A 114,100-nucleotide genomic window follows, 5' to 3' on the forward strand; every position below is an offset into this window, starting at 1 on the left:
CCCCCAGGAGGCGGCCGCTGTGGGGATCGATTATCCCTCATTGTGTGAGATCATTATCCAGAGATCTCTGGAAGCCAGAAAGGAAGGAATGTGATGGAAACCATCACTTTGGGCCAGCTGCTGGAGGCAGTGGGTGGAACGTTGCTGGGTGAATTTCAGGACCGGGAGGCCCTGATCCAACGTGTAGATACAGACAGCCGGAATATCCATGAGGGAGCCCTGTTTATCCCGCTGATCGGCGAGCGATTTGACGGGCACGCCTACATTAATGCCGCGCTGGAGGGAGGGGCAGTGGGCTGTATTACAGCCCGGGAACGAGAGAATTATCTGCCTGGAAAGTTCTATGTCAAGGTTTCCAATACCCAGAAGGCCCTGCGTGATCTGGCGGCATGGTACAAGGGAAGATTTGATATCCCATTTGTAGCCATTACCGGCAGTGTTGGCAAGACAACCGCGAAGGATATGGTGGCCGCTGTATTGGGTACAAAGTATAAGGTGCTGAAGACTGAAGGGAACTTCAACAACAATGTGGGACTGCCCCTTACCCTGTTGCGGCTCACCGGGGAGCATCAGATTTGTGTCCTGGAAATGGGCATGGACAAGGCCGGGGAGATTGACTATTTGGCAGAGATTGTCAAGCCGGACGTGGGAATCATCACCAATATCGGAGATGCCCACATTGAGCGCCTGGGCAGCCGGGAAAATATTTTTAAGGCAAAGTGTGAGCTTCTGCCTCATGTAAAGGGAAATGGTCTGCTGGTATTGAACGGAGATGATGAGCTGTTGTCCACTCTCCGGGGGCACACTACTGTGCCGGCGGTCTTTTACGGCAAAGAGGAGGGACTGGAATATCAGGCCCATATCACAGGAGGCGACAGCGTCAGCCATATTCTCTGTCGGCTGACCACGCCGGCTATGGACCGGGAAGTCCGCATCCCAGCACTGGGAGAACATATGATTTATCCCACGCTGGCCGCCACCGCTGTGGCAGAGCGATTTGGGCTGACTGCCGACGAGATCGAGCAGGGGCTGACCCAGTTTGTACCGACCCGCATGCGGATGAATGTCCTGCGCCGGGGGGAAGGAATTACCATTTTGGACGACACCTATAATGCCAATCCCCAGTCCATGCGGGCGGCTGTCAGCGTGCTGGCGGACAGTCTGGGGGAGTGGAAGGTGGCTGTGCTGGGTGATATGCTGGAGCTGGGCCCCTTTTCCCCCGCCCTCCACAGCGGCGTAGGCGAGTGTCTGGGCCGGGCTGGGATCCAATGCCTTGTGGCGGTGGGAGAGGAATCGGAGCATATTGCCCAGGGCGCCAGGGACTCTGGAGTTCCTCTGGTGTATCACTGCGCGGACAAAGAGGCGGCGAAAGTGGTGCTAGAGGAGCTGATCCGTCCCAACAGCACCTTCCTGGTCAAAGCGTCCAGGGGGATGAAGCTGGAGGACCTGACAGCCTTCCTGTTGGAGCATACCAAAGAAGCGTAGCATAGAGTTCTACCAAACCGAATCGGTCTGGTGGAGCGGAAATAGATAAACTAAGAGGATGTTATGATCGACATTTCGGTATCTAACCTGGTCAAGGAGTTTGAGGTTGGAAAGAAAATTTTAGATGGGCTCACCTTTCAGGTGGACTCAGGAGAGCGGGTAGGCCTGCTGGGCCCGAATGGGTGCGGCAAGACTACCCTGCTCCGCATCCTGACAGGCGTGGTGGACTGCGACGAGGGAGAGGTGGTCACTGCCCCTGGGAAGCGGATAGGACTCATCTCCCAAATTCCGGTCTATCCAGTGGGATACCGGGTGGAGGATGTGCTAGACACCGCGTTTCAATCTCTGCGCGACATGGAGGAGGAGATGGCTTCCATCGCCCAAAGAATGGCGGCCGGAGACCATGATCCTGCCCTGCTGGCCCGCTATGACAGGTTGAGCGCCTCGTTTCAGACAGGCGGCGGCTATGAGATGGATACCGCGAAAAATAAGGTGTGTAACGGCCTGTCCATTCCACGGGCGATGCGGGAGCAGCCCTTTGACAAGCTGTCCGGAGGGGAAAAGACCAGGGTAAACCTGGCCAGACTGATTCTGGAGGATACAGACATCCTCCTGTTGGATGAGCCCACCAACCACCTTGACCTACGGGCCACCGAGTGGTTGGAGGAGTACCTGGAAAAATTCAAGGGTACGGTCCTGGCTGTATCTCATGACCGCTATTTTCTGGATTCCGTGGTGGACCGGGTCATCGAGATCAAAGAGGGAAAGGCGGAGTTTTATTCTGGAAACTATTCCTTCTACGCGGTGGAAAAGGAGCGGCGCTATGAGGAGCAGCTCAGGCAGTATGAGAAGGAGCAGGCCAAGATCGAGCAGTTGGAGAAGGCTGCCCAGCAGCTGCGTATCTGGGCCTATTCGGGCAACGACAAGATATTCAAACGGGCCCAGTCCATGGAGAAGCGCATCGAGCGGATGCGTACCACCGACCGCCCCAAGAAGGAGCGGAAAATGGAGGTCCGCTTTGGGGAACGGGAGTTTCGAGGGGATGAGGTGCTGTCCATCAAAGGGCTGGAAAAGTCCTTTGGGGAGCGAAGGCTGTTTTCTGATGTAAATCTGGAAGTGGAGGGCGGCGAGCGCGTCGCTCTGCTGGGGGACAATGGAACCGGAAAATCTACCCTCATTAAAATTTTAATGGGGGAGGAGACGCCCGACGGCGGAAAGTTCCGCCTGGGCCCCACGGTACGGATTGGCTACCTTCCCCAGATCATCCATTTCAGCCACCCGGAGCGCAACCTGGTGGATACCATGATCTACGATTTGGACTGTACTGCTCAGACCGCCCGGAATCGATTGGCCGCCTTCAAATTCCGAGGGGAGGACGTGTTCAAGCCCGTGTCCGCCCTGTCCGGCGGGGAACAGTCACGGCTGCGGCTGTGCATGCTGATGGACTCCAAGATTAATCTGCTGATCCTGGACGAGCCCACCAACCATCTGGATATCCAGAGCCGGGAGTGGATCGAGGAGGCGGTGGAGGAATACGAGGGAAATCTTCTTTTTGTGTCCCACGACCGCTATTTTATCGACCGATTTGCCACCCGTATCTGGATGCTGGAGGGCGGCCGCATTACCGATTTTAAGGGCAGCTATCAGGAATTCCAGGCCGTCAGGCAGCGGCAGAAGCAGTCTGGTCAGGCAGCCCCGCACCATGCTCCAGTTCCAGAGGAGGGGGCAAAAGAGGAGAAACCCAAGCGGACAGGGGGCACCAAGGAACTGGAAAAGCAGGTCAACGCCGCGGAGCGTGCCGTAGCCAAGGCTGAGGAGAGGATGTACGACCTGTCCATTCAGATCGAGGAGGCCGCCGCCGACTATTTGAAGCTCCAGGAGCTGTATGAACAGCGGGAGGCCTTGGAAGAGGAGATCTTGAAGCTATACGGGACCTGGGAAGGTCTGTCCGCACAGCTGGAGGAGGCCAGGGGATGAGGGCGAGAAGGTCCAAAATAGAGGTAGCCAGTTACAAGGGCAAGCGTTTTGGTCCTGCCCTCAAAGTGATATTGGCTCTGATGCTGGCCGGAGCGCTCACCTTTGCCGCTCTGTTGGGGGCGGTTCTCTCCGGGGCCTATGACCACATCAGCGGCGAACCACAGGTGATGATCGTCCTGGGCTGCCAGGTGAAGGAGGACGGGCCCTCCATTCTTCTCCGAGATCGGTTGGATGAGGCCCTGAACTATTTGGAGGACCACCCCGATCTGACGGTGGTAGTTTCCGGCGGCCAGGGTCCAGACGAGCCTACAAGCGAGGCCCAGGCGATGGCGGACTATCTGATCGCCAATGGAGTGGACGGGGAAAAGGTTCTGTTGGAAACGGCTTCTCATAATACGGCCCAAAACTTTGCTTATTCCAAAAAGCAAATGGATGAGGCCCAGATAGATTACTCTGACGGGATTTTGGTCGTATCCAATGGGTTCCACCTGACACGGGCCAGAATGCTGGCCCAGCGAGCGGGTTTTGGGGAGGTATATACTTTGGCCGCGCCTACCAGCCATCTGCCTTCTAGGCTGCATATGTATATCCGGGAGCCTCTGGCCCTGGTAAAGTCTTTTGTGTTTGACCGATAAGGAGTGACCTCATGCTGGACAAGCTTACCGCCATTGAGGCGAAATACAGCCAGATCGAGGCGCGGCTGGCCGCGCCGGAAACCTATGACGATCCGGCCCAGGTGGCGAAACTGAATAAGGAGCAGTCGGAGCTCCAGCCTCTGGTGGAGACCTTCCGTACCTATCGGCGGACCCTAGAGGCCCGGGACCAGGCTCGAGAACTGATGTCGGATTCTGAGATGAAGGAACTGGCCCAGGAGGAATATTCTCAGGCGATGGAGGACATCCCAAAGCTGGAAAGGGAGCTGCAGATATTGCTCCTCCCAAAGGATCCCAACGATGACAAAAACGTTATTGTGGAAATACGGGCCGGGGTAGGCGGAGAGGAGGCCGCCCTCTTTGCCCACTCCCTCTATCGGATGTACTCCATGTATGCCGAGAGCCAGCGATGGCACTGTGAGGTGGACTCGGCCAGTGAGACAGAGCTTGGAGGCATAAAGGAAATAACCTTTACGATTGAGGGGACAGGCGCTTTTTCCCGCCTGAAGTTCGAGAGTGGCGTTCACCGGGTCCAGCGGGTGCCCGAGACCGAGTCTGGAGGACGGGTCCATACCTCCACGGTGACAGTAGCGGTCCTGCCGGAGATGGAAAGTGCGGATGTGCGACTGAATCCGGCGGACATCGAAATGCAGGTTTTCCGCTCCTCCGGGGCCGGGGGCCAGCATGTGAACAAGACCTCCTCCGCTGTCCGCCTGATTCACAAGCCGACGGGGACCGTGGTGGAGTGTCAGCAGGAGCGCAGCCAGTTCCAAAATCGGGACAAGGCCATGCGTATCCTGGCTTCCCGACTGTATGAGGCCGAGCAAGAGAAGATATCCTCCGAATATACGGCACAGCGGCGCAGCCAGGTGGGCTCCGGCATGCGGAACGAGCGCATCCGTACCTACAATTTTCCCCAGGGCCGTGTTACGGACCACCGCATTGGGCTGACCCTCTATAAGATAGACAGCGTGATGGACGGCGGCCTGGACGAGCTGATCGATGCGCTGGCCGCCGCGGACCAGGCAGAAAAATTGAAACAACAAGAGTAGAAAGCAGGAGATAGGACTATGGAACTGTATATTCACTATACCAGCCTTCCCCAGGATAAGGAGCTACCCGATGTGGTGGAGGAACTAAACGAGGTGCTGGAGGAGGGCGGCGTCGTGTGCGGAGGGGAAGACGGCCGCATCGATCTGGAACTGGAGGATGAGAGGCACAACCCTAAATATGCCCAGATGGCGGTGAAGGCCTATCTCCAGCGGGCCGCGTTTGATAAAAATACCACCGTGGAGATCGGCGGCATGGAGATCGGCATTTACGAATGAGGAGCGAGCCATGTTTCACAATGTGATCTTTGATCTGGATGGTACGTTGCTGGATACTATTGACGACCTGGCTGACGCGGGCAACTACGTCTGCCGCCTCCATGGCTGGCCCACCTATACAGTGGAGGAGTACAAGCGGTTCGTGGGAAACGGGATGGCCAAACTGGTGGCCCGTTTTGTTCCGGAGGAGTGGCGTACCCCGGAGGGGGTGGCGGCTATCCTGGAGGAGTTTATGCCCTACTACGATGCCCATAAGGAGGACAAGACCGCGCCCTATACCGGACTTCCAGAGGTGGTCCGGATGCTGAAGGAGGCGGGCGTTTCTATGTCCGTGCTGACCAACAAGGCGGACGAACTGGCAGGACCTGTGGTGGAAAGCTACTATCCGGGTGTCTTTTCTATCGTCCAGGGAGCCATTCCCGGTTATGAGCCCAAGCCGGACCCTGCCCTGCTCCAAAGGCTTATGGAGCGGATGGGAGCAGAGAGGGGAAATACCCTGTTCGTTGGGGACAGCAACGTGGATATCCGTACCGCGAAAAACGGTGGCCTGACCAGTTGTGGTGTCCTGTGGGGATTCCGTGGACGGGAGGAGCTGGAGAAAGAAGGAGCAGATCAGTTGGTTGAGGAACCTCAGGAGTTACTGGAAGTGATTCTCGGCCATGGATAAAACGATTTTGGAGACAGAGCGGCTCCTCCTCCGGGAGATGGGGGACAAAGACTTCCCGGCGCTGTGCCGGATGCTCCAGGACCCAGCGGTGATGTATGCCTACGAGCACGCCTTTTCAGATGAGGAGGCCTGGGAGTGGTTGCGCCGCCAGCAAGAGCGTTATGCTAGAGATGGGATTGGCCTGTGGGCGGCGGTGGAAAAGTCCAGTGGTAAAATGGTGGGCCAGTGTGGCCTGACTTGGCAGGACCGAGGCCAGGGAGACTTGGTAATGGAGGTTGGCTATCTATTGGAAAAAGCCGTCTGGCACAGGGGATATGCCACGGAGGCGGCCCAGGCGTGCCGGAACTATGCCTTCCAGAAGTTGGGCCAGAGAGAGGTTTTTTCCATCATCCGGGACAATAACTTGCCTTCTCAGGAGGTAGCCAGACGAAATGGTATGGAAATCCGGGGACAGTTTATCAAGCATTACTATGGAATAGACATGCCGCATCTGATCTTTTCGGTCAGACGGAAGGCTGAGGATGAGGAGTTTTTGCATTGAACACCCAACTGTTAAACGAGAAGAATATCCAACAGGCCGCCGCTATCCTTCGGGATGGGGGATTGGTTGGGATTCCCACAGAGACCGTATATGGCCTGGGTGCCAATGGACTGAATCCCCAGGCAGTGGCCCGTATTTTTCAGGCCAAGGGGCGGCCCCAGGATAATCCTCTGATTTTACATATTCCATCGATAGACCATCTGGACCGGTATTGCAAGGGGATTCCCCTTACAGCCTATCGGTTAGCAGAACGTTTCTGGCCAGGCCCGCTGACCATGATTCTCGCCCGGCGGGATGTAGTGCCGGATGTGGTCACCGCCGGCCTGGACACGGTGGGAATGCGTTGCCCCGCTCACGCTCTATGCCGGGCTATCCTCAGAGATGCGGATGTCCCCGTGGCCGCACCCTCAGGGAATACCTCTGGGCGGCCCAGTCCCACCTCCGCCGCCCATATGTGGGAGGATATGGATGGAAAGATTGATGCCATTGTAGACGGCGGTCCCTGTGCTGTGGGGGTGGAGTCCACCATTGTGGACTTGTCCTGTGACTCGCCCCGGCTGCTGCGGCCGGGGGGCGTCACCCTGGAGCAACTTGAGGCTGTCCTGGGGGATGTGGAAGTAGACCCTGCGGTGACCCGCTTGATGGGGGCGGGGGAGAAACCCCGCGCCCCCGGCATGAAGTACCGCCACTACGCCCCTAAGGCGCCAGTGACGGTAGTGGCGGGGGAGCCGTCCAAAAGTGCTGGGTACATACTGGACCATGCCGCCCCGGAAGACGGGATCATCTGTTTTGACGAGTTTGTGCCCCTGTTCACGAAACGGCACGAGATGAGGCCTGTCATGAACCTGGGCCCCTCTGCGGATAAGGCGGAGCAGGCCCGGCACATCTTCGACGCCCTGCGTTCCTTTGACCATACAGCGGTGAAGGCCATCTGGGCCCAATGCCCTGACGCTGCGGGCATCGGACTGGCTATCGCCAACCGTCTGAACAAGGCGGCCGGCTTCCATATCATTGAAGTGTAAGAGAAAGGTAACTTTATTTTATGCAATCTCAAATCATCAACAAAATTCCCATACTACGGAGCCTTGAGAGTCACATTACCAGCGGCCCCGCAGCCATGGATGTGATTGCGTCCCTGCGCTATGAAACGGGGGCCAGCGCTGTTGTGTTATACAAGGACTGTCTGGACGAGTCCTTCTTCCGCCTGTCCTCCAAGCTGGCTGGGGAGGTCTTACAGAAATTTGTCAATTACAAAATGCGTCTGGCCATTGTAGGCGATTTCTCCCATTACACCAGCAAGCCGTTGCGGGATTTCATTTGTGAAAGCAACAAGGGCAGTCAGGTAGGCTTCTGGCCTACTGAGGAGGAGGCCCTGGCATGGTTAAACAGATGACCGTTCTAGGCATCACCGGCCCCACTGGAGCGGGTAAGACAACCCTTCTGAAAGAGGTGGAGAAGCTAGGCGGTGCGGTCATTGACTGCGATGCCGTGTACCACGATCTGCTGGAAAGGGATGGTGCCTTACAGCATAGCTTGGAGAAAACCTTTGGGCCGCTCCGGGATGAGCGTGGAGCAATCGACCGAAAGAAGCTGGGTACCATCGTCTTTGGCGACCCGGAGAAGCTGCGACAGCTCAATATCATTGCTCAAACCGCCACAGTGAGGCGCACCCAGGAATTGCTGGAGGGATACCGCCGCAAGGGGATAGCTCTGGCCGCCATCGATGCCATCGCCCTGCTGGAGAGTCCGCTGGCCAAGCTCTGTGACGTTACCCTGGCGGTGGTCGCACCCGCGGAGATACGGGTAAAACGGATCATGGATCGGGAGGGCATCACGGAGGAGTACGCCTGGTTACGGGTAAAGGCCCAGAAGAGTGACGAATATTTTGTGAAAGGGTGCGACCGCACCTTGGTGAACGACTGTGACCAGGTGGAGGAATTTGCCCTCCAGGCCAAGGCGTTGGTAGAATCGATTTTGCAGGAACACATACAATAGAGGTACAAAGGAGGTTTTCCCAATGGATGAAAAAAAAGAACTGACACGGGGCGAGCAGCTTCGCCGGGCCCTGACCTATCAGAAGAAAAACGGCTATGACCGGTTACAGCCCGGTGAGCTGGAGGCCATAGAGGCTTACTGTTCCGGATACAAGCAGTTTCTGGACGGAGGCAAGACCGAGCGGGAGTGTGTGGACCGTACCATTGCACTGGCGGAGACCGCCGGCTTCCGTCCCTATGTCCGTGGCATGGAGCTCAAGCCTGGGGACAAGGTGTACCGGTCCAACCGGGGCAAGGCTGTTATGCTGGCCGTTATCGGCCGAAAAGATCTGGACCAGGGCGTCAACATCGGTGCGGCTCATATCGACTCCCCCCGGCTGGATCTTAAGCAGAACCCTGTGTATGAGGCGGAGGAGCTGGCCTTTTTCAAGACCCACTACTACGGCGGCATCCGCAAGTACCAGTGGGTGACCATTCCTCTGGAGCTCCATGGGGTGGTGGCCTTGAAGGGCGGTAATGTGGTCCGGATATCCGTAGGAAACGGAGAGGGTGACCCCCTGTTTACCATTGACGACCTGCTTCCCCACTTGGGGGCAGAGCAATCTAAAAAGCCCCTGGGAGAGGCCATTCCCGGTGAGAGCCTGAATATTCTGATAGGCAGCCGCCCCCTGGCTGATGACGAGGGCAGTGACCGGGTGAAGGTGGCTGTGCTGGAGCTGCTCAACCGGAAGTACGGCATCGTTGAGGAGGATTTTATTTCCGCCGAACTGTGCGCTGTCCCTGCCTTCCGGGCCTCTGATATCGGCTTTGACCGCTCCATGATCGGAGCCTACGGCCACGACGACCGGGTGTGCGCCTATGCGGCCCTGGCCGCCCTGCTCCAGTTGGATACCCCGGAGCGTACAGCGGTCTGTATGCTGGCTGACAAGGAAGAAATAGGCTCTGAAGGAGTTACGGGCATGAAGTCTGCCTCCTTTGACACCTTTATGGCGGACCTGTGCGCCGCCCAGGGGGTGCTGCCCAGAGCCTGCTATGAAAAATCCTTCTGCCTGTCCGCCGATGTGACGGCGGCCTATGACCCCAACTTTGCCGATGTATATGAAAAGCGCAACAGCGCCTTTGTGAACTACGGTATGGGGCTCTGCAAGTATACCGGAGCCCGAGGTAAGTCCGGCGCCTCTGACGCCTCCGCCGAGCTGGTGGCTTATGTCCGAAAGGTGTTGGACGGTGCCGGTGTGGCTTGGCAGATGGCCGAGCTGGGCAAGGTGGATGCCGGCGGCGGTGGGACCGTGGCCGCCTATATGGCCGAGCGGAACATCGACACCCTAGATGCCGGGGTTCCTGTCTTGTCCATGCACTCTCCCTTTGAAACGGTTGGAAAACTGGATTGTTATATGACCTATAAAGGCATGAAGGCCGTCTTCGAGGCCTGTTAGTCCCAAAAAGCAGATGAAAAAGACAGGGACCGCCCTCTGGCGGTCCCTGTCCTGTCCTAAGGAGGTATCTATGAAATTGGATGAAAAAGCCTGGATGGCCCAATTTTGCCAAGCGGTGAAAGACGAGTTTGGAGGCCGGATCGTCTGTATCGGACTGCAAGGCAGCCGTGGGCGAGGTGAGGAGAGGGAAGACAGCGATATCGACATGGTAGTCGTACTGGACCGGGTGGAGCTGGAGGACTTGGACAGGTATCGCCGGGTAGTGGCTAACCTGCCCTGCCGGGAGCTGCTTTGTGGCTTCGTATCTGGAAAGGAAGAGCTGCTGGCCTGGGAACCGGGCGACCTGTTCCAGTTTTATCACGACACAGCCCCTGTTGTGGGAGATTTGGAATTTTTACGGGGGACATTCGCCAGAGAGGACGCCAGTCGGGCAGTCCATACTGGCCTGTGCAATTTATACCACGGCTGTGTACATAATTATCTTCACGAGCGAGATGAGGCGCTGCTGGCCGCGCTTTATAAATCCGCCGCTTTCACCCTTCAGGCGATATATTGGCTGAAAACCGGGGTGTACGTCAAAAAACATCGAGAGCTGTGGCTGGAGCTAACTGGAGAGGAGCGGTCAGTGCTGGAGCGGGTTCTGGCGTTCCGGGCCGGAGAGGGGCCTGATCTGGAAAAAGACAGCGCTCTCCTGCTTCAATGGGCGGGAGCAACATTGCGAGAGGGCGTGAAGCAGTACTAGACAGCCCTAAAAATGGATCTGCTCATTACGAGTGAACTGTGTTGCCTTCGTGCCTGGGTTGTTTTGCCCGGTCTGGCAGTTATCAAAAAGGACAAGGCGCCTATTCCGGAAGGGAGACAGCAAGGCTAAGTGAGCTGCCTGAAGCGGCAACGCTGAGGGAAACCTCCCCATTATAAAAGAGCTCTCCAAGCGCAACCGCATTTTCCGTGGCAATACCAAGGGTATCATGTACGCTCTGAAACCCGGCTTCCTGGACCGCTTGGAGGTAGGCGTCAACCTCGGCCTCACCAATATCATCCAGATAGACCGCAAAGATTTGACAGCCGGCTGAGTTGCCCTCGGAGACGGCGGTCACGGTGCCAGAGGAAGGTTTGGGTATGGATTGGGTAAAGCGGTTGTCCGGCCATTGATTGGCGGGAGTCAAGGTGGGAGGGGAAGTGGCGCTGCCAACAGTCTGTTGACCACAGGCGGCCAGCAACAGGATGGCCAGCGTCGATAAGGGGACAAGTATGGCTCGTATCCAATTTCTCATTTCAATTTCCTTTCTAATTTCCAGACTTGGAAGGCCAGAATAATACAGAGGACCAGAAGCAAAGTGGGCAGCCCGACGGACAGCCAGGTGGGAAGGGGTGCGGAGGACACAAAAATAGAGGTGGGGCCATCCACCCCGCCGATGTGTCCCATGTGGGAAGTCCCTGTGGCAAAAAGCTTAGATCCCGTGAAGAATAACTCCAAGGCAAGCGCCAGTTGAGTCAGAGGGCCAACAGCGCATATTGCCGCGATGGAGGTCAGCAGCCAACGCAGCAGCTTCAGATACCGGCGGGCGGTGATCCTCTGGGACTGGTCCATAGCCTGAGAAACAACAGCCTCCGCTTCGGCAGCTGTCAAGCTGTCCCTGGGGTCTTTTTCTCCTCGTATCAGTTCCACAAGTGAGATGCCGAGGGCCTGGGCCAGAGGTTCCAGAAGCTTTACATCAGGAAACCCCTTTCCAGTCTCCCATTTGGACACGGCCTTGTCTGTGACATTGAGCTGGTCTGCCAACTCTTTCTGGGTCAGGCCCTGTTCTTTCCTCAACTGGGCCACAAAGGCCCCAAAGCGTATGTTATCCATGGGATGACCTCCTTGATTTTTCTCTATTATGAGCATTGCCGCCGCAAAAAGCAACCTACGAAAAGTAGAGAAGCGGTTTTTGACTAAGAAAGGCTCTTACAGTACAACCTAGAAAGGAGTTTTCATAGGAGGGGTGCTTATTATGGATGAATCTCAGGAGAAAGAGGAACAGCAGACGAGCGAACCCATCATACAGCCGATCATAGATCTGGGGTCCTCCCTGATTCAGACGGACAAAGGGACCATCTACGTGCTGACTATCGTGGGACAGATCGAGGGCCACCAGATGCTGCCCCCCAGCAGCAAGAGTACGAAGTACGAGCATGTTCTTCCTCTGCTGGCCACAGTGGAGGAGAGCCCCCAGATAGATGGACTGCTCATCTTACTGAATAACGGCGGGGGAGATGTGGAGGCTGGGCTGGCCATTTCGGAACTTATCGCCTCTATGTCTAAGCCGACCGTTTCCCTTGTGCTGGGCGGGAGCCACTCGATCGGGGTTCCGCTGGCGGTTTCGGCCAAACGGTCTTTCATTGCGCCCTCGGCTGCTATGACGATCCACCCAGTTCGGCTCAACGGCTTGGTCATCGGTGTACCCCAGACGTTCTATTATTTTGAGCGCATTCAGGATCGTATCACACAATTTATAACCGCCAACAGCGGGATCAAGCGGGAGGCGCTGACCAAACTGATGCTTCAGACAGGGGAACTGGCCGCCGACGTAGGCAGTGTGATCTACGGCGAGGAGGCGGTGGAACTTGGGCTGATTGACCAGATTGGCGGGCTGTCTGACGCGCTGTCCTGCCTGCATGGGATGATAGAGGATAGAAAGCAAGCAATAGAAACAGGCGGGCGGGAGTGATCCCGCCCATTTACATAATGCAAATGAAAAAGACTGGAATTTCCTGTCCTGTTGTGTTAATATAGTATCAGTGATTTTATTGGCTTCTTGCCATTTAGGGGGTAAATACAGTGACCTATCCTATGTCCGCTATTCTCGGCTTTGTCCAGGGCGTAGCCGAGTTCCTTCCTATTTCCAGCTCCGGGCACCTGACCTTGTTTCAGCATTTTTTTGGCCTGGCGGAGCCAGATAATTTGTTCAACGTGCTGCTCCACTTTGCCACTCTGCTGGCTGTGTGCATCTACTACTTCCAGGATGTAGTGGAAATGATCGTTGAGTTTTTTCGAGGGATCGCGGCTCTTTTTTCCCGCCATCCTTCCCATGGGAATCCACCGGAGGCGCGCCGGCTGGTCCTCCTGGTCATCGTCGGTACGCTGCCGCTCTTTGCGGTGCTGCTGATCAAAAATAAGGTGGAGGCTCTTGGATCCAATCCTTATTTTGTCAGCTGTGCTCTGCTGGTGACAGGCTGTATCCTCTTCTGTTCTGACCGAATGGCGGGCGGAAGGAAGAACGCCCGAAACGCCACCCTGAAGGACGTATTGCTAGTGGGCGTGGCCCAGGGCTTTGCCACCATCCCAGGGCTGTCCCGCTCCGGTTGTACCATCTCCGCCGGTATGGCCAGAGGATTCGACCGCAAATTTGCCGTGCGCTACTCTTTCCTCATGTCTCTGCCCGCGGTGCTGGGCGCGACGATCCTGGAGGTCAAGGACGTTCTGGAGATGGAAGGCGGTCTGCCGGAAGGGAGGCTACCCATATACCTGATGGGTATGGTCATCGCCGGCGTGGTGGGCTATTTCTCCATCGGACTGGTCAACCTGTTGGCATCCAAGGGCAAGTTTGGCGCGTTTGCCTACTATTGCTGGGGCGCCGGCCTGCTCTCTCTGGTCCTATGCGCCATGGGGTGGACGCTAACGTCGGGTACGATCTGATTTTCCTGGAAAGGTAGGAACCTTTAAGAATGGCAACGACACAAAAGAGATCCGGAGGGGGACGGTCGGCCTCCTCCGGCGGAAAACGGACTACTTCAGCGGCAAGATCCAAGCCAGCGGCCAAGAGTAGCCGTGCCGACATTTCCTCCCACCGCCCGTTCCGGCGTGAGGTAGGGGCGGTGGTCTGCCTGCTCCTGGCGATCTTCTCCTCCTTTGGATACTTCAAAATGGAGGCGATCTTCATCACCTTCTTTGTGGGGCTGGTCAAGGGACTGGTAGGCTATGGCTTTTGGCTGGTCCCTCCCGCCTTGCTTTTGGGAGCCTATATCCTGGCGTTCCACCGTGGACGGCCGGTCCGTCTAAGGCTGACCTGCGCCCTCCTCCTGCCCCTGATGGTGGCGGGCGTATTCCATGGTATGCTGTCAGATCCGCTTCCTTGGAACGGTGCGCTGGTCAAGGAGTTGTGGAACAGCGGCGAGGCGATGAGATCCGGTGGTGTGCTGGCCGGTGTGCTGGCCCAGGCCTGTGTATCCCTGTTTACCAGCTTGGGCTCCACGATCATCTTTGCCATGGGAGCGATTCTGATGGGACTGGCCGCCTTTGACCGTTCTCTGGTGGATGTGGCGGACTGGGTCTTTAACCGGCCGAAATATGAATATGAGCCAGAGCCGGAGCAGCCACGCCGGAGCCGGACTGAGGAGCGCCAGGGAGAGAGGGCGGCGGAATCGCTGTCCCAGACCCGGACGCGCCGCTCTGAAATCGATATCCCTGTGGATGAGGGACCGTTGGTGGGGAAAGAACCGCCGGCCCCCCAGGAGAAGAAACGGCTGGGATTTTTTGACCGCAAGGCCCGTGTGCCTGCCCCCGACCAACTGCTGAAGGGGTCTACAGAGCAGGAGAGTGTTCCCCCGGCAGCAGAGCCCGAGGCTGTAGAGGAACAGCCGCCTGCCCCCGCGGCAGAGCGGCCCCGGCCGATCCCGGTGGTCCCGCCGGTCACTGTGGCGCCGCCGTCCGTACCAGAGGAGCGGCCTGCGGTGCCGCCCACTCCACAGAAGGACGAGCAGCCACAAAAGGTGACCCGCCAGGAGGCGGAAGAAGCGGCAGTTCAGGTGGCACAGGATATCCAGGAAACCATGGACCAGGGCAGCCCGCCTTACCAGTATCCGCCTCTATCCCTGCTCACTGAGGGGACAGGGGATATTGGTGGCGAGGCGCTGGTGGAGCTCAACGCCAACAGGCAGCGCCTCGCTGATACGATCCACTCCTTTGGAATCGACGCCAACATCGTCAACGTGACAAGGGGCCCCTCTGTGACCCGGTATGAGCTGGAACTGGACCAGGGAGTCCGGCTGAACAAGCTGACCAATCTGGCGGACGATATCGCCTTGGCGTTGGGCGCAACAGGGGTCCGCATCGCCCCAATCCCAGACCAGATATCCATGGTCGGGATTGAGGTGCCTAATAAGCTGGTTTCCCCGGTCAATATCCACTCGGTCATCGGCTCTACCGCCTTCACAAACAGCGCCTCTAAGGTATCCTTTGCCGTGGGCAAGGACATTGGAGGAAACTGTATCGTCGGAAACATCGCCAAGATGCCCCACCTGCTCATTGCGGGTACGACAGGCTCCGGTAAGTCGGTGTGTACCAATTCTCTGATCATCTCCCTGTTGTATAAGGCCACTCCAGAGGAAGTCCGTCTGATCATGGTGGATCCCAAGATGGTAGAGCTGGGCATCTACAACGGGATCCCCCATCTGTTGATTCCCGTGGTCACAGATCCCAAGAAAGCGGCGGGCGCCCTTCAATGGGCAGTCACGGAAATGATGAAGCGATACCGCTCCTTTGCCGAAGTTGGCGTGCGGGACCTGGCTTCGTACAATGCTAAGGCCGCAAAGACCGAGGGAATGGAAAAAATGCCCCAGATTGTGGTCATCATCGACGAGCTGGCCGACCTGATGCTAGTGGCGGCGAAGGAAGTGGAGGAGTCTATCTGCCGGGTGGCTCAGATGGGCCGTGCCAGCGGTATGCACCTGATTATTGCCACCCAGCGCCCCTCTGCTGACGTCATCACTGGTCTGATGAAGGCCAATATACCAAGTCGGATCGCCTTTGCCGTGGCCTCCAGCCTGGAGTCACGCATTATTTTGGACATTACTGGCGCAGAAAAGCTGGTCGGCCGGGGGGATATGCTCTATTTCCCGCTGGGCGCCGGGAAGCCAACCCGTGTACAGGGTTGCCTGATTAGCGACCAGGAGGTCGCTTCCGTAGTAGAGTTTGTCAAACGCAGCGGCTCCGCCCAGTATGATGACAACGTCATGCAGGAGATCGAGCAGCACGCCGCCGAGAAGGAGAAGGGAACAAAAGGTGTAGGCGGCTCCGCTCCGGATGAGGTCAGTGATGAGTATGACGAGCTCATCGATGCGGCGGCGGAGGTTGTGGTGGAAACAGGGATGGCCTCTGTTTCCATGCTCCAGCGCCGACTGAAGCTGGGCTATGCCCGTGCTGCCCGCCTGGTGGACCAGCTGGAGGAAAAGGGGATTGTAGGTCCTTTTGAGGGCAGCAAACCCCGCCAGGTTTTGATTACTAAGGAGCAGTGGCAGGAGCTGAAGTATCGGCAGGGGGTCGGGGCGCCTCCTCCTCAGACAGAAGCGGAAATACCAGATCGAACCGATTTAGACAGCACCCAGGTCGATCCGCCCTTTGACGTGGAGGAGTCTCTGGACCGAGCGGAAGAGGATACCCTATAACCCAGGATACGGACAGCAGACCGGATGACAGGCGGTGGACTGAATAGAGGGAGTGGGAGAGATGGAACCATCGAAAAAGCGGGCGGTCCGGCTGTTTACCCTGGTGATCGCCCTTACCGCTTTGGCCAATGGCCTGGGAAGCAGTATTTTTTCCAATTATTTTAATGAGGTCTATCATATCGATTCGATCCAGCGCGGATTCATTGAGATCCCCAGGGAGAGCCCCGGGGTACTGTGCATGGCACTGGTGGCGGCGCTGGGATCTCTGGGCAGCCTGTGGATGTCGGTAGTGGCGCAGCTGCTGCTGTTGACCGGTTTGGTTGTCATGGGTCTGTTTAGCCCCAGCTATGGGGTGATGCTGGTTTTCCTGTTTATCCATTCCTTGGGAATGCACCTGTTCATGCCTTTGAATGACGCCATCTCCATGGATCTGGCGGAAAAGGGGAAAGTGGGGACAGCCTTTGGAAAGTTCAAAGGAGTCAACACATTCTTTTCCATGGCGGCGGCGCTGATGGTCTTTTTAGGATTCCGGTTCGGCGTGTTCCACTTTGGGGAGGGCTTTATCCTGCCCTTTGCCATTGGGGCGGCGGCCACAGCGGCAGCGGTAGTATTGCTGGCCCGGATGGCAGTTAGTATACCTCGGCAGAGCGGCCATGTGAAAAGTCATAAACTTTTATTCCGGCGTGCCTATATGCCCTATTACATGGTTACTTTGGCCTACGGCTGCCAGAAGCGAATCAAAATTGTCTTTGCGCCATGGGTCATCATCAACCTGCTGGGTCAGGGGGCGGATACGGTCGCCCTGCTAACCATTGTGGTCCACTTTGTGGGGACCTGGTTTGCTCCCCTGATTGGCCGCCTGCTGGACCGGATGGGGGTGCGCAGGATGCTCTGGCTGGAGGCCGGGTATATTGTCCTGTCATTCACTGCTATGGGCCTGCTGGCGGGGCAACTGGCTGGTGGAGCTTTCTCTTCCGGCGGCTGGCAGACCTGGCTGGTGTTCGCGGCCTATATCCTCTGTGTCCTGTTTGAGCAGTTCAATATGGTCCATTCTTTTATGATGCGTTCCATGGCATTGGACCCGGGGGAGGTGACCCAGACCCTGTCTGTGGGACTCAGTGTAGACCATGTGATGGCCATTGTCGCCTCGCCCATCATGGGGCTGATCTGGGAGGGCTGGGGAGTCCAGTACGTCTTTTATCTGGCGGCGCTGTCCGCCATCCTGCAGCTGGCTGCAGCCGGTATGGTGGGAAAAACGGAGCTGTCTAGGGTATAAATATTTCATTTTTATTAAATTTGCCTTGTGCCCCTTTACAGGAGCGACTTTTTAGAGTAGACTATTATTAGGTTTTTAGACAGGAGGTGCCCAGAATGGAAGAAATGGATTTTACCAGAAAATTTAGTCTGGGGGACCAGCGGGACCTGGAGATCAAGGCCATCTTGGCCTCTGTCTATCAGGCGTTGCAGGAGAAGGGGTATAACCCCATTAACCAGATTGTGGGCTATATTTTGTCTGAGGACCCCACCTATATTACCAACCACAACAATGCCAGAGCTTTAATCCGCAAAGTGGACCGGGATGAGCTGCTCCAGACCTTGGTCAAATATTATCTGACACACTGATGACCGCACAGCGGCCCGCCGACTGGCGGGCCGCTTTTTTGATAGAAAAGGAGGGGGCATGATGAAGGACTTTTATAGAACCTATCCTCAAGTAGCGTTATGTGGCCTGAACTGCCTGCTCTGCCCTATGAACATCGGAGGCTGGTGTCCCGGATGTGGCGGGGGAGAGGGAAATCAGAGCTGTCCCCGTGCCCGGTGTGCCCGGGAGCGAAATATCGGTGATTTCTGTTACCGCTGTGAACAATACCCCTGTGAACTCTATGAGGGGATGGGGGACTATGATTCTTTTGTGCCCACACGGCGCAGGGGCGCGGACCTGGACAGAGTCCGTGAACTGGGGCCGGAAACCTATGTGCGGGAGCTGGAGGAGAAGCGGGCTATTTTGGAACTGCTAGTAGGGGAATGGAACGACGGACGGAAGAAAAGCTTTTACACCACAGCGGTCTACCTGTTGGAGCTGGATGACCTGCGCCATGCTGTCCAGCAAGTGACTTCCCTTTCCACAAAAGAGATGTCTGAAAAGGAGCGTGCGGCCTGTATGACACAGGCCCTTCAGAAAATCGCAGAGCAGCAGGGGTTAGTACTGAAGCTGAATAAAAAACAAAAGAGAAGAAGTAGAGGGAAGCATTTATGAATATTTTGGTGAGCTACTGTTTTTTAGGGGAACCCTGTCGGTATGACGGCTGCAGCCGTCTGGACCGCCAAGTCATCGAACTGCACAAAGCGGGACATACGCTGGTCCCGGTGTGTCCTGAGGTGCTAGGAGGTCTGGACACTCCCAGGGCACCGGCCGAGGTGCAGGCGGATGGTAGGGTCATCACCGAAGATGGAGAGGATGTCACCGACGCATATCGGGCGGGGGCAGAGGCGGCCCTTAAAATCGCAAGAGAGCATAGCTGCACGGTGGCGGTGCTCAAAGCCAGATCTCCGTCCTGTGGCTGCGGCGAAATCTATGACGGCAGCTTTACCCACACCATCAAGGCCGGATGGGGCGTCACGGCCCGTCTGTTGGCAGAGGCGGGCCTTCGGGTCATGGACGAGGAAAATTTGGAGAGTTGGCTATATGATCCGACGGCGTGGCCATCTGAGATGTAACTGTATCGTACATCAGAGCAAAATCCATCGAAAAGGGTCAGACGATAAAAAATTTAAGGGCCATTGACCCCGTATGAAACCCTCCGCCCCGGAGATACTGGAAACACAGTATCACTGGGGCGGGAGGTTTTTATATGCAGCACAAGGTGGAAATTTGCGGTGTTAATACATCAAAGTTAAAGGTGCTGAAAAACGAGGAGACCCGTGCGCTGCTGTTGAGAGCGAAGGAGGGAGACCAGCAGGCCAGAGAGGAACTGATATCGGGGAATTTACGCTTGGTCCTGTCTGTGATACAGCGATTTTCCAACCGGGGCGAGAATGCTGATGACCTATTTCAGGTGGGCTGCATTGGGCTGATGAAGGCTATCGATAACTTCAACACGGACCTGGATGTTAAGTTTTCCACCTATGGAGTGCCCATGATCATCGGAGAGATTCGCCGCTACTTGCGGGACAACAGCACTATGCGGGTATCCAGAGCGATGCGGGATACGGCCTACAAGGTGTTGCAGGCCAAGGAGGCCTATATCGCTCAACACCAGAAAGAGCCCACAGTGGAGGAAATCGCCAACATCCTGGACATCAAACGGGAGGAGGTGGTCTTTGCGCTGGACGCGATTTTAGAGCCTGTGTCTCTCTATGAGCCAGTGTACTCCGACAGTGGGGATACCATATGTGTGATGGACCAGGTCAGGGACAGCAAAAATACAGATGAGATGTGGTTGGAGCGTATCGCACTGAAGGAAGCGGTGTCGCACCTGTCTGAACGGGAGAAAAAGATTTTGTCTATGCGTTTTTTTCAGGGCAAGACTCAGATGGAGGTGTCCGCTGAAATCGGAATCTCGCAGGCGCAGGTATCTAGGCTGGAAAAGAATGCATTAAGGCAGATACGGAAAGAGATGTAAAGAGGCCGCCTGACAGATCCTGTCAGGCGGCCTCTTAAAAACAGTTGTGGAGAAAATACGTTTAGACAGTGGCGGGGTTGAGTACGTCGTTTTTACGCATGACCCATTCACGCCAAATAAAGATACCCAGGAACAGGGCGGCTACCAGGATGCCCAGCGGGTAGGCCAGGGTGGTGGACATATTCAGACATTCAGGAGCCTGGACAAAGTAGGTCACAGAGACAGCGGACATAAAGGTAGCGGGTAAAGCAGCCATAAAACAGGCTACAGGGGGGAAGCCGTTGCGATGCAGATAGACGGCGCCAGCCCACAGGACCATCATAGCCAGGGTCTGATTGGACCAAGAGAAGTACTTCCAGAGAGTGGCGAAGTCACCCCACTGGGTGATCAGGGCTCCTATGCCCAGCACAGGGACAGACAGGAGCAGACGGTTCTTCCAATTGCCCTGATCGATTTTGAACCAGTCGGCGATGGTCAACCGGGCGGAGCGGAAAGCGGTGTCGCCGGAAGTGATGGGACAGGCGATGACACCCAGCAGGGCCAAGACACCACCGACAGGGCCCATCATAGAGGAACAGATGTTCTCAACGACAACGGACTGACCACCAGCCAGCGCCTCGTTCAGAGCAGCCACATTGCCATAGAAGGTGACACCGGCAGCGGCCCAGACCAGAGCGATAGCGCCCTCAGCGACCATGGCGCCGTAAAATACCTTCCGCCCCTCTTTCTCAGAGGTCATGCAGCGGGCGACCATGGGGGACTGGGTAGCGTGGAAGCCGGAGATAGCGCCGCAGGCCACAGTGACAAACATCTGGGCCCAGATAGGAGTGTTGGTGGGGTGCCCCATCCCTTCCACGCCGATATACTGCCACATTTCAGGCATCGCGGCGCGGTAAGAGGGGTCGATCAGCATTACACCCATGAGGCCAAGGGCCATGATGATGAGGCAGGCCCCGAAGATGGGGTACAACTTGCCAATGACCTTGTCAATGGGCAGGAAGGTGGCGATAAAGTAGTAAATCAGCACGACAGCCAGCCAGAAGTTGGCATCCAGTGTTTCAGGAGTCAGAATAGCCAAAAGCTGGGCGGGGTTCTTGGAGAAGTTGACGCCGACCAGGATCAGCAGGACTACCGAGAAGACACGCATGACCTGCAGCATGAATTTGCCTAAGTAGATGCCCACGATTTCAGAGATGGAGGCGCCGTCGTGGCGCTCGCTCATCATGCCGGACAGGAAGTCGTGGACACCGCCGCCCAGGATAGTACCAAAGACGATCCACAAATAGACACGGGGCCCCCAGCAAGCGCCGGCCAGGGCACCAAAAATAGGGCCAAGACCTGCGATGTTCAAAAGCTGGATCAGGAACAGACGCCAAGTTTTCATTGGGGTGTAGTCCACGCCGTCCGGATGGGCGACCGCCGGGGTCTGCCGGTCATCCACACGGAACACCCGCTCAATGAGACGGCTGTACAGTGCGAATCCCACCACAAGGACTACGAGGGAGATCAGGAACGTGATCATAAATTTCTCCTCCTCATTAATTTGCTTTTCCATGACGAAAGACATGAAAAAGGCCTTTATTTTCCACTAAAGGTCTGGGAAGCAAAGGAAACTTTGAGCTATCCCTTAAAAGGCGGCTTCATTATATCACGCTTCTTGAGAAAATCAACCCCCAAATCGAAATTTTTACTAAAATTTTGTAAACGAGGATTTTGTGAAAAAAGTGGGTCAACAGCGGACTTAGCCAAGAGCCACATCCAGGATCATCATAATGAGAAACCCTGCCATGACGCCTAGAGTGCCGGTATGCCCCCCTTCGGTGAGATTAGCCTCTGGGATGAGCTCCTCCACCACGACATAGAGCATGGCGCCGGCGGCAAAGGAGAGCAGCCACGGGAGCAGCGGCTGGATCGCCCCGGCAGCCAGTACAGTGAGCAGGGCGAAGATAGGCTCCACCACGCCGGAGGCTGCCCCGATGAGAAAGGCCTTTCCACGGCCCATTCCCTCCTGATGCAGGGGCAGGGAGATAGCGGCCCCTTCCGGAAAATTTTGGATGCCAATTCCCATGGCGAGGGCGGTAGCAGCGGGTAGGAGGGAGGGATCTCCACTGTGGGCAGCCAAGGCAAAGGAGATGCCGACCGCCATCCCCTCCGGGATGTTGTGCAGTGTTACGGCCAGTACCAGGAGGGCGGTGCGGCGGCGGGAGGTTTCGCCCTCTTTGCAGTGGAAGGATTCCGGTGTGAAGCGGGGGAGCAGATAGTCCATGGACAAAAGGAAAACGATGCCGAGGACAGATCCACCAGCGGCGGGCAGCCAACCGGGCATTCCCATGGCCTCCGCCTCCTCAATGGCTGGGATGAGCAGGGACCACATGCTGGCGGCGATCATCACGCCAGCGGCAAATCCAAGTAGGACGCGCTGAAGAGAGCGAGAGGACTGCTTGCGGAACAGAAAGACCATAGCGGCGCCGGAAGCGGTCATCAGGGCAGTGAACCCAGTTCCGCCGGCAGCCCATAAAAGTGCTTGTGTCACGATGTAATTTCCCTTTCTGAAAACGGCGGCGCGATGTCCGGAGCCGGTCCGCGCCTGTGCGGGTGCTTCCAGAATAGGCTATGCGCCGGATCAGAGAGGGGTGAGCCGGGTGACTGATATTCACCCGGCGCTCTATTCAAAAGACCGCCAGAAACACCTTGGCCATCCAGTAGCCGATGGCCATACAGCCGGGAAAGGTAAGGGCCCAGGCGAGAGCGATTTTGCCGGCAACGGACCAGTCCACAACACCGCCCCCCGCTGCTCCCACACCGAGCAGAGCGGCTGTGCGGGTATGGGTAGTTGAGACGGGAAGGCCCAGCAGAGTGGCGGTCATGAGGCAGAAAATATTGCCCAAATCGGCAGACAGCCCTTCTCGCGGGCCAATCGACACCATTTCACGCCCGACTGTTTCGATGATGCGCCTGCCCCCCATAAGGGTACCGGCGGCCATAAAGCCAGCACACAAAATCATAAGCCAGATAGGGATGAGAAAGGTCTGTTCATCTCCGCGACCCTGGGCCAATGCCGTCCCCAAGAGAAATACACCGAGAAACTTTTGACCATCTTGGGCACCGTGAAGAAAGGCAGTTCCTGCGGCTCCGGGAAGCTGGGCCAAAAGAAATGTATGGTTGGAAGCCTTTACATGTTTTAAGGCACTCTGAAACAACTGTCCAGCCCAGAATCCGGCGGCAGTGGACAGAATCAGACCGAGGAGAACCTTGGCCCAACTGTCCCAGCGGATACAGGAGAAGCCACCCTCCAGAGCCACCGCGGCGCCAGAGATACCAGCAATCAAGGCGTGGCTCTCACTGGTAGGAATGCCAAGTAGCCAGGCAGCCGCGGCCCAGAGCACGATGGCGGCCATGGCGGCACACAAAGCGGTAAGAGCCGCGCGGGAGCCGCCGCCAAAGCTGGCGATAGAATAGACGGTCTCCGCCACAGAAGTAGAGACAGCGGTGACACAAAGCACTCCCAGAAAGTTGCATACAGCCGCCAGCAGGACAGCCAAAGGGAAGGGGAGTGCTCCAGTCACCACTACCCCGGCGATGGCATTGGGTGCGTCGGTCCACCCGTTGACCAGCAGTACCGCGAGGGTGAGGAGAACAATCAGTGCCAGAGCTGGATCGCCCGTCAACTGGTCGAGGAAAGCAAAAAAAGACAGGGGCATGGGTTCACCTCCATGCCCCTGTTGTATGCTACTCCTCCTCCAGATATGACCGGGAGCCTCCAGGCGGGGGCGCATGGCCGCTGCCGCCGGCGGCCTGGGTGGAGGAGGCATGGGAGATGGAAGATTTTCCGTACTTGGCCCGAATGCTATCCATCGTTTCCTCCAGCTTTTCCAGCCGCTCTCTCTTTTTGTCCTGGCCGAAGGCCAACAGATCCAGCTGGGCCGAGACCTCCTCCTCCGGGACCAGAGAGAGTGCTGTTACAGTGAGGGCTCGGACGGGATGATCCATATTCCAGCAGCTTTTGGCCAATCCCATGGCGGCTTGACTGATTTCTCGGGCCAGATTGCTGGGGGAGTCCAGACGCTGCTGCCGGATGATATCCCGAAAGGCGGGGTCCCGTATGGCAAGTGAAATACCATTACATTTCATGTGATACCGACGAAGGCGGGCAGCCACTTGGTCCGAAAGGCGGGTGATCCCAGCCTGTATATCTTCCTGCCCCCGCAGATCGTGAGAAAAGGTGAGACCATTGCCCACTGACTTCGGCGGGACGTACTGGGCGGCGGGTGTGACGGGGGAGCGGTCCTCCCCACTGGCAAAGTCATGGAGCTGGGCGCCATTTTTACCCAGCAGAAGAAAAAGTTGCTCCCGATCAAAGCGAGCCAGGTCGCCGATGGTGTGGATATCAAAGCGATCAAAAGTCCGGGAGGCGGCCCGCCCGACATAGAGCAGGTCGGTGACCGGCAGAGGCCATACAATCTGTTTAAAATTTTCCCGGGTGATGAGCGTGGTAGCATCTGGCTTTTTGTAATCGCTGCCTAATTTGGCAAAGACCTTGTTGAAGGACACTCCCACAGAGATGGTCAGCCCAAAGTTGCCCCGCACATGCTCTCTAAGCTGGTCCGCCAGCGCCTCCGGATCCCCGCCGAAGAGATGGAGGGTACCAGTGACATCCAGCCAGCTCTCATCGATCCCAAAGGACTCTACCAGGTCGGTGTAGTCCTGATATACCCGGTTGATCTGCCTGGATAGCTCACGGTATCGGTCATGGTGGGCGGGAAGAAGGACCAGTTCGGGGCATTTTTTTCTGGCCTGCCAGATGGTTTCAGCGGTCTTGACGCCAAAAAGCTTGGCGGGCTCATTTTTTGCCAGGATGATGCCGTGGCGGCTGTTCGGGTCTCCGCATACCGCCACCGGCAGGTGACGCAACTCCGGATGGTCCAGCAGCTCTACCGAGGCGTAAAAGCTATTTAAATCACAGTGAAAGATGACCCGTTCCACCGGACAGCGCCTCCTTTTCATTCAATAAAAAAATTATATTCCAGGCCAAGAAAAAAGTCAAACTAATGTTCGAATTTTCTTGACAGGAAAGGGGAGAGACTGGTAGGATAAGAAAAAAGGAGGGGAGAGGACATGGAATATATACCGGCTAAACATCTGCTCCATAGAAATAGAGGTACGGAGTGGTTTGGTACCGACCATACCATGAATATTTACCGTGGATGTTGTCATGGCTGCCTCTACTGTGACAGCCGAAGCAGCTGTTATCAAAATCCAGATTTTGATACCGTGAAAGCAAAGGCTGGGGCCCTCACTATTTTGCGGGATGACCTGGCCCGAAAGACGCGTCCGGCATTTATCAGTATGGGTTCCATGAGCGACCCCTATAACCCCTTCGAGGAGGAGCTGGAACTGACCCGTCATGCCCTAGAGTTGATAGACGCCTACGGATGTGGGGTGGCGGCTGCCACAAAAAGTGATCTGATCGTCCGGGATATCGACCTGTATCAGTTCATTCAGCGCCATTCCCCAGTGATCTGTAAACTGACGGTGACTACGACAGACGACGCGCTGGCAGCCAAGATCGAGCCGGGGGCTCCCTCACCCAGCCGCCGTTTGGCGGCGCTGAAGGAGCTGGCGGGAGCGGGGATCTTTTCCGGTGTCCTGCTTATGCCGGTCCTGCCCTGGCTGGAGGACAGCGTAGAAAATGTGCTGTCGGTGGCGGAGGCGGCTGCCGAGGCGGGAGCACGATTCGTCTATCCGGCCTTCGGTGTGACCATGCGGGATGGGCAGAGGGAGCATTTTCTAAACGGACTGGACCGGGCTTTTCCAGAACAGGGGCTGGGGGAGAAATACCGCCAGCGGTATGGAAACCGGTATACCTGCTCCAGTCCCAGAGCGGGGAAGTTGTGGGAACGATTTTCCAAACGCTGCGGGGAGCTGGGGCTGTTGTGTGAGATGCGCTCTATCATTTCCGCTGCCACCCGTGGATATCAGGATCGGCAGCTCACCTTTTTTGACTGATTTTTCCCCCGGTTGCCGGTTGGTTGCTGGACTTTCTCCTTCTGGTCTGCTACTATTTGACCAAGGAGGTGGGAAGAATGCCATTGGGAGAACGCCTGAAAGCACTGCGGAACCAAGTCGGTTTTTCTCAGGAGATGGTGGCGGAGCGAGTGGGCGTGAGCCGCCAAGCGGTGACCAAATGGGAGTCAGGGCAGACGATACCCACCGGTGAGAATCTGGCCGCGTTGGCGGAGCTGTACGCCATCTCACTGGACGAGCTGATGGAGGACCGCTCCGGCTGGGTAAAAGATGGGGAGGACAACCCTATCCTGCGGGAAAACAGAACTGTGATAGCTATTTCTGCCCAACTGGGCGCACTCTATGCCTGTGTCTGGACATTACAGGATATGCCGCATGGAGAGCAGCTTGGGGGCGGCTACCTTTTGCCCCTGTTCGGAAATATCGTGATGTTGGCACTGTGCTCTATGTGGATGGTGTGGAACCTGTCCTTTGAGCTGGATTTGGACCGGCGGCGGAACAATTTGAAAATTGAGTTGCGCTATATGCTGGCACAGCTCCTTTTGACCGTCTTAAGCTTCTATTTTCATCTGGGCTTGGCCGGATTCCTGCTGTCTATAGCCATTCTGCTTTTTTATCTGCGTGTGATAAATCCCCGATATATGGGGAGAAAGCTGTGGTGGAAGAAACCAAAAAGAGCGGTCTGTAAGATGAAAAAGGGCTCAAGGGATGGCTCTTAATTGAGGTCCATCCCTTGAGCTTTTTTTGTTTTACCAACCAGGAACAAGCCGGCGCACAGGGCGGTAAAGGGAGCGACTGTTACCAGACCGAAGGAGCCGATGACGGTATGGATCATCTCGGCGGCTACATACTTATAGTTCAAAATATTGGAGATTGGAGTGCCCTGGGCCATAAATACCATCAGCAGTGCCACATAGCCACCGGAGTAGGCGAACAGCAAAGTGGTGGTCATGGTCCCCATGGCCGCTCTGCCTACGTTCATCCCGGATTTGGCCGCCTCCCACCAACTAAGGTCAGGTCGTTTCTCCACGACTTCGTGGACTGCGGAGGTGATATCTACGCTCAAATCCATGATTGCTCCGGAGGCCCCGATAAAAATAGAGGCCATAAAGATTCGGGTCAGATCCAGATGCTGATAGCCGGCATAGAGCAAACTTTCCGAGTAGGACATGACCGCCCCGTGGACCTGAAATAGGTCAGTGAACAGGATGCCCATGATACAGGTGACCAGAACACCAAGAGCGGAACCGGATGAGGCGGCCCAGCATCTCCGGTCGAAACCATAGACCAGGGCGATGATAAGCAGAGTGAGGGCCAGTGTTATGGCAAGGCCGACCCAGATAGGATCCCAGCCTTTGAGATAGAGCGGGACCATCACCTTCCATATCATCAAGACAGTAAGGAGAAAGGAAAGCACAGCCCTTAGACCAGTCTTTCCCGCAAAGAGGACCAGCAGGAGGACAAATAGTCCGCCCATCAATAATTCCCAGGGCATCCGGTAGTGATCGATCATAGATACACTGAGGATCTGCTCCCCTTGGAAATTGATACGGACCAGAGCCTTATCACCGACAGAAAAGATCTTATCCTGTTCCAGAGAGCCGTTCAGGGTGTTTTTTCCCTCTACCGTCTGCCCTTTGAACTGTCCTCCTAGTACCTCAAGCTGACAGCGCTGCTCGCCGGACCGGACGAGCCCGGTATCAATAACGGTTGACTCATCGGTAGACAGTACCAGAGCCGGCTGAATATCAGATTCCTGAAAAACGATGTTATCCTCATATCCCGTGGGCAGGGCGAGCAGGACAACGGTGAGAAGAAGGCATACCCATACAGGGGCATGGTAACGAAGAAAATCAGCTTTCATCTGCTTTAACATATAGTGTTGCTCCTTGAAGAGAGAATATCACTGGGAAGTACCCGTATCTGGAGGGGGAGTGGAGGAGGAGAAGAAAAATGAAAACAAATTCGCCCGGTGAAAGGCGGATATCCGAAAGCTGCGGGGGTACCACCAAATGAAAATGCAGGGGTAAGCCCGCTCCAGTTGGATCGACTGGAGCGGGCCGTTGATATCGTGTTCTCAAGAGAGGGTTACCGAACCGCCAGCATCTGGGCCAGCTTATCGTAGATTGCAGTGTTGTCGTAGTAGCCCTTGAAGAGTTCGGCGTTGACGCCATCCGCAAATACCGCCACGGGGAGTCCGGTGTGGCTGTACGAGGTAAAGGAAATACCGGATTTGTTGTTGAGGATGTGGGTGATGGTGACGGACAATGGTTCATAGGTGCCGTAGGCCACGTATTCCTCCTGGTCGGCCATGCCGGTATCCTTCTCGTTGACAGATTTCTCATAGGCGGTCTTCAGCAGGCCCAGCTCATAGTCGGTGAGCACCAGACGATCGCCCGCCTCACCGTTGACTTTCAGGCCAAAAAGCGTTTCAATGTCCTTCAGAACAGTTTCAAAGGGAGTCTTATTCGCTTTGTAAGCGGCCACATAATCGCTATCATACTTGGCATAGGAAATAGTTTGGCTGTTGAGCTGGCTGAGATAGGTGTCGTAATCAGTCCCGGCGAATCCAATGGACAAGCCGCCGGTCTCATGGTCTCCTGTGACCAGAATCAAAGTTTCTTCGGCGTGGTCCTTGGCGAAGTCGATGGCTACCTGTACCGCGTCGGCCAGGGCCAGGGTGTCATGAATCGAGGCGGCGGCATCGTTGGCATGGCAGGCCCAGTCGATTTTGCCCCCTTCGCACATCATGAAAAAGCCTTTGTCGTTGTCCAGTACCTGGATACCCTTTTTTACATAGTCTGCCAGGGACCACATATCGTCAGTCCTGTCCAGCTCATAGGCCATGGCGTCAGAGTCGGCCAGATGCTCATCCACGATGATAACGGGGCCGGAAGTGACCTGCTCCGCTTCCGCCTGAGTTTTTACCACAGTATAACCTGCCTCTTTGGCCAAATCATACAGGTTGTCCTTATCACCGTCTGCTCCGTCTGGCTTCAACAGGGCGCCGCCGGCAAAGTAATCAAATCCTGAGTCTATCAGCTCCAGACCGATTTCATAATAGCTGTTGCGGCTGGCCTGATGGGCATAGAAGGCGGCTGGGGTGGCGTGATTCAGATTGACAGAAGAAATGACGCCCACCTTCATACCAAGCTGCTCATGGACCTTTTCCGAAATAGTCTCATAAGAGATGGTAGCAGTTTCATCCACATTGATAGACCCAGAATAGGTCTTATGGCCGGTAGCAATGGATGTGGCTGTGGAGGCAGAATCAGGGGCGAAGGAGTTAGAGTCATAGGTCACAGCAGAGCCAGCTACGTCAAAGCCCATAAAATTCAGAGCGACAGGACCGTCCAGAATCGCGCCCTGGTTGTCATCCAGACTGGGCTCGGCCAGCAGGTAATCAGGATCGGCCATGGAGCCTAGATAGTCGGATGCGGCCTGGAACTGTGGATAGCTCATTCCATCACCAATAAACAGAAAGACATATTTCGGAGATTTTAAGGCTTCAGCAGTGGTCGACATGGGAGCGACCTGCGTGACCCCACTGGTTTGTACTGGGCTGCCTGCGGCATCCCTTGAAGATGTGCCGGAGCAGCCAGCCAAAGACAAAGCTGCCATGGCCAGCGCCAACGCGGCGGAAAAAAATCGTTTCATACTGTTTTCCTCCTGACTGTTTACACTTATTCTTGACATTGGGGACAGGTCTATTCTAAGGTCCGCCTGTTAAAACGGCTACAGCCTTTGGGTGAAAGATAGGTAAAAGATAGCTATGAAAAAACAGCGCGCTGCCAAGAAGCAGCGCGCTGTTGCTGTATCTTACATCATAACGCTCCCTTTGAGGAATGGGAAACGGAAAGGAGGGATCATCTTTTCTTTTTGGCCTTTCCGGAGAGATCATCCATATCTACCCGCCACACGGACGTGACAGAGAGGCTGTGCTGGATAGCGGCATTGAAAAGGCCCTCTGTCATATACTGTGGGGTGAGCTTCTGGCAGAGAGCCCGCAAGCCGTCGACCTTTTCCTGATCGTCCTCCACCAAAACTACAGTCCCGGTAACGATGGCGGACTGAAAATAGGTGGTATAGTTGTTGGGCGCCTCAAAATTGGGGTCGTCCTGGGCTACAAAGGTAATACATATGCGGGGACATCGTTTCAACAGCTCCACCTTGCGCCCCTCACGGGCACAATGAAAATAGAGGCTGTTACCCACACGGACAAAGGAGAGGGGAAGACAGTAGGGAGTATCCTCCCCGGTTGTCAGAGCGGCTACCCCGTGGGTGCAGCGGTCAATAACGGACAGACAAAAGTCCCGGTCCTGTGCGCGGTCTGCTCTTCTCATGATGACATTTTCTCCTTTACGAGTTTTGTGATCCATTCCGCTGGGTCAACAGTTGAATGATCTGCCGATAAAAGTCTGTGGGCTCATCCTGAAAGCACTGGGCCATGGTGTCCGCCTGTTTCCGTTCTGGGACCAGCAGCTCCAGATGGAGAAGCGGTGTGGTTTCATCATTGAAGTCAAGCTTGAGCGTACAGGTCCCGTCTTGATTCTCCGACACCTGGGAGCGGACCTGGGCTTCTCGGCGGAGAGCTTCGTTGACCTTGACCAGATTCTCGTCACAATGCATTCGGACCGAGTAGGGGAGGCTGCTCTCACAGATCTGACTGTTTCGCACCCCCTTTTCGGTGATAGAATAGCGGTCGCCTTCTTTGGACAACTGGCCGGTCTCCACCATATGTTCCACAGCCTTGGTCAGAGAAAAGTAGTCCACGCCCGCGTCGCACAGGGCCAGCTCCAGAAGCTGAAGAAAGGTAATGGGCCCGGCAGTCCGGGCCATGATATACAGAACTAAGAACTTCAGATCCAGCTCATTTTGAATAAAGCCGATGGGGGCCATGGTGTCCACTCCTTTTGCAAGAGGCATTAAGGTACACTCCATTATACCCGATTCAGAGGAAAGCCGCAAGAGTGGGATAGAAAAGAGATGGAGCCGCACAAAATACGGAGCGCCTCATAAGATGGAATGTAAGCGAAACCCAAAGGGGCGGCTTTGACCGTCCTTACCATCCAAATCTAGGAGGGAACCATATGCCAGAAAAGGTCGTGCCCGGCCCCGTCTGCGAAGACCGCAGTATCCGGGAGGCCGTGTGCATACACACGAAAAAAATCTTTGACTCCTGCAAAGACAAAGATTGTATTGAAGACATCCGCGTCTATCCTACCAGAAGTTCTCAGGCGGTCATCGACCGGGCCCAGTCGGTAAAAGCGGGGACTGCTGAACTACTGTATGCGTACATCGATGTGGAGCCCATCAATTTCAACCGGGGCTTCTATACGGTAGATGTGCGGTACTTCTACCGCATCACTGCTGACGCCTTCGTGGGAGCCGCCCGCCCGGTGGAAGTGACCGGGCTGGCCATCTTTGACAAGCGGGTTGTCCTCTTCGGAAGTGAGGGAAGCTCCAAGATATTCTCGACTGGAGTAGTAGGAGAAGGGCCAGAAATCCAAAACCTGCCTCAAACTAATCTGCCCAGCGCGGTAGTAGAGGCGGTAGACCCCATTATCCTAAACCTGAAGTTGATGGACGCCTGTAACTGCCACTGCTGCGACAATAGTTATCTGGATATCCCACCCGCTATTACCGCTGTCTTCCAAGAGGATCTGATCGTAGACGGCGATATACACAGAATGTTCGTAACACTGGGCCAGTTCTCCATCATCCGCTTGGAGCGGGATACCCAGCTTCTGATCCCAGTCTATGACTACTGCCTGCCGGAGAAGGAGTGCACCTGTGGCTGCGGCTGCGAGTGCCAGGAGGACCCCTGCGAGATGTTCCGTAAGGTTCAGTTCCCCTTCAACGAATTTTTCCCACCCAACAGCATCCAGAGCAAGGGGAATACCACCTATCAAGAGGTACGCTCCGGCTGTTGTAGCTAAAGCGGCAGGGTGCCGATAAAAAGGGCCGCCGCCACTCCAAACAGGAGGGCGGCGGCTCTTCCGCCTTTTTATTCTCACATCAGAGGAGCAAAGATACGCAGGATGCTGCGGTAGAGCTGGAGCAGGATGTTCAAATGTTTGAACCTTCGTGGAGTAATTGGCTCTGAACAGGTCAACGTCCGTTCAAAGTCCGCGCGGATATCTCGGATACAGGGCGCTTCGCACAACCAGACACCGTCCTCAAAGTGAAGAAACAGGCTGCGATAGTCCAGATTGACGGTGCCAACGGTAGCAAAACGGTCGTCTACCACAAAGTTTTTGGCGTGGATAAAGCCGGGGGTATACTCATAAATCTCTACTCCCGCATCCAGCAGAGGGGGATAGTGGGCTCGGGTCACCTCAAAAACGTAGCGTTTGTCCGGGATATGGGGCGTGATGATTTTTACGTTTACCCCTGACTTGGCGGCGTTGCACAGGGCGGTGTTGGTCGCCACATCTACCACCAGATAGGGGGTGGTGATATAGATGTAGTTTTTGGCCTTGGAGATCATATTGAGATAGACGGCCTGTCCCACCGCCTCACGGTCCAGAGGGGTATCCGTGTAGGGCTGTACATAGCCGGTCCAGGGCCGGACAGGAGAGGCCGGGGGACGAAACCGGTCAAAATTTTCATCCCAGCCACAGCAGTAATCCCATAGGGTCAAAAACATGACGGCCATAGACCAGACCGCGTCTCCCTCCAATAGGATCGCGCTGTCCTTCCAGTGCCCGAATCGCTTACGAATGTTGATATACTCATCAGCCAGATTGAGTCCACCGGTGAAGCCAACCTTCCCATCAATTACCATCAGCTTCCGATGGTCCCGGTTGTTCAGACGGAGGGACATCACCGGCAGGAAGCGATTAAATACCCGGCACTGGATTCCCTTCTTCATTAACACCTGGTCATAGTCCCGGGGAAGGGTAAACATACAGCCCATATCATCATACATCACACGCACTTCAACGCCCTGGGCCGCTTTTCGTTCCAGGATGGCCAGGATGCTGTCCCAAAAAATACCGGGCTGTATAATGAAGTATTCCAGAAAAATATAGTGCTCCGCCTTTTCCAGCTCCTCCAGCATACGCGGAAAGGCCTGGTCCCCCAGAGGGAAGTATTCTGTTTCTGTATTCGTGTAGGAGGGACAGGCGGCGTATTGCTCCATATAGTGGGCCTGGCTGGCGGCGTCGCCGCCAAGGGAGATAAGGTCGTCGGACTTAAAGTCATCTTGTAGGGCAAGGGCGGATTTTTTCAAGATTCCCTGCATCCGCTTTTGCGTCCGGCGGGGGATGGTGCCTCCCCCCACCAGCAGGTAAAAGATACCGCCAAACACAGGAAAGGGCAGAATCAGGATCAGCCAGGCAATTTTGTAGCCAGGCTCCATCCTGCTGCAGATGATAGCTAAGGCGGCTAGGATGCTGATCACGATACAGCACCAATAGAAGGACTCTGTATATTCGGAGAAAACGACTACCATAATGACTAGCGTGGCAAACTGGGCCAGCAGGGCCAGACAGACAAAAACAGAGCGGTGAAACAGAATATAGAGCAGCTTTTTCACTTGACAGCCTTACCTCCTTTACGGCTAAAAATCAGTTTACAGGAAATATCTCACAGTGGAGAGTTCCATCCTTGATCTCAATAAACCCATAGCTGGAACGACTGGAACCCGGATTCATGACCCAAAGCCCGTCCTCCAGCTGATGGCACAGGGAGCGGTGGGTATGCCCAAAAAGAAGCACATCGACTTGAGCTGCTTTGGCGTCGGAAATTGCGTGGCTATATCCACTTTTTACACCCCACAGGTGGCCGTGGGAGAGAAGAAACTGTTTGCCGGCCAGAGTGATCTGGCGTTTCATAGGCTCGGTAGTCCAGCCATCACAGTTACCGGGCACACGACAGATCGGGAGGCGCGGATAGATATCCGCCAGCATTTCAGCGTCCTGGAGCAGATCTCCCAGGTGAATGACCTGGTCTGGGAGATGTCTGTCAATGGCTGAATACATCCCGGACATGGACCGGTGGGAGTCGGAAAACACGAGAATTTTCAAATTTGTCACCTTACCATTCTAGCCGCATATACTGGAATGAAATCAAATCGGGAGTGAGAGATTGTGAATTTAAAACAGGGTCAAGACAATCTGAAAAAAGGGACTACTGCCGCTGATCTGGTGAAAAACCGTGAAGTGATCTCCAAACTGGCTAAATCCAGCGATGCCCAAAAGCTGATGTCGATTTTGAACCAGCAGGGAGGGGTGAAGGAGGCGGCCAAAGCGGCCGCTGACGGGGACCCCAGCGCCTTGATGTCTATGATGGACCGGCTGATGAGGAGCCAGGAGGGGGCGGAACTGGTAGATAGAATCGGACGCAAGGCAAAAGAGGCAGGGCTGGAATAGGAGAAACCACAGCCGGGTAGAAAGGTGGCGAGACCGTGGCCGAATTTGAGGAAAAATTGAACTCGATCCTGGGGAATGAAAAGGCCATGGGGCAGATCATGGCTCTAGCCCGGTCGTTATCAGGGGAGAACGGGCCCCAGGGGAATGGGACACAGAGCGCGGAAGAGGTCCCCGCCCAGTCTCCGGAACAGAGCGGCCCGTCCGATGGATCCTGGGACCTGTCCTCGCTGCTGGGGCAGATAGACCCGCGGATGCTCCAGATAGGGGTGCAGGTGCTGCGGGAGTATCAGAGTACCGATGATAGAAACGCGGCTCTGCTATCCGCGTTGCGCCCATTTTTACGAGAAGAACGGCGGGCCCGGCTGGACCGAGCCCAGCAGATAGCACGCATGACCCGCCTGATCCGGGTGGCCCTGACCGCTATGGGCAGGAAGGAGGAGGAGGGGAGTGTATAACCGCTACATATCAGAGGACACCCCTTATGTCCCTATCCAGGAGGCCGAGCACCCCCAAGGAGGGGGCAGATCCAACAGCGGAACAAAGGGCCATGGTCCGGCCTCCACAGGGGGCTTCAGGTTTTCCTCTCTATTTTCCGGAAAGGAGGGGCTGGGAGCTCTATTGGGCGGAAAAGAGGGGGCGGGAAGCCTCTTTTCATCTGGAGACGGCAGCGGGGGGCTATCCGGGCTATTGAAAGCCCTGAAGTTAGAAGACATCGACCCGGGGGATATCCTTCTGCTGCTTATCATCCTGTTTCTTTTGGTGGAAGGAGACGATCTGGAACTGGTGATAGCCCTGGGGCTGGTCCTGCTCATGGGACTTGGAGATCGGGAAGGTGAAGATTGAGGTATCAGGATGGGACGGCCGGAGGCCGTCCCATATTTTACCTGGTATATAATATGTCACCATTGGGCAGAGCGAAGGAGGCCTCCGCTGGACAGGGAGATATAACAGTGCCGTAGGAGGTCATCTGATAGACGAGCGCCCCCTCCTTTTCCAGCTCCGCGCAAATCAAAAGGCCGCTCTCCACGCTGACCCAGTATCTCTCCTGATAGGCAGGGTCTTCACGGGCCACTTCTACATAGACACAAGGAACTCCCTCACGAAGCTCATAGCCGGCGTGGGTGATCTCATCAGGATCTAATTCGGTCACGACCTCATAGGTCGGGATCCGCTGTGTCAAATCATGGGACAGGCTGTCCGCGGGAGTGGACTCCCAGCGGGAGGAGCCCTCATACCAGTAATAAAGAGTGCCATCCCCCACCAGATCGTGCCTGACCGCACCGGAGGGAAGCACCTGTCTGCTGTGGGACCAGCCGCCGTCTACCCAAGTCTGTACCGGAATAGAGGAGGAACCACCGTCCCAGAAGGTCGTGATGGTGAGTTCTCGGTAATAGCTGTCTTTGCGGGACAGAGTCCGAATCACGCTGCCAACAGTCTGAGGTGTGACCTCCACCGCCTGGTATTGTTCTAGACCAGTTTGAGGACCGCTGACATCGCCAGTCTGTCCGTCGCCGTTCACATTGGGCAGGACGACCGACGGAGTATTGAGGGCAAAAAGATTGCGCCCAAAACTGGTGAACATAGCAGCTACGATGAGGACGATCACAGTGATTGCGATTAAAAGACGATTTTTAGGTTCCACGTCCTCACCTCCAAGATTTTTTGGGATTAATAGAGCAGATGAGTCAAAACAGACTCAAATCAAAAATTCGTCCGGAGGCTCCTTGCGCTGGCCGAAGTGCCACTGGATAGCGTCCACAATCCGGCGGCAGGCCTGGCCATCTCCATAGGGATTGACGGCATGGGCCATCGCGGCGTAGGCGTCTGGGTTTTCCAGAAGTTCCTCGGCCATCGCTGTGATGCGGCTGTAATCCACGCCGGCCAGTCTAGCCGTGCCCGCCTTAACGGCTTCAGGCCGCTCGGTCTCCCGGCGGAGGACAAGAACGGGCTTACCAAGAGCGGGAGCCTCCTCCTGAAGACCGCCGGAGTCAGTCATGACCATATAACACCGGGCCATCAGATTGTGCATCTCCTCCACATTTAAGGGGGGGATTAGGTGGGCGTTTTCAACACCGTCTAGATGCCGATGGGCGCACTCCTGGACCACAGGGGAGAGGTGGACAGGGTAGACCAGAGATACCTCGGGATGAGTCCGGGCAATATAGGCCAGAGCAGCCATGATATCCTCCATGGGCTGACCATAGTTTTCCCTCCGATGGCAGGTAACTAATACAACTTTTCGTTTTTCATACTCCAACTGGTCAAGGAGCCTTTCTGTAAAGGAAAAATCCTTTCTCACTGTAGTTTGAAGGGCATCAATGACCGTGTTACCTGTGAGAAAAATCCCGTTCGTAATATTTTCACGGGTTAGGTTGTCCCGGTTTGACACAGTGGGGCAAAAGTGCAGATCGGCGATAGATCCCACCATTTTTCGGTTCATTTCTTCTGGAAAGGGAGACCACTTGTCATAGGTTCGAAGGCCGGCCTCCACGTGGCCTACTGGTATCTTGTGATAGAACGCGGCCAGAGCCCCCGCAAAGGTAGTGGAAGTATCCCCGTGGACCAGTACAAGGTCAGGCTTCGCCTCCTCCAGCACCTGCTCCATGCCCAGCAGGCATTTAGAGGTGATAGTGGATAAGGTCTGTCGGGGCTCCATGATATTCAGGTCGTAGTCAGGTTTTAACCGAAAAATATCCAGTACAGAGTCCAACATCTCCCGGTGTTGAGCTGTGACACAGCACAGAGCGTCTATGCCGGGGCGCTTCGATAGCTCCAGGGCCAGAGGGGCCATTTTGATGGCCTCCGGCCGGGTGCCGAAGATCGTCATAACTTTCAGGTCGCTCATTTTTCAGACTGGTCCTCCTCACCAAAGAAGTTGTCGTTGCCAGAAATCTGTGTCTTGTGATGCCTTCCTGGGTCCTGAGGCGTATGCCTCCCGTCATTGTGTGTCAGAAACAGGCCGGCAGCCAGACCGCCGGCCGCGCAAAGCGCGACCAGAAACAGCATGGCTTTGAATACCCCACTGGTGGTCAGCACTACGGCGGACAGGCCTAGGATCGCACTGATGATATAGAGCACAGCGACTGCCTGCTTTTGGGAAAAGCCCATGTCGATCAGCCGATGGTGGATGTGCCCACGGTCTGGAGTCATAGGGGACTGCCCCTTGGATACCCGACGGAGGATTGCGAAACAGGTGTCAAAAATGGGCAGACCAAGCATGAGGAATGGGACCGCAAAGGAGATGATCATGTGGAACTTGAACAGCCCCTGAATGGACACAGAGGCCAGGATAAAGCCCAAAAAGGTTGACCCGGTGTCCCCCATAAAGATTTTGGCGGGATTCAGGTTATAGGGCAGGAAGCCGATGCAGGCGCCGGCCAGGGCGGCCATCAGAAGGGCCACATCCGGCTCAGATACAGTCAAAGCGATGACCAGCAGAGTCATGGAGCTGATGGTGGAAACTCCGCAAGCCAGTCCGTCCAGACCGTCAATCAGATTGACGGCGTTTGTGATGCCCACGATCCACAATACAGAGATGGGGATAGACAGCCATCCCAGCTCCCAGTAAGGCTCGCTGCTGAAAATATTAGGGTTCGAGAGAAACTCGATCTTATTCCCCGCCCACACGGCGACAAGGGCAGCGGCGATCTGTACCAAGAATTTAGGTTTGGCGGGGAGGGCATAGATGTCGTCAAAAATTCCTAGTATGACGATGATGACACCGCCTAAAAGCATTCCCCGCAGCTGCTCCGTCAGCGGGACAAATAGGAGGACGCTGAGCATGAAGCCAAAAAAGATGGCCAGTCCACCCATACGGGGGATCGGGTGGTCATGCATCCTCCGCCCGTCCTTTGGGATATCCACCGCGCCGACACGAAAGGCCAGCGATTTCACAACAGGAGTGGCAATCAGAGATACCACCGCGGCGGTTAGCAGGGCGGCCAAAGCCATCCCCACCACAGAAAGTTGAATCGGCATATCAAATCCTCTTTTGCGTTTTTCTGACCAGCTTTGCCCTTCGGGCCAAGCCGCAGAGGTAGATGAAGTGGCAAAATAGAGTCAGCGGGCCACAAAGCCTACCTTTTTATAGACCTTACGAAGCGTCTTGTTCGCTACATAGGATGCCTTCTGGGCCCCTTCGGTGTAGACCTTCTCCAGATAAGCCTTATCCGCCAAAATGTGGGTAGCCTCCTCCCGGATGGGGCGCAGGCACTCCACGACTGCCTCGCCCACAGCGGGCTTGAATTTGCCATAGCCTAGGCCGTCAAACTCGGCCTCAATCTCCTCAAAGGTCTTACCAGTGACGGCGGAATAAATGTTCATCAGGTTGGCCACTCCTGGCTTGTGCTCCGGGTCGAAATGGACGCATCGCTCCGTGTCGCTGTCGGTGATAGCCCGCTTGAACTTTCTGGCGATGTCCTCCGGCTTCTCCATCAGGAAGACACAGCCCTCTGGGATGGACTTAGACATCTTGGAATCAGGAGTAGTCAGTCCCATAATACGGGCACCGGCCTTCGGGATATAGGGCTCCGGCATTTTGAATACATCACCGTAAATCCCGTTGAAACGCTGGACAATGTTCCGGGTCAGCTCCACGTGCTGCTTCTGATCCTCTCCAACGGGGACAAAGTCGGGCTGGTAGAGGAGAATATCGGCCGCCATGAGAGCGGGATAGGTGAACAAACCGCCGTTGATGTTGTCCTTATGCTTGGCGGATTTGTCCTTGAACTGAGTCATCCGGGACAGCTCGCCAAACATGGTGTAGCAGTTGAGTACCCAGCCCAGCTCCGCGTGGGCAGGGACATGAGACTGGATGAAGAGAGTGTTTTTTTCAGGATCCAGGCCGCAGGCGATGTACTGGGCCAGCTGCTCCAGCGTGCGGCGCCGCAGGGCGGCGGGATCCTGCCGGACGGTGATGGTGTGCATATCTGCCATAAAATAGTAGCAGTCGAACTCCTCGGCCCGGGCGGCCCAATTTTTGATGGCACCCAGGTAGTTACCCAGGTGCAGATCTCCGCTGGGCTGGATGCCGGAGAGCATTACTTTTTTTTCGTCCATCTGGTGTTGCTCCTTTATTTTAGGGCACAGAGGATAAGCGCCCATATAATATCATTTTATTTTAGCACTTTATAAAAAGAATGGCAATAAAAGATTGAACGAAGAGGGATGATTTCCTTGTAGATGTTTTATTTCTGTGATAGACTTTTTCTGGAAAGAAAAATATTGGAATCGTTTTCTTCTGATACTGGCACATCCCATTTTTTCACTATGATTCAGCAAGGGGGGAGAGGAGTGTCGTGGTTTGTTTATATCCTCCGCTGTGGAGATGGGACACTGTATACTGGGATCACCGACGACGTAGACCGCCGCCTAGCCGCTCACCGGGCGGGCAGAGGGGCCAAATATACCAGGGGGAGAGGCCCGCTAGAGCTATGCTACACAGAGGCGCAGCCAGACAAGCCTGCCGCCCTGCGCCGGGAGCTGGCGCTCAAAAAACTTCGCCGGGAACAGAAAGAGAAATTAATCCAAACATGGCACAGGAGCGCCAGATAACTGGCGCTCCTGTGTGACTTATGCCTTGGGCTGTGTGATAATAGCGGTGAGGCCATCGGCTCCGCCGATGACGCCGATCTGCTCACTGTCCAAAGGGCTGAAAGATGAGTCCGCGGGCTGGGGGGTAGTGTCGGTGGGGCTATCAGCTTCGCCGATGACGTCCAAAATGGCCAGGGAATAGCCGTCCAGAATACTGCTTTGGCTCCCTTCGGCGGCCACCGCGTGGTCAATGGTGACTAGGTCCCCAACATTCAAGGTGACTACCTCACGGTTCTGAGCGGCGGAGATGGAGTAAAACACGTCCTCTCCCTCCAGACGGACGAAATAGTAGGTGTTGCCCTCCAGCACAGCACTCCGAATTTCTGCCACAATGCCGCTGACCTGCGTCTGGGGAAGCTCTTCCGCCTGTGTTACTCCCTTTTCGGTGAGCTGACGGATATAGGCCTGCTCACAGGCGGTGACTGAGTTTCCAGTAGCCACGATATCATATCGGGCCACATTGACCATAGCGTAACTCTTTACCAAACTGGCTGCATCCTTAAGGGGGATGAAATAGGTGGGCTCTCCAGCGATGTTCAGCAGCAGGGGGAAGGTAGCCTCATATCCCAAGTCCTGGACCACGCCCTGTGCAGAAGCCATGGCGGCATACTCTGTAGCGCCGGGAGCATCATAAAATTTGGTCTCCTTGGTCCTCTGGTTACTGAGCAGGAAGCCTAGGTTGGACTGGTCAGCGTTTGCGGAAGTAATACCAGTATACACATACACGTCATCGTTGAGAGCGATATAGTTATACCCCTCGGTGGTGACAGTCACACCCCGCTGGCCCAGAATGGAATTGATGAAGCCGTTGACCAGGGTTCCATGGTAATCGTACTGCTCCATGATCAGGGCGGGGGTATACACATTGTCTACCCAGGTTGGGACTTCGCTGATGTCGTAATAGACGCTCTCCCCGGTAATGGCGTCGCACAGTACGGCCCCCTGGATATCCCGGCCACCGAACAGACCGATGGTCTTGACCACTCGGGGAGCGATCCACCAGGGGTGTCCATCCTCGTCAATCTCAAATTGGGGGGTGTCAAAGAGAAAAGTGGGGTACTGGAAACGGAGATGGCGCATGATGTTCCGGTTCAGGGGCTCGGAGAAGGAGTACTTCATGCCCTCAGTCAAGCGAGTAACTGTGGCCTCCTGGGTGACCATGTCTACCAATACATAGGCGGGCAGGCCCTCGCTCCGGTTGGTGAACCACTTGATGAGATCAGCGTAGGCGATAGGAGCCACCCGGACAGGCCGCCCCTGGTAGTTGATCTGGGTGGAGTCATTGGAGTATTCAAACTGACTGACCATATCGCTGAGTGTACCCATCTGACGGTCGCCCAGATACTCGGCGGACTCCCGATCTAGAGTGGGGATCTTATCAAAAGAGATTTGGCTGATGTCTTCCGTGAACTTACCATCCTCTACTGTGAGCAGATCCCGGTAAGAGGACGCGCGGAAGATGGGCAGGGAAATGATCTGCCCCACCAGCGCGACCGCCAATACCACCACGAACAGGATGCCGACCGGAAGACAGCGGCTTTTGACAAACCGGACCCACTCCTTCAGCTTTTCAGCCGGGGTGCGTACCACGTTGTCTCTGGGGGCACCGGACAGCAAAAACACACAGATCACATAGACGACACATAGAAGGGCGAGGAAGGTGTAAAAATCACTGGACTGGGGATTGATGGCAGGCAGACTGACATAAAAGTAGAGGAAGCCAACCACCGCTGTGATGACCAGACTGAGAAGGGTGCGCCCAAAGCCTGTTTTGAGGAAAGGGGACCCAGACCGTTCTTTTTTCAAATTAATTCTCCTTTTATCATAGTTCTGAGGGTGCTGAAAAAATATCATAATATATCATAGACGATTTTTTAAAAAAAAGCAATCAAGAGCGCATTAAAATTGGATAAAAACGGAACCGCTGGAAGAAATGAGAAAATAAAAAAACAGGGTTGACTTTTACGCAACGTCAACTGATACAATGCAGAGCAAGGAGGGAAAGCGATGGAATATTCGATTCAGGAAATGTCGAAGCTGGCTGGCGTGACCACCCGCGCGCTGCGCTGGTACGACAAGATCGGCCTGCTGAAGCCGAGCCGTACCGCTGAGAGCGGATACCGTTATTATGGCCCGGCTGAGGTGGACCGACTCCAGGATATCCTGTATTACCGTGCCCTCGGGGTGGAGCTGGCGCGGATACGGGAAAGTCTGGACGACCCCTCCTTCGACCGATTGTCTGCCCTGCGGAGTCATCTGTCCACGTTGATGGCAGAAAGGGCCAGAATCGAAAAGCTGATAGGTTCTGTAAAGGAAACTATCCTGTCATTGGAAAGGAATGATGTTATGATGGATGAACAGAAATTTCAGGCTTTTAAGCGGCGTGCCGTAGAGGAAAATGAGAAAAGATATGGGGCGGAGATCCGCCAAACATACGGTGACCAGGAGATGGACCAGGCCAATGCGTCTGTGATGGGGCTGACACAAGAGCAGTATCGTCAGTGGGAGTCTCTCGGTCAGGAGATACGCTCCAAACTTCGGCAGGCTGTAGAAATGGGTGACGCCCCATCGGGAGAGAAAGGGGAGGAGCTGGCGGCTCTCCATCGCCGCTGGCTTACGATCTCCGGAAATCAGTATGATGTGGACAGGCATAAGGGACTGGCCGAATTATATGTGGCAGATGAGCGGTTTACCGCTTACTATGACAGAGAGACAGATGGATGTGCACAGTTCCTGCGAGATGCCATCCTGCATTGGGCAGGTAAGCTGTAAGGAGAAGGAGGCGGGCGCCCGATCTGTTCGGGGCCCGCCTCCTTAAAAAATCCTTGACAAAAGCAGGTTACAGTTGTAGACTTATAAAGGGTTACAAGTGTAGACTGCTTTAGGAGGTAGGTACCATGCAGGACATAGCGGCCAAAATATCAGATTCAGAGCTGGAAGTGTTAGAGGTGCTCTGGGAGGCAGAGGAGGCCCTGCCCATCGCGCCCATACGAAAGCGGCTGGAGGAGCGCCGTGGCTGGGACAGCTCTACAATCAAGACTCTTTTGCGCCGCCTGTGCGAGAAAGGGGCGGTAGAGGCCAGAAGGAGAGAGTCCTTTTATTATCGCCCTGTCTTGAACAGGGAGGATTATCAGCGGTGGTCTACCCGCTCGCTGATTCAGAGGGTTTACCGGGGAAGTGCCAAAGATTTGGTGGCCAGCCTGGTGCGGGGAGATCAGCTGACCGATCAGGACTTAGATGAGCTGAGGGCTCTGCTGGACCGGGAGGGGAGCCATGGCTGATCACTTGCTGCTGCTGATGTCGCTGGCCCTTTCAGGAAGCCTGATGGCTGTGACAGTGGCATTTTTCCGCACCCTGTTAAAGAAACGAACCCCGAGAGCCTTTTGGTATTATCTTTGGCTATTGGCACTGCTCCGGTTCCTGTGCCCTCTGGGTACCCAGCAGAGCCTGAGTGACCGGCTGATGGAGCGGCCGGCGGAGCTTTGGGTGACGGTTTCTGAAGCAGGGGAGGGGCGGCCTGTTCCAGAAAAGGAAGGGGCCATCACGATTGCTGGAGAGGGAGATAAATCGGAAACGAAATTTTGGCCTTATGTACTGGCTGCCCTTTGGGGCTTAGGCGCTGTCACCGCGCTGGCGGCCCGCTATTTTGGCTGCCGCCGCCTCCGGCAAGAGCTGGACAGAACGGCTTACCCAGCAGACGAATGGGAACAGGCGGTCTATCGGCAGTTGGCTGGCAGGCGAAAGGATGTCCCACTCCTCTTGCGGACAGGGGGAGTCGAAAGCCCTGTACTGATTGGCCTATTCCGTCCCATCATTTACCTTCCAGAGGAGAAGCTGGAACGAGGTGCCCTGCTCTATGCCCTCTCCCATGAGCTGGTCCACTGGCGGCGCCGGGACCTGGCTTATAAACATCTGGTGGTATTGGTGACCTCGCTGTACTGGTTTGATCCAGTTGTCTGGCTGATGGCAAGGGCCATAGACAGGGATAGCGAGCTGTCTTGTGACCAGGAGGTGGTCAAAAATATGTCCCTGCACCAGCGGACGGACTATGGAAGGACGCTATTGTGGGCGGCGGAGCGCCAGGGCAGGGGAGTGCGTCCTCTCTCTGCACCCTTTGGAAGTCAAAAAAATTGTTTGAGAGAAAGGATTGAGGCGATTATGAAGGTAAGAAAAACATCAAAGCTGACAAAAGCGGCCCTTTGGGTGGTGACAGCCGCCGCAGCGATCTCTTTTGTAGTGGTAGGGGCCTACGCGGGCGGAGAGCGTACCTCCTCCGCGGCGGAACCGACTGTAGTACAGGGGCCTGTGCCGTCGGAGGAGGTGTCCGTCCCTGCCGAGTTGTCCTGGCCCTTTGAAGGGGGGCAAGAGGTCAAGATCAGTGCCCTGTTTGAAGGCAGAGTCCACCCAATTACCGGGAAGCGATCGGAGCATATGGGGATCGACTTCGTTTTGGAGAAGGAGACCCCCGTGCTGGCTGCCGCTCAGGGTACAGTGACCGAAGTGGGCTATAACTCGGAGTACGGCAATTATGTGGAGCTCTCCCACGGCGGAGGTCTAAGCACCAAATACGCCCATCTTGTGTCTGGCGATTTCTGCCAGGAGGGCGATCAGGTCACAGCTGGTCAACAAATCGGGGCGGTGGGAAAAACAGGAAAAAGCACCGGATACCACCTCCATTTTGAAACGATGCTGGATGGAGTTTGGGTAGACCCTATGGACTATTTCCCAGAGGCGAGGGTGACCAACGGGGCGGCATAGGAAAGAAAATTGAAAGCTGAACCATCTGCGGGGCCGTTTTTCGGCCCCGTATTTTTAAAAATGAAACAAAATAGAGAAAACCCTTGAAAAGGGCTGGAATAGCGGCTATGATAAAAAAGTTGTGTGTTTTATTATTGAGGAGGAGAAAAGATGACTGATTTAAAACCCCAGCTTTTTCGATGTCTAAAGGGCTATTCCAAAGATCGGTTTTTGAAAGACCTGACCGCAGGAGTGATCGTCGCCATTATTGCCCTGCCGCTCTCCATTGCTTTGGCTCTGGCCTCTGGTGTATCTCCGGAACAAGGCCTCTATACAGCTATTGTGGCTGGATTCTTGATCTCTGCCTTAGGCGGGAGTAAAGTGCAGATCGCAGGTCCCACCGCGGCCTTTGCCACCATTGTAGCAGGTATCGTGGCCCGCAGCGGAATGGCTGGACTGGCTACGGCTACTTTGCTGGCCGGCGTCATGCTGGTACTGATGGGGATTCTTCATATGGGCAGTATGATTAAGTTTATTCCTTACACTATTACAATCGGATTTACTGCCGGTATCGCAGTCACAATCGTCATTGGCCAGCTAAAGGATTTCTTTGGGTTGACCTTTCAGCAGGCCCCTGTGGAAACGATGGAAAAGCTGGAAGAAGTGGTTCGAACCTTCCATACCGTCAACCCGGCTGCCATGGCGGTTGGGATACTGTCCCTGTCGATCCTGCTCCTCTGGCCTAGGGTTTCGAAAAGGATACCTGCCTCACTGATCGCGGTACTGTTGACGGCGGCGGTGGTTGGACTGCTGGATCTGCCGGTCAATACGATTGGCGATCTCTATGTCATTTCCAGTGCGCTGCCTGCGTTCCAAATGCCCGATTTGTCCTATGAGACAGTGTCCGCGGTCCTGCCGGACGCCTTCACCATCGCTGTGCTGGCGGCCATCGAATCTCTGCTGTCCGCAGTTGTGGCAGATGAGATGATCGGCTCACGGCACAATTCCAATATGGAACTGGTGGCCCAGGGGGTAGGAAATAGCGCCTCGGCCCTGTTCGGAGGAATTCCGGCGACCGGTGCCATCGCGCGTACCGCCGCCAACATCAAAAACGGCGGCACATCCCCTGTGGCCGGCATGGTACACGCTCTGGTGCTGCTTCTGGTTCTGGTCCTTCTGATGCCTTATGCGGCACTGATCCCGATGCCCTGCATAGCGGCCATCCTATTCCAGGTGGCCTACAATATGAGTGGCTGGCGTACTGTACTGAAGGTAGCAAAGACTTCACCCAAAAGTGACATCGCGGTTTTGGTCCTCACTTTCATCCTCACAGTAGCCTTTGATCTGGTGGTGGCCATTGGGGTGGGGTTGTCCCTGGCCTGCCTGCTGTTTATGAAGCGTATGGCCGACGTAGCGGTCGTCAAGGAGTGGGAGTATGTGGAGGACACGGGAGATGAACAGGGTCGCCTGAAGCCTGTACCGGCCTATGTCATGGTATATGAGATCAGCGGTCCTATGTTTTTCGGCGCCGCCGATAAGATCCCACATATGGAGCGGGACAATGGATGTCGGGTTCTGATTTTGCGGATGCGGTCAGTCCCCGCTATGGATATCACAGCCTTAAATGGTCTGCGCCGCCTTTATGACGAGTGTGTAAGAAAAAATATTAATGTAGTATTTTCCCATGTGAACGAACAGCCCATGTCAGTCTTTCGAAAATCTGGTATGTATGATTTGGTAGGAGCGGAAAATTTCCAGCCGAATATCGATGTAGCGCTGGAACGAGCTATCTCAATAGGTGGTATGCCTGTATGAGAAAGGTTATTCTCTATATTGCCGTGAGCTTAGACGGTTTCATCGCAGACCGCCAGGGAGGGGTGGACTGGCTGGAACGGGCATCCAATGGTGAGGAGGACAGCGGCTATGACGAGTTTATCCAAAAGGTCGATACTGTTCTCATGGGATATAAGACCTACCATCAGGTGACCACACAGCTCTCTCCAGATCAGTGGCCCTATCAGGGGTTGACGACCTATGTATTGACCCACCGCCATCTGGACGATCAAAAAGGCATCCATTTTTTTAACGGGCCGTTGGATCAGCTGTTAGACTGTTTGAAGGAAGAAAAGGGGAAGAATATCTGGTTGTGCGGAGGGGCAGAGCTGGTCCGCCAGGCGGCAGAGGCCGACCAAATCGACCAGATTCGTTTGACCATCCTGCCTGTCCTGCTGGGGGGCGGAATCCGCTTGTTCGGAGAGCGGGAGGAGAGTACCTTCCTGCATCTGACTGACTGTTGCAGGCGGGGAGAAATGGTAGAATGTATCTATGACAGAAGGTAAACAGAACAGGAAAGGGAGGGAAAACCATCGGTTTTCCCTCCCTTTCAAATTTGACAGGTTTTTTTCAGGGCTTCTATATCCCATACGAAGATGGTGCTGTAGCCCAGTTCAATGATGCCCTGCCGAGCCAACTGGTTCAGAACGCGGCTCACGGTCACTCGGCTGGCAGATACAGAGGAAGCGATATCCTCCTGTGTACAGCGGACCGGGCCGCCGGTGGGGGAGAGTGACAGCAGATATCGGGCGATCCGCCATTGGGCCGGGCGGAAGGCCATCTGGTCCAGTTGAGTAGAGAGCAGACGCACAGTTCTGGCAAGATATTTCATCATAGCCAGGGCCAGTTCTGGGTCCTTTTCAATCTCCTCGGTGACCAGCTCCCGGTCAATCGCCACGATCTCACAGCTTGTGAGGGCCACAGCAGAGGATACTCGCGGCAGCTCGTCAAAAAAGGAGGCCTCTCCAAATAGGCTGCCAGGGCCGTAGACATTGAGCGCCCGCTCCGCGCCGTCCTCTGACTGGATGAAGCTGCGCACTTGCCCCTCCTTCAGATAGTAGAAGCAGGTGGCCTCGGTCCCCTGAAGATAGATCAGATAGCCCGGTGAGCACCGGATTGGGGGACGCCCCTGGGCAAAAGGCGCCCAGATGTGAGCGGGAAAGTCCAAATCAAAGGCATTCATATAGCGTATCGCTCCTGATTATCAACTGATATCGAGACAGATTAGAGTTCGTCCTGATAGGGAGGGGAGAAGAGGTCACATTCCAACCAGTTTCCTGACAGTGTTTGCCGTTCGGATGGTCAGTTTTCTACTAATAGCGGCGCTGGCGGTCTTGGGCCACCAATTTGTTTTCTGATAGTCCTTCCGGCTAAATGACCAGAAGATAGCTTCTTTATAGTTCTGAATCTGTTCCAGTCCTTCTCTGGGCGTCCCAATCTCGTCCAATACCTGGGAAAAGACAGCCGGCGGCATAATAAAGATCAGGTTATCGTATATCCCTTCTCGTCCGGCGCCCCACCAAGCGGGGGCGTTTTGCAGGATATCCTCCAGATCCTGCCTTAAGATGACAAAGACCGGTATGTCAAAACCAAATTTGACTTTTATCATGCTCTCAATCTGACTGGCTAATTCCTCTCTGCCGTTCTGGTCGCTAGAAAAGAGGACATTTCCACTATTTAGGTATGTTTTGACCGCTCCAAAGCCCAGATTTTCAAAATCTGTTTTTAGTTCCGCCATGGGAATTTTATTTTTGCCGCTGAGATTGACGCCCCTTAAAAAAGCGATGTACAGATTCATTGAATCAAGCTCCTATCTGATTGCCTATATTTTTATCTGAGTGTTTCTGACCGGATCATTTCACATTGACAGTGAAAGAAATGGAGGATCTCATTTTTAGAGAACGGCCAGCAAGGTTCTTCACCATACTCATCTTGGAAAAAATCGATCATTTCTTCGCTGGTCATTGGAGATAGGCTCGCCTTATAGCCGCGCCAAAACTCAAGTTGGATTTCCTGCCAATCCTTATAATTCTTCTTGCTTATAAGGATACAATCTTCCAAGTAGATCAGTGTTGCCCTATTTTTGCCCATCCTGCTCACTCCTGAAAATGGCATTTGTCATTTTGGGCTGCCAACGGCTCCCGTCTAAAAGAGGAAAATCAATTTTTGATTTAATTGTAACATAGTTTACATTCTTTTTCAAATCTGTTTGCTACCATATCGTTAACAACGGCAAGGAGGTAAATTTTATGGGAATGACCATGACACAGAAGATACTGGCCAAACACGCTGGACTGGAACAGGTGGAAGTAGGGCAGCTCATTGAGGCCAAGCTGGATATGGTGCTGGGGAATGACATCACCACTCCTGTGGCTATTACCGAGTTTGAAAAGGCCGGATTTACCCAGGTCTTTAACAAAGATAAGATCACCATTGTCCTGGACCACTACACCCCCTGCAAGGACATCAAGTCGGCCCAGCTGTGCAAGCAGGCCAGAGAATTTGCGCATAAGCACCAGATCACAAACTTTTTCGATGTGGGCCAGATGGGCGTGGAGCATGCTCTGCTCCCAGAAAAAGGCCTGTGTGCCCCCGGTGAGATCATCGTAGGGGCCGACTCCCACACCTGTACATACGGAGCTCTGGGAGCCTTCTCCACCGGCATCGGCTCCACCGACATGGCTGCCGCCATGGCCACGGGACTGCTGTGGTTCAAGGTGCCCTCCGCCATCAAGGTCACATTGAAAGGCAAGCTGCAGCCCCATGTGTCCGGCAAGGATGTCATCCTCCATCTTATCGGGACCATCGGAGTGGATGGAGCTCTGTATCAGTCCCTAGAGTTCACGGGCGAGGGAGTATCTTCCCTGACCATGGACGACCGTTTCACCATTTCCAACATGGCCATTGAGGCAGGGGGCAAGAACGGTATTTTCCCAGTAGACGAGAGGACCATGGAGTATATTAATGGCCGTGTGAACCGCCCCTGTGAGGCATTTTGCGCCGACTCCGACGCCGTATACGAGCGCGAGGTGGTCATTGACCTCGACCAGTTGGAGCCTACTGTGGCTATGCCGCATCTGCCGGAAAATACCAAGGTGGTCAGCGAGGTGGCTGGGCTGCCCATTGACCAGGTGGTCATTGGCTCCTGCACCAACGGACGTATCCAGGACCTGCGCATCGCCGCCGCTATCATGAAGGGGAAAAAGGTGGCCGCAAATGTCCGGTGTGTTGTTATCCCCGCCACACAGGAGATCATCCTTCAGGCCATGAAGGAGGGACTCATTGAAACCTTTATCCAGGCCGGGGCAGCTGTATCCACCCCAACCTGCGGCCCCTGTCTTGGTGGTCATATGGGCGTCATGGCGGAGGGAGAGCGTACCGTTTCCACCACCAACCGCAACTTCGTGGGCCGCATGGGCCATGTGACCAGCGAGGTCATCCTGGCCTCTCCCGCTGTGGCCGCCGCCTCCGCCATCGCCGGGTGTGTAGCCGATCCACGCAAGTAAAAAGCAAAGCCTTTTATTGAGGTTTGCATTAAAATTTAGAAGTTAGGGATTACCAGGGAGCACACAGCTTGGTAAAACCTGCCTTGAGCTTCTGGAGCGAAAGGACACCATGTGTTTCTCATTCTTAACTCCTAACGACAACGGACTCCTTTGACTTTGAACAGAAAGGAACAACTCCTATGAAAGTATATAAATACGGCGCCAACGTGGACACCGACGTGATCATCCCCGCCCGGCATTTGAACGACCCCAGCCCCGCCGCTTTGGCCTCCCATTGTATGGAGGACATCGACGCTGGATTCGCGTCCTCTGTCCAGCCCGGCGACATTATCGTAGCCGGTCCCAACTTTGGCTGCGGCTCCAGCCGGGAGCACGCCCCTCTGGCCATCAAATCCTGCAAAGTAAAATGTGTCATCGCCCCCTCCTTTGCCCGTATCTTCTACCGCAACGCCATCAACATCGGGCTGCCTATCGTGGAGTGCGCCCAGGCGGCGGAGGAGATCCAGGCCGGGGACCAGGTGGACGTGGACTTTGCCACCGGAGTCATCACCGATCAGACCACCGGCAAGACTTATCAGGCCGCCCCCTTCCCGGAGTTTATTGAAGGGATCATCCGGAGCGGCGGACTGCTCAACTCACTGAAGAAGCGGGGGGTAGCGAAATGAACTTTAAGATCGCCCTGATTCGGGGCGACGGCATCGGCCCAGAGGTGGTTGGCGAGGCCGTCAAAGTCATGGAGGCCGTAGGCAAGAAATTTGGCCACAGCTTCTCCTTTGAGGATGTGCTGATGGGTGGCTGCGCCATCGACGCGGTGGGCAAGAGCTACCCCGAAGGCACCGCCGAGAAGTGCAAGGCCTGTGACGCTGTGCTGTTAGGCGCGGTGGGCGGCCCCAAGTGGGGCCACGCCTCCGACCCGGAGAAGCGGCCGGAGACCGCCCTGCTGTCTATTCGCAAAGACCTGGGGCTGTATGCCAACCTACGCCCCGCCGCCCTGCGCCCCGCCCTGGCGGACGCCTGCCCCCTGAAGAAAGAGACGGCGGAAAAGGGCATCGATCTGATGATGGTGCGGGAATTGACAGGCGGCATCTATTTTGGCAAGCGGGAGCGGTATCAGACTGAGGACAGGGGTGAGGAGGCATCTGACCGGATGGCCTACTCCCAGATGGAGATCGAGCGTATCGGACGCCGGGCTTTTGAGCTGGCCCGCCTGCGCCGCCACAAGGTATCCAGTGTAGATAAGGCCAATGTGTTGGAGACCTCCCGCCTGTGGCGGTCTATCATGCACCGTCTTTCAGAGGAGTACTCTGATGTAGAATATGAGGATGTACTGGTAGACAATGCCGCCATGCAGTTGGTGAAGGACCCCAGCCAGTTTGACGTGGTGGTCACAGAAAATATGTTTGGTGACATCCTTTCCGACGAGGCATCTATGGTCACCGGCTCCATCGGACTGCTGCCTTCTGCATCCATCGGTGATACTGCCCCCGGCCTATATGAGCCGATTCATGGCTCTGCCCCGGATATCGCCGGTCAAGATAAGGCTAATCCAATCGCAACGATCCTTTCTGTGGGGATGATGTTCCGCTATTCCTTCCATCTTCCGCATGAGGCTGATGCTATCGAACAGGCGGTAGATGCCGTGCTGGCTGAGGGCTGGCGGACCCAGGATATTGCGAAGTCGGGAGAGCAGACCATTGGCACGGTTCAGATGGGAGAGCTAATCCGAAGGAAACTATAAAAATAGAAGAAAGAGATCTGGTTCGCCAGGTCTCTTTTTGTTTCTCTTTCCCGGAGGCAATTAGTAGAAATTGCAAAATTAATTTTTTTCTCTTGCATTTTGGATCGTAATCGAATATAATATGCGTTGCAAAAATTGGGCCTCAGAATGAGAGGTTGAAGGAGGACACATGATATGAAGGAACTGTCTAAGATCGCCCTGGCAGTGGAGCCCTCTACTACTATGGCCATCGACGCTATGTTTAAGCAGATGAAGGCGGAGGGGCAGAATGTCATCGGCTTTGGTGCTGGAGAGCCTGACTTCCCCACCCCTGATTATATTAAGGAGGCTGGTATCCAGGCCATTCGGAACAACGAAACGAAATATACCCCTGCAGCCGGCACCATTGAGCTGCGCAAGGCTGTCTGCCAGCGGCTGAAGGAGGACTGCGGTGTAGACTATGAATATACCCAGATCGCTGTCTCTAACGGCGCGAAGCCCTGTGTCTATGTGGCCCTCCGCGCGCTTGTCAATCCAGGGGATGAGGTCATCTTGCCCGCTCCCTACTGGGTCAGTTATATCGAGCTGATCCGTATGGTGGGCGGTGTTCCGGTTGTGGTAGAGGCTACCGAGGCAGAGAATTTCAAGATTACGCCAGAGAAGCTGGCCGCCGCCATCACCCCAAAGACCAAATGTATGATCCTTAACAACCCATCAAACCCCACTGGCATGATGTATAGCCGCCAGGAGCTGGAGGCCATCTCTAAGGTCTGTGTGGAGCAGGATATTTATGTCATCTCTGACGAAATCTACTACGGGCTGGTCTATGACGGCGGACAGTTTGTCAGCCTGGCTGCCTTAGGCGAGGATATTAAAGAGCGCACCCTGCTGATTAACGGCGTGTCCAAGTCCTATGCCATGACCGGCTGGCGAATTGGCTATGTGGCTGCCCCCGCCAAGATTGCAAAGGTCATCGCCAATTTCCTCAGCCATTCCACTGGCTCCCCCTGCTCTATCTCTCAGAAAGCCTCGGCTCTCGCACTCTCCGCTTCTCAAGACTCCATTGAGGAGATGCGCAAGGCCTTTGAGGAGCGGCGCAACTATATGGTGGAACGGATGAATCAGATTGAGGGGGTCAGCTGCATCAAGCCTGAGGGCGCTTTCTATGTGATGATGAACATTGAGAAGCTCATTGGAAAAGAGCTCCATGGTACGGTGATTAAAGACTCTGATGACTTCGGAAACCTCTTCCTGAAGTACGGGAAGGTGGCGGTTGTCCCCGGGACCGGCTTTGCGGCGCCGAATTTTGTCCGCTGGTCCTATGCCACCTCTATGGAGAACATCAAAGAGGGACTGGACCGTCTGGAGCGATTCCTGGCGGGAGAGACAATCTGAATACGATGAAAAATGGCCGTCCCTATGGGCGGCCATTTTCAATCATTAAAGTTTTGTGAAACTTTTAAGAAAGAGTAGCGGGGGAGAAGAAAATACGATATAATGAAAACAACAGCAATCAAGAAGAAAGCGGGTGGGCTTGTTTGAAGAGAGAGAAGTACGGGCCATTTATCGCGGCGGGAGTCACGGCCTTTTGTGTGGTGACCGCGGCAATTTTACTGTTTTTCCTGATCTTCAACGCCGCCTCGGTCCGTGCTTTTTTCACGACCTTATCACATATCCTGCGCCCTATTTTTATGGGGATGATACTGGCCTTTCTGTTGCTGCCAATCCAAAGGCATATCCTCCAGTTTATGTTGGCCATGACACCAAATCAGAAGCTGAAAAACAAGAACGATGTCCGGTTTTTATCTATAATATCCATCGTCTTGAGTCTGCTGGTTGCCTTTATCCTGCTGTATCTGCTGCTGGCCATGGTAATTCCCCAGGTATATGACAGCATCGTCGGATTGGTCATGGCTTTCCCAGAGTACATTGAGAGCGCCCAGGTATGGTTGTTAACCTTCCTGGAGGACAATCCAGAGATACAGTCCGCTATCATGCCTATCTATAACTCGGCGGCCACCTCTCTGGAGCAGTGGCTCTCCTCAGATATCCTGCCCAATTTAGAGTCGGTGTCCTCCACGCTGGACTGGCTGCGAGCTACGGTCCTACCGAACATTACCGGAGTTGTGTCCGGTGTATCCGCTATTTTGTTGGCTGCCTTACTGCTGATCAAGGACCTGTTGATTGCCATCATTGTTTCTGTCTATCTCCTTGTTCGGAAGGACACGTTTGCTGCTCAGAGTAAGAAGATTGTTTACAGTATCTTCCGTACAGACCACGCTGATTTGATTGTGTCTGAAACGAGAGAAGCCTACCGCATCATGAGTGGGTTTATTAATGGAAAGCTGTTGGATTCTCTCATTATCGGAATTATTTGTCTGGCCTGTTGTAATCTCTTTCACTTTCCCTATCCGGCTTTGGTTGCGACCATCATTGGTGTGACCAATGTGATTCCCTTTTTTGGTCCATTCATTGGAGCGATTCCCTGTATCCTGCTGATCTTTATCATCGATCCCATCCAGAGCATATATTTTGCCATTTTTGTTTTAGTGCTTCAGCAGTTTGACGGAAATATCCTGGGTCCTAAGATCTTGGGTGAGTCTACCGGGTTGGCCTCTTTCTGGGTCTTGTTTTCTATTATTCTGTTTGGCGGACTGTTTGGTTTTGCTGGGATGGTGCTGGGAGTGCCAGTATTTGCTATGATCTACAGTATAATCAGGCGGCTGGTCTGCTATGGCCTGCGCCGTCATAAGCTGCCAACTGAAACAGAGGTGTATATGGGGCGTACAGGCCCCATGTCCCTGCCAAATGGTCATAAGGAATAAAAAATCAGCCCCGGAGAGCAGCTCCGGGGCTGATTATATTTTAGATTACATATCAGTGGTCAGCACTTTCTTCAGATGGGCGAAGCGGGGGAGGGAATGTTCCTTGGGAGCGTCAGTTTCGCCTTGGATTAGGGGGAGTACATAATCGATGAAGGGCTGCTCCACGCCGTTTCCGGCCTCGTTGATCCACTCACGGGGGACCTTCTTCTCGAAGTTAGCCACGATGTCCAATGGCTCCAGAGAGGTCTGGCACTGATAGCCGCCTTCACGGGTGCATTTGAAGGCCACCATCTTATCGGTTGTGCCGGCCACAGCGGCTTCAACAGCAGCGGAGCCAGCCTGCCAGGCTTCTTCGACATCGGTCTTGGAGGCGGCGTGGGAGGCACAACGCTGCAGCAGAGAGAGCTCGATTCCCCGGACCTTGGCGCCAGTGTGCTTCTTGATGACATCAGCCAGCATTACGGCCAGGCCGCCTAACTGAGCGTGGCCGAAGCCGTCGGTGGCAGAGGTTTCCGCCTCAGACACGAACCGGCCATCGGCGTAGTGGATACCCTCGGATACAGCGACCATGCACTTGCCGGTCTTATCATAGATGCTCTTGACATCGGCGATGAACCGGTCCATATCGAAGTCCACTTCGGGCAGGTAGACAAGGTCGGGACCACAGCCGGCGAGGGAAGCCAGAGCGGCCGAACCGGCCAGCCAGCCGGCGTGACGGCCCATGATCTCAATGACAGTGACCATGCCAGTGTCATAGACGTGGGCGTCCTGCCAGACCTCGGCGCAGGAGGTGGCGATATACTTGGCGGCAGAGGCGAAGCCGGGGCAGTGGTCTGTGCCGTTCAGGTCGTTATCAATTGTCTTGGGCACGCCCATGATGCGGCACTCATAGCCTACCTTCTGCATATACTTAGAAATCTTATTGCAGGTATCCATAGAGTCATTGCCGCCATTGTAGAAGAAGTAGCGGACGTTGTACTTCTGGAAAATCTCAAGGATCCGCTTGTAATCAGTGTCATCCTTGTCGGGGTCAGCCAGCTTGTAGCGGCAGGAGCCCAAAGCGGAAGAGGGGGTATACTTTAGAAGATCCAGTTCAGCGGGATCCTCCTGGGACATATCATACAGCTTGTCCTCCAGTACACCTTTGATGCCATGGGCAGCACCGAGAACACGGGTAATGCAATCGGACTTCAAAGCGGTCTGGATGACGCCCTGAGCGCTGGCGTTGATGACAGCGGTGGGGCCGCCAGACTGGCCAATGATACAAGCTCCGGTCAGTTTCTCCATGTTTGCTTCCTCCTTAAATATAAAAATACGTGGAAAAATGATTTAACTCAGAAATTCTCTTCTAAATTCTAGCACAGATACTTGTAATTATCAACTGTTAATGGTACAATAAGGATTACCAAATTCAAAGGAGATGGTAATTATGCCATTGGTTACTACTACAGAAATGTTCAAGAAAGCCTATGATGGCGGTTACGCAATCGGTGCTTTCAACGTCAATAACATGGAGATCGTTCAGGGCATTACCGAAGCTGCCAAGGAAGTCAATGCTCCCCTGATCCTCCAGGTCTCCAAAGGGGCCCGGGCTTATGCGAACCACACCTATCTGATGAAGCTGGTGGAGGCTGCTGTGATTGAGACCGGCCTGCCCATCTGCCTGCATCTGGATCATGGCGACAGCTTTGAGACCTGTAAGTCCTGTATTGACGGCGGCTTTACCTCCGTTATGATCGACGCCAGCTCCAAGCCCTTTGCCGAGAATATTGAGATCACCAAGAAAGTGGTGGAGTACGCCCATGACCACGGCGTGGTGGTTGAGGCGGAGCTGGGCGCTCTGGCTGGCGTTGAGGACGAAGTGAATGTGTCTGCTGAGGCCTCCCATTATACCCGCCCCGAAGAGGTGGAAGAGTTTGTGTCCAAGACTGGCTGTGACTCTTTGGCCATTGCTATCGGCACCAGTCACGGCGCTTATAAGTTCACCGCCGCTCAGTGCACCCGTAACGAGAAGGGCGAACTGGTGCCTCCACCCCTGCGATTTGACATCTTGGATGAAGTTGTGAAGCGCCTGCCCGGCTTCCCCATTGTGCTTCATGGCTCCTCTTCCGTGCCGCAGGAGTTTGTCAAGATGATTAATGAGAACGGCGGAAAGATGCCCGATGCCGTCGGTATTCCTGAGGAGCAGCTCCGTCAGGCCGCCCGTGGCGCTGTGTGTAAGATCAATATTGACTCCGACCTGCGTCTGGCCATGACTGGAACCATCCGCAAGTTCATGGCTGAACACCCTGATAAGTTTGATCCCCGTGAGTATCTAAAGCCTGCCCGTGCCGCTATCCAGGCTATGGTTAAGCATAAGCTGATTGATGTTTTGGGCTGCGACGGTAAGGCCTGATAATTTTCAAAAAGCAACGACTCCGGCCCCAGATCCGCTACGGCGGGTCTGGGGCCCTTTTCTGATCTCTCTGCATAAGATGAGAGAAGGGGGGGAGGAAGAATGCTAAAAATCATACCTTATGACCGTTTTGCTGGAGTTTCCTATGCGCACCGCTGGGCCTATGAAAGAAACCCTAAATATATGAATTTCGATGAATTAGGAGGGGATTGTACTAACTTTGCTTCCCAGTGCCTCTATGCCGGGGCTGGGGTCATGAACTTCACACCCACCTTTGGCTGGTACTACAACAGCGGGAAAGACAGGGCTCCGGCGTGGACAGGGGTACCTTATTTTTTTAACTTTTTAACGAGGAAGCAAAAGACACCCGGTCCATTTGGGAGAGAGGTCCTGCTGGAGCAGGTGGAACCGGGCGATTTTATCCAGCTTCGTTTCTCCGGACATCAGGAATTTAGCCATAATCCAATCGTGGTAGAGATAAAAAGAGAGAATGGGCCGGGCTCTATTCTTGTGGCCGCGCATAGTCAGGACACGGATTTTCGTCCCTTGAGCACCTATCCTTATGTACAGCTAAGATGTATCCATATCTTAGGTACATATCAATGGGGATGAAAGATACCATTAAAAAGCACCCAAAGTAGATACTTTGGGTGCTTTTTTAATGCTTCTTTGAATTGCGATGGCTTAGTTTCCTCAACCAAATCACCACTCCGGCCAGCAGAAGAACGATAACAAGAGTCAAAGCCGAACTAATAGTAGACATCATATCATAGGTGAGAAAAGGAAGAACTTCAATGGAGAAATTCTGTATGATAATGACACCATTCTCGGTAATGGTCTGAGTAAACATTTGATTCTGCAGCATACAAACAGCAGATTCCACCAGAGCGATAATGCCAGCAATAGCATAGATGAGGCGCAGAGGGAGGCGGACTCGCATCTGATCTTCCTCTGAAATATCAAAAAAACGGTACATCTGTCCAGAACCTTTAATTGAAACATAAAACAAATAAAAAGCAACGATTAATTGAAAGGAATCAAGGAATGCGGTAGGCATGGGTTCCTCCTAAAATACTGTTTAGCGAAATAAAAGTTAACAACAATAATAATATATTGCGGACCAATGATTGTCAACTGATTTAGATGCCACTTCACTTTGAATAAAAATTGAACTGCCTACAGACTCATAGGGTAATGCAAGAATGCAGCCATTAAATTTCATTATAATATGACTGAGTTTCAATTACAATAATTTTATCTTTACGACTTAAACAAATTTTGGCTACAAATTTGACATATCATACAAAAAGAATAAATATAGAAATGTTAGCGTTGACATTTTGCATGTACTGATATTAAAATAAACAACAAGAATTTGATTCCATAATAAGAGATAATATTTCATAATATGAAAAAATGATATTAAAGAGAAGTCTCTCTTTAGTATAATATTTGATCAAACAGGAGGAAAACAATGAAAAAGGTTCTTGCATTTGCGATGGCTTTGGCGATGGTGTTTTCCATGGCCGGCTGTGGAAACAGTAGTAATAGCGGCTCTACCAACAGCGGCGGAGATGAGGTAGAAACATTAAAAATTGGCGTTGTTTGCCCCATTTCTGGTGTCTCTGCTATTGCTGGAAAGTACATTACGAATGGTGTCGAGGTTGTAGAGAACGAGCTAGGCGGTAAGATCGACATTAAGGGCAAAGAGTATAACATCGAGTTCATTTACATGGACAATGAGGCATCCGAGGAAAAAACAACAAATGTGTTTCAGAAGTTAATTGAGGAAGAAAAGGTTATTGCTATAGTCGGCCCTGATATGTCCAAATGCGCATTGGCTGCTGGTCCGATTGCTCAGAATGCCAAATGCCCCATCGTTACTACCTTTGCGACTAACACTGCGGTTACTGAGGTAGGCGACTATATTTTCCGGGCCTGCTTTATTGATCCTTTCCAAGGGCAGATGGCTGCCCAGTATATCTGGGAGTCCGGATATGAGACTGCCAGCATTATGTTCAACAACGCTGATGCCTATGCGACTGGACTGAAGGACGCATTTATTGAAAGCTATGAAGCGCTGGGCGGTCAGATCTTGGCTATCGAAGAGTATTCCGGCTCTGATGTTAAGGACTATAACGTCCAGTTGACGAAGCTGGCCGCTGCCAATGCAGAGAGTGTATTTTTCCCCAACCTGCTGAGTGAGCTCGGCCTCCAGATCCAGCAGGCCCGCTCCGCTGGCATCACTTGCCCCATTATCTGTGGTGACTCTGCTGATACTCCTGAAGTCGGACAGGTGGCTGGTGCTGCTGTGGATGGCGTAGCCTATGTTTCCGCTTTTTCTGCTGAGTCTACCGATCCCGCTGCTGTTGAGTTTGTTGAGAAGTACACTGCCCTGCATCCCGATGAGCAACCCAATTCCAATGCTGAACTGGCTTATGAAGCTACTATGATGGTTCTCTATGCGTTGCAGAATGCAGAAGAGCTGACCCGCGATGGTGTCCGTGACGCTCTGGCTTCTATTGAGAATCTTCAACTGCCCTCTGGTCCTATGACGATGGGTGAGGATCGTAACCCCATTAAGGGTGGCGTGGTTATGCAGTATGATGCTGATGGTGTTTCCCATTATGTTTCTTCCATCAATCCTAGCTGATTTCTTTTGGATTTTTCATCGGTGACATAGGGCAGCAATTCTTTCTTAGGCATAACTGAATGTGCCGGCTGCGTTTGATACCAGCCGGCACATTTCTTTCTTAGTAAATCCATTTTTTAGACATGATAGGAGGCGTTCCTGTGGCTACGATCCTACAATACTTAGTTTACGGCTTGCAATTGGGCAGCGTATATGCGTTGCTTGCATTGGGCTATACCATGGTCTATGGGATTGTTGGCATGATCAATTTTGCTCATGGTGACTTTTTGATGATTGGTGCATTGGGCACCTATTTTATTGCTCAACTTTTCTCCAGCTATCAGATTGATGGAACATTCCCAATGCTTATTGTAGGGATTATCATATTGATTGCTATGCTGGGCACTGGCGGAATCGCTGTAGCGACTGAGGCGATCGCTTACAGACCTCTGCGCAATAAACCTAGAATGATCGCGTTGATCACAGCTGTAGGTGTCTCCATGTTTTTGGAGAACTTTCCAAGGGCCTTACCTTTTATTGGCCCGAATCCTCGCTCGTTCCCCACACTATTTACGCCCAAAACCTTTAATGTTTTAGGGGCGTCTATCACTTCGACCCAGATTATCATGATCATATTGGCTGCTGTTACTATGATGGCACTATATTTCATGGTGAATGGCACAAAGATCGGTGGACAGATGAGGGCCGTCAGTATGGACAAGGACGCAGCTTCTTTGATGGGTATCAATGTCAACCGCGTCATTTCCATCACATTCTTCGTAGGCGGCGCTCTGGCCGCAGTATCTGGTATTTGCTATGCCAGTGCCTATCCTCAGGTTGATGTGTATATGGGTTCCTGGCTGGGCAATATGTCATTTGTCGCAGCCGTTCTGGGTGGTATCGGTGATATTAGGGGGGCCATGTTGGGGGGCTTTATCCTTGGGATCGCCCAAATATTTGCTACCGCTTTGAACTCTACCTTCGGCTATGCTGTCGGATTCATTATTTTGATTGTTATCCTTTTGGTCAAGCCTGCCGGTATCATGGGCAAGCTGGTCATAGAGAAAGTTTAAGGAGGGGTGATCTTTATGAATATAAAGAAATTGATTAAGTCGATTTACCCCGCCTTAATTGTTGTCCTTTTATATGTAGTTGTAACGGTCCTGCGCTCTGTGGGTATCCTAAATGGCTATTATATTCAAGTCATGATGTTTGCCGGCATCAACATTATGATGACAGCCAGTCTGAACTTGGTCAATGGCTTTACTGGACAGTTCTGTATTGGCCACGCTGGCTTTATGTCCCTAGGTGCTTATGGGGCCGCGGTCATTACCACCATGGTATTTGATGGTAAGAATATTCCGGTAGTTGCCCAGGTCCCTGTCTTTTTGTTAGGCCTACTGGTAGGAGGGTGTGTGGCTGCCTTGGTAGGAGTGCTGATTGGGATGCCCTCCCTAAAGCTAAAGGGGGACTATTTGGCCATTGTTACTCTGGCCTTTGGTGAAATTGTCCGCGCTATCCTTCGTCTGATCCAGCCGATTGGCGGAGCCAGAGGCATGATTGGCATTCCAAATTACTCCAATTTTGCCTGGATCTTATTCTTTATGGCGTTGACGTTATATCTATTGCGTAACCTTATCTATTCTCCCTACGGCCGCGCCTTTATCGCAATTCGGGACAATGAGATTGCTGCAGATGCCATGGGCATCAATACTACCCGCTACAAGATCACATCGTTCTGTATCGCTGCCTTTATTGCCGGCGTAGCAGGCGGCCTGTATGCTCATGTGCTAGCCTTCATTCAGCCGGACTCCTTTAGCTTTACAAAGAGCTCCGATTTCTTGGTCTACTTGTATGCCGGGGGTTCCGGATCTCTGACTGGTTCTATTTTGGGCGCCACACTGTTGACCATCCTGCCTGAGGTTCTCCGCTTTTTGGCCGACTGGCGCCTGGCGGTGTATGCGGCTATTCTGGTCATTGTGATGCTCTATCGCTCAGAGGGGCTTTGTGGTGGCAAGGAAGTTCCCTTTATGCGTATTTCTCGTGCGTCCCTGTACGAGACTCCGCTGTTTGGCTCAAAGAAGGATAAAGAGCCTGCGGGTGTCTCTAAGTCCTGAGAAGGGAGAAGTGGTGATATGAGTCTTCTTGAGGTCAAAAACCTCTCTATCATGTTCGGTGGGCTTTGCGCCGTGGATAATTTTAATTTGGAAGTTGAAAAGGGCGAATTAATTGCCATTATTGGGCCAAACGGCGCAGGAAAGACAACCGTATTTAATATGCTGACCGGTATTTACAAACCCACCACCGGTACCATTAAGCTAGATGGGGTGGATATGGTAGGGCTTAAACCCTATCAGTTTGCGCGACAGGGGATTACCCGAACTTTCCAGAACATCCGCCTGTTCTCTAATGCCAGTGTGGCGGACAATGTAAAGATGGCCCATACTATGCATAACGACCAGAATCTAGCCAAATGTTTTTTGCGTACACCGGGCATGGTGAAGAGCGAAAGGGAGCTGGATGAGAAGGTCATGGGTCTGTTAGACCGTCTGGGACTGGCCGACAAAGCAAATTTACTAGCAAAAAATCTGCCCTATGGCGATCAGCGCCGTCTGGAAATTGCACGTGCCCTGATGACGGATCCCAAGATCCTGTTGTTGGATGAGCCAGTAGCTGGTATGATTACCACTGAACTGGAGGATATGGCGAACCTAGTAGCACAGATTCGCAAGGACTTTGGTGTGACTATCATTTTGATCGAGCACCACATGAACTTTGTAATGCCTATTGCGGACCGCATCAAAGTCTTAGACTTTGGTAAGACCATAGCTGAAGGGGTGCCCGCCGAAGTGCAGGCCAATCCGAAGGTTATCGAGGCATACTTAGGAGGAGGCTATCAGAATGTCGCTACTTGAGATTCGGGATCTTCATGTGTCCTATGGAGCCATTAATGCGGTACAAGGCGTTTCCTTCTCGATGGAAAAAGGGGAGATTGTGGCGTTGATTGGGTCCAATGGCGCTGGAAAGTCCACCATTCTGCGCACCATCTCTGGTCTGGAGCACGCAAAAAGCGGGTCAATTCTGTTTCAGGGAACAGAATTGACCAAGATGAAGCCCCATAAGATTGTAGAACAGGGCATTGCCCATGTGCCAGAAGGCCGCCGGGTATTTTCGAAGATGTCCGTCACTGAAAACCTGACTATGGGAGCCAATCTGATAAAAGATAGAGCTTTCATAAAAGATGGTCTGGAACGGGTATTTACTATCTTTCCACGACTGAAGGAGCGTGAAAAGCAGCAGGCTGGGACACTTTCTGGAGGTGAGCAGCAGATGCTGGCGTTAGGCCGGGCCTTGATGACCAACGGAAGCCTGTTAATGCTAGACGAGCCTTCCATGGGGCTGGCTCCTATTGTTGTAGAAGATATTTTTCGCGTCATCAGGCAAATTAATGAAACTGGCACTAGCATCTTGCTCATCGAACAGAACGCCTTTTTAGCTCTGAATACGGCCTCCCACGCTTATGTGCTGGAGACGGGGAAAATTACCATGCAAGGTGCCTCTCAGGATTTGCTAGCTGATGAGCGTGTGAAGGCAGCCTATCTGGGTGCCTAAGCATATACAACAAACTGATTTGTAGGAGTGAATGAACGATGCAGTTGTCAAATTTGGCCCAAAATCTGGGTGGATCAGTCATTCGGGAGATGTTCAATGAGGCCTTGAAAATGGAGGATACTATCAGCTTTACAGTTGGCGAGCCGGACTTTATCACTCCGCGCCCCATCATTGAAGAGGCATGCCGATGCTGGGAGTCCGGTATGACTCACTATACCCCGAACAGTGGCGTGTTGGAACTGCGCCAAGCGATTGCGGAGTACCATGCCAATGATCTGAAGCCTGATCCCACAAACCAGATTATGGTGTCCTGCGGTGCCACTGAGGCGATCCAGATGGCTTTGTTCACCTTGGTAAATCCCGGTGATGAAGTCATCGTAATCACACCGGCCTGGCCTAATTATTTTGGACAGATTGGTATGGTGGGCGCCAGAATGATCTGTGTCCCAGCACGTGAGGAAAACGGATTTATCCCAGATCCTGATGACATCAAGGCCGCGATCACACCTAAAACAAAAGCTATCATTCTCAACTCACCCTCTAATCCTACCGGTGCGGTGATTGACAAGGATACTTGCAAAGCCCTGGCTGACCTGCTCCGCGAGCGGGATATCTTTATCATTGCCGATGAGATATACAGCCGGTTAGTTTATGATGATGCGGGCTATACCAGCATTACCTCCTTTGATGGAATCATGGAAAAGACTGTGTACATTAGCGGCTTCTCCAAAATGTTTGCCATGACTGGCTGGCGCCTTGGTTATGCGATCTCCCAGCCTGATATTATCCGTAACATGACTAAACTGCACGAGAACGGCGCTTCCTGTCTGCCGGCCCCCAGCCAGATTGCGGCCGCCTGTGGGCTACGTCAGTGCCAGTCTGAGATTGAGAATATGCGGCAGAGCTATCTTCGCCGCCGTGACCTGATTTGTTCACTGATTGACCAGACCCCTGGTCTGTCTATTAAAAAGCCAAAGGGCGCCTTCTATGCCTTTGTCAATGCCAAGGAACTGACAGAGTTCACCGGGATGAATTCCCGTGACTTGTGTATGGATTTACTGAAGAAGACCGGGGTCGTTACTGTCCCTGGATCCGGATTCGGTGACAGTGGGGAAGGATTCATCCGAATTACCTACGCCACCTCTGACGAAAATATTAAGAGGGGCTTTGAGCGCATCCAGGGCTATATTCAGGGCCTGGGATTTTGAATCTAAATCTATGATCAAATGAAGGGCAGGGGCCTTGTCTGGGGACAGGGCCTCTGCCTTTGTTTTGATTCCCTTGAATTTTGTTTTGGAAAATGCTATGCTGGAATCAAGAAACTACAATGGAGCGGATAATGAATATGTTAGCCTATACTTTTTTGGAACAAGGAACATTCAAATTGTTGGAGAAAGAGAGACCAGTGATCTTGGATGACCGAGACGCGATCGTGCGGGTCACCTTAGCCAGCATTTGTACCAGTGACCTCCACATCAAGCATGGCTCTGTACCAAGAGCAGTGCCAGGTATTACGGTCGGCCATGAGATGGTGGGCGTAGTAGAGAAGGCTGGTCCTGCTGTATTATCAGTGAAGCCTGGTGACAGGGTCACCGTAAATGTAGAGACTTTCTGTGGGCACTGTTTTTTCTGCCAGCATGGCTGGGTGAATAACTGCATAGACCCAAATGGTGGCTGGGCCTTGGGCTGCCGCATCGATGGCGGGCAGGCAGAATATGTGAGAGTTCCCTATGCGGACCAGAGCTTGGATAAGATCCCTGATTCCGTGACTGACCGTCAGGCCCTTTTTGTAGGTGACATTCTGTCTACAGGTTATTGGGCGGCCCAGATATCAGATATCAGCCCTGATGACACTGTGCTTATCATCGGGGCCGGCCCGACAGGTATATGTACCTTACAGTGTGTTTTGTTAAAAAGTCCAAAACGTGTGATTGTATGTGAGCGGGAAGAACAGCGCCTCCAGTTTCTCCACCGTTACTATCCTCAGGTGCTGGCGACCACACCGGAAAAAGCACTGGACTATGTACGGCGAAACAGCGACCACGGCGGCGCGGATGTAGTGCTCGAGGTCGCTGGTGGAGCGGAAACCTTTCGTATGGCCTGGCAGTGTGCCAGACCCAATGGCACTGTGGCAGTAGTGGCGCTGTATGACGGTCCTCAGCAGCTGCCCTTGCCCGAAATGTACGGGAAAAATCTGACCTTCAAGACTGGTGGTGTGGATGGTTGCAGCTGTGCGGAGATATTAAAGCTGATCAAGGAGGGAATGCTGGACACCACGCCGTTAATCACCCATACCTTTCACCTAGAGGAGATCGAGGCGGCCTATGACCTCTTTGAACATCGGCGGGATAACGTGATAAAAGTGGCTATTGAGATGGGGGAGAAGTCCTAATGATCTTATATTTTTCCGGAACTGGAAACAGCCGTTATGCCGCTGAACTTTTGTCAGAGCAGTTGAATGAAAAACTCCTAGATCTAGGAAAACGAATCAAAAGTGGTGAAAAAAGCCCAATTTTTTCTACTGGGCCTTGGGTTTTTGTAAGTCCTACCTATGGTTGGCAACTTCCTCATATCTTTGAGGAATATCTTAGAGCCGTAGAGCTGCTGGGGGACAAAAGGGCCTATTTTGTCCTGACTTGTGGCAGTGATATTGGCGGCGCAGGGCGATATCTAGCGGAATTATGCCAGGCAAAGGGGCTTATTTACCGAGGAACCCTAGAGGTGGTAATGCCAGAAAATTATATTGCGTTGTTTCCTGTGCCGGAAGAACAGGAGGCAGAGCAGATCATTGAGAGAGCACTCCCTGTCCTTCAACATGGTGTTAACTGGATCGCCCAGGATAGGGACTTCCCCCAACGTAAAGTAGGGATTGTGGATCGCATCAAAAGTGGCTTAGTCAACCGTGCCTTTTACCGCTTTGTGATAAAGGCAGACCTCTTTTACGCAAAAGACTCCTGTGTTGGGTGTGGAAAATGTGTTGCAAACTGCCCTTTGAATAACGTGAAACTCAATAACCAAATCCCTGTATGGGGAAAGCACTGTACACATTGTATGGCCTGCATCTGCAACTGCCCTGCCCAGGCGATTGAATATGGAAGTCGGAGCAAAAATAAACCCCGATACCGATGTCTGCCCTATAAGAAACAATGATGCTCTGTCTTCCTATAAAAAGGAGATCCCATCCAACCCGATGGGATCTCCCTTTTTGTAGCCTAAAACCACTCGCCTAGCAAGTGGTTCAAAATAGCGATAAGCAAGTTTGCTATATAAATAGTATGGTCTGCCCACTGCACAAAGAGTAGAGAAGGGAGGGCTTCATGTGCGAATGAATAACAGTTTATCATAAGATATGTAACTCAGTAGTGTCATCCGTGAGGAATAAAGGGCTATGCCCGCATAGAGACAACCACCAGCGAAGCTGGTGGTTGTGTTCTTATGGAGCGGTCAGCCAGGCCCCCACCAGAACAGCGGCCAGTTGTTTCTGATAATCTGGATCCAACAGTTGTGCCTCCTCTTCTGGATTCGTTAAAAATCCACACTCCACCAGGACGGCTGGACAACTAATATGATTCATAAGATAGACCGTATCCGGAATTTGCTTTACCGACCGCTCATTTTCTGGCTGGAGTGTCCCCTTGACTACCGCCTGAATATGTTCCGCCAGTTCCTTAGAGCCCTCTGTGGGCGCATAGAATACCTGTGCGCCGTGATAGCGATTATTCGGATAAGTATTCTGATGGATACTAAGCAGAGTGGCGCTTCTTTGTCCCTCAATAGCAGCCACTCTATTTTTTAGATCAGATACCTTCTTTTCACGTAGTGAAACCGCACTGTTGTCGTGGAGGGAAATGTCTTCTTCTCGAAGGACCATGGGAGATACTCCGTAAAAGGCCAAAATATCCCGCATCCTCAATACCACTGCCAGATTAATCTGACTTTCCGGCATACCAGTGAGTGAGACAGCACCCCCATCTTCTCCACCATGCCCGGCATCCAGAATCAGATTGGCCTGGCTATTTACTAAAGAGGAAGATGACGCTATTCTATCCATTCTCCCCATGCATAAGCGCAGCGACCAGTTCAGCAAAAACAATACTGTCACGATAGCCAATCCTAGCAATAACATCCGCCGCCTCATAAGACCACCTCGACCTAACATATGGAGACGGACAAGAGCAATATTCCCTATTTAAAATAAAATTTATTTTGGCCACCAAATCTTGCCTTCCTTGGTAAAGAAATAGAGAAGATAACCAGAAAGCCCAAAAGTTCCATCCTTGACTCCCTTTTTCTCCAGGGACCACGTTACCGGTCAGACCATACACTGGGATGAGGGCCCATCCGCCCCTCAAATCCAACCAAGGAGGGAATCCCTTTGAATCAAGAGATCGGTAGTTCCTGCCCCCTGCAGACTAGCTGCCCTGATAATTATGGTACTCTGCCGTCCTGTGCAGGACTGGCAGTCCCTTACGTCCCATTTCAGCAGGATAGACCCAATAAATATTCCCAAAGTGAGGCTCTGAGCAACGGTACACTCTTTCCAGGCCTCAACCTCCCCTTCCATTTGAAGGTGGAAGGTTCCACTTTGCCCACAAATCCGCTGGTAGAGCTCCAGGCTCTGGAATTCGTCGTACTAGAACTTGGGATTTATCTTGACACCCATCCTGACGATACGGAGGCATTCACCCTTTTCAAGCAGTATGCCGCCATGGAAAAGTCGGCCAAAGCCGCTTACGAAAGCAAATTCGGACCCCTGACCAAAGCCGCGGCGGCGACTGGAGAGCGATACAACTGGCTCCAGGAGCCCTGGCCTTGGAATTTCCAGCAGAATGAGGTGAAGTAAATGTTTATTTATGAAAAGAAGCTTCAATTTCCAGTAAAAATTGCCACTCCAAATCCTAAGTTGGCCGCTTTTATTATCAGTCAATATGGTGGTCCAGATGGAGAACTAGGTGCCTCTATGCGCTATCTATCCCAGCGTTATGCCATGCCTTATGCTGAGGCAAAAGGCGTATTGACGGACATCGGCACTGAGGAGCTGGGCCATATGGAGATGGTAGCCGCCATCGTTCACCAACTGACTCGAAACCTCACCGACGAAGATGTGCGAAATAATCCAACCTTTGCTCCTTATTTCGTAGACCACACCACAGGTGTCTATCCTACTGCCGCTTCCGGGTTCCCTTGGAGCGCCGGCTCCATCCAATCTACCGGCGATGTCATTGCCGACTTGACTGAAGACTTGGCGGCCGAGCAAAAGGCCCGCCTCACCTATGATAACATTCTCCGCCTTTCCGATGACCCAGATGTCAACAACGTCATCCGTTTTCTGCGAGAGCGGGAAATTGTCCACTTCCAGCGATTTGGCGAGTGTTTGCGCCTGTGCAAAGAGAAGATGGACGCAAGAAACGTTTACCTTACTAACCCGGCCTTTGACAAAGCACAACCCAGGACTCCTGCTAGAGGTTAAAAAAACAGCCAGGCTCCCCTTTATTAGGGGGCCTGGCTCTTCTCAAAGCTGATAGAAACTGTCCGTACAGATTTACAATAAGGCGAAAACCTGCTAGAATAAAATAAATCAAACTCGGCACCAGAAGGAGCAGGACGATGAAAGCAAAGACTCTCTTTTACTGTACAGAATGCGGGAACGAGATGCCAAAATGGCAGGGGAAATGTCCTGCCTGCGGCGCATGGAATACGGTGGTAGAGCAACCCACGGAAAAGCCCGTCAAAAAAGCAGGAATCAACCATCCCAGAGGTTCCGCGGCTGGCGTGGCCGTTCACCGTCCCAAACTCATGAAAGATGTGGAGATCACAGATGAGCTGAGATTTTGTACAGGAATGGGAGAGCTGGACCGGGTTCTGGGAGGCGGTGCGGTCAAGGGATCGCTGGTTCTGATAGGCGGTGCTCCTGGCATTGGAAAGTCCACACTTATGCTGCAGATCTGCGATAATCTGTGCCGGTTTGCCACAGTTTTGTATGTATCAGGAGAGGAATCCGAACGGCAGATCAAACTCCGAGCGCAGAGGCTAAACGTGGCAGAGGAGGGGCTTCATCTGCTGGCGGAAACCGATCTGGAGAACATGATTGATTCAGTTCATCATCTCCAGCCTGATGTGCTCATTGTGGATTCTATTCAGACTTTATACCACGGGGATGTGAATGCCGCCCCTGGAAGCATAAGCCAAGTAAAGGAATGCACACTGGCGTTGATGCAGCTTGCAAAGGGAGAGGGAATTACTGTTTTTGTCATCGGACATGTGAACAAAGAGGGCTTTATTGCCGGGCCTAAGGTGCTGGAGCATATGGTAGACTGTGTCCTTTATTTTGAAGGTGAGAGGCATATGGCCTACCGCATTTTAAGGGCGGCCAAGAACCGCTTTGGCGCGACCAATGAGATTGGTGTTTTTGAGATGGAGGATGGTGGACTGTGTGAAGTGCCAAACCCCTCGGAAACTCTGTTAGCTGGCCGTCCCATGGATGCTCCGGGTACCTGTGTTACCTGTGTTATGGAGGGAGTACGCCCGGTGCTGGCAGAGATCCAGGCCCTAGTGGTGCCCAGCAGCCTAGGAAATCCTAGAAGAGTGAGCAATGGCTTCGAATATAACCGCACCATGTTGTTGCTGGCCGTGCTGGAAAAACGCGGCGGCCTTTTACTGGGAAATTGTGACAGCTATCTAAATGTCATTGGAGGGCTAACATTAGACGAACCAGCGGCAGATTTAGCAGTTGTGTTGGCTATGGCCTCCAGTTTTCGGGACAGACCGGTACCTCATGATCTTGCTGCTATTGGGGAAGTGGGGCTGACCGGAGAACTTCGGGCAGTCAGTGCGTTAGGCCAACGCCTGTCCGAAGTCCAGCGGCTAGGCTTTACAAAATGTCTGATTCCAAAGCGTGTCCAGGGCAAACTAATTGCTCCGGAGGGACTAGAGTTGATCCGGGTTTCCAGTATTCGGGAGGCTCTGGCGACGTTGCTGTAAAGCTTTTTTACTTAAGGGAACAAAATTAATACAGCTGGAGCTAGAAGTTAACCCGGAGGAGGCGGCTCGGTAGAGAGAACAGTATCCGTCCTTCTGATAAACACAGGAATCAGTGCACACGATCAAGCTCATTCTTTTCACCTCCAGTATCGAGAGTAAGTAGTATGTCCTAGAGTGGAAAAGATATGAGATATGGAGGGATATGAAAAATTGGTTTAGAAGCTTGAAGGATAGTGAGTAAGTTGCTGTTCTAAGGCCGCCAGTCCTGATGATGCCCTGATCAAAAAAGGTATTGTTCAACGGCGTTTTTATCAGCCTAAGAAAAAGCGGATAACCTTCCGCCTTCGGCTCCCTCTGGTCGTGTCCTCCATTCTGGATAAATTGAAATGTCCCAGGACATAAAAAAGGGGAGAGGGCCGCCGCCCCTCTCCCGGTCGCTTACATAATTTTCGGTAGTGGAAATTCGATGCTGTCTCCTACTTTGTCTGCCCATTCTAATAGGGTGTTTACTCCGCTTCGGATTTCCGCTTGTCCGTCTTTTAGTTCTGTAATATCTTTTCTTACTTCTGTCATGTCTTTTTGTAGTGTTCTTAGAATCTCTAGGATTTTATCTTCATTTGTCATGTCGAGCCATCCTGGTCTGATATATGGTATCTGTCATTGTACCGGGTCCGGGGGAGTTTGTCAATCTCTCGTTTCCCGCCTCCCATCCTGGTTTTCGTCGGCTTGCCGAACTCGGCGGCGGCGAGTTCGGTTGTTCACATCGTCCATAAATTCCTAATAGGGTCAAGGAGGCCGTAGGCCGCTCGACAAAGAAACTGGCTCTTTGGAGCCAGTTTCTTTGATCCTTGACGCTATTCGGTATTTATGGCCTATCCCGTAGGGATACCTTATGAAAATAGTGCTTGACTTTCTTCCTTTTTTGTGATTATATTAAGTTAGCTTATCCGGAAGGGAAGGAAAAAGAGTCTGACTCACCTTAAAAGGTAGACTTTTGGTCCAACAATAACCGTCCATTTTGTTGACCGCCTCGGTCCTTTATTTTTTTAAGATAACAGGTCAACAAAATAAAAATTTTGTTGACCAAAAAGGAGGGGAATATGGATTATCGAACTGAAGCTCCCGCACTAATCAGAGATTTTCTTGTCTATCATGAAACTATCCAAGGACATTCCAGTCGCACAATAGATGAATATTTTCTGGATCTGCGTAGTTTCTTTCGCTATATTAAACAGAAAAAAGATCTTATATCTAAGGATGTTCCATTTGACAGTATCATGATTGATGATGTCGACCTATCTCTGGTCCACAGCATCACATTAAGCGATGTGTATGATTTTATGAGTTTTCTCTCCCAAGATCGCTCACTTACAGCTACGTCAAGAGCTCGAAAAGTCGCTACAATCCGCTCCTTTTATAAATACTTGACTAATAAGGCCAAGCTGTTAAGAGAGAATCCTGTGCAAGATTTGGACTCACCTAGGCTACGCAAATCACTCCCAAGATATCTGAATCTTGATGAAAGCATAGAGCTTCTGGATTCAGTGGCTGGAAAAAACTCTAGTCGTGATTATTGTATTCTTACTTTGTTCCTAAACTGTGGATTACGTATTTCTGAGTTGGTAGGCTTAAATGTAACAGATGTTCGAGGCGATCAGCTGCGTGTTTTGGGAAAAGGAAATAAAGAGCGGATGCTCTATTTGAATGAAGCTTGTCAACAGGCGCTTCAGGATTGGATAACTGAGCGAAGCATGTTGACGTTAGTCGATCAAAAGGCGTTATTTGTCACGTTGCAAAATAGGCGTCGGATATCCAGAGCGGCAGTCCATAAACTGGTCAAAAAGCATCTATTAGCTGCAGGGCTGGACAGTAGCCAGTATTCAGCGCATAAACTGCGCCATACAGCGGCTACCCTTATGCTTCAAAACGGTGTAGATGTACGTACCCTCCAGGAAGTTTTGGGGCACGATAATCTCAATACTACCCAGATTTATACCCATGTAGATAGTGATGATCTTCGTACCGCAGCCAGGGCCAATCCCCTTGGCCGAGTATCTCGAACGAAGACGAAAAATCAAAAGAAAGAGGTTTGATACATGTTCGCTGCCTGCTTTATTCTGACCATGCTCCCCCCTATCCTTATTCTGTGTGTGGGAATCATATGGAAAGTATCCCCGCCCAAAATGGACAGCAAGGGGTTGGCCTACCGTACAGCGTTGTCTACACGCAGTGAAGAAACTTGGAGCTTTGCACATCGCCATTGCTCAAAGCTCTGGATTCGTCTTGGCATCGTACTTGGGTTGGTGACCGCTCTGCTGATGTGGTTTTTTCGGGACCAGTATCTCAATTTTATTTTGTGGCTTCTGGCCGGTCAGATGGTATTTTTTTGTTTGTCCGCCTTTCTAGTAGATCTGCTGTTAAAAAATGGATTTGATGAACATGGAAACAAACTAATATAAAAAAGACCTCCAAGTTTTTTCTTGGAGGCCTTTTTATTATTTAATGTGATACAGTCGGGCGTTTGGCTTCCAAAATACCTGGGATGATGGAACACAGAGAGCCAACGACAATTAAAAGGATACCAAGCAGCATATTTCCCGGGATATCTTCCCTATGGAGCCACCAAGCCAGTATCGGTGACAGAGCGGGCTTAAAAAAGTATACTAGGGAAACTACACTAGCTGGCTGATATTCCATAGCCAAAAAGTAGGAGCAGAACCCGATACCTGCTACACCGGCAGAAACATAGAGCACATAGGGGAGATTTTCCATGGTATAACCGGCCAGGATAGGAATGTTGGCGAAATTTGGCAGACCAGCCGAGGTGATTGCCGCCGCCACAGCCGGAATGTGAGATAGGACGATAAAAAGAAGTACGATGAGGCTTCCAAATAAGAAACTAAAGCAGGTCACGACCACACCGCCATACTCAGCACACTTCCGCTTTCCCATAACCCCGTACAGAGAAAACAACAGGGTAGATAGCAACGCCAACGATACCCCCAACATATTCAGGTTGCTGTGGAATGGATTGATGATCGCCAGAGTCCCGATGATTTCAAAAATAAGGGCTGCCACATGACGTTTTTTAATGGGCTCATGGAGCAGAAAGAAGGCCAGGAAGGTCACGAATACCGGATTACAACTGAAGAGGACCGCAGTGACCGAGGAACTGGTATACTCGACAGCTAGATGGAGAATTGTCATGCTCAGAGATATCCCAGTGAACCCTAAAAGGGCAAAATAAGCCAGAGTTTTCGTATCAAGCCTCTTTTTCCTCTTTCGAAGTGTATGCAGGGCCAAAGGTAATAGGAAGAGAAAGCCAATAACAAAACGAGCAAAGGTCAACTGGACAGGGTTCAGTTCTCCAGCAATAAATTTCAATACCACCTCAAAGGAGCTGAACATGACTACCGCAATAGCAATATACAGATATCCTGTTTTCACAAATGAATCCTCCCCTCTCGATAGAATAATTATACCATATGCTAAAGAAAATGGAACTGCACAATAGTAAAAAAACTAATAATGAAAGAAAGGCCCCCAAACAGTATTGAGGGCCTTTAAATCATCCAAGTATTATTTCAGAAGTGCTGAAAAATCATCCTCTGTCAAGATCTGGATTCCTAGCTCCTGTGCTTTGCGCAGTTTTGATCCGGCGGACTCCCCTGCTACTACATAGGTGGTCTTTTTAGATACAGAACTGGCGGCCTTTCCACCTCTTGCCTCGATCAATTCAGTGGCCTCATCCCGGGTAAAGCGTTCCAGCGCCCCTGTCAAAACAAAAATCATACCAGCGAAGCGCTGGTCATCTCCCCAATCAGTTGCCGTCATATTGACGCCTGCCTCCCGCAGACGAGAGATCAAATGCCGGCTTTGAGGGCTGGACATCCACTCCAACAAGCTGTGTGCTGTAATCTCTCCAATATCATCAATGGCGGTGAGCTCCTCTAACGTAGCCGTTTCCAAAGCATCTAGGGTCTTGAAGTGGGCAGCCAATACTTTTCCGGCCTTCTGGCCCACCTGACGGATACCAAAGGCGTAGATCAGTCGGGACAGGTCCTGGGATTTAGAGTTCTCAATCGCTGAAATAAGATTTTGAGCTGATTTTTTACCCATCCGGTCCAGCTTTGCGATATCTTCCTCACGAAGAAAGTAGAGATCACCTGGGGTCTTGACTAGGCCGGCCCCAACAAGGTTCTCCACCACTGCGATACCCATACCATCGATATCCATGGCATCCCGGCTGGCAAAATGGGCTAGATTGCGAAGCAGCTGCGCTGGACATTCGGATCCAGTACAACGGATATGGGCCCCGTCCTCATCTCGTTCCACCGGAGCCCCGCACACCGGACAGACAGATGGCAAAAAGTAGGGGCGTGTTCCTTCCGGACGCTGCTCCATAACGACAGACAGAACCTCTGGTATGATCTCCCCTGCTTTCCGAACCAGAACTGTGTCGCCAATGCGAATATCCTTTTCCGAAATAAAATCCTGATTATGCAGAGTCGCGCTGGTCACCGTAGTACCGGCGAGCCGGACCGGCTCCAGTACTGCTTTGGGTGTCAGTACCCCAGTTCGCCCTACCTGGACTAAAATATCCGTCACTTTGGAGGGCTTGACTTCAGGCGGGTACTTATAGGCAGCGGCCCAGCGGGGAAATTTTGCGGTGGAACCTAGGCGTTCTCTATCTGACAGGCTATTTACCTTTACGACCGCTCCGTCAATATCGAACTGGAAGGAATCACGGTTCTCTCCGATCTCTGCGATATGGTCCATCACCTGTTCCATCTGTTGACAGCTGTAATGCGGAATCACCTTGAAGTTATTGCGTTTCAAGTATTCCAGTGTCTCCAGATGTGTGGACAGAGCGGCCCCCTCAATCCACTGGATGTTAAATACTAGTATGTCAAGCCTCCGAGATGCGGCAATTTTGGGGTCTAACTGGCGGAGCGAGCCAGCGGCGGCATTTCTTGGATTGGCAAAAAGAGGCTCTCCCCTGCGCTCACGTTCCTCATTGAGCGCATGAAAAACCTGTTTAGGCATGAATACCTCACCGCGGACAATCAGGTGAGCCGGCATATCCGGCAGACGCATAGGGATAGAGCGGATCGTCCTCAAATTTTCTGTGACATCCTCCCCTACCCGGCCATCTCCCCGTGTTGCCCCACGGACAAAGAGACCATTTTCATATTCCAGCGCGACAGAAAGTCCATCCACCTTAGGCTCCACTACATAATGGGCATCCGGGACCACTCCTCGGACCCGGATGTCAAAAGCCTTCAGTTCTTCAAAATCAAAGACATCCTGGAGCGACTCCAGGGGGACCCGGTGCTCTACTTGAGAAAACGCCTCCAGTGCCTTCCCACCCACCCTCTGGGTGGGGGAGTCAGGAGTTATTGCCTCTGGGTGGGCTGCCTCCAGCTCCTCAAGACGGCGCAATTTGTGGTCATATTCATAGTCAGACATGGTTGGCGCATCATACACATAATACTCCAAACCGGCCTGTATCAGCTCATGGCGTAGTACCTCGAGCTCCTTCAATTCATCCATATCCAGGTAACTCCTTTGTGGTGCACTGAAATTTAATGGTCAGCTGTGGCAGCAGGGCATTTATCAGCCAGAAGATCCAGAATCCCACCAGAGTGCCCGCAGTATTGAGGATTACATCATCCACATCGCTACTGCGCCCAATGAAACACTGGACAAATTCAATAAAAACAGAGGTGCAAAGACCAACCAGAGCGGATTTCCACCACCGCCAGCCCCGCCACAGCAGAGCAGGGAAAAAACCAATAGGGCAGAAGATACCGATATTCGCGACCATTAAAAACATGACCCATGGCCCGCGAAAGGCCCGAATGATCTCTTGAAAGGGGGTAAGCTGTAAAGTATCCCACTGGATCTGCCAATCGACAGGCGGAAATAGAGGCTCCATTCCATGCAGGACCCAGTACCATCGATTCAAGCTCCAGAAATTAGCAGGAAAAAGAGTTACAGAGGCCAATCCAGCGCAAAACATGACAAAAAGGAGCAGAACAGCCTCTCTCCCGCTGCTGCTTGACAGCCCAAGACCGGCCAGTCTTCTTTTGCGGGACGGCAGGAACAGAAGAAATCCGAATACTCCGATCAACATACAGGGAAGCATCTGCAGACCGTAATCCAAGATATTACCCCAATACCATTGTATTGTTTCCCAAAGACTCATCTGTAAAACTCCATTTAATGGCCTGATATCCCATCCAAGCTGAGATAGGTGTTGGGTACCTGTCCTACGATCACTGTTTCCGCGACACAAAGCTCTGTATCCAGCGGCACTTCTATGGCGCTGCCTGCCAGCAGGACTGTGGCGGGAATGGAGAGATGAAGCCAGATCCGGTGACGAGTCTGGTTGACTCCCGCCTCCGAAAATTCGCTCTCAAACTCCGCTTGGACAGTTCCTACGGACATAGCCCTGACATGAAGAGAGGGTCCAGCCGCCCAGAGTAGCTCAGAATCAAAGAGGCTCCCTATTGGGATCTGAATGGTTGAAACATCGATACCATCTAATTCTTCTAGGATTTGATTAACCAGATATGCCCTGAGCTGGTTCATAGATGCCATATCCGTGGAAAGTGAGGTAATCGCACCGCTTTCCTCACGCTGTATCGTAACTAGATCGCCATATCCCAGTTGGCGCTGTGCCAGATCTTCTACAACAGATCGCTCGATCAGGCCTGTTAATTGATTTTGAATCTGGGTAGTAGCCGCCGCCGCTATAACGGGCTTTATCCTGGACTCCAAGAAACTGATGATTGAGAAAGATAGGAGCAAAGCGACGCCAAGTGTGACCAGCCAACGCGGGACGTGAACTGGAAATGAATAGGACCGTCCCACTCCCCTGCCGGCCGATCTATAAAATAGGCCGCCGTGTATTTTTCGGTATAATTCACGCCGTAAAGGACCCATGACCATATCCTCACCCCCATAGGGAGAAGATATGTAATTTCCGGCTTGGCCTATTCCCTGGGAACCGGCTGATCTGAGCCAAGGAGCTCTTGGACGGCCAGCAGGATCCCCAGTCTGCCCGACTCGAAGGTCAGGCCGCCCTGGAGATACACCGTATAGGGCGGACGCATGGGGGCATCAGCGGACAGTTCGATGGAGGCTCCCTGAATAAAGGCGCCAGCAGCCATAATGACTTGGCTGTCATAACCGGGCATATCCCAGGGTTCCGGGGTCACATAGGAGTCCACAGGCGCGCCGAACTGGATGCCCTTACAAAATTTTTTAAGGGCTTCCGGTTCCCGCATATGAATCATTTGGATGATATCGTGACGGACGGCACTGGAGTGTGGCTCTGTTTCATAGCCCAGCAGTTCCATTACTTTTGCGCCAAAAACAGCCGTTTTAACAGCCTGAGCCACGGTGTGAGGGGCCAAAAACAGTCCCTGGTAAAGCAGACGGTTCTGGCCCAGAGTACAGCCGCACTCCCCACCGATTCCTGGAACTGTAAGCCGTTGGGCCGCCCCCTCTACCAGATCGCGGCGGCCAGCGATATAGCCTCCAGTGGGTGCCAGTCCGCCGCCGGGATTTTTAATCAGGGAGCCTACTACTAGGTCGGCCCCTACATGGGTCGGCTCCAGAGTTTCTACAAATTCACCATAGCAGTTGTCCACCAAAATGGCGGCATTGGGATTCGCCCTTTTGATGATAGCACACATCTCTCCAATCTCCGCCACAGAGAGGGAGGCTCGAGTAGAATACCCTTTTGATCGCTGGATCAGCACCGCTTTTACCTTGGGATTGGCCGCCATCCGGGCAATCCCCTCCAAGTCTGGGGCGTCGTCTACCAGCTCCACTTGACGATATTCCACGCCGTAGTCCTTTAGAGATCCATGCCCCTTTTCCGCTGTACCTATGACACCTAAAAGGGTATCATAGGGGGCCCCGACAGCGGAAACCAGCACATCGCCAGACTTCAGAGCGCCAAAAAGAGCGGAGGCGATGGCATGGGTACCGTTGACGAACTGTATCCGGACAAGAGCGGCCTCTGTGCCAAAAAGATCGGCATAGATCTCATCCAGCTTGTCCCGGCCAAGGTCATCATAGCCGTAGCCGGTGGTGCCGGCAAAATAGCTATCCGCCACCCGGTGGTCTTGAAAGGCAGCCAGCACCCGCTGGGTATTTTCCTGGGCTATGGTATCGATGCGGGAAAATTCATCAACCAGCTCCCTCTGGGCCTGATCACCCAGGGCACGCACTTTATCGCTTAACTGTAAAGGCATTTTATTTGTCAGTCCAATCTTTTTGTCTCTTGTTATACATTCAACGCAGTCTGGGCGAAGGCTTCCACCAGTTTTATGCAGGCTTCCGCATCTCCAAGGTCGGCCATCTCAACAGGGGTATGGATATACCGACAGGGCACAGAGATTCCTCCGGTTTTTACCCCCAGGCGGGTGGTATGAATGGCGCCAGCGTCAGTACCGCCGCCGCGCATAATATCCCTTTGGACAGAGATCCCCTGTACCTGCGCGAGTCCCTCCAGCTTCGCTACCACTTCTGGGTGGCAGATGATAGAGGAGTCCATTACCTTGACAGCCGCTCCCTTGCCCAACTGAACAGTGCCTGACCGCTCTGATCCAGGGGTGTCATCTACATCAGTGACATCTACGGCAATGGCCCAGTCCGGATCAACAGCCCAGGCGGCGGTCTTAGCGCCCCGCAGCCCCACCTCTTCCTGGGAGGTAAAGACGAAGTACAGGTCGTTAGCACTGGTCTGGATACGCTCCAGCACAGCTAGCAGGACCGCGCAGGAGATGCGGTTATCCAAATAGGGAGAGATTACGCCGCTGCCCTGGAGAAAGCAGGGGGAGTCATACACTGCCGTATCTCCCACCTGGACCAGTTTTTTCGCCTGCTCCTCGTCTCTGGCTCCGATATCAATATAACATTCATCTAGCTTCAGCTTGCCAAAATCGGCTTTTTCCTCTGGTACGACCACGCCCCGGACACCGTTTTTGAAACGAATGGGGGTATAGACAGCCTCCTTGGGGCTGATCCCCCCCAGCTTCCCCATTCGGAGGAATCCCTCCTTCTCGATGTGAGTTACGATAAAACCGATGGAGTCCATATGGGCGGCAAGCATTACCTTCGAGCCGGGTCCCTTCCGGTGAACGATGAGATTTCCCATGGTGTCCCAGGCCACCTCATCGGCCATGGGAGAAGCCAATTCGGAGAGGATATTCCTAATATCGGCCTCATCCCCAGAGGGGCCGTGGGCAGAGCTTAACGTCTGTATCAATTCAAACAGTTCCATATGAATTACCTATTGTCCTCCCATCAAAGCTGTGCCGCCTGATCGGCCAGAAACAGTCGGGTCAGCTTCCACATATTTTCAAAGTCGGCCAAACTGCCGACCGTGGCCGGCGCATGAAGGTAGCGTACCGCGGCGGACAGAGCGGCTACCCGGACACCGGATCTGGATCGCTGAATGGTGCGGGCGTCGTTGCCTCCGGCAATATATTCCTTGGTCTGCCAGGGAATCCCGTGCTCCTCCGCCAAGCGGCGCAGATTCTCAAAAAGGTCCCGATCATAGATGGTAGCGCCGTCCATATAGGAGATTACAGGCCCCTTGCCTGGGGCACATACTCGGCGCGCTCCCTCTACCCCTGGCAGATCGGCAGCGGTCGTGGTTTCCAGCACCAGCGCCACCTCCGGCGACACCGAGAAGGCAGTCCCAAAGGCTCCACGGGTGCCTACTTCCTCCTGAGCAGTGAAGGCAAAGGTCACATCCAGGGGCAGATCCTCCTTCAACAGCTCCAGCATAATCGCACAGCCAATCCGGTCATCAATGGCCTTGGCCTTCAAGAAGCCCTGTCCAAACTCCTGGGGTGGGCCAACAAAGGAGCCGTAGGTGCCAGGCGGGACCAGCTTCTCTGCCTCTTCCCTATCCTTCGCTCCGATATCGATATAGAGGGCGTCGGTCTTTGGGACCTTCTCCTCCTCCTCCCTGCTCACCAGGTGGATGGCCTTTAGTCCAATCAGTCCAGGAATCTCATTTTCGCCCAGGACCACCGGCTTACCAATGGCCACACGGCGGTCGACACCACCAACAAAATCAAATTTTAGAAAGCCTTCCTCCGTAATCCTTGTAACAATCACGCCCACCTCATCCATGTGGGCGGCGAGAAGGAGCTTATTTCCGGTAGACTTCTTTCCACGCTTAAAAACGATCAGATTTCCTAGCGCGTCGCTGCGCAGGGAGTCGGCATATGGCTGTGCCTGTGTCTGGATAAAGTTTCGGACCGGGTCCTCTGCCCCAGAAACGCCGTTGAGTCGGCACAGTTCCTTCAGTAGCTCAAGCATAGCTGGGGACCTCCCTCCCAATACCCCGAATAAAGGCGGCCAGAAGCTCGGCCGTCGCTTCTAGATCCCGGCAGCTGACAGTTTCCACTGGGGTATGCATATACCGCAGTGGTAGGGATAGGACGGCGGTAGCCACACCTTCCCGGCTCACCTGAAGGGGCCATCCGTTAGTACCGCTGTGACCAGCCATGACTTCCAACTGGAAGTCCATATCCAGCTCCCGCGCCTTGTCCCGCAGCCTCTGGGACATCCAGCGGGCACAGTTTGGGCCAAGCCCAATGACAGGGCCCCCTCCCAGCCGGAACGTCTTATCTTTAGAGGCATCCGGGCTGTCTCCGTGTGTCACGTCCACTGCCACACACAGATCAGGGATGATGCCATAAGCGGCGGTAATAGCGCCGGTACTATGCGTTTCCTCCTGTGTGGAGCCTACTACATATACGTCCACATCCAGATCTTCTCCCGCCAGACGCTGGACAGTGTCCAGCAAAATGGCAAAACAGGCCCGGTCATCCAGTGATTTTCCGCATATCAGATCCTCCCCCAGTGGCACACAGCTGGTGTGATATACGGCCGGCGTGCCAACGGGGACCAGTTTTTTGGCATTTTCCTTACTCTGTCCGATGTCGATAAACAGTTCCTGAATGGGCTGGGACTTGTCCATGTCCTCTCTACTCTGCACATGGGGCGGCAGGCAGGCTACCACACCCAGCATGGGAGGATCGGTGAGAATGGTTACTTCCCGGTCTGGAAGCATCCGAGGATCTACACCGCCCAAGGATGCAAAACGGAGGAAACCGTCCTCATGTCCGGTAATGATAAAACCGATCTCATCTAAGTGGGCATCCAGTACAAGTCTAGGTGCATTTTCTTTTCCACACCGCCGGACGCCTACTACACTGCCCATTTTTTGGATCTGTACTGCGTCCATCCAGGGGGCCAGAAGCTGGGCGGCAGCCTCCGCTACCGCCCGCTCAAAGCCGCTAGGGCCCGCTAGGGCACACAGCTGCGGCAAAATGATTCTATAATCCAAGCCTATTCCTCCGCATCAGAGCGCGTTGACAAGCTCTTTAAATATTCGTCCGCGCTCCATAAAATTTTTAAATCGGTCAAACGCGGCACAGGCGGGAGATAGAACCACCACATCACCCGCGACTGCGGCCCCCTGAGCCGCGGCCACAGCGGCGGACAAATCCTCAGTTTCAATCAGTTTTAGCCCGCTGTCCCTGTAGCCCTCCGCTTCTTCCACAGCCTTTCGTATGGCAGGGGCGGTATCACCCGTCAAAATCAACGTTTTTACCTTCTTTATAATCTCCACGCCTAGCTGCGTAAAGGGGACTCCCTTATCATATCCTCCCGCGATCAAAATGAGCTTTTGATTGAAGGAATCCAGGCAGGCCATGGTGCGGGTAGGGCTGGTACCGATAGAATCATTGTAATACTTTACGCCATCCAATTCACGGACCAACTCAATACGATGTTCGACACCGGTGAATCGCTGTGCAACGGCCCGAACCTTTTTGTCTGGCACTAAGCCATCCACAGCCGCAATGGCCGCCATATAATTTTCGATATTGTGGACACCAGGAATTTGGATGTCAGCCAGGGGGAGCACCTCACGGCTGCCGATTTCATTGGTCAGCCAGATAGCGCCATCCCGGAGATAGACTCCCTCTTCCAAACTCTGCTTTCTGCTGAACAGCATGACGGCGGTCGGGGCCTGTTTGGACAGGGCACGTGTAATATCGTTATCGTAGTTGAATATTGCACGGTCACCCGGCTCCTGGTACCGGAAAATATTAATCTTAGCGGCGGTATATTCCTCCATGGTGTGATGATAGTCCAGATGGTTGGGGGAAAGATTGGTAAAGACCGCCACATTGGGGCTCTGCCCCATAGACATCAGTTGAAAAGAGGACAGCTCCACCACGACCATATCCTCCGGGGTCATACCGGCGACATCCGGGAGAAGTGGTTTGCCGATATTACCCCCCACATAGACATTATACCCAGCTTCTTTTAGAAACTCACTGATCAGCGTTGTGGTCGTGGTCTTTCCGTCGCTGCCAGTGACACCGATGATCTTACAGGGACACATCTGAAAAAAGAGCTCCATTTCAGAGGTAACGATGCTCCCCCTCTCGGCCGCCTCCCGCAGTTCAGGGGTGTTGGGACTGAGGCCGGGCGTTCGGAAAATAAGGTCGAACCGCGCCAACCGGTCCAGATAACCAGGTCCCAGATGAAGTTTAGCCCCCAGGCTCTCCAATTCCGCGGCCTGCTCCTCCACCCGTTCCCGGGGCGCCTTATCACAGACCGTGACCTTCAGACCAGCCCGAAGGAACATTCGAATCAGAGGGGTATTGCTGACTCCCATACCAATGACAGCGATGGAATAGCCATGGAGGGACTCAAGATATTCAGTAATGGTGGACACTGAAACGTCCTCCTTCCAAGTTTTTCTTTCCCAGCACTTTATATTAACATACCGGGCAAAAAAATTCAATCGAAACTGTGAGCGGCTCCATATGCTTGGAAGTTTCCAGTCCAGGAAACCATTTGACATACACTCCGTTTTCCTGTATGATAGACCAGTCAAGCAGGCTGGACAGCCGCGCGGATGGGGCGAAAGGCCCATCTGTGAGGAAAGTCCGGGCTCCACAGGGCAAGGATAACGGGTAACACCCGCCGGGGGCGACCCTAGGAAAAGTGCAACAGAGATATACCGCCTCGTTCTCCTTGAACGGGGTAAGGGTGGAAAGGTGAGGTAAGAGCTCACCCGATGGCGTGGAAGCGCCCATCGCTGTAAACTCTATCCGGAGCAACGCCGTGGAGGGACAACAGGCTGGCCCGGCCGTTCCATGGAGGCGGCTTGAGTGCGCCGGCAACGACGCATCGAGATAGATGGCTGTCTTAAAAGACAGAACCCGGCTTACAGGCCTGCTTGCGATACAGCGTTCCAGTCAGAGGGCAGGGACGCTGTATTTTTTATTTTCTATCAGAATTCCTCTTTGTGTTCCTGGTCGGAACTGAGAATAATAGTATGAATACTATAAGAAATACCCAGAAACATGAAATAGCTGAAGGCAACTTTGGCTGTTATATGATTCTTTTTTTACATTCAAGGATTATTTAATGATGAAATGTAACATCACAGAATTTTTTGCGTCCATATGGATGAACAGTATTTTATTGACCTTGAAGAAACAGATAATACCCAGCAAATCTAAAAAAATGATTTGATTGTATTCTTCTATAAATTTTGATAAACCTATCAATGAATCAATGTACATTCATTTTTGAATTAGACTTTGGGACCAAGAAATTAGGAGTTTATTTTATGGAAATTTCATCTTCTGTTACAAAGTATGATACCTATACTGGCACCAGTCAGTTCTGCATTATCATCTATGACGAGTAACAAAAAAGGGCCCTGGAGCGGTTTTGCGCTCCAGGGCCCTTTTCTTATGAGAAGAATCAGTCCTGGTCCCAGTTGTGATACACAGCCTGGACATCATCATTTTCCTCCAGGAGATCGATCAGCTTCTCCATATTTTTGATATCGTCCTCAGCGGTAAGCTTGACATAGTTCTGGGGGACCATCTGGACTCCAGCCTCCAAGAAGACATAGCCTTTCTTCTCCAGAGTTTCGGTCACAGCGGCGAAGGCATCGGGATCAGTATAGACCTCAAATACCTCGTCGTCAGCCTGCATATCGTCGGCGCCGGCCTCCAGAGCATCCATCATAACAGTATCCTCGTCTAGGTCTTCCGACTCGATGACAATGACACCCTTGCGGTCAAAGGACCAGGATACACAACCAGTGGCGCCCAAGCCCTTGCCATACTTGTCCAGCAGGTGGCGGACCTCAGGGGCGGTGCGGTTGCGGTTGTCGGTCAGCGCCTCGATGATCACGGCGACGCCATTGGGGCCGTAGCCCTCATAGGTCACGTTCTCAAAGCTGTCGGTATTGCCGGAGCCCAACGCCTTGTCGATGGTCCGCTTGATATTATCGTTGGGCATATTGGCCGCCTTGGCCTTGGCAATGACGGTGGCCAGACGGGAGTTGTTGGCGGGATCACCGCTGCCCCCGGTCTTGACTGCTACGATCATTTCACGGGCAATCTTGGTAAAAATTTGGGAGCGCTTGGCGTCGGCCGCACCCTTGGTCTTCTGTATATTGTGCCACTTGGAATGTCCGGACATGGTAATATCGTTCCCTTCTTGTGTAATGAGCGCAAATATTATATCACTCTTTATAGGCCTTGACAAGCTGTTTTCTCAGGAGATCGTCCAATCTATATAGATTACAGAAATTGCACCGTCAATTTCTTTCGGAAATGGTAAGAAGTGTGCCACGCAACAACTCTGCAAAATAAGAAAGCGAACTATTCAAACCAGATCCTGCCCGTTCAATTGCTTGGGACAAAAGAACGCCAAAAATTATAATAGAAATGGATAAAGTGATCATACCTAAAAGAAATACCCAATTTTTCATTGTTTAACCTCCTTTGGTACAATTGCTTTCAAAGTTCGCAATACTTTCCATAGACAATATAGGTGTAATTGAAGTCAGGAGATCCCAAGGCCTTTCGGATACAATGCCAGCGTCACTGGACCTGACTCCGGTCTTTGTCAGGCACCATGATACGCAGATGCCAACCCTCACCACATTTGCCCTTCTCGTCAAACACTTCGATGTCAAACCACATCTTCCGGCGCTCGATTTCCCGGAGGGTGGCGGTAGCCCACACCTTCATCCCAACGGGTGTAGGGGCCAAATGCTTGACGTGCGCTTCCGCGCCTACGGTGGTCATCCCATCGTCCAAAAATTCACGGGCCAATTCCAGAGCGGCCCCTTCCATCAGGGCCAGCATATTGGGGGTGGAAAGGATCTTGGCGCCGGCGGTTCCGATGCGCTTGGCGGTCATATCGTCTGTGACTGTCCAGGTCAGTGTATGCTGCTTCTTCTCCTCCATGGGTATTCTCCTCCTGTGTATTGTGCCCCTTCAGCGGAAGGGAGTTCCATCTTTGTCCAGTACCTCTCGGCGGTGGAAGGTAACCATGTCTGGCCGGAATTGAGGATATTCCTGGCAAAAGGCGCTGTGGATAAGTTCGGGGTTCAGGCCGGGATTCTGGGCTGACAGTACCGCATCTAGCGTCATAGTGTCGCTCTGACATTCCAGATTCCAGCCGCGGATCAAAGGAATGAGATCCACTTCTGTATATCCCTTTTTGGCTTTGTTAGATTTCTTTTGCATAATCAAACTGTCGCGGCCCAGCAGCTCCCGCATGGCAGACTCTGTCTCCTGGGGACGGCCTGCCGGATATTCCATATTCATGATGTAGTTGACATAGGCCAACTCCTTGAGTTTTCGCTGTGCTGGATAGCACTGATGGACCACGATCCCCTCCGGCATGGCGGCGGTCAATCTGCCCGGCACCTCTTCCCTGCCGGTCCCCTCCATCAGTCCAAACTCCAGTATTTCACACTGGCTGGAGTAGCCCACCGAGAGGGGCAGCGCAATGGAAACAAAGGGATGTGGATTAAACCCTTCTGTATGCTTGATCGGGATCTTGGCGCGAGCGAAAGCACGCTGAAAGGTGCGCATCAGATCCAGATGAGAGATATATTTGGCTCTCCCTGTCTTGGAAAATAGCAGGCGGTCAGCCACAGGTCCTACCTCCTGTCAGCATTTTGTTGGCCCCACAGGCCGAGCAGCGTGACCGGCAGTCTGGAGTGGTGACAGACTGGTAGCAAAGCTCCCGCTCCCGCCACAGGAATTCCCGACTGACCCCGACGCTTGGTACTGCCCAGGGGAATAGCTCGTCCTTTTCCCGGACCCGGTGGGCATAGAAGTCCCCATCCAGCCCACAGGCGGACAGAGCGTCCATCCATCGCTGGTAATCGAAATATTCGCTCCAGGCGTCAAATTTGGCTCCATGCTCCCAGGCCCATTCCAATACATCGGCTAAACGGCGGTCTCCCCTGGAGAAAATGGCCTCCAGATAGCTGGTCTGGGGGTCGTGCCAGTTGTAAGTGATCGACTTGTCCCGCTTCAGCGCATCCCGCAACAAATCCACCCGGCGCTGGTACTCCTCTACCGGGATTTGGGCCTCCCACTGGAAGGCGGTGTGCGGCTTTGGAACGAACCAGGAGGTGGATACCGTGATTCGTACTCCACGGGCCTTGTTTGGAGTGCACTCCCGCCAGGTAAAATAGACCTTACGGGCTAGGTCGGCGATGCCCAGGACATCCTCATCTGTTTCTGTGGGCAGTCCCAGCATAAAATACAGCTTTACTCCACTCCAACCGCCGGAAAAGGCGGTGCGGCAGGACTGGAGAAGGTCCTCCTCCCGGAGATTTTTGTTGATGGCGTCTCTTAGGCGCTGGGTCCCAGCCTCCGGAGCGAAAGTCAATCCGCCCTTTCGGACCCGCTGGAGCCGCTCCATCAGATTCATGGAGAAGGTATCCGCCCGCAGGGAGGGCAGAGACAGGCCAATATCCCGTGGGGCGCAGTAATCCAGCAGGTCATCACACAACTGCAGCAGACAGGGATAATCCGTGGAGGACAGGCTGGACAGTGTCATCTCCTGATAGCCGGAGTCCTCGCAGGCTTCCTTCCCATATCTGGCCAGCAGTTCTGGGCTGCGGCTTCGGACAGGGCGATAGGCATATCCAGCCTGGCAGAAGCGGCAGCCCCGGATACATCCCCGAAACAGCTCCAGCATCACCCGGTCGTGGACGATCTCGGTGGAGGGAATGATGGTCTTTACTGGGAAATAGGCTTTGTCCATGTCCTGGATGATCCGTTTTGTCACGGTGGCGGGGGCACCCTCCTTTGGAGTGATGGCTGCCACCCGTCCGTCCTCATGGTAAGTTACCTCATAAAGCGAGGGGACATAGATACCAGGGATACGAGCCGCTTCCTGTAGAAGCTCCTCTTTAGACCATCCTTCCTCCTGGGCCCTTTGGTACAGGTCTATGTACTCCAGGGTGACCTCCTCCCCTTCGCCAAGGACGAAGAAGTCAATAAAAGGGGCCAACGGTTCAGGATTATAACAGCAGGTGCCACCAGCTACCACAAGCGGAGTAAGACCTTTCCGGTCCGCGGATCGGAGCGGCAGTCCCGCCAGATCCAACATATTCAAAACATTGGAGTAGGCCATCTCATACCCAAGAGAAAAGCCGATGATATGAAAGTCTGCGATGGGATCCCCGCTCTCCAGCCCATAGAGGAGCAGTCCCTCCCGGCGCATTTCCTCTTCCATATCGCCCCAGGGGGCATAGCAGCGCTCGCACCACACATCGGGCCTCTGATTCATGACGCCATATAAAATGCGGCATCCCAAATTGGACATCCCAATCTCATAGGTATCCGGAAAACAAAGTGCGAAACGAGTGGTCACAGAACACTTCTCTTTGACCACTGCGTTATACTCGCCGCCAGTATAGCGGGCGGGCTTTTGTACTTTTGGTAAGATATGCTCTAGTGTGCGATTCATATTGATCCTCCAGTTGAAACGCCTAGGAGCGAATCAATATGATTTTACCTTTTTCTTATCTATAAGGCAAGCCCTATTTCCCCTCTTTTTTCCTTTGGAAAAAACAGCCAGCAGCCACAGCCCAACAGATAACAGGGTGATATTTCCGTTTTTCCAGGCCAGCAGCGCCCCCGCCAGAAGCAGCGAGCCTACCAGACATCCGTCCAGCAAGGCTCCAATTTGCTCTGCCACATTCAGGCCACAAAAGACAGCCAGCAATCCATGTAAAAAACGGCCGCCGTCCAGCCTCCCGACCGGCAAAAGATTAAAACAGCCTAGAGCCAGATTCAACCCGGCGAAAAGTGTTCCCCAGCTCCAGCGGCAGCAGAGGACAGCCAGCAGCAGATTCACGCCCGGTCCCGCTAGAGCCGCCACCATCTCCTGGCCATATCCCATCGGCCTACACAGTACCATTTCCGCTCCAACAGCTGTAAGGCGGATTAGCTTGATATCTCCACTCAACAGCCGTATCGACAGGAGATGCCCCAGCTCATGGAAACAGCAGGCCAACACGCACAGCGGGACCAGCCCCTGCCGGTCCAGGTAGTTGAGCCACGCCAACATGAGGAAAAAGGGCGCTGTTACTTCCAACTTTCCAATGCGCATTAGTTTTCCAGGACCTGGATATAGTAAATTGGATCCAGATGAGTTTTATTGAATTTAAGTTCCAAATGCAGGTGTGGCCCAGTGGCGGCGCCGGATGAGCCCACCTCCGCAATCTTCTCCCCCACAGCCACAGACTGTCCCTTACTGACACAGACCTTGTTACAATGAGCATAGAATGATTTGACGCCATTTCCATGGTCCAGTTGGAGATAGAGCCCATAGGAGTCGTCTTGGCCGACATACTCTACCGTGCCGGTGGCAAAGGCGCTGATTGGATCGCCTGTCTGTCCACCAATATCCACGCCGCCGTGAAACTGATACACACCATTAATAGGGTGGTCCCGGTATCCATAGACAGAATTTAAATGGCCAAGAACAGGGGTGACTGTTTCGAGATCTCCCAGTGAGAGCTTATCCATGGTATAATTATTGGGCAGTTCCTTCCCACTATAATCAGATTTGAGGAGCAGCGTACCCGCGGCCGGCACCACGGCTGGCTCCTCCACTGCCGCTGGCTGCTCCGACTGTTCCACAGGCTCCGTATCAAAGGAAATATCCAGCTTTGGGAGATCGGAGGAAAATAGGTTCTGGGTCAATTCCTCCGGATCCTGTCTGCCCCCTGTCAGGAGCACGATCTTTGATTTGGAGGAATCATACAAATTTTCTGCCTGCTGTGGATCTACGTCGGAACTAGAAGAACCGCCGAATACTTCTACGCAAAATTCACCAAGTTGGTCCAGCAGCGTGCCTTCCCCCCCAATCGTGGCACCAAGTTTGGAAAAAGCAGCTTTAAAATCGATATTATAGGTGATAAGCTGAACGATATCGTCCCGCACCTGAAGCAGTTTGGCTGGGAAAATTCCCTTCCCTAAAAATACGGTTAGAAATAGGACGACACAGACCAACAGCTGACGTAGACGTGTCCTCTCCTGGCTGCTGGATCCTCTACTATGCCGGCCTGCTCCGGTAGGTGAGAAATGGATATTTTTTCGGGCAGTGTGTGCGGCGCGATACATCCTGGCCCCTCCCTTTTCAGATATCGGTGATAGGTCAGTCTATTCTGAAGCGGTTTTGGATATTACACTTGACATCTTTGATGAAAGATTTTATAATATAGCAGTTAGAACTCCGGGTGTGGCGAAGCTTGGTATCGCGCTTGGTTCGGGTCCAAGAGACCGTGGGTTCAAATCCCGCCACTCGGACCATCAGAAAGACCGTTGACCTTTGTCGGCGGTCTTTTACTATTCCTGTATTTATGCGGGTTTACAGCCAAAATATTTATCGAAAATCCCATAATTACACTCGAATGTAAAATCGAGTGACAAGTTTTTTCAATATGATATAATAAATTGGAATATGATTTTAATGGAGGTACGCATGGATAAGAAAGTTACATCAGATCAGTTGATTGTCCCTGTCTATTTGAATGAAAAAACTGTATTAGATATGCTTGCTATTATTGAAGATGGTTTTTCGATGGTAAGTGAAGTTACCTCCTCAAATCAGGACACGTCATCAAGCGCCGGGAAACTATCTGGTGGTGTATCTACGAAAGCTATTTTAGATAAATTATTAAAGATCCAATTGGAAGGTAATTTTCAAAAAGATAAGTCAACAACTTCCGGGGTGGACACAAAACTCGAAAAAGTTCACACCAGTGTTTCTTTGTTGTCCAAATTTAGGTCCGAACTTATTGATGGCAACTTATTAACTTGCAAAGCTGGTGACAATTTAGACATATCAAATATAAATACAGGTGATTTTATTGAAATTGAAGGAGAACTTCAGAAAAATCCAATGATTGACATCATGGAAAAATTTATAGATGTATTTAGAATGGCAGATATTTTCACAGATAAGCCTCAGCTTGGAAACAAAAAAGCTGCTTCTGAAAAGAAGGCAACTGACAATATAACGGTACGGCAAATGCAGTCTTTCCTAAACGAATTAAAGCATACAGGAACAGTGGACTTTATTTTAGAAAGTAGTAGTGGTGGAACTGCTGTTTTATCTGCGCAGGAACAATATTTGGCTAATGATAATATTTCTGAACTCATCGGTGGCACCTTCAAGGTTTTAGGTAAAATCATTCGGGTGTGCAGAGAAGATGAGGATGGAATAAATCTGCTAAGAAAAACTACATTAAACATATTAGACAGCACTACGCGCGAGCAATTTTTAGCAATGTTTAAGGCCGAAGAGCTTGCTGCATTTAACCTTCCTGATGTACGATTTATGATTGCTCCTCCCGCTGTAATTATTATTCCGGTTGCAATTTATGCGTAATGTATGGATAAAAACCTCTTGCTGACAGCTTGCAAACAATTGATGTGGCTGGACTTTTCCAAGTCCTATAATTACACTCCGACCAAACAATGATAATCCGAACTACATTCTCTAAGTGATGAATGTGTTCGGATTTATCATTTCTGCTGAAAATGTACTTTGATTAGCAAGAATTGGGGGATTGGGAACAACATTCCAAATCCTTGCTTTTTGTTGTGCTTCTTATTATAATTACATCAACAATACATCATTTTGTCTGCCGATTTACTCCAAGAAATTCCTCAAAAATGTTACATTTAGAGCAGTATGATATCGCTGAACGGAGGTTAATATGAAAAGAAACGTAGTTATTGTGACCATATGTTTGCTTGTATCATTCGCATTTTCCGCTTGCGTACCTGCAACCCCTAGCGACCAAACACCTGAATTTTTTAATGACATTGGAAAAACACTTAGTGAATTAAGAAATGAGTATCCCGAAGGCGAATTTATTGTAAGATTAGATGGATTCCCGGATTGTGCTGCTATATGTTTTGGGGATCCGGAGGCGGAATATGTTTCCTACTTTTTCGGAACACAGAGCGGTAATGCTGAAAAGGCTATGAACGAATATGAAGACCAGTTAAAATGCGCTGGTTTCATCACAACAGCAAATGTACTTTTTCCAGACATGGAAGATGACATGTCCTTTGAAGATTTCTTCTCCTTGATTGGTGTCGATGATTATGAGTACTTCGGAGAAGACACGATAACCGCAGAAGGCTGGTTAAGATTCATGTATAGTGGTATGGAAGTAATGGTGAACACAAACGAAGCCGTTGCTGGCGGCGGATGGGATATCACAGGAGCAGAAAGAGTAAAGAGTAATGCTCCGGTATCTGTTGTAGACCAAGAAATATCAAATACCAATCTAGACTTAGCTGAGACGGTTATGTTCGATTAGACTGTGGCATGAGAACACATCGCTACAGCTGGCGTGTATTTAATCCTTGAGGGATTAGCAAAAAATAATGGTTGCTAAATAAGTAAACCAGGAGGGAACATCATTTCAGATGTCCCCTCCTTTATCATGCGTGTTTGTATTATTTAGACTTTAGACTGTTGCCGTGCTTTCCACTCTGCAAACTCTTGTTTCCAGGTTATCAGTGGCCGTATTTTTGGCAGAGATACTGGATGGCGCGCCGGTAGCCCTCGAAGCCCAGTCCGATAAAGGACTCCTCGCAGGCCATGCCCGCATAGGAGATTTGCCGAAATGGTTCCCGGCTGTTCACATCGGAGAGATGGACCTCTACCGCCGGCAGCGCCACCGCCTTTAGGGCGTCCAAAATAGCTACGCTGGTATGGGTATAGGCGGCTGGGTTGATTACGATACCGTCCATTCTGCCATAGGCAGATTGAATTTTATCCACAATCGCTCCCTCATGATTGGATTGGAACAACTCCACAGACGCCCCACTCTCCTGGGCTGCTGCCTGGATAAATCGTTCCAAGGCGGAAAAACTCTGGTCGCCGTAAATGTTCGGCTCCCGGATACCTAACAGATTCAAGTTTGGACCATTGATTACAAGTAGATTCATAGCTCCAGCCTCCTGATGATCTCGTCCGCTGTTTCCTCTACCGTACCTTGGTTGTCAACCGTAAGGTCAGCCAACTGACTATATAGAGGTGCGCGCTGCCGGTAGAGCTCCTCCAGAGAATGGAACTGGGATACCGGACGTCCATCCGTGGGGAGCAGTTCCAAGTCCCGGCGGAGATAAATAACTGTGGAATTTTGGCGGATAGGGTCCCAGTTCTCACGTTTGGTGACGATTCCGCCGCCGCAGGCAATGACTTTACCTGACTGCTTGGCCAGCTGACAGATGGCCTGATGCTCCCTGCTTCGGAAGCCCTCCTCCCCTTCCCAGGAAAAGATCTCCGGAATAGAACAACCGCTGTTGGCAACGATATGCTGGTCAATATCTTCCAGGGGCCGACCCAGACGGCGGGCCAGCGCCTGCCCTATCGTAGTCTTTCCGCAGCCCGGCATCCCAATCAGAAGAAGATTGAGAGCCTGACGTTCAATACAGGCGGTGATTTCCGCCACCCTGCTGTCCTGAATCGTTTGGCCTAAAAACCGCTCCGCTGCCGTTTTGGCCTGGGCTACCAGCATTCCTAAGCCATTGGCCCAGAGCATTCCTCGTCTAGCACCATCCAACAGGAACCGGGTCCGGCTTGGGTTGTAAATGAGGTCAAAGACCTGGCCGCAATGTGGAAATTGCGCCAAGTCCACAGGAGAAGCCCCTACATTGGGATACATCCCCACTGGCGTAGCGTTCACAATCAGTTCCGCATCCTGGTGCCGCTCCAGATTTTCGTAATTGTCCGGTCCTTTGCGGGATATCCCTACGGCCTGCCCAACGCCTAAATCCGAAAGGACCGCATGGACAGTGAGCGAGGCTCCTCCACTTCCAAGTACAAGCGCTTTTTTTCCTCTTATCTGGGCCCCGGCTGAACGAAGCAGATACAAGAAACCGTCATAATCGGTATTATCCCCATACAGGGTCCCATCAGGTCTCTTGATAATGGTATTGACACTGCCGATCCGCTGGGCCGCAGGGGAAAGCTGGTCACAGAATCTCATCGCTGTTTTTTTGTAGGGAATCGTCACATTGAGTCCGCGAAACTGCCCTTGACGCAGGAAGGGCCCCACCTGTTCTGGAGACAGCTCCACTAGTTGGTAATCATAGCCCCCCAACTGCCGATGGATTGCTGGGGAGAAGCTGTGAGCAAGATGCTCCCCCAGTAGTCCAAATTCCAGATGACGCGGGACCATCAGCAGATGACCTCGTTATAGGTCCCAAGGTAGCGGAAGTACTCGCTCTCCTCATCCAGATCTTGGAACAGACGTTCCATCTCCGGGGCGTATACAGAGCACTCCAGATCGAAGTAGAACATGAACTCAAATTCCCGGTCCGGAAGCGGGCGGCTCTCCAGCTTGCGAAGGTTGATCCCCAGAGCATAAAATTTGGACAGTACATGGTAGAGCGAGCCTGGTCTATGGGGCAGGGTCATCATCAGCGAGGTACGGTCCGCTCCGGGATATATTTCAGGGATTTTTGAGATACAAATGAACCGGGTATAGTTGTTATCCTGGTCCTGAACATTGGTCTGAACCAGATTGAGACCATACTCCTCGCCACAGAAGCGAGAGGAGATAGCGGCAACATCGGTACGGTCAGATTGTGCCACCATACGGGCGGCCACCGCAGTATTTTCTACCATGGTCACTTTGATGTTCTTCATTCCAGCCAGATAGTCCGCGCACTGGCTGATCGCCTGCTCATGGGAGAACACCTCTCGAATGTCACCCAGCTTCGTCCCGTGCTTGGCAAGCAGATTGTGGCTGACCTTCAGGCGGACAGAGCGGACAATGGAAAAGTTGTGCTGGATCATCAGATCATATATCGCGTTGACGGAACCGGCGGTACTGTTTTCGATGGGCAGTATTCCATATTGGCACATGCCGCTCTCCACCGCTTTGAATACATGATCGAAGGTATCAAAATAGAGAATCGTAGGAGATTTAAAGATGCTGTCGCAGGCCATCTGGGAGTAGGCGCCCTCTATCCCCTGGCAGGCCACGGTGGCCCGCTGGGGAAAGAGCGCCGGGGTCTCAGCCAAGGCCGTCCGGATGGTTTCATAGACCTGGGACTTCACCCCGCCACACTGGTTCTGATAGGAGCGGCCCACCGCCAGGATGGCACGAAATACAGACTCTGTGTAATCGGCCAGCTCCTCACCAGCCTCCGCCCCTACCTTGGCCAGCAGCACCCGTTCTCTGCCGGCATCTAAGGTGGGCAGTCCGTTTTTCCTTTTGTATAGAGCTACATCTCTGGAGACAGCCATCCGCTGTTTCAGCAGGTCTACCAGTTGGCTGTCAATGTGGTCAATTCGCTCCCTTAAGTCATTCAGATTGTGCTCCATGGGAAATCTCCTCCTAAATTTTTATCCTAGATATGGTCGGTATTTTGATCCAGCAGGGCGTCCAGTACGACGGCGGCAGCGACAGCCTCTACCACTGGCACCGCCCGGGGTACGATACAAGGGTCATGGCGGCCGGTGATGTGAAGCTCCTCCTCTGTGTGGGTAGAAAGGCGGACCGTACGCTGAGACTGGGCGATAGAGGGGGTAGGTTTAAAGGCAACTCGGAACAGGATAGGCATCCCATTTGATATCCCACCCAGTATTCCACCGGCATGATTTGTTTCAGTCCGGATAGCCCCATCCTCCAAAATAAATGGGTCGTTGTTCTCTGATCCCCGCAGGTTGGCGGACTGAAAGCCGGTGCCAAACTCCACGCCCTTTACAGCCGGGATGGCGAACAGGGCCGCGGCCAGTTGGCTCTCCAGGCCCTGAAACATGGGAGAGCCTACCCCGGCCGGCAGCCCGGTGACCATGCACTCTACAACACCCCCTACCGAGTCCCCTTCCCTCTGCGCCTGGAGGATGACCGCACGCATCGGCTCCTCCACATTGGGGTCTAGGACTGGGAATGAGGCCGCCTGAACCCGCCGCAGCACTTCTGTCTGTTCTCCCAGTGGGTCAAATGGCTTATCTTCTATCTGTGCGATAAAACGAATATGGGCCCCAATGGCAATCCCGCGTCGGGACAGGAGCTGGGCGCAGATGCCGCCGGCGATACAAAGGGGGGCTGTGAGCCGCCCAGAAAAGTGTCCGCCGCCCCGCACATCCTGATGGCCACCATATTTGATCTGGGCAGTAAAGTCTGCATGTGCGGGGCGCGGCTTATCGCATAGGTCATTGTAATCCTGGGACCGAATATTGGTGTTCTCGATGATAGCGGTCAGAGGCGCTCCACAGGTCTCTCCCTCCAGCAAACCACACAGAATACGAGGGATATCTCCCTCCTTTCGAGCGGTAGCGGTAGTGTCCCATCCAGGGGCGCGACGATGGAGAAAGCGTTGGAGTCCCTCCAGATCCACGCTCTCGCCGGCTGGCAGTCCATCCACTGTCACGCCGATCACCTGGGAATGGGACTGCCCAAAGATAGAGATATGGATATGCTTACCGAAGTACGAGGCCATGTATATTCCCTCCTAACACTTGAAAATGCTCCCAGAAATTGGGGTAGGACTTGTTTACGCACTCCGCACCTAAGATAGTTACTGGCTTCTGGCAAGTCTGGGCGGACACAGCGGCCATCATTGCAATGCGGTGATCGTTTTGGCTGTCAACCATTTCGCCTCCCATCAGGCTGTCCCGGCCCCGGATGGTAAGGCTGTCCTCCCCTTCCCTAATATCCGCTCCTAAAGCAATCAGAGCTGCCGTTACTGAATTGAGGCGGTCACTCTCCTTCATTCTAAGCCGCCCAGCGTTATTAAAGCGGCAGGTCCCTTTCCGTACCGCGGCCATTGCGGCCAGAGGGGGTACAAGATCAGGGTACTGGGACACGTCCAGATCCACATCACCTGGCCGCGCCAGTTTCCAGTAGAAGGAGGCCACAGCCTTGTCTCCCTGGGCGGAGGTGGGGTTCAACCCCTGAATCGTAATCTGTCCACCCAGAAAATTGGCGGCGTACCAAAAGGCTGCCTGGGACCAATCGGATTCCACAGTATAATCCATCGCCTTGTAAGCAGTCTTTCCTGTGATGTGAAAATACTTTATAGTATTGTGAAGCTCGGTCACTGTTACCCCTGCGCCTGCCAGGGTATCCAAAGTCATGGCGAGGTAATCCCGGCCCTCTATGTGGGTAGTAGGTACAATGCGTGATATCCCTGACACCAGAGGTAGAGCATAGAGAAGACCTGTAAAAAATTGGCTGGACACATTTCCGGGTAGCTCGTAGTCCCCTGCCTTCAGTTGTCCAAGGACTGTCAATGTATCCCCCTCCCTGTTCCAGGAGATCCCCTTTTCACGGAACAGGTGGATGTAAGGCTCCTGGGGCCGCTCCATCAGCCGGCCCCGGCCGGTAAATATCCCGCCTCCTGCTACCGCCAAGGCAATCGGGATGAGAAAGCGCAAGGTAGAGCCCGACTCTCCACAGTCAAAGTGTGGCAACTCCTTTCCCGGCTGGAAGATCCCCCCCATACCGGTCACCTCTAAGGTCCGCTCCCCCTTCCGCTCCCAATGTGCCCCCAGGGCACCGATACAACTCAGGGTAGCGAGGATATCCTGGGAAATGGCCACATTCTCCAGCCTGCTCCTGCCCCTGGCCAGGGCAGCGGCCAGAATGACCCGGTGTGTCTGACTCTTACTGGGTGGCGGAGTTACCCTGCCCTGTAGTTTGTTTGGAACAATGGTCACATCCATAAGCTCATCTCCCGTACATACACTTCAGCAGTCCCAGCAGCTCATCCCGAGCCATCTTTCGGTGTACCGCCTGCCCCAGCTTTTCCAGGACGATGAGGGATATGTGGTCCCCGGCGTTCTTCTTATCTAGTCCTACCGCCTCTGTCATAGTCTCCCAGGGGCAGGGAATGTCCAAGGGTAAGTCAAATTTTTTCAGAAGCTCCTGAATGCACTCCACCGTTTCCGGTGGCGTGACGCCCAGCTCTACGCCAAGTTGGGCGGCCCAGTTCATGCCAGCGGCCACTCCCTGCCCGTGAGTCCAGGTTTCATAATGTCCGGCCAGCTCAAAGGCATGGCCGACAGTGTGTCCAAAGTTCAGTAGCTGGCGCAAGCCGGTGTCCCGCTCGTCCTCTACAACCACCCGGCGCTTCAAGTCGCAGCAGGTATAGACTACATCTACAATGCGCTCCATCACTCTCACCCGGCTCCCGCACCGATTCAGGAGTTCAAACAACTTCCGGTCCAAGATACAGCCGTATTTGATGACCTCGGCCATGCCGTCGGAGAAGGTCCTGTCAGGCAGGGTATCCAGGCAGCCTGGATCGATGATTACCAGGCTGGGCTGCCAGAAGGCTCCTGCTAGATTCTTGCCAGCCCGCAGATCAATGGCCACTTTTCCGCCTACGGAGGAATCGACCTGGGACAGCAGGGTGGTAGGGATCTGGACATAATCTACCCCGCGTAACAGGGTGGCTGCCGCAAAGCCCGCCAAGTCCCCCACTACGCCGCCCCCAAGAGCTACCACAGCATCCGTGCGGGTCATACCAAAGGCCATCATCTTTTCCCAAAGGATAACAAGCTGCTCCGCGCTTTTTGACGCCTCCCCAGCAGGGACGGTAAGGCATTGAATCTGAAAGCCCATCTGCTCCAGGCTGTCTGCCGTCCGCGCCAAATACAGGGGCAGAACTCTGCTGTCGGTGACGATTGTCAGCTTCCGGGCGTTGGGGATCGCCTGACGGCACAGTACACCAGCCTGGTCCAGAGATCCCCGCCCAATCTTGATCTCATAGGGCCGGGAGGTATTGACGGCCAATGTTTTCATAGTCAGACCTCCTGGGCCGCCGCCCGAATGGCATAGACGGCCTTGACCACATCCTCAAACTGCTCTGGACGAAGGGACTGGGCCCCGTCGCATAGAGCGCGTGGAGGGTCATTGTGGACCTCGATGATCAGGCCATCCGCCCCGCAGGCCGCCGCCGCCATAGCCATGGGTTTGACATAGCGGGCCACACCAGTTGCGTGGCTGGGATCCACGATGACAGGCAGGTGGGTCAGCTCATGGAGCACGGTCACGGCGGACAGATCCAGTGTGTTCCGGGTCGCTGTTTCGAAGGTCCGAATCCCCCGCTCACAAAGAATGATGTTTTCGTTGCCGCTAGCCATAATATATTCTGCGCTCATCAGTAGCTCCTTGATGGTATTGGCCAGACCGCGTTTGATGAGGATCGGCTTCTGGGTCTTTCCCAGTTCCTTGAGTAGCTCGAAATTCTGCATATTCCGAGCACCAACCTGAATCACGTCCACGTCCTCGAACAACGGCAGGTGGTTGGCGTTCATGATCTCGGTGACAATAGGCAATCCAGTCTCCCTCTTCGCTTCCAACAGCAATTCGATGCCATCCGCCTTCAATCCCTGGAAATCATAGGGAGAGGTCCGGGGTTTGAAGGCTCCACCCCGGAGCATGGTGGCCCCAGCGGCCTTGACGCTTTTAGCCACGGAAATGATTTGCTCCTCGCTCTCCACCGAGCAAGGGCCGGCGATCATAACAAAGTTGCCGTGCCCCACCTTGACGTGCTCCTGGCCTACTTGGATAATGGAGTCCAGGGGATGGAATTTCCGGTTGGCGCTTTTGAAGGGTTCCGACACACGCTTGACTCCCTCTACAATATCCAGCCCACTGACCAAGCCCTCGTCTAGCTTGCTGGTATCTCCAATCACACCGATAATTGTCGAGTAGTCCCCGGTAGAAACATGGGTTCGGAGGTCCTGGGCCTCGATCCACTGAATCAGATCCCGGATTCGCTCTTCCTTTGCGTTCTGCTTAATGATGATAACCATGATGCGCTTCCTTCCTTTCCTCTGCGCTCTCCACCGGGTCATAAAAAATGACCTGCGGTGAAGCGTTTGTTCACCGCAGGTCATTCAATGTTCCAACACTCCACCTAAATTGCGGAGGGGAGCCGTCTGTTTGCAGCAAAAAACACTTTTACCTTTTTTGCACGAAAGCCAAAAAAGTAAAAGTAGCTAAAGAAGTAAGCTGCAAACTGCTTCATAAAAGCGTGGCTCCTTTCCTCAAAATGTATATTGGTTATTTTTATGGTAGCACTGGTCATTCCGTCTGTCAATTCAAAAAATATATTATTTTTTACAAACAATTTTATTACACTGTCAAAATTATATTCAAATAATACAATTCAGAGTATCAAGACGATTGTATTGACCGATAGAATACTCAGGTCGCAGGATATCCGTTAGCAGTCGCCCGTCCTCCTGCTTTACTCTATTTTTACTGTCTATTCAACAATCACTCCTGAGCCTGACTGTGTTGGTGGCGATCTTCTGCCGGAACATCTGGTCGTGCTCTACAAAAAGCAAGGTAGGCTGAAAGTCCAGAAGCAGGTCCTCGATTTGAATGCGGGAAAACAGGTCGATATAGTTCAGCGGCTCGTCCCAGATATAGAGGTGGGCGCTTTGACACAGGCTGACCGCCAATAACACCTTTTTCTTTTGACCCTCGCTGTATCCGGACATATCCCGTTCAAACAGAGCACGGGAGAAATCCAATTTTCGTAAGACAGTGAAAAACCTCGTCAGATCTATCCCCTGTCTTTCCGCCCATTCTAAAGGGCTGCCCTTCAGATGGTCCGTTTTTTGGGAGACATAGGATATCTTCAATCCAGACGCCCGCCAGAGTGTTCCGATATGGGACAGATTCTCCCCCAGGACAGCCCTGAGCAGACTCGTCTTTCCGCTTCCGTTTCCCCCATCCAAACATATCCGATCACCACGTTTTAGTGTAAAGCTAACTCCCTTGCAAGCAGGACTTTCCTCATAACAAACCGCAAAATTGCGCAGCTCCAGGATTCGCTCACTGTGATAGTCCAGCGGTGTTAGCTTCAAGCTGTCCGCACACTCTACATCCCGGAGCAGGGCAGACTTTTCCTGGATGGCGCTCCGCTGCCTGGCCTCAAGGGTTTTGGCCCGCTTCATCATTTTAGCTGATTTATGGCCGATAAATCCACGGTCTACCCGCAGTCCTGAATTCTTACTGTTAAATTTGCTCTGTTCCGTCCGCTCCGACCAATCGGATGCCCGGCGGGCTGCCTGTTCCAGTCGCCGGATATCCCCTTTCAGCTTCTCATTTCGCTCCTGCTCTCCCCTGTCCCGGGCCTCTTTTTCCTGAAACCAGGTAGAAAAATCTCCACGCATCAGTTCCGGGCCTGTCTGGTTCAGCGCCAGCACATGGTCGATACAGTGATTGAGGAAGGCTCGATCGTGGGAAACCAACAAAAAACCCCGGCGCGTATTTTTCAGATAAGCGGCTACCAGTTCCCTTCCCTGGACATCTAAATGGTTGGTGGGCTCGTCCAGCATGGGATAGCTGTCCTCGTCAAGGAAAATGGCGGCCAGAGCGGCTCGTGTCTGTTCTCCCCCGCTTAGACTGTGAAACGGCCGGTCCAGTAGATCTTCCCCCAGTCCAAGGCGTGAAAACTCCCTGATTAACCGCCACTCGTCCACATCCTCCATCCCATCTAACAAGACCTGCCGGGTAGGAAGGTCCATGTGGAGCACCGGTTTTGGATAGCGGCGGCATCGTCCAGGGAGAATGATCTGGCCCACGCCCTCCAATTCTCCCTCTAACAGGCGAAGCAGCGTGGTCTTGCCCCTGCCGTTGCGGCCTACCAGCCCCAGTCTCCAGTTGGTGTCTAGCTGCAGGTCCAACCCTTCAAATACCGGCGTATAGTCGCCCTCGTAGGTAAATCCAAGGTCTTGTATCATGATCTGTGACATAAGACATTCCTCCTGTCGTATCAAAAGTAAAAGCCGCAAGAGGGTATTCCTCTCGCGGCAGACAACGACAGAAAGACAGCCGGAAATTCCGATGTCATTCCTCCTGTTTGACCGAAAGCAGGTACGAATCCCTCTTACGCCTGGTACGACAGACCAGGGCCACAGAGGTGGCCCGAAGTTGTCATACCATATTCAGCAAGAGAGATTGCGCATTTTCCCGCCTCCGTTTCTTTCATATCGCGCCTATCATAGCACAGGAAAAAATTGATGTCAATAGAGTGGAAAAAGCTCCTTCTTTACATTTGGACTGATTGGTTTCCAACTCCGTCGATTTCACTATGCATTAAATAGAGCAGAAAAATATGATAAAATAAATTTGAAACTGATATCAGTGGATAATAAATTTCATTGCAGAGGAGCATAGGATATGGATTATTGGGGAGCAATCTTGTTTGGTGTGTTTATATATGCTGTTCTGTGCCTTATTATCGCTGTTATACGGTCACTGCTTTCTCAAAGAAGCACTAAGAAACAGAAATTCAAAAAAACATTTTGGACTTGGTTCCTTGAAGCACTTAACCCATTCCATTGGTTTTGGTGATTATTGATTAGCTCCCTGTGGACAATATGCCTCTCTTTGTCTTTTCGACAAAGGGAGGCATTTATATCCTAAATCAGCCCGAAGGAAAAACGGGAGAAAAAAGCCAGGAACTAAACAGTTCCTGGCTTTCACGCTCTAGGGTGGGCTTTGAGATAGACATCTTTGAGCTTTTGGTTCAGCAGTTTGGAATATATCTGAGTGGATGAGATGTCGGCGTGGCCCAGCATCTCCTGGATGGAGCGCAAATCAGCGCCGTTCTCTAGCAGGTGTGCCGCAAAAGAGTGCCGCAGGGTATGTGGAGTGATGTCCTTTTGGATTCCAGCCTTCTCCTGGTAATATTTGATGAGTTTCCAGAAACCCTGACGGCTCATCCGTTCCCCGTTCATATTGACAAAAAGGGCGGTCTCTTCCACATCCTCCACCAACTGGGGACGGACATTATGTACATATTCGCTCAGTGCACGAATGGCGGTCTGGTACAGAGGGATGATTCGCTCCTTCCCCTTACTGTAGCATTTAAGTACCCCGCCCGGAAGATTGAGATCATCCAAATCCAGGTCGATCAGCTCACTGACCCGGATGCCGGTGGCATACAACAGCTCCAGCATAGCTCGGTCCCGGTAACCCTTCAAATCTGTACAATCAGGCTGCTCTAAAAACAGCTCGACTTCCTTTCCAGTCAGAACTTGGGGCAGTTTACGCTCCACCTTGGCCGGGGCCACCCCCTTGGCCGGATTACGGTCCACTTTCCCAAGGGCGATCAGACAGTTATAAAAAGATTTGATAGACGCCACAGAGCGGGTTACCGTGGCGGGAGACTTCCCTTTTCGTACCAAGGATTTGGTGAACCCCTCTACATCTTTGGGTAACACCTCAGTCAAGGACACACCGCTATCCTCCATAGACTGAGCGAATTGATGAACGTCACGGACATAGGAACTGACCGTGTTTGCCGAGGCGTGTTTTTCAGTTTTCAAATAGTCCTCATACACTGTCAAAAGCTCAGACACGTTCCTATGCTCCCCTACAATGATTTTACAACACAACACGGGCAGCTGCCCGAAGAAGAACTGGGATCACATGGTATTCTACTAGGCCACACAAAAGGATCAGGATGAAGCTGACTGTCAGCTTTCCCCAATAGACTGGCGCGAAGGGTAGTGCGTCGCGCCCATCACCAAGGCCACGCAAAAGCAGCTTGCGCGAACCATTCAGCCCTTGGACGCCAGAGAGAAAAAGAGCCGGTCCCCACAACAGCGCTGGCAAGCCAAACAAAAACAGGGCGGGCAGCAAGCCAGAAGATCCGAATACACGGCAGAAACAGGCCACAGAAAAAGCGAAGAAAAAACCCCGCACCCCAAAAAGTAACGGCAGACCCACCACACCGATCCCAGTAAGGCCGAGCAAAAAAACAGCAAGCAGGTACCGAAGCTCCTCCCACAAGCCGGACCAAAAGTTATGAAAGAGGGCACCATCTCTGACCAGCCCCAGGTAATCCCGCAGATAGTCACACAGCTCCTGTCCACCCTGCCCGTCTGCCAGACTGGCAAAGATGGAACCGCAAAGTCCCCCCAATAAAAAGAAACCTGATAAAATAGCCAAGGGGACCCATTGTTCCGACGGCAAGTCCCATTTTTTTCGTTCCCTCTTTCCCATCGCTGTCACCTCAAGATAACCTTATGAGAAAGGGGAAAAAAATAGACATGGAAAGCTCAAAATAAGGCCCACCATTTTCTATATTCTTAATATAGCCTCTTCTTCCGCTTCGCGCAAGTGTTTTCGGTCATATTTTCAAGAAATATTTTTTCTGCTCCAATTTTATGTAAATTGCGTTATGTAAATTTAGGAACCAAAAAATGAAGTGAGGCGCTAAAGTGGCGCCTCACTTCACAAAATGCAGTACATAAAACACGCCGCCGACACTATATGTTGAAATTCATTTAGATTCCACTAGACTGCACTCAATACAATCTGTATTATTACAATTCGTATTTCTTTTGCTTCCCATACCGGCTTCAATGGCGTTCAGAGCGATGGCACATTCCAGCCGCTTGCGTTCCATCTGGCAGGCTACATCATTCGATTTTGTTATGTCGCCATTGACAAGCAGGTTAGATGCGGAACAGCCGCCGCTGCAATAGAAACGGGCCCAGCACTCCCGGCAGGCCGGGCGGGTATAGATGTTCTGCTGTGCAAAGGTTCCGGAGATATCCATATCAAAGGAGCCATCGAACACGTTGCCCATACGGTACTCCTCCTTCCCTACGAACTGGTGGCAGGGATAGATATCTCCGTCAGGCGTAATGGCCACATACTCACAGCCAGCGCCACAGCCGCGCAGACGCTTAATCACGCAGGGCCCCTGGGCCAGATCTACATTGAAGTGGAAAAAGTTGATGTCTGGCCGCTCCATCAACTGGCCGGCCAATTTCTCATATTCTGCTTCTACCTTTTCCAAGTCCTCCTCTTTAATGGCGAAAGGATCATCCAGCGGTCCGCTGGCGGGCTCTACCGATACATGGCGGAAACCCAGATCCCCCATGTGGAGCACATCCTGAGAAAAGTCCAAGTTATCCCGTGTAAATGTCCCACGAACATAGTAATCCTTGGTTCCACGGCCGGCCACCAATTTTTGGAATTTTGGAACGATGACCTCATAGCTCCCCTTCCCGTTCACAGTAGGCCGCATCCGGTCGTTGACAGGCTGACGACCGTCCAGAGACAGGACAACATTGGACATCTCCCGGTTGATATATTCTATCGTCTCATCATTGAGCAGGACACCGTTGGTCGTAATCGTAAAGCGAAATACCTTGTTGTGCTCTTTTTCCAGGGAACGGGCGTATTCCACAGTGCGCTTCACCGTATCCATCGCCATGAGAGGCTCCCCGCCAAAGAAATCAATCTCGATATTTCTACGCTTTCCGGATTTTGCCACGACCCAGTCGATGGCCCTTTTGGCCGTTTCAAAGTCCATGGTCATCCGATGGCCAGTGCCGAAGTCGCCTGTCGAGGCAAAACAATATTTGCACCGCAGGTTACAGTCATGAGATACATGGAGACAAAGCGCCTTGACCACTGCCGACTTGGGCAGGGCCATAGCGGCCTCCGGATCGATGTATTCGTCATCAGAAAAGAGAAGGCCCTGGTCCTGAAGACCTCTCAGCTCCTCCCAAGCCTCGGATAGCTCCTGTGGATCATATTGGTCCAACTGCTCCGCCAGTTTTTGAGGTAGCCTCTCTCCCATTGGCCCTTCAATCAAAGAGAGCAGGTCAAAGCTCAACTTATCCAACACGTGGACCGCGCCACTGTTCACATCAGCGGCCAGATACTGGCCGAGCGCCGTAAAGGTATGTACCATATCGAACTTCCTTCCTCGATTTCCCTATCGATATCATTTGGACGGAGAAATAGACATGAAAAAGGGTAGGCTGACGCCCACCCTTTTCAGGTATGTTGAGAACTTACTTATTCTCGCACTTCTGATTGGCAACAGTGCAGGAAGTCTTGCAGGCAGACTGGCAAGAAGTCTGGCACTCGCCGCAGCCGCCCTTGGCGGCACTGGCCTTCAAAGTGGCCCCGTTAAGGGTCTGGATATGCTTCATTGGTATCTCCTCCTGAATCGCTTAGTGCAACAATTATACCACAGTTTTTCTCTGGACGCAAGTCCGGCAGTTCCTTTGGTGGAAAACTGAAGCTGGGCAATATCGCTGCTATCAAGTGGTATTGTAGCATAGCGAACCGGATATTTCAATCATCTTTTCCGCTTTTTCTTGGGCTTTCTTCCCAGTATACCGGCTATCGCTCCCCCACACAGGCAGGCGCAGAGTATGCCAGCTCCCCCCTGCTCTAACGATGCGGTATCATAGGCCAGAAGGCCTGCCGTCAGCAGAAGCAGGAACAGGATTGCTCCTACTCCTGTCCCCACTAGCAAAGATTTGGAGCGGATCCTTTTGATGCTGTATATCCCGCCAACAGCCCCGCCTAAGACACAGACCGCTAGTACCGCTCCCTGAGCCCACTGTTCCCGCAGGACTCCTGTTGAAATGAGCAAGGCGCACAGCAGAAGTGCTAGCACGGCCGAAAAACCGGCGAGCACCCCACCCTTGAGCAGTTCACACATACTGTTGACCCACTGTTCGCCCGATTCCTCTTGCCGTCTTTCCCTCTTTTTCATAACACAATGCCCTCCCCGCGGTCTTCTGTTTTCACGAAAACCTATGCGAGAAGGGCATATAGTATGTCTATTTTCTGTGATTACTTCTGCTCCGCAGCAGCGGCAGAGGAGTTCTTAGTGGAAACAGCCCACTTGGTGAACTCGATGCGGACGCGATCAGCCCCGGTCTCAATCACGATGGTATTCTCCTTCACAGAACAGATGGTGCCGATGATACCGCCGATGGTAGTAATCTCATCGCCGACAGTCAGCGAATTGCGGAGGTTCTGAGCCTCCTTCTTCCGCTTGTTCTCGGGGCGGATCATAAAGAAGTAGAGCATTGCGAACATTAAGGCCATCAGTATTAAGGTTTCCAAAATTCGTTCCCTCCAAAGTTGTTGTCAGCTGTTTCCAGTCAGACGCATTAGTGCTATTATAGCGGGTTTTTTTCCTGTTGGCAAGTCCTTTTGTCAAATTCGAGGACTATATTCCTGGGTCTGCTGCGGGTCTGTCCAGCTTTCCAGAAAATTTCTGTCGGAATGCCTCAAATCGTCCCTGATCCAGTGCCTCGCGGATGCGGAGCATCAATTCGTTATAGAAATGGAGATTGTGGAGCACTGCCAGACGCATAGCCAGCATCTCCCCGGCCGTCAGCAGGTGCCGGAGATAGGCTCGGGAAAAGGAGCGGCAGACCGGGCAGTTACAGGTGGGATCAATGGGACGGGAATCCAGCTTGTACTTCTCATTTTTGATATTTATGGTGCCCTCCCAGGTATACAGCTTTCCATGGCGGGCGTTTCGTGCCGGCATAACACAGTCAAAAAAATCCACGCCGCGGGCTACTCCCTCAATGATATTGGAGGGGGTTCCCACTCCCATCAGATACCTAGGTTTCTCTTTCGGCATATGGGGCTCCACCGCTTCGATAATATCATACATGGTCTGTGTGGGCTCCCCTACAGCCAGACCGCCGATGGCGTAACCGTCACAGTCCAGTTTGGCGATCTCATCCATGTGCCATTTCCGCAGGTCTGCATAGGTCCCACCCTGGTTGATGCCAAATAGCATTTGACCGGGATTGACGCAGCCAGGCGCCTCATTGAGCTTTCTGTGCTCCACTGCACAGCGATCCAGCCATCGGGCTGTCCGCTCGCAGGAGGCCTTGACATAGTCGTAAGGCGCCGGGTTTTCCACACACTCATCAAAGGCCATGGCGATATCACTGCCCAGATTGGATTGGATCCGCATGGACTCCTCCGGTCCCATAAAGATCCGCTTTCCATCAATGTGGGAGGCGAAGGTAACGCCTTCCTCTGTGATCTTCCGCAGTCCGGACAGAGAGAACACCTGGAATCCTCCGCTGTCAGTGAGCATGGGGCCATCCCAATCCATAAATTTGTGGAGTCCACCCATCTGTCGGACTACATCGTCACCCGGACGCAGGTGGAGATGATAGGTATTAGACAACTCGATCTGACAGCCGATTTCTTTCAGGTCGTGGGCGGACACCGCCCCTTTGATCGCTCCGCAGGTGCCGACATTCATAAAAACAGGAGTCTGCACAGTTCCATGGGGGCAGGTAAATACTCCCCGGCGGGCCTTCACCTCGGTTTTTAGTAATTGAAACATAGATTTCTCCTTAAAGTGTGTGATACCAGCGACTTCATTCCGCCTTACGCGCTGGCTGCAGTTGGCTGTCTTGGGTCCCGGTCCTTCGCGCCGGTTAGCGCCTCCAACTGCTGGAGTCACGCTTCGGGATCCAAAACATTTCTGATTTTTTTGGAACACTCCTTCCGATCCCATCGCTCGAAGCTGCTCTGTAGCGGATATTACCGCCCCCTCTAGGCCGACCACGAGAGCCTGACCGATATTGGACAAGTCTATCAGCCATGACGCGCTTTCTAAGAAATGAACATGGCGTCTCCGAAGCTAAAAAAGCGGTATTTCTCTTTCACCGCCTCTTGATAGGCGTTCAGTACATGTTCGCGGCCCGCCAGAGCGGATACCAACATGATAAGGGTGGACTGAGGTAGGTGAAAATTTGTGACCAGCGCGTCCAACACCTTGAAGCGATACCCAGGATAGATAAAGATATTTGTCCATCCAGACCGCTGTGTCATGGTGCCGTCCTCCGCCGCAAAGCTCTCAATGGTGCGGCAGGAAGTGGTACCCACACAAATCACCCTGCCTCCATTTCTTTTGGTTTCATTGATGATGTCCGCGGTTTCCTGAGATATCATGCAAAACTCAGAATGCATCTCATGGTCGCGGATGTCCTCCGCTTTGACAGGCCGAAAGGTACCAAGGCCGACATGGAGCGTAACGTAGCATACCTTCACACCCATTTCCTGGATATTATCCAGCAGTTCCGGAGTAAAATGCAGTCCGGCGGTGGGCGCTGCGGCGGATCCTACGACTTTAGAATAGACCGTTTGATAACGCTCCTGGTTCTCCAGTTCGGCCTTGATATAGGGCGGCAGGGGCATTTTCCCCAATTCCTCTAATATTTCAAGAAAAATTCCCTGGTAGTGGAACTGGACCAGCCGCTTGCCGTCCTCCAGCTCCCGTTCAATCGTTGCAGTCAGCTGCCCTTGTCCAAATATTATCTGGGCGCCTGTCCTAAGTTTTTTTCCTGGACGGACTAAGCATTCCCAGCACCCCTCGCCCCGGTCCACCAGCAGCAATACCTCACAGGTCCCTCCCGTAGGTCGGTGCCCGATCAGACGAGCGGGCAGCACTCTGGAGTCATTGAGGACTAGGCAATCCCCGGGGCGCAGGAAGTCCGGCAGATCATAAAAGTGGTGATGTCCGACTGCTCCTGTGTTCTTGTCCAGTGTCAGCAGCCGGGAGGAATCACGCCGCTCTAGAGGAGTCTGGGCGATCAGCTCTTCTGGCAGTTCAAAATTGAAATCAGAGGTCTTCAAAACAGTTTACGCCTTTCTCTTCTTTTAATAGGCGTCCACTTGGACGCCAGGAAAATAAAATTTCAGTATCTCGTCATAGTCAAACCCTTCGCGGGCCATGGCGTTGGCACCAAATTGGCTCATTCCCAATTGGTGCCCCCAGCCCGCTCCGTCAAATACATAAGTATCTCCAGAGACGGTCACTGTGCCGCCTCCCACATTGGTCCCGGAGGCACCGGTATTCCCCTCCGACAGCGAGCTAATCTTTCCAGAACCGGAGATCACATACAGATCGCTTCCAGCTCCAGATACCGAACCGGTACCAGAAATCACATATACATCGTCCGTACCACTCAGTGTACCGGAACCATTGACCGCATAGCTTCCAGATCCGTTTCCGGCTGGCTGGCTGGCCATCTTTCCATTTACTGTAAACCGGATCGACTTAACACCAAAATTTCCTCGGATACCCATATCTATGCCGCCAGAGGATGCACTTGGCTTGAACGTGTTGCTGTTCCCATTTTTCCAGTGTACCTGAAGTCGAATGACGTTTCCCATCTCAGAGTAGGTCAGTTCTAGGTAATCGATGGAAGTACCAACCCCAAAGCCGTTGCTCTGAAGTTTACTGGTCAGCTCCTCTGAGGTATAGGTAACCGTCCAGGGAGAATAGGGATTTAAGTCGTCTACTAGGGATTCGTAAGGATCTATCACACCCTTCAGGTAGGGATGGGTGTTGACTGTATCCGTCCCCCAGACATTCTTTGCGTCCTCTGTGGCTCCGCCCGCGCTGGAGGAATATACGGTCTCTGCCAATTTTCCGTTATAGAGAACCACCTGGCCCGCTGTTTCCTCTACCGCCTGGTCGCTTACCTCACTGGGGCCGGAGTTGGAACGTCCATCTCCGCAACCATGGTATGCCTGACATTCCGTACTGCCACATACGTCAAATCCGTAGCTCTGGTGCCGGCCCATGTTCCTCAGAACATAAGTCCTGGCACAGGTGGCTTGGGCCTTCAGGGCCTCCAAGGGCCAGGTGCGGCCCATCTCATAACAGACCACACCCTTTACATAGTCCTCCAGCTCCACCACATTGACTACCGAGATATTTCCTCCATTGAGGCGCTGATAAAGAAAGCCACCTCGGTATTTATAATTGGAGAACCAAGTCCTGACATCCTCTGCTCCGGTCACGTCTGGCAGGATCGCCAGGATACCACCTGTTCCCTGGTCAAATTGAAACAGGATATGATCCGTCCCTGTTTCCACAATACTCATTCCGTAGGAAGTAGTCCCTACAACGGTCCCCTCCCCTAAGGTATCGATTGCGTCCAGCGCCTCGCCCTTTGAGAGATAGGCTCCCACCCGAACCTGGTATTCTCCATCTATCCAGGCCACGAAGCCATCCTCATAGTCTTCCGCGTCCCGCCGTGCGTCCTCGTAGTCTCCATACCCGCTATCGATCAAAATATGATAGCAGCCCACCGCGATATTGCTGGTAATGGAGGAGGAGTAGGTAGTCTTGCCCAACGAGGCGTCCCGTCCATAGTAGAGGTTTTGTGTCTTAAGCACCGCCACCTGGTCAATGTCCTTCTCCGTCCGTCCCAGCTCAACGAAATCCATATTCCCGTCGTAGTAGCCGAAGCGGAAACCGGCGCCATACCCTGTATTATTTTGGAGGTGAGCGGCCTCCAGCTCTCCCGTTTCTACGTACTGGTACGAGGATGCCAGCCCTACACGGATCATAACCTCACCGTCACTGTTGGTTCTTACGGCCCATCCGGTGGGGACTGCCAGGGTTATTGCAAGTACAGCGGCGGCAAGCCGCATCCAATTTCTCCTCATGGTCTGCTCCATTTCTCCACTTCTGCGGTTTTGTACTATTGACACCGACCTTCAAACGTGATAGGATAGGGTCAAATTCTGCAAGATAGAGGTGCGGCTACATCAGTAGACATGGCCAGGGAGCCGGTTCCCGCTGATCCATGTTCAAAGGGGACGCCGCCGAAGAGCTGCTCTTCCGGTCAAGAGTTTGCTCTGGTCGTCTGGTTAACAGCCAGCCGACTGTCATCAGGGTCAGGCTGATGGAGAGCTGTCTGCTTTTGTGAATATTTTGCCGGTCGAGCAATTTGCTCTTAGTCGACATTATAGTACAAAATCAGCCGCTTGAAAAGCCGCTGATTTATTTTTTTCTTTTCCCTGGTCGACTCATCTATGTTCAGACTTTGTCATACCCTTATATAAGAGAGATTTGGAGGTTGCTTTACATGGAAAAGTATAAAGTAGGTATCATTGGCGGAACCGGTATGGTTGGTCAGCGTTTCATCACACTGATGGAGGGTCATCCCTGGTTCCAGCTTACAGTCATCGCAGCCAGCCCCCGTTCTGCTGGAAAGACCTATGAGCAGGCTGTCTCCGGACGTTGGGCCATGGAGAAACCCATTCCTGAAGAGGCCAAGGGCTTGGTTGTCATGGATGCTCAGGCCGACGTGGAGAAGATCGCCGGTCTGGTGGACTTCGTATTCTGTGCTGTTGATATGAAGAAGGATGAAATCCGCGCTTTGGAGGAGCGGTACGCCAAAGCCGAGTGTCCCGTGGTCTCCAACAACTCCGCCCACCGTTGGACCGATGACGTGCCAATGGTGGTCCCCGAGATGAATCCTCAGCATATTGAGATCATCCCCGCACAGCGCCGCCGCCTAGGCACCAAACGCGGCTTTATCGCCGTCAAGTCCAACTGCTCTATCCAGTCTTATGCTCCCGCCATCACCCCCCTGCTGAAGTACGGTGTGGAAAAGGTCCTGGTCTGTACCTATCAGGCCATCTCTGGCGCCGGCAAGACCTTTGAGCGTTGGCCCGAAATGGTCGATAACCTGATCCCTTATATCGGTGGCGAGGAGGAAAAGAGCGAGCAGGAGCCGTTGAAGATCTGGGGACGCATCGAGAACGATAAATTTGTCAAGGCGGATGGCCCCTCCATCACCGCCCAGTGTCTGCGCGTCCCAGTATCCGACGGACACACCGCCGCCGTATTTATCAAGTTTTCCGGTGAAAAGCCCTCCATCGAGCAGATCAAGTTAGACTGGGCCAATTTCAAGGGCAGAGCCCAGGAGCTGGAGCTTCCCTCCGCGCCCAAGCAGTTTATCCATTACTTCGAGGAGCCAGACCGTCCCCAGGCCAAGCTGGACCGTGAGCTGGAAGGCGGAATGGCGGTTTCCATGGGGCGGCTCCGTGAGGACACACAGTATGACTATAAGTTCGTGGGCCTGTCCCACAATACCCTGCGGGGTGCTGCAGGCGGCGCTGTCCTGTTGGCCGAGCTGCTGTGCGCCGAGGGCTATATCGATCATAGGTGAGCCAGGAGGTCACCCTCCTTACTTCCCGCATTTGAAGAAAGGGTGTATTGTTTATGAGAAGTCCTGTTTTTACCGGTTCCTGTCCCGCGCTGGTCACTCCCTTTGACCAAAACGGCAGCATCAACTACGACGCCTTCGGAAAGCTGATCGACGACCAGATCGCCGCCGGCGTGGATGCGGTGTGTGTCTGCGGCACCACTGGTGAGTCCGCTACCATGTCTATTCGTGAGCACATTGCCGCCGTGGAATTTTGTGTCAAGCGGGTAGATCACCGTGTCAAGGTCATCGCTGGTTCCGGCAGCAACGACACCTCTGCCGCCGTCTACCTGTCCCAGCACGCACAGGATTCCGGTGCAGATGCCCTGCTCCACGTCACCCCCTATTATAACAAGGCAAGCCAGACCGGTCTGATCAAGCACTATGAGTATATTTCCGACCGGACTGACCTTCCCATCATCCTGTATAATGTTCCCAGCCGCACCGGCGTATCCTTTACTGCCGACACCTATAAGGTGCTGTCCGAAAATCCCAAGATCAACGGCGTCAAGGAGGCCAGTGGCAATTTCTCCCTCCTGGCCCATACCCGGTATCTGTGCCCTGACGACTTCTATATCTGGTCCGGCAATGATGACCAAGTGGTCCCTATGATGGCGCTGGGAGCTAAAGGCGTCATCTCTGTGGCCTCTAACATCATCCCTGAGGTCATGGTACAGATGAGCCACTGGTGCCTGGACAATGACTTCGAATCCGCGGCTAAACTCCAGATCGAATATATGGATCTAATCGACGCCCTGTTCTGTGAGGTCAATCCCATCCCCGTCAAGGCGGCTATGAATCTAATGGGGATGGAGGCTGGTTCACTTCGGCTGCCTCTGTGCGATATCTCTGACAAGAATCTGGCCGTACTCCGCACCTCGATGGAGCGGATGGGCCTGCTGAAGTAAGGAGCGTCCACACGTGCTAAAGATAATCATTTCCGGCTGTAATGGTCATATGGGCCGGGTGGTGACCTCTCTCTGTGAGGCAGATCCCCAGGTCCAGGTCGTCGCTGGCTTTGATGTACTAGGCGCCAGTGACCGAGAATTTCCGGTGTACTCCTCCCCTGCCCAATTTCATGGAGAAGCGGATGCTGTCATTGATTTTTCCTCTCCGGCCGCGCTGGATGGTCTGTTGTCCTTTGCCAGGGATACCCGAATTCCCATGATTTTGGCTACCACCGGATATACTCCTGAGCAAGTCGCTCAAATTGGTGCGGCCGCTCTAGAAGTTCCAATCTTCCGCTCGGCTAATATGTCCCTTGGCATCAATGTACTGCTTGAGTTGGTCAAGAAGGCTTCCACAGTATTGGGAGACAGCTATGATATCGAGATCATCGAGCGGCACCACCGCCGCAAGGTAGATGCCCCTTCGGGAACTGCCCTTATGATTGCGGATGCTGCCGCCTCCGCCTGTGGGCATGAAACCGAATACGTCTTTGACCGACACTCCGTCCGTCAACCACGGGATAAAAAGGAGATTGGCATCTCTGCTGTACGTGGAGGCACCATTGTAGGAGAGCATGAGATCATTTTTGCCGGCCACGATG

Annotated in this window: 115 protein-coding genes, 1 tRNA gene, 1 other RNA gene and 1 riboswitch (2 of these 118 cut by a window edge); of the genes, 60 read left to right on the top strand and 57 right to left on the bottom strand. The window is 52.9% G+C overall.

What is annotated here, in order from left to right; genetic code table 11:
• The 13 genes from MCG44_RS07730 to MCG44_RS07790 form a co-directional block, all read left to right on the top strand.
• Positions 1-94, top strand: partial view of a D-alanine--D-alanine ligase gene (locus MCG44_RS07730; protein WP_147571899.1) — the 3' portion only. It extends 959 nt beyond the left edge of the window; the window shows 94 of its 1,053 coding nt (coding positions 960-1,053); its start codon lies beyond the left edge, outside the window; it ends in the stop codon at positions 92-94.
• A complete protein-coding gene (locus MCG44_RS07735) occupies positions 94-1,485 on the top strand; it encodes a UDP-N-acetylmuramoyl-tripeptide--D-alanyl-D-alanine ligase (RefSeq protein WP_186852624.1) in 1,392 nt (463 codons plus the stop codon). Before MCG44_RS07730 ends, MCG44_RS07735 begins: the two co-directional genes overlap by 1 nt.
• 63 nt (positions 1,486-1,548) lie before the next feature.
• Positions 1,549-3,462, top strand: coding sequence for a ribosomal protection-like ABC-F family protein (gene abc-f, locus MCG44_RS07740; RefSeq protein WP_186852623.1), 1,914 nt, complete (start codon positions 1,549-1,551; stop codon positions 3,460-3,462).
• Positions 3,459-4,097 (top strand): YdcF family protein, encoded by a 639-nt coding sequence (locus tag MCG44_RS07745; protein ID WP_147571896.1) that lies wholly within the window; start codon positions 3,459-3,461, stop codon positions 4,095-4,097. Before abc-f (MCG44_RS07740) ends, MCG44_RS07745 begins: the two co-directional genes overlap by 4 nt.
• Positions 4,098-4,108: 11 nt before the next feature.
• Complete coding sequence (gene prfA / locus MCG44_RS07750) at positions 4,109-5,167, top strand: peptide chain release factor 1 (RefSeq protein WP_147571895.1); 1,059 nt, start codon at positions 4,109-4,111, stop codon at positions 5,165-5,167.
• 18 nt (positions 5,168-5,185) lie between these two features.
• Positions 5,186-5,443 carry a hypothetical protein gene (locus MCG44_RS07755; RefSeq protein WP_147571894.1) on the top strand — a complete coding sequence of 86 codons (258 nt, stop codon included), beginning with the start codon at positions 5,186-5,188 and terminating at the stop codon, positions 5,441-5,443.
• 10 nt (positions 5,444-5,453) lie between these two features.
• Positions 5,454-6,110 (top strand): HAD family hydrolase, encoded by a 657-nt coding sequence (locus tag MCG44_RS07760; RefSeq protein ID WP_240287585.1) that lies wholly within the window; start codon positions 5,454-5,456, stop codon positions 6,108-6,110.
• Positions 6,103-6,651, top strand: coding sequence for a GNAT family N-acetyltransferase (locus MCG44_RS07765; protein WP_186852621.1), 549 nt, complete (start codon positions 6,103-6,105; stop codon positions 6,649-6,651). Before MCG44_RS07760 ends, MCG44_RS07765 begins: the two co-directional genes overlap by 8 nt.
• On the top strand, positions 6,648-7,673 hold the full coding sequence (locus MCG44_RS07770) for an L-threonylcarbamoyladenylate synthase (RefSeq protein WP_240287587.1): 1,026 nt from the start codon (positions 6,648-6,650) through the stop codon (positions 7,671-7,673). Before MCG44_RS07765 ends, MCG44_RS07770 begins: the two co-directional genes overlap by 4 nt.
• Before the next feature lie 20 nt (positions 7,674-7,693).
• Positions 7,694-8,044, top strand: coding sequence for a DUF4180 domain-containing protein (locus MCG44_RS07775; protein ID WP_186852619.1), 351 nt, complete (start codon positions 7,694-7,696; stop codon positions 8,042-8,044).
• On the top strand, positions 8,029-8,646 hold the full coding sequence (gene coaE, locus MCG44_RS07780) for a dephospho-CoA kinase (RefSeq protein ID WP_240287589.1): 618 nt from the start codon (positions 8,029-8,031) through the stop codon (positions 8,644-8,646). Before MCG44_RS07775 ends, coaE begins: the two co-directional genes overlap by 16 nt.
• A gap of 22 nt (positions 8,647-8,668) precedes the next feature.
• The gene (locus MCG44_RS07785) at positions 8,669-10,081 is read left to right on the top strand and encodes an aminopeptidase (RefSeq protein WP_240287591.1); all 1,413 of its coding nucleotides are present in this window, start codon (positions 8,669-8,671) and stop codon (positions 10,079-10,081) included.
• 70 nt (positions 10,082-10,151) lie between these two features.
• A complete protein-coding gene (locus tag MCG44_RS07790) occupies positions 10,152-10,823 on the top strand; it encodes a nucleotidyltransferase domain-containing protein (RefSeq protein WP_240287593.1) in 672 nt (223 codons plus the stop codon).
• 100 nt (positions 10,824-10,923) lie between these two features.
• Here MCG44_RS07790 and MCG44_RS07795 read toward each other — a convergent pair whose 3' ends face one another.
• Both MCG44_RS07795 and MCG44_RS07800 read right to left on the bottom strand, forming a co-directional pair.
• Complete coding sequence (locus tag MCG44_RS07795) at positions 10,924-11,355, bottom strand: hypothetical protein (protein ID WP_240287595.1); 432 nt, start codon at positions 11,353-11,355, stop codon at positions 10,924-10,926.
• Positions 11,352-11,933, bottom strand: a complete 582-nt coding sequence (locus MCG44_RS07800) for a helix-turn-helix domain-containing protein (protein ID WP_240287597.1) — start codon at positions 11,931-11,933, stop codon at positions 11,352-11,354. The genes MCG44_RS07795 and MCG44_RS07800 overlap by 4 nt, the downstream gene beginning before the upstream one ends.
• A 142-nt stretch (positions 11,934-12,075) precedes the next feature.
• On the opposite strand from MCG44_RS07800, the gene MCG44_RS07805 reads away from it, so the two are divergent.
• From MCG44_RS07805 to sigG, 8 genes are all read left to right on the top strand, one after another.
• The gene (locus MCG44_RS07805) at positions 12,076-12,792 is read left to right on the top strand and encodes a ClpP family protease (RefSeq protein WP_147571884.1); all 717 of its coding nucleotides are present in this window, start codon (positions 12,076-12,078) and stop codon (positions 12,790-12,792) included.
• A 110-nt stretch (positions 12,793-12,902) separates the two neighbouring features.
• On the top strand, positions 12,903-13,760 hold the full coding sequence (locus MCG44_RS07810) for an undecaprenyl-diphosphate phosphatase (RefSeq protein ID WP_240287599.1): 858 nt from the start codon (positions 12,903-12,905) through the stop codon (positions 13,758-13,760).
• Positions 13,761-13,789: 29 nt separating this feature from the next.
• Complete coding sequence (locus MCG44_RS07815; RefSeq protein ID WP_240287601.1) at positions 13,790-16,507, top strand: FtsK/SpoIIIE family DNA translocase; 2,718 nt, start codon at positions 13,790-13,792, stop codon at positions 16,505-16,507.
• Positions 16,508-16,568: 61 nt separating this feature from the next.
• Positions 16,569-17,783 (top strand): MFS transporter, encoded by a 1,215-nt coding sequence (locus MCG44_RS07820; protein ID WP_147571882.1) that lies wholly within the window; start codon positions 16,569-16,571, stop codon positions 17,781-17,783.
• Positions 17,784-17,878: 95 nt separating this feature from the next.
• On the top strand, positions 17,879-18,130 hold the full coding sequence (locus MCG44_RS07825; protein ID WP_147571881.1) for an IreB family regulatory phosphoprotein: 252 nt from the start codon (positions 17,879-17,881) through the stop codon (positions 18,128-18,130).
• A 61-nt stretch (positions 18,131-18,191) separates the two neighbouring features.
• Positions 18,192-18,764 carry a DUF3795 domain-containing protein gene (locus MCG44_RS07830; RefSeq protein WP_240287603.1) on the top strand — a complete coding sequence of 191 codons (573 nt, stop codon included), beginning with the start codon at positions 18,192-18,194 and terminating at the stop codon, positions 18,762-18,764.
• Positions 18,761-19,225 (top strand): DUF523 domain-containing protein, encoded by a 465-nt coding sequence (locus tag MCG44_RS07835; RefSeq protein ID WP_147571879.1) that lies wholly within the window; start codon positions 18,761-18,763, stop codon positions 19,223-19,225. Before MCG44_RS07830 ends, MCG44_RS07835 begins: the two co-directional genes overlap by 4 nt.
• Before the next feature lie 134 nt (positions 19,226-19,359).
• A complete protein-coding gene (sigG, locus tag MCG44_RS07840; RefSeq protein ID WP_147571878.1) occupies positions 19,360-20,130 on the top strand; it encodes an RNA polymerase sporulation sigma factor SigG in 771 nt (256 codons plus the stop codon).
• 61 nt (positions 20,131-20,191) lie between these two features.
• Here sigG and MCG44_RS07845 read toward each other — a convergent pair whose 3' ends face one another.
• From MCG44_RS07845 to dinB, 4 genes are all read right to left on the bottom strand, one after another.
• Positions 20,192-21,652 (bottom strand): carbon starvation protein A, encoded by a 1,461-nt coding sequence (locus MCG44_RS07845; RefSeq protein WP_147571877.1) that lies wholly within the window; start codon positions 21,650-21,652, stop codon positions 20,192-20,194.
• Between the two features lie 219 nt (positions 21,653-21,871).
• On the bottom strand, positions 21,872-22,612 hold the full coding sequence (locus tag MCG44_RS07850) for a ZIP family metal transporter (RefSeq protein ID WP_263858453.1): 741 nt from the start codon (positions 22,610-22,612) through the stop codon (positions 21,872-21,874).
• A 187-nt stretch (positions 22,613-22,799) separates the two neighbouring features.
• A complete protein-coding gene (locus MCG44_RS07855; RefSeq protein WP_240287607.1) occupies positions 22,800-23,831 on the bottom strand; it encodes an inorganic phosphate transporter in 1,032 nt (343 codons plus the stop codon).
• A 28-nt stretch (positions 23,832-23,859) separates the two neighbouring features.
• The gene (gene dinB, locus MCG44_RS07860) at positions 23,860-25,113 is read right to left on the bottom strand and encodes a DNA polymerase IV (RefSeq protein WP_147571875.1); all 1,254 of its coding nucleotides are present in this window, start codon (positions 25,111-25,113) and stop codon (positions 23,860-23,862) included.
• Between the two features lie 132 nt (positions 25,114-25,245).
• On the opposite strand from dinB, the gene MCG44_RS07865 reads away from it, so the two are divergent.
• Both MCG44_RS07865 and MCG44_RS07870 read left to right on the top strand, forming a co-directional pair.
• Positions 25,246-26,136: an SPL family radical SAM protein gene (locus tag MCG44_RS07865; protein WP_240287609.1), complete on the top strand. Its 891-nt coding sequence runs from the start codon at positions 25,246-25,248 to the stop codon at positions 26,134-26,136.
• A 77-nt stretch (positions 26,137-26,213) separates the two neighbouring features.
• A complete protein-coding gene (locus MCG44_RS07870) occupies positions 26,214-26,873 on the top strand; it encodes a helix-turn-helix domain-containing protein (protein WP_240287611.1) in 660 nt (219 codons plus the stop codon).
• Here the strand turns inward: MCG44_RS07870 and MCG44_RS07875 are convergent.
• The 4 genes from MCG44_RS07875 to MCG44_RS07890 all read right to left on the bottom strand — a co-directional run bounded on the left by MCG44_RS07875 (position 26,870) and on the right by MCG44_RS07890 (position 31,080).
• Positions 26,870-28,030, bottom strand: coding sequence for a YibE/F family protein (locus tag MCG44_RS07875; protein WP_240287613.1), 1,161 nt, complete (start codon positions 28,028-28,030; stop codon positions 26,870-26,872). The genes MCG44_RS07870 and MCG44_RS07875 overlap by 4 nt on opposite strands.
• Positions 28,031-28,242: 212 nt before the next feature.
• On the bottom strand, positions 28,243-29,811 hold the full coding sequence (locus MCG44_RS07880; RefSeq protein ID WP_240287615.1) for an alkaline phosphatase: 1,569 nt from the start codon (positions 29,809-29,811) through the stop codon (positions 28,243-28,245).
• Positions 29,812-30,020: 209 nt separating this feature from the next.
• Entirely contained in the window at positions 30,021-30,497 is a 477-nt protein-coding gene (locus tag MCG44_RS07885; RefSeq protein ID WP_240287617.1) for a pyridoxamine 5'-phosphate oxidase family protein, read from the bottom strand.
• 16 nt (positions 30,498-30,513) lie between these two features.
• The gene (locus tag MCG44_RS07890) at positions 30,514-31,080 is read right to left on the bottom strand and encodes a DUF4364 family protein (RefSeq protein ID WP_186852607.1); all 567 of its coding nucleotides are present in this window, start codon (positions 31,078-31,080) and stop codon (positions 30,514-30,516) included.
• 164 nt (positions 31,081-31,244) lie between these two features.
• On the opposite strand from MCG44_RS07890, the gene MCG44_RS07895 reads away from it, so the two are divergent.
• The gene (locus MCG44_RS07895) at positions 31,245-32,093 is read left to right on the top strand and encodes a hypothetical protein (protein ID WP_186852606.1); all 849 of its coding nucleotides are present in this window, start codon (positions 31,245-31,247) and stop codon (positions 32,091-32,093) included.
• 74 nt (positions 32,094-32,167) lie between these two features.
• On the opposite strand, the gene cls is transcribed toward MCG44_RS07895, so the two are convergent.
• Positions 32,168-33,694, bottom strand: coding sequence for a cardiolipin synthase (cls, locus tag MCG44_RS07900; RefSeq protein WP_240287619.1), 1,527 nt, complete (start codon positions 33,692-33,694; stop codon positions 32,168-32,170).
• Between the two features lie 31 nt (positions 33,695-33,725).
• Positions 33,726-34,193, bottom strand: coding sequence for a metallophosphoesterase family protein (locus MCG44_RS07905; RefSeq protein ID WP_240287621.1), 468 nt, complete (start codon positions 34,191-34,193; stop codon positions 33,726-33,728).
• A gap of 54 nt (positions 34,194-34,247) precedes the next feature.
• On the opposite strand from MCG44_RS07905, the gene MCG44_RS07910 reads away from it, so the two are divergent.
• The 3 genes from MCG44_RS07910 to MCG44_RS07920 are packed head-to-tail and all read left to right on the top strand — an operon-like array spanning position 34,248 to position 35,372.
• Positions 34,248-34,529, top strand: a complete 282-nt coding sequence (locus tag MCG44_RS07910; protein WP_240287623.1) for a hypothetical protein — start codon at positions 34,248-34,250, stop codon at positions 34,527-34,529.
• 35 nt (positions 34,530-34,564) lie between these two features.
• Positions 34,565-34,984 carry a hypothetical protein gene (locus MCG44_RS07915; protein WP_240287625.1) on the top strand — a complete coding sequence of 140 codons (420 nt, stop codon included), beginning with the start codon at positions 34,565-34,567 and terminating at the stop codon, positions 34,982-34,984.
• Positions 34,977-35,372 carry a hypothetical protein gene (locus tag MCG44_RS07920; RefSeq protein ID WP_147571823.1) on the top strand — a complete coding sequence of 132 codons (396 nt, stop codon included), beginning with the start codon at positions 34,977-34,979 and terminating at the stop codon, positions 35,370-35,372. The genes MCG44_RS07915 and MCG44_RS07920 overlap by 8 nt, the downstream gene beginning before the upstream one ends.
• A gap of 37 nt (positions 35,373-35,409) precedes the next feature.
• Here the strand turns inward: MCG44_RS07920 and MCG44_RS07925 are convergent, their stop codons facing one another.
• The 4 genes from MCG44_RS07925 to trpS form a co-directional block, all read right to left on the bottom strand.
• Complete coding sequence (locus MCG44_RS07925) at positions 35,410-36,171, bottom strand: hypothetical protein (RefSeq protein ID WP_147571822.1); 762 nt, start codon at positions 36,169-36,171, stop codon at positions 35,410-35,412.
• A 54-nt stretch (positions 36,172-36,225) separates the two neighbouring features.
• A complete protein-coding gene (gene wecB, locus MCG44_RS07930; RefSeq protein WP_147571821.1) occupies positions 36,226-37,374 on the bottom strand; it encodes a non-hydrolyzing UDP-N-acetylglucosamine 2-epimerase in 1,149 nt (382 codons plus the stop codon).
• Positions 37,371-38,507 (bottom strand): MraY family glycosyltransferase, encoded by a 1,137-nt coding sequence (locus MCG44_RS07935; RefSeq protein ID WP_147571820.1) that lies wholly within the window; start codon positions 38,505-38,507, stop codon positions 37,371-37,373. Before MCG44_RS07935 ends, wecB begins: the two co-directional genes overlap by 4 nt.
• Positions 38,508-38,588: 81 nt before the next feature.
• Positions 38,589-39,587, bottom strand: coding sequence for a tryptophan--tRNA ligase (gene trpS / locus MCG44_RS07940; RefSeq protein WP_147571819.1), 999 nt, complete (start codon positions 39,585-39,587; stop codon positions 38,589-38,591).
• A 234-nt stretch (positions 39,588-39,821) separates the two neighbouring features.
• On the opposite strand from trpS, the gene MCG44_RS07945 reads away from it, so the two are divergent.
• Positions 39,822-40,082, top strand: a complete 261-nt coding sequence (locus MCG44_RS07945; RefSeq protein WP_147571818.1) for a GIY-YIG nuclease family protein — start codon at positions 39,822-39,824, stop codon at positions 40,080-40,082.
• 18 nt (positions 40,083-40,100) lie between these two features.
• On the opposite strand, the gene MCG44_RS07950 is transcribed toward MCG44_RS07945, so the two are convergent.
• Positions 40,101-41,927: a CvpA family protein gene (locus MCG44_RS07950; RefSeq protein WP_240287628.1), complete on the bottom strand. Its 1,827-nt coding sequence runs from the start codon at positions 41,925-41,927 to the stop codon at positions 40,101-40,103.
• Positions 41,928-42,128: 201 nt separating this feature from the next.
• Here MCG44_RS07950 and MCG44_RS07955 point away from each other — a divergent pair, with 201 nt between their 5' ends.
• The 5 genes from MCG44_RS07955 (at position 42,129) to MCG44_RS07975 (ending at position 47,197) form a co-directional block, all read left to right on the top strand.
• Complete coding sequence (locus tag MCG44_RS07955; protein WP_240287631.1) at positions 42,129-42,893, top strand: MerR family transcriptional regulator; 765 nt, start codon at positions 42,129-42,131, stop codon at positions 42,891-42,893.
• Between the two features lie 125 nt (positions 42,894-43,018).
• Positions 43,019-43,402 carry a BlaI/MecI/CopY family transcriptional regulator gene (locus tag MCG44_RS07960; protein WP_147571816.1) on the top strand — a complete coding sequence of 128 codons (384 nt, stop codon included), beginning with the start codon at positions 43,019-43,021 and terminating at the stop codon, positions 43,400-43,402.
• Entirely contained in the window at positions 43,395-44,879 is a 1,485-nt protein-coding gene (locus MCG44_RS07965) for a M23/M56 family metallopeptidase (RefSeq protein ID WP_240287633.1), read from the top strand. Before MCG44_RS07960 ends, MCG44_RS07965 begins: the two co-directional genes overlap by 8 nt.
• A 150-nt stretch (positions 44,880-45,029) precedes the next feature.
• The gene (locus MCG44_RS07970; protein ID WP_240287635.1) at positions 45,030-46,673 is read left to right on the top strand and encodes a SulP family inorganic anion transporter; all 1,644 of its coding nucleotides are present in this window, start codon (positions 45,030-45,032) and stop codon (positions 46,671-46,673) included.
• Positions 46,670-47,197, top strand: coding sequence for a dihydrofolate reductase family protein (locus tag MCG44_RS07975; protein WP_186852602.1), 528 nt, complete (start codon positions 46,670-46,672; stop codon positions 47,195-47,197). The genes MCG44_RS07970 and MCG44_RS07975 overlap by 4 nt, the downstream gene beginning before the upstream one ends.
• A 44-nt stretch (positions 47,198-47,241) precedes the next feature.
• On the opposite strand, the gene MCG44_RS07980 is transcribed toward MCG44_RS07975, so the two are convergent.
• The 3 genes from MCG44_RS07980 to MCG44_RS07990 form a co-directional block, all read right to left on the bottom strand.
• Positions 47,242-47,874, bottom strand: coding sequence for a Crp/Fnr family transcriptional regulator (locus MCG44_RS07980; RefSeq protein WP_147571812.1), 633 nt, complete (start codon positions 47,872-47,874; stop codon positions 47,242-47,244).
• A 75-nt stretch (positions 47,875-47,949) separates the two neighbouring features.
• Positions 47,950-48,489: a DUF1697 domain-containing protein gene (locus MCG44_RS07985; RefSeq protein ID WP_240287637.1), complete on the bottom strand. Its 540-nt coding sequence runs from the start codon at positions 48,487-48,489 to the stop codon at positions 47,950-47,952.
• A gap of 32 nt (positions 48,490-48,521) precedes the next feature.
• Positions 48,522-48,782, bottom strand: coding sequence for a hypothetical protein (locus MCG44_RS07990; RefSeq protein ID WP_240287638.1), 261 nt, complete (start codon positions 48,780-48,782; stop codon positions 48,522-48,524).
• Between the two features lie 158 nt (positions 48,783-48,940).
• On the opposite strand from MCG44_RS07990, the gene leuC reads away from it, so the two are divergent.
• The 5 genes from leuC (at position 48,941) to MCG44_RS08015 (ending at position 54,739) form a co-directional block, all read left to right on the top strand.
• Positions 48,941-50,197: a 3-isopropylmalate dehydratase large subunit gene (leuC, locus tag MCG44_RS07995; protein ID WP_147571810.1), complete on the top strand. Its 1,257-nt coding sequence runs from the start codon at positions 48,941-48,943 to the stop codon at positions 50,195-50,197.
• Positions 50,198-50,376: 179 nt separating this feature from the next.
• Entirely contained in the window at positions 50,377-50,862 is a 486-nt protein-coding gene (locus MCG44_RS08000) for a 3-isopropylmalate dehydratase small subunit (protein WP_240287640.1), read from the top strand.
• Positions 50,859-51,935 carry a 3-isopropylmalate dehydrogenase gene (gene leuB / locus MCG44_RS08005; RefSeq protein ID WP_147571808.1) on the top strand — a complete coding sequence of 359 codons (1,077 nt, stop codon included), beginning with the start codon at positions 50,859-50,861 and terminating at the stop codon, positions 51,933-51,935. Before MCG44_RS08000 ends, leuB begins: the two co-directional genes overlap by 4 nt.
• Positions 51,936-52,109: 174 nt before the next feature.
• Entirely contained in the window at positions 52,110-53,309 is a 1,200-nt protein-coding gene (locus MCG44_RS08010; RefSeq protein ID WP_147571807.1) for a pyridoxal phosphate-dependent aminotransferase, read from the top strand.
• 143 nt (positions 53,310-53,452) lie between these two features.
• Positions 53,453-54,739: an AI-2E family transporter gene (locus tag MCG44_RS08015; RefSeq protein WP_186852598.1), complete on the top strand. Its 1,287-nt coding sequence runs from the start codon at positions 53,453-53,455 to the stop codon at positions 54,737-54,739.
• Between the two features lie 45 nt (positions 54,740-54,784).
• On the opposite strand, the gene MCG44_RS08020 is transcribed toward MCG44_RS08015, so the two are convergent.
• A complete protein-coding gene (locus tag MCG44_RS08020) occupies positions 54,785-56,026 on the bottom strand; it encodes a 6-phosphofructokinase (RefSeq protein ID WP_240287642.1) in 1,242 nt (413 codons plus the stop codon).
• 142 nt (positions 56,027-56,168) lie between these two features.
• Here MCG44_RS08020 and fba point away from each other — a divergent pair, with 142 nt between their 5' ends.
• The gene (gene fba / locus MCG44_RS08025) at positions 56,169-57,134 is read left to right on the top strand and encodes a class II fructose-1,6-bisphosphate aldolase (RefSeq protein WP_147571804.1); all 966 of its coding nucleotides are present in this window, start codon (positions 56,169-56,171) and stop codon (positions 57,132-57,134) included.
• 102 nt (positions 57,135-57,236) lie between these two features.
• Positions 57,237-57,746, top strand: coding sequence for an amidase domain-containing protein (locus MCG44_RS08030; RefSeq protein ID WP_186852596.1), 510 nt, complete (start codon positions 57,237-57,239; stop codon positions 57,744-57,746).
• A gap of 46 nt (positions 57,747-57,792) precedes the next feature.
• On the opposite strand, the gene MCG44_RS08035 is transcribed toward MCG44_RS08030, so the two are convergent.
• Entirely contained in the window at positions 57,793-58,191 is a 399-nt protein-coding gene (locus tag MCG44_RS08035; RefSeq protein ID WP_186852595.1) for a hypothetical protein, read from the bottom strand.
• A 417-nt stretch (positions 58,192-58,608) separates the two neighbouring features.
• On the opposite strand from MCG44_RS08035, the gene MCG44_RS08040 reads away from it, so the two are divergent.
• From MCG44_RS08040 to MCG44_RS08075, 8 genes are all read left to right on the top strand, one after another.
• A complete protein-coding gene (locus tag MCG44_RS08040) occupies positions 58,609-59,787 on the top strand; it encodes an ABC transporter substrate-binding protein (RefSeq protein WP_240287644.1) in 1,179 nt (392 codons plus the stop codon).
• A 140-nt stretch (positions 59,788-59,927) separates the two neighbouring features.
• Positions 59,928-60,839: a branched-chain amino acid ABC transporter permease gene (locus MCG44_RS08045; RefSeq protein ID WP_262670249.1), complete on the top strand. Its 912-nt coding sequence runs from the start codon at positions 59,928-59,930 to the stop codon at positions 60,837-60,839.
• Positions 60,840-60,854: 15 nt separating this feature from the next.
• The gene (locus MCG44_RS08050; protein ID WP_207721925.1) at positions 60,855-61,883 is read left to right on the top strand and encodes a branched-chain amino acid ABC transporter permease; all 1,029 of its coding nucleotides are present in this window, start codon (positions 60,855-60,857) and stop codon (positions 61,881-61,883) included.
• A gap of 18 nt (positions 61,884-61,901) precedes the next feature.
• Positions 61,902-62,681 (top strand): ABC transporter ATP-binding protein, encoded by a 780-nt coding sequence (locus tag MCG44_RS08055; protein WP_186852592.1) that lies wholly within the window; start codon positions 61,902-61,904, stop codon positions 62,679-62,681.
• Positions 62,668-63,378, top strand: coding sequence for an ABC transporter ATP-binding protein (locus MCG44_RS08060; RefSeq protein WP_186852591.1), 711 nt, complete (start codon positions 62,668-62,670; stop codon positions 63,376-63,378). The genes MCG44_RS08055 and MCG44_RS08060 overlap by 14 nt, the downstream gene beginning before the upstream one ends.
• A gap of 38 nt (positions 63,379-63,416) precedes the next feature.
• The gene (locus MCG44_RS08065; RefSeq protein WP_240287646.1) at positions 63,417-64,586 is read left to right on the top strand and encodes a pyridoxal phosphate-dependent aminotransferase; all 1,170 of its coding nucleotides are present in this window, start codon (positions 63,417-63,419) and stop codon (positions 64,584-64,586) included.
• A gap of 197 nt (positions 64,587-64,783) precedes the next feature.
• Positions 64,784-65,770: an alcohol dehydrogenase gene (locus MCG44_RS08070; RefSeq protein WP_394803842.1), complete on the top strand. Its 987-nt coding sequence runs from the start codon at positions 64,784-64,786 to the stop codon at positions 65,768-65,770.
• On the top strand, positions 65,770-66,528 hold the full coding sequence (locus MCG44_RS08075; protein ID WP_240287648.1) for an EFR1 family ferrodoxin: 759 nt from the start codon (positions 65,770-65,772) through the stop codon (positions 66,526-66,528). The genes MCG44_RS08070 and MCG44_RS08075 overlap by 1 nt, the downstream gene beginning before the upstream one ends.
• 283 nt (positions 66,529-66,811) lie before the next feature.
• Here the strand turns inward: MCG44_RS08075 and MCG44_RS08080 are convergent, their stop codons facing one another.
• The gene (locus MCG44_RS08080) at positions 66,812-67,504 is read right to left on the bottom strand and encodes an N-acetylmuramoyl-L-alanine amidase (protein ID WP_186852587.1); all 693 of its coding nucleotides are present in this window, start codon (positions 67,502-67,504) and stop codon (positions 66,812-66,814) included.
• Between the two features lie 249 nt (positions 67,505-67,753).
• Between MCG44_RS08080 and MCG44_RS08085 the strand changes: the two genes are divergently transcribed.
• From MCG44_RS08085 to radA, 3 genes are all read left to right on the top strand, one after another.
• A complete protein-coding gene (locus tag MCG44_RS08085) occupies positions 67,754-68,221 on the top strand; it encodes a spore coat protein CotJB (RefSeq protein ID WP_240287650.1) in 468 nt (155 codons plus the stop codon).
• A complete protein-coding gene (locus tag MCG44_RS08090; protein ID WP_147571795.1) occupies positions 68,222-68,848 on the top strand; it encodes a manganese catalase family protein in 627 nt (208 codons plus the stop codon).
• A 137-nt stretch (positions 68,849-68,985) separates the two neighbouring features.
• A complete protein-coding gene (radA, locus tag MCG44_RS08095; RefSeq protein WP_240287651.1) occupies positions 68,986-70,359 on the top strand; it encodes a DNA repair protein RadA in 1,374 nt (457 codons plus the stop codon).
• Between the two features lie 438 nt (positions 70,360-70,797).
• Here radA and MCG44_RS08100 read toward each other — a convergent pair whose 3' ends face one another.
• Entirely contained in the window at positions 70,798-70,983 is a 186-nt protein-coding gene (locus MCG44_RS08100; RefSeq protein ID WP_240287653.1) for a hypothetical protein, read from the bottom strand.
• Positions 70,984-71,459: 476 nt separating this feature from the next.
• On the opposite strand from MCG44_RS08100, the gene MCG44_RS08105 reads away from it, so the two are divergent.
• Both MCG44_RS08105 and MCG44_RS08110 read left to right on the top strand, forming a co-directional pair.
• Positions 71,460-72,452: a tyrosine recombinase XerC gene (locus MCG44_RS08105; RefSeq protein WP_186852573.1), complete on the top strand. Its 993-nt coding sequence runs from the start codon at positions 71,460-71,462 to the stop codon at positions 72,450-72,452.
• Positions 72,453-72,455: 3 nt separating this feature from the next.
• Positions 72,456-72,818: an SdpI family protein gene (locus MCG44_RS08110; RefSeq protein WP_240287655.1), complete on the top strand. Its 363-nt coding sequence runs from the start codon at positions 72,456-72,458 to the stop codon at positions 72,816-72,818.
• A gap of 40 nt (positions 72,819-72,858) precedes the next feature.
• Here MCG44_RS08110 and MCG44_RS08115 read toward each other — a convergent pair whose 3' ends face one another.
• The 9 genes from MCG44_RS08115 to murD form a co-directional block, all read right to left on the bottom strand.
• Positions 72,859-73,806 carry a DMT family transporter gene (locus tag MCG44_RS08115; protein WP_240287657.1) on the bottom strand — a complete coding sequence of 316 codons (948 nt, stop codon included), beginning with the start codon at positions 73,804-73,806 and terminating at the stop codon, positions 72,859-72,861.
• A gap of 132 nt (positions 73,807-73,938) precedes the next feature.
• A complete protein-coding gene (ligA, locus tag MCG44_RS08120; protein ID WP_240287658.1) occupies positions 73,939-75,912 on the bottom strand; it encodes an NAD-dependent DNA ligase LigA in 1,974 nt (657 codons plus the stop codon).
• The gene (locus tag MCG44_RS15120) at positions 75,905-76,297 is read right to left on the bottom strand and encodes a VanZ family protein (RefSeq protein WP_412531139.1); all 393 of its coding nucleotides are present in this window, start codon (positions 76,295-76,297) and stop codon (positions 75,905-75,907) included. Before MCG44_RS15120 ends, ligA begins: the two co-directional genes overlap by 8 nt.
• A 284-nt stretch (positions 76,298-76,581) precedes the next feature.
• Positions 76,582-77,313, bottom strand: a complete 732-nt coding sequence (yunB, locus tag MCG44_RS08130; protein WP_147571780.1) for a sporulation protein YunB — start codon at positions 77,311-77,313, stop codon at positions 76,582-76,584.
• Positions 77,314-77,357: 44 nt separating this feature from the next.
• Entirely contained in the window at positions 77,358-78,626 is a 1,269-nt protein-coding gene (locus tag MCG44_RS08135; RefSeq protein ID WP_240287663.1) for an aminotransferase class I/II-fold pyridoxal phosphate-dependent enzyme, read from the bottom strand.
• A 32-nt stretch (positions 78,627-78,658) separates the two neighbouring features.
• Positions 78,659-79,657, bottom strand: a complete 999-nt coding sequence (locus tag MCG44_RS08140; protein ID WP_186852578.1) for a M42 family metallopeptidase — start codon at positions 79,655-79,657, stop codon at positions 78,659-78,661.
• A 23-nt stretch (positions 79,658-79,680) separates the two neighbouring features.
• Complete coding sequence (locus tag MCG44_RS08145; protein ID WP_240287665.1) at positions 79,681-80,706, bottom strand: M42 family metallopeptidase; 1,026 nt, start codon at positions 80,704-80,706, stop codon at positions 79,681-79,683.
• Positions 80,699-81,739 (bottom strand): M42 family peptidase, encoded by a 1,041-nt coding sequence (locus tag MCG44_RS08150; protein ID WP_240287667.1) that lies wholly within the window; start codon positions 81,737-81,739, stop codon positions 80,699-80,701. Before MCG44_RS08150 ends, MCG44_RS08145 begins: the two co-directional genes overlap by 8 nt.
• 15 nt (positions 81,740-81,754) lie before the next feature.
• The gene (gene murD / locus MCG44_RS08155) at positions 81,755-83,140 is read right to left on the bottom strand and encodes a UDP-N-acetylmuramoyl-L-alanine--D-glutamate ligase (protein WP_240287670.1); all 1,386 of its coding nucleotides are present in this window, start codon (positions 83,138-83,140) and stop codon (positions 81,755-81,757) included.
• Between the two features lie 159 nt (positions 83,141-83,299).
• On the opposite strand from murD, the gene rnpB reads away from it, so the two are divergent.
• Positions 83,300-83,654, top strand: an RNA gene (rnpB, locus tag MCG44_RS08160) — RNase P RNA component class A.
• Positions 83,655-84,180: 526 nt separating this feature from the next.
• Here rnpB and MCG44_RS08165 read toward each other — a convergent pair.
• The 7 genes from MCG44_RS08165 to MCG44_RS08195 all read right to left on the bottom strand — a co-directional run bounded on the left by MCG44_RS08165 (position 84,181) and on the right by MCG44_RS08195 (position 89,870).
• Positions 84,181-84,909 carry a YebC/PmpR family DNA-binding transcriptional regulator gene (locus tag MCG44_RS08165; RefSeq protein ID WP_240287672.1) on the bottom strand — a complete coding sequence of 243 codons (729 nt, stop codon included), beginning with the start codon at positions 84,907-84,909 and terminating at the stop codon, positions 84,181-84,183.
• A 118-nt stretch (positions 84,910-85,027) separates the two neighbouring features.
• Positions 85,028-85,201: a hypothetical protein gene (locus tag MCG44_RS08170; RefSeq protein WP_240287674.1), complete on the bottom strand. Its 174-nt coding sequence runs from the start codon at positions 85,199-85,201 to the stop codon at positions 85,028-85,030.
• Positions 85,202-85,313: 112 nt separating this feature from the next.
• The gene (locus tag MCG44_RS08175; protein WP_147571787.1) at positions 85,314-85,682 is read right to left on the bottom strand and encodes a thioesterase family protein; all 369 of its coding nucleotides are present in this window, start codon (positions 85,680-85,682) and stop codon (positions 85,314-85,316) included.
• 30 nt (positions 85,683-85,712) lie between these two features.
• Positions 85,713-86,378 carry a TIGR03936 family radical SAM-associated protein gene (locus MCG44_RS08180; RefSeq protein ID WP_186852583.1) on the bottom strand — a complete coding sequence of 222 codons (666 nt, stop codon included), beginning with the start codon at positions 86,376-86,378 and terminating at the stop codon, positions 85,713-85,715.
• A complete protein-coding gene (locus tag MCG44_RS08185; protein WP_147571789.1) occupies positions 86,371-88,209 on the bottom strand; it encodes a TIGR03960 family B12-binding radical SAM protein in 1,839 nt (612 codons plus the stop codon). The genes MCG44_RS08180 and MCG44_RS08185 overlap by 8 nt, the downstream gene beginning before the upstream one ends.
• A gap of 33 nt (positions 88,210-88,242) precedes the next feature.
• Positions 88,243-88,854 carry a peptidase M50 gene (locus MCG44_RS08190; protein ID WP_147571790.1) on the bottom strand — a complete coding sequence of 204 codons (612 nt, stop codon included), beginning with the start codon at positions 88,852-88,854 and terminating at the stop codon, positions 88,243-88,245.
• On the bottom strand, positions 88,854-89,870 hold the full coding sequence (locus MCG44_RS08195) for a M23 family metallopeptidase (RefSeq protein WP_240287676.1): 1,017 nt from the start codon (positions 89,868-89,870) through the stop codon (positions 88,854-88,856). The genes MCG44_RS08190 and MCG44_RS08195 overlap by 1 nt, the downstream gene beginning before the upstream one ends.
• A 112-nt stretch (positions 89,871-89,982) precedes the next feature.
• On the opposite strand from MCG44_RS08195, the gene MCG44_RS08200 reads away from it, so the two are divergent.
• The 3 genes from MCG44_RS08200 (at position 89,983) to MCG44_RS08210 (ending at position 92,083) form a co-directional block, all read left to right on the top strand.
• Positions 89,983-90,059, top strand: a tRNA-Pro gene (locus MCG44_RS08200).
• Between the two features lie 172 nt (positions 90,060-90,231).
• Positions 90,232-91,140, top strand: a complete 909-nt coding sequence (locus MCG44_RS08205) for a hypothetical protein (protein ID WP_240287678.1) — start codon at positions 90,232-90,234, stop codon at positions 91,138-91,140.
• Between the two features lie 331 nt (positions 91,141-91,471).
• Positions 91,472-92,083 carry a hypothetical protein gene (locus MCG44_RS08210; RefSeq protein ID WP_240287680.1) on the top strand — a complete coding sequence of 204 codons (612 nt, stop codon included), beginning with the start codon at positions 91,472-91,474 and terminating at the stop codon, positions 92,081-92,083.
• A gap of 199 nt (positions 92,084-92,282) precedes the next feature.
• Here the strand turns inward: MCG44_RS08210 and aroQ are convergent, their stop codons facing one another.
• The 17 genes from aroQ to MCG44_RS08295 form a co-directional block, all read right to left on the bottom strand.
• Positions 92,283-92,717: a type II 3-dehydroquinate dehydratase gene (gene aroQ / locus MCG44_RS08215; RefSeq protein WP_240287682.1), complete on the bottom strand. Its 435-nt coding sequence runs from the start codon at positions 92,715-92,717 to the stop codon at positions 92,283-92,285.
• On the bottom strand, positions 92,714-93,952 hold the full coding sequence (locus MCG44_RS08220) for a shikimate kinase (protein ID WP_240287684.1): 1,239 nt from the start codon (positions 93,950-93,952) through the stop codon (positions 92,714-92,716). The genes aroQ and MCG44_RS08220 overlap by 4 nt, the downstream gene beginning before the upstream one ends.
• Positions 93,952-95,103, bottom strand: coding sequence for a prephenate dehydratase (gene pheA, locus MCG44_RS08225; protein ID WP_240287686.1), 1,152 nt, complete (start codon positions 95,101-95,103; stop codon positions 93,952-93,954). The genes MCG44_RS08220 and pheA overlap by 1 nt, the downstream gene beginning before the upstream one ends.
• A gap of 26 nt (positions 95,104-95,129) precedes the next feature.
• Positions 95,130-96,224, bottom strand: a complete 1,095-nt coding sequence (gene aroC, locus MCG44_RS08230) for a chorismate synthase (RefSeq protein ID WP_240287688.1) — start codon at positions 96,222-96,224, stop codon at positions 95,130-95,132.
• Positions 96,205-97,449, bottom strand: a complete 1,245-nt coding sequence (aroA, locus tag MCG44_RS08235; protein ID WP_147571772.1) for a 3-phosphoshikimate 1-carboxyvinyltransferase — start codon at positions 97,447-97,449, stop codon at positions 96,205-96,207. The genes aroC and aroA overlap by 20 nt, the downstream gene beginning before the upstream one ends.
• A gap of 4 nt (positions 97,450-97,453) precedes the next feature.
• Positions 97,454-98,530 carry a 3-dehydroquinate synthase gene (gene aroB, locus MCG44_RS08240; RefSeq protein ID WP_147571771.1) on the bottom strand — a complete coding sequence of 359 codons (1,077 nt, stop codon included), beginning with the start codon at positions 98,528-98,530 and terminating at the stop codon, positions 97,454-97,456.
• A gap of 2 nt (positions 98,531-98,532) precedes the next feature.
• Complete coding sequence (gene aroF / locus MCG44_RS08245; protein WP_240287690.1) at positions 98,533-99,546, bottom strand: 3-deoxy-7-phosphoheptulonate synthase; 1,014 nt, start codon at positions 99,544-99,546, stop codon at positions 98,533-98,535.
• Between the two features lie 459 nt (positions 99,547-100,005).
• Positions 100,006-101,499 (bottom strand): ribosomal protection-like ABC-F family protein, encoded by a 1,494-nt coding sequence (gene abc-f / locus MCG44_RS08250; protein ID WP_240287692.1) that lies wholly within the window; start codon positions 101,497-101,499, stop codon positions 100,006-100,008.
• Positions 101,500-102,228: 729 nt separating this feature from the next.
• Entirely contained in the window at positions 102,229-103,110 is an 882-nt protein-coding gene (xerD, locus tag MCG44_RS08255) for a site-specific tyrosine recombinase XerD (RefSeq protein WP_147571768.1), read from the bottom strand.
• A 25-nt stretch (positions 103,111-103,135) separates the two neighbouring features.
• Entirely contained in the window at positions 103,136-103,756 is a 621-nt protein-coding gene (locus MCG44_RS08260) for a stage II sporulation protein M (RefSeq protein WP_147571767.1), read from the bottom strand.
• Positions 103,757-104,036: 280 nt separating this feature from the next.
• Positions 104,037-105,461, bottom strand: a complete 1,425-nt coding sequence (gene scfB / locus MCG44_RS08265; protein WP_147571766.1) for a thioether cross-link-forming SCIFF peptide maturase — start codon at positions 105,459-105,461, stop codon at positions 104,037-104,039.
• A 103-nt stretch (positions 105,462-105,564) separates the two neighbouring features.
• Entirely contained in the window at positions 105,565-105,705 is a 141-nt protein-coding gene (scfA, locus tag MCG44_RS08270) for a six-cysteine ranthipeptide SCIFF (protein ID WP_087393998.1), read from the bottom strand.
• 149 nt (positions 105,706-105,854) lie between these two features.
• Positions 105,855-106,277, bottom strand: a complete 423-nt coding sequence (locus MCG44_RS08275; protein ID WP_147571765.1) for a TIGR04086 family membrane protein — start codon at positions 106,275-106,277, stop codon at positions 105,855-105,857.
• A gap of 80 nt (positions 106,278-106,357) precedes the next feature.
• Positions 106,358-106,633, bottom strand: coding sequence for a preprotein translocase subunit YajC (yajC, locus tag MCG44_RS08280; RefSeq protein ID WP_147571764.1), 276 nt, complete (start codon positions 106,631-106,633; stop codon positions 106,358-106,360).
• A 106-nt stretch (positions 106,634-106,739) separates the two neighbouring features.
• Positions 106,740-107,885: a tRNA guanosine(34) transglycosylase Tgt gene (tgt, locus tag MCG44_RS08285; protein WP_147571763.1), complete on the bottom strand. Its 1,146-nt coding sequence runs from the start codon at positions 107,883-107,885 to the stop codon at positions 106,740-106,742.
• A 272-nt stretch (positions 107,886-108,157) separates the two neighbouring features.
• A complete protein-coding gene (gene queA / locus MCG44_RS08290) occupies positions 108,158-109,180 on the bottom strand; it encodes a tRNA preQ1(34) S-adenosylmethionine ribosyltransferase-isomerase QueA (RefSeq protein ID WP_147571762.1) in 1,023 nt (340 codons plus the stop codon).
• A 24-nt stretch (positions 109,181-109,204) separates the two neighbouring features.
• Positions 109,205-111,016: a SpoIID/LytB domain-containing protein gene (locus MCG44_RS08295; RefSeq protein ID WP_240287694.1), complete on the bottom strand. Its 1,812-nt coding sequence runs from the start codon at positions 111,014-111,016 to the stop codon at positions 109,205-109,207.
• Between the two features lie 66 nt (positions 111,017-111,082).
• Positions 111,083-111,262: riboswitch (Lysine riboswitch) on the top strand.
• Positions 111,263-111,426: 164 nt separating this feature from the next.
• Between MCG44_RS08295 and asd the strand changes: the two genes are divergently transcribed.
• The 3 genes in view from asd to dapB are tightly spaced (at most 53 nt apart) and all read left to right on the top strand, a layout consistent with a single transcriptional unit that may run on beyond the window.
• On the top strand, positions 111,427-112,515 hold the full coding sequence (asd, locus tag MCG44_RS08300; RefSeq protein ID WP_147571760.1) for an aspartate-semialdehyde dehydrogenase: 1,089 nt from the start codon (positions 111,427-111,429) through the stop codon (positions 112,513-112,515).
• Between the two features lie 53 nt (positions 112,516-112,568).
• A complete protein-coding gene (gene dapA, locus MCG44_RS08305; protein ID WP_147571759.1) occupies positions 112,569-113,459 on the top strand; it encodes a 4-hydroxy-tetrahydrodipicolinate synthase in 891 nt (296 codons plus the stop codon).
• Positions 113,460-113,472: 13 nt separating this feature from the next.
• Positions 113,473-114,100, top strand: partial view of a 4-hydroxy-tetrahydrodipicolinate reductase gene (gene dapB, locus MCG44_RS08310; protein ID WP_147571758.1) — the 5' portion only. The gene runs 128 nt beyond the window's last position; 628 of the gene's 756 nt are visible here — the first part of the coding sequence; it begins with the start codon at positions 113,473-113,475; its stop codon lies off the right edge, out of view.

It is taken from the genome of Lawsonibacter sp. OA9, assembly GCF_022440585.1.

Excerpts from the sequence above, each read along its gene's own strand:
- MCG44_RS08260 (WP_147571767.1), bottom strand. The coding sequence starts at position 103,756 with ATGGGAAAGAGGGAACGAAAAAAATGGGACTTGCCGTCGGAACAATGG.
- MCG44_RS08010 (WP_147571807.1), top strand. The coding sequence starts at position 52,110 with ATGAAGGAACTGTCTAAGATCGCCCTGGCAGTGGAGCCCTCTACTACT.
- MCG44_RS08000 (WP_240287640.1), top strand. The coding sequence starts at position 50,377 with ATGAAAGTATATAAATACGGCGCCAACGTGGACACCGACGTGATCATC.
- MCG44_RS08170 (WP_240287674.1), bottom strand. The coding sequence starts at position 85,201 with ATGAAAAATTGGGTATTTCTTTTAGGTATGATCACTTTATCCATTTCT.
- ligA (WP_240287658.1), bottom strand. The coding sequence starts at position 75,912 with ATGGATGAATTGAAGGAGCTCGAGGTACTACGCCATGAGCTGATACAG.
- MCG44_RS07850 (WP_263858453.1), bottom strand. The coding sequence starts at position 22,612 with ATGACCGCTTCCGGCGCCGCTATGGTCTTTCTGTTCCGCAAGCAGTCC.
- yunB (WP_147571780.1), bottom strand. The coding sequence starts at position 77,313 with ATGGTCATGGGTCCTTTACGGCGTGAATTATACCGAAAAATACACGGC.
- MCG44_RS08175 (WP_147571787.1), bottom strand. The coding sequence starts at position 85,682 with ATGGAGGAGAAGAAGCAGCATACACTGACCTGGACAGTCACAGACGAT.
- coaE (WP_240287589.1), top strand. The coding sequence starts at position 8,029 with ATGGTTAAACAGATGACCGTTCTAGGCATCACCGGCCCCACTGGAGCG.
- abc-f (WP_240287692.1), bottom strand. The coding sequence starts at position 101,499 with ATGTCACAGATCATGATACAAGACCTTGGATTTACCTACGAGGGCGAC.
- prfA (WP_147571895.1), top strand. The coding sequence starts at position 4,109 with ATGCTGGACAAGCTTACCGCCATTGAGGCGAAATACAGCCAGATCGAG.
- leuB (WP_147571808.1), top strand. The coding sequence starts at position 50,859 with ATGAACTTTAAGATCGCCCTGATTCGGGGCGACGGCATCGGCCCAGAG.
- MCG44_RS08210 (WP_240287680.1), top strand. The coding sequence starts at position 91,472 with ATGAAAAGAAACGTAGTTATTGTGACCATATGTTTGCTTGTATCATTC.
- MCG44_RS07870 (WP_240287611.1), top strand. The coding sequence starts at position 26,214 with ATGCCATTGGGAGAACGCCTGAAAGCACTGCGGAACCAAGTCGGTTTT.
- MCG44_RS07880 (WP_240287615.1), bottom strand. The coding sequence starts at position 29,811 with ATGAAACGATTTTTTTCCGCCGCGTTGGCGCTGGCCATGGCAGCTTTG.
- MCG44_RS08020 (WP_240287642.1), bottom strand. The coding sequence starts at position 56,026 with ATGGAGAAACTGACCGGAGCTTGTATCATTGGCCAGTCTGGCGGCCCC.
- MCG44_RS07800 (WP_240287597.1), bottom strand. The coding sequence starts at position 11,933 with ATGGATAACATACGCTTTGGGGCCTTTGTGGCCCAGTTGAGGAAAGAA.
- MCG44_RS08055 (WP_186852592.1), top strand. The coding sequence starts at position 61,902 with ATGAGTCTTCTTGAGGTCAAAAACCTCTCTATCATGTTCGGTGGGCTT.
- aroF (WP_240287690.1), bottom strand. The coding sequence starts at position 99,546 with ATGGTTATCATCATTAAGCAGAACGCAAAGGAAGAGCGAATCCGGGAT.
- MCG44_RS07745 (WP_147571896.1), top strand. The coding sequence starts at position 3,459 with ATGAGGGCGAGAAGGTCCAAAATAGAGGTAGCCAGTTACAAGGGCAAG.
- MCG44_RS08060 (WP_186852591.1), top strand. The coding sequence starts at position 62,668 with ATGTCGCTACTTGAGATTCGGGATCTTCATGTGTCCTATGGAGCCATT.
- aroB (WP_147571771.1), bottom strand. The coding sequence starts at position 98,530 with ATGAAAACATTGGCCGTCAATACCTCCCGGCCCTATGAGATCAAGATT.
- MCG44_RS08035 (WP_186852595.1), bottom strand. The coding sequence starts at position 58,191 with ATGCCTACCGCATTCCTTGATTCCTTTCAATTAATCGTTGCTTTTTAT.
- MCG44_RS07955 (WP_240287631.1), top strand. The coding sequence starts at position 42,129 with ATGGAATATTCGATTCAGGAAATGTCGAAGCTGGCTGGCGTGACCACC.
- pheA (WP_240287686.1), bottom strand. The coding sequence starts at position 95,103 with ATGGAGCACAATCTGAATGACTTAAGGGAGCGAATTGACCACATTGAC.
- scfA (WP_087393998.1), bottom strand. The coding sequence starts at position 105,705 with ATGAAGCATATCCAGACCCTTAACGGGGCCACTTTGAAGGCCAGTGCC.
- MCG44_RS07825 (WP_147571881.1), top strand. The coding sequence starts at position 17,879 with ATGGAAGAAATGGATTTTACCAGAAAATTTAGTCTGGGGGACCAGCGG.
- MCG44_RS07760 (WP_240287585.1), top strand. The coding sequence starts at position 5,454 with ATGTTTCACAATGTGATCTTTGATCTGGATGGTACGTTGCTGGATACT.
- MCG44_RS07735 (WP_186852624.1), top strand. The coding sequence starts at position 94 with ATGGAAACCATCACTTTGGGCCAGCTGCTGGAGGCAGTGGGTGGAACG.
- MCG44_RS07980 (WP_147571812.1), bottom strand. The coding sequence starts at position 47,874 with ATGAATGCCTTTGATTTGGACTTTCCCGCTCACATCTGGGCGCCTTTT.
- MCG44_RS15120 (WP_412531139.1), bottom strand. The coding sequence starts at position 76,297 with ATGGAGCCTCTATTTCCGCCTGTCGATTGGCAGATCCAGTGGGATACT.
- MCG44_RS08080 (WP_186852587.1), bottom strand. The coding sequence starts at position 67,504 with ATGTTATTGCTAGGATTGGCTATCGTGACAGTATTGTTTTTGCTGAAC.
- MCG44_RS07790 (WP_240287593.1), top strand. The coding sequence starts at position 10,152 with ATGAAATTGGATGAAAAAGCCTGGATGGCCCAATTTTGCCAAGCGGTG.
- MCG44_RS08140 (WP_186852578.1), bottom strand. The coding sequence starts at position 79,657 with ATGGAACTGTTTGAATTGATACAGACGTTAAGCTCTGCCCACGGCCCC.
- MCG44_RS07815 (WP_240287601.1), top strand. The coding sequence starts at position 13,790 with ATGGCAACGACACAAAAGAGATCCGGAGGGGGACGGTCGGCCTCCTCC.
- MCG44_RS07865 (WP_240287609.1), top strand. The coding sequence starts at position 25,246 with ATGGAATATATACCGGCTAAACATCTGCTCCATAGAAATAGAGGTACG.
- MCG44_RS08145 (WP_240287665.1), bottom strand. The coding sequence starts at position 80,706 with ATGCTTGAGCTACTGAAGGAACTGTGCCGACTCAACGGCGTTTCTGGG.
- MCG44_RS07975 (WP_186852602.1), top strand. The coding sequence starts at position 46,670 with ATGAGAAAGGTTATTCTCTATATTGCCGTGAGCTTAGACGGTTTCATC.
- MCG44_RS07845 (WP_147571877.1), bottom strand. The coding sequence starts at position 21,652 with ATGATCACGTTCCTGATCTCCCTCGTAGTCCTTGTGGTGGGATTCGCA.
- MCG44_RS08040 (WP_240287644.1), top strand. The coding sequence starts at position 58,609 with ATGAAAAAGGTTCTTGCATTTGCGATGGCTTTGGCGATGGTGTTTTCC.
- tgt (WP_147571763.1), bottom strand. The coding sequence starts at position 107,885 with ATGTTTCAATTACTAAAAACCGAGGTGAAGGCCCGCCGGGGAGTATTT.
- fba (WP_147571804.1), top strand. The coding sequence starts at position 56,169 with ATGCCATTGGTTACTACTACAGAAATGTTCAAGAAAGCCTATGATGGC.
- MCG44_RS08275 (WP_147571765.1), bottom strand. The coding sequence starts at position 106,277 with ATGAAAAAGAGGGAAAGACGGCAAGAGGAATCGGGCGAACAGTGGGTC.
- MCG44_RS08050 (WP_207721925.1), top strand. The coding sequence starts at position 60,855 with ATGAATATAAAGAAATTGATTAAGTCGATTTACCCCGCCTTAATTGTT.
- MCG44_RS07890 (WP_186852607.1), bottom strand. The coding sequence starts at position 31,080 with ATGCCTCTTGCAAAAGGAGTGGACACCATGGCCCCCATCGGCTTTATT.
- wecB (WP_147571821.1), bottom strand. The coding sequence starts at position 37,374 with ATGAGCGACCTGAAAGTTATGACGATCTTCGGCACCCGGCCGGAGGCC.
- aroC (WP_240287688.1), bottom strand. The coding sequence starts at position 96,224 with ATGGCCTCGTACTTCGGTAAGCATATCCATATCTCTATCTTTGGGCAG.
- MCG44_RS08065 (WP_240287646.1), top strand. The coding sequence starts at position 63,417 with ATGCAGTTGTCAAATTTGGCCCAAAATCTGGGTGGATCAGTCATTCGG.
- MCG44_RS08220 (WP_240287684.1), bottom strand. The coding sequence starts at position 93,952 with ATGGTCCCGCGTCATCTGGAATTTGGACTACTGGGGGAGCATCTTGCT.
- MCG44_RS07830 (WP_240287603.1), top strand. The coding sequence starts at position 18,192 with ATGAAGGACTTTTATAGAACCTATCCTCAAGTAGCGTTATGTGGCCTG.
- MCG44_RS08075 (WP_240287648.1), top strand. The coding sequence starts at position 65,770 with ATGATCTTATATTTTTCCGGAACTGGAAACAGCCGTTATGCCGCTGAA.
- dapA (WP_147571759.1), top strand. The coding sequence starts at position 112,569 with ATGAGAAGTCCTGTTTTTACCGGTTCCTGTCCCGCGCTGGTCACTCCC.
- MCG44_RS08105 (WP_186852573.1), top strand. The coding sequence starts at position 71,460 with ATGGATTATCGAACTGAAGCTCCCGCACTAATCAGAGATTTTCTTGTC.
- MCG44_RS07875 (WP_240287613.1), bottom strand. The coding sequence starts at position 28,030 with ATGTTAAAGCAGATGAAAGCTGATTTTCTTCGTTACCATGCCCCTGTA.
- MCG44_RS07765 (WP_186852621.1), top strand. The coding sequence starts at position 6,103 with ATGGATAAAACGATTTTGGAGACAGAGCGGCTCCTCCTCCGGGAGATG.
- MCG44_RS07775 (WP_186852619.1), top strand. The coding sequence starts at position 7,694 with ATGCAATCTCAAATCATCAACAAAATTCCCATACTACGGAGCCTTGAG.
- MCG44_RS08165 (WP_240287672.1), bottom strand. The coding sequence starts at position 84,909 with ATGTCCGGACATTCCAAGTGGCACAATATACAGAAGACCAAGGGTGCG.
- abc-f (WP_186852623.1), top strand. The coding sequence starts at position 1,549 with ATGATCGACATTTCGGTATCTAACCTGGTCAAGGAGTTTGAGGTTGGA.
- aroA (WP_147571772.1), bottom strand. The coding sequence starts at position 97,449 with ATGGATGTGACCATTGTTCCAAACAAACTACAGGGCAGGGTAACTCCG.
- MCG44_RS07935 (WP_147571820.1), bottom strand. The coding sequence starts at position 38,507 with ATGCCGATTCAACTTTCTGTGGTGGGGATGGCTTTGGCCGCCCTGCTA.
- MCG44_RS07965 (WP_240287633.1), top strand. The coding sequence starts at position 43,395 with ATGGCTGATCACTTGCTGCTGCTGATGTCGCTGGCCCTTTCAGGAAGC.
- MCG44_RS08030 (WP_186852596.1), top strand. The coding sequence starts at position 57,237 with ATGCTAAAAATCATACCTTATGACCGTTTTGCTGGAGTTTCCTATGCG.
- MCG44_RS07960 (WP_147571816.1), top strand. The coding sequence starts at position 43,019 with ATGCAGGACATAGCGGCCAAAATATCAGATTCAGAGCTGGAAGTGTTA.
- MCG44_RS08185 (WP_147571789.1), bottom strand. The coding sequence starts at position 88,209 with ATGAATCGCACACTAGAGCATATCTTACCAAAAGTACAAAAGCCCGCC.
- MCG44_RS07970 (WP_240287635.1), top strand. The coding sequence starts at position 45,030 with ATGACTGATTTAAAACCCCAGCTTTTTCGATGTCTAAAGGGCTATTCC.
- MCG44_RS07795 (WP_240287595.1), bottom strand. The coding sequence starts at position 11,355 with ATGAGAAATTGGATACGAGCCATACTTGTCCCCTTATCGACGCTGGCC.
- MCG44_RS07785 (WP_240287591.1), top strand. The coding sequence starts at position 8,669 with ATGGATGAAAAAAAAGAACTGACACGGGGCGAGCAGCTTCGCCGGGCC.
- MCG44_RS08135 (WP_240287663.1), bottom strand. The coding sequence starts at position 78,626 with ATGCCTTTACAGTTAAGCGATAAAGTGCGTGCCCTGGGTGATCAGGCC.
- MCG44_RS08190 (WP_147571790.1), bottom strand. The coding sequence starts at position 88,854 with ATGCGCATTGGAAAGTTGGAAGTAACAGCGCCCTTTTTCCTCATGTTG.
- MCG44_RS08100 (WP_240287653.1), bottom strand. The coding sequence starts at position 70,983 with ATGACAAATGAAGATAAAATCCTAGAGATTCTAAGAACACTACAAAAA.
- trpS (WP_147571819.1), bottom strand. The coding sequence starts at position 39,587 with ATGGACGAAAAAAAAGTAATGCTCTCCGGCATCCAGCCCAGCGGAGAT.
- MCG44_RS08295 (WP_240287694.1), bottom strand. The coding sequence starts at position 111,016 with ATGGAGCAGACCATGAGGAGAAATTGGATGCGGCTTGCCGCCGCTGTA.
- MCG44_RS07835 (WP_147571879.1), top strand. The coding sequence starts at position 18,761 with ATGAATATTTTGGTGAGCTACTGTTTTTTAGGGGAACCCTGTCGGTAT.
- radA (WP_240287651.1), top strand. The coding sequence starts at position 68,986 with ATGAAAGCAAAGACTCTCTTTTACTGTACAGAATGCGGGAACGAGATG.
- MCG44_RS07755 (WP_147571894.1), top strand. The coding sequence starts at position 5,186 with ATGGAACTGTATATTCACTATACCAGCCTTCCCCAGGATAAGGAGCTA.
- MCG44_RS08205 (WP_240287678.1), top strand. The coding sequence starts at position 90,232 with ATGGATAAGAAAGTTACATCAGATCAGTTGATTGTCCCTGTCTATTTG.
- MCG44_RS07805 (WP_147571884.1), top strand. The coding sequence starts at position 12,076 with ATGGATGAATCTCAGGAGAAAGAGGAACAGCAGACGAGCGAACCCATC.
- MCG44_RS08195 (WP_240287676.1), bottom strand. The coding sequence starts at position 89,870 with ATGTATCGCGCCGCACACACTGCCCGAAAAAATATCCATTTCTCACCT.
- MCG44_RS07990 (WP_240287638.1), bottom strand. The coding sequence starts at position 48,782 with ATGGGCAAAAATAGGGCAACACTGATCTACTTGGAAGATTGTATCCTT.
- asd (WP_147571760.1), top strand. The coding sequence starts at position 111,427 with ATGGAAAAGTATAAAGTAGGTATCATTGGCGGAACCGGTATGGTTGGT.
- MCG44_RS07895 (WP_186852606.1), top strand. The coding sequence starts at position 31,245 with ATGCCAGAAAAGGTCGTGCCCGGCCCCGTCTGCGAAGACCGCAGTATC.
- MCG44_RS08090 (WP_147571795.1), top strand. The coding sequence starts at position 68,222 with ATGTTTATTTATGAAAAGAAGCTTCAATTTCCAGTAAAAATTGCCACT.
- sigG (WP_147571878.1), top strand. The coding sequence starts at position 19,360 with ATGCAGCACAAGGTGGAAATTTGCGGTGTTAATACATCAAAGTTAAAG.
- MCG44_RS07820 (WP_147571882.1), top strand. The coding sequence starts at position 16,569 with ATGGAACCATCGAAAAAGCGGGCGGTCCGGCTGTTTACCCTGGTGATC.
- aroQ (WP_240287682.1), bottom strand. The coding sequence starts at position 92,717 with ATGAATCTACTTGTAATCAATGGTCCAAACTTGAATCTGTTAGGTATC.
- MCG44_RS07855 (WP_240287607.1), bottom strand. The coding sequence starts at position 23,831 with ATGCCCCTGTCTTTTTTTGCTTTCCTCGACCAGTTGACGGGCGATCCA.
- MCG44_RS07985 (WP_240287637.1), bottom strand. The coding sequence starts at position 48,489 with ATGAATCTGTACATCGCTTTTTTAAGGGGCGTCAATCTCAGCGGCAAA.
- scfB (WP_147571766.1), bottom strand. The coding sequence starts at position 105,461 with ATGGTACATACCTTTACGGCGCTCGGCCAGTATCTGGCCGCTGATGTG.
- MCG44_RS08110 (WP_240287655.1), top strand. The coding sequence starts at position 72,456 with ATGTTCGCTGCCTGCTTTATTCTGACCATGCTCCCCCCTATCCTTATT.
- leuC (WP_147571810.1), top strand. The coding sequence starts at position 48,941 with ATGGGAATGACCATGACACAGAAGATACTGGCCAAACACGCTGGACTG.
- MCG44_RS07885 (WP_240287617.1), bottom strand. The coding sequence starts at position 30,497 with ATGAGAAGAGCAGACCGCGCACAGGACCGGGACTTTTGTCTGTCCGTT.